89 protein-coding genes (2 of these 89 running past the window's edge) are annotated in these 115,343 nt (G+C 72.7%); 43 read left to right on the top strand and 46 right to left on the bottom strand.

From position 1 onward, the window contains the following. The 3 genes from OG245_RS02070 to OG245_RS02060 all read right to left on the bottom strand — a co-directional run. On the bottom strand, window positions 1-495 hold the 5' end (the start) of the coding sequence (locus OG245_RS02070; RefSeq protein ID WP_371621818.1) for a (2,3-dihydroxybenzoyl)adenylate synthase. The gene continues 1,155 nt to the left of window position 1, outside the view; 495 of the gene's 1,650 nt are visible here — the first part of the coding sequence; its start codon is at window positions 493-495; the stop codon falls past the left edge of the window. Next, on the bottom strand, window positions 492-1,697 hold the full coding sequence (gene dhbC / locus OG245_RS02065; protein WP_371621817.1) for an isochorismate synthase DhbC: 1,206 nt from the start codon (window positions 1,695-1,697) through the stop codon (window positions 492-494). The genes OG245_RS02070 and dhbC overlap by 4 nt, the downstream gene beginning before the upstream one ends. Before the next feature lie 85 nt (window positions 1,698-1,782). Beyond that, the gene (locus tag OG245_RS02060; protein WP_371621816.1) at window positions 1,783-2,613 is read right to left on the bottom strand and encodes a 2,3-dihydro-2,3-dihydroxybenzoate dehydrogenase; all 831 of its coding nucleotides are present in this window, start codon (window positions 2,611-2,613) and stop codon (window positions 1,783-1,785) included. Between the two features lie 99 nt (window positions 2,614-2,712). Here OG245_RS02060 and fhuB point away from each other — a divergent pair, with 99 nt between their 5' ends. After that, window positions 2,713-5,091: a Fe(3+)-hydroxamate ABC transporter permease FhuB gene (fhuB, locus tag OG245_RS02055; RefSeq protein ID WP_371621815.1), complete on the top strand. Its 2,379-nt coding sequence runs from the start codon at window positions 2,713-2,715 to the stop codon at window positions 5,089-5,091. Between the two features lie 14 nt (window positions 5,092-5,105). After that, window positions 5,106-6,410, top strand: coding sequence for an enterochelin esterase (gene fes, locus OG245_RS02050; RefSeq protein ID WP_371621814.1), 1,305 nt, complete (start codon window positions 5,106-5,108; stop codon window positions 6,408-6,410). A 96-nt stretch (window positions 6,411-6,506) separates the two neighbouring features. On the opposite strand, the gene OG245_RS02045 is transcribed toward fes, so the two are convergent. From OG245_RS02045 to OG245_RS02035, 3 genes are read right to left on the bottom strand one after another with little or no spacing between them, the layout of a single operon-like run. Next, window positions 6,507-7,967, bottom strand: a complete 1,461-nt coding sequence (locus tag OG245_RS02045; protein ID WP_371621813.1) for a DHA2 family efflux MFS transporter permease subunit — start codon at window positions 7,965-7,967, stop codon at window positions 6,507-6,509. Then, window positions 7,964-8,167, bottom strand: coding sequence for an MbtH family protein (locus tag OG245_RS02040; protein WP_371621812.1), 204 nt, complete (start codon window positions 8,165-8,167; stop codon window positions 7,964-7,966). Before OG245_RS02040 ends, OG245_RS02045 begins: the two co-directional genes overlap by 4 nt. A gap of 5 nt (window positions 8,168-8,172) precedes the next feature. Beyond that, entirely contained in the window at window positions 8,173-15,585 is a 7,413-nt protein-coding gene (locus OG245_RS02035) for an amino acid adenylation domain-containing protein (RefSeq protein ID WP_371621811.1), read from the bottom strand. Between the two features lie 137 nt (window positions 15,586-15,722). On the opposite strand from OG245_RS02035, the gene OG245_RS02030 reads away from it, so the two are divergent. Then, a complete protein-coding gene (locus OG245_RS02030) occupies window positions 15,723-17,048 on the top strand; it encodes a M20 family metallopeptidase (RefSeq protein ID WP_371621810.1) in 1,326 nt (441 codons plus the stop codon). On the opposite strand, the gene OG245_RS02025 is transcribed toward OG245_RS02030, so the two are convergent. Then, a complete protein-coding gene (locus OG245_RS02025) occupies window positions 17,014-18,021 on the bottom strand; it encodes an ABC transporter substrate-binding protein (RefSeq protein ID WP_371621809.1) in 1,008 nt (335 codons plus the stop codon). The two genes, OG245_RS02030 and OG245_RS02025, sit on opposite strands and share 35 nt — an antisense overlap. Before the next feature lie 149 nt (window positions 18,022-18,170). Here OG245_RS02025 and OG245_RS02020 point away from each other — a divergent pair, with 149 nt between their 5' ends. Further along, a complete protein-coding gene (locus OG245_RS02020) occupies window positions 18,171-18,956 on the top strand; it encodes an ABC transporter ATP-binding protein (RefSeq protein ID WP_371621808.1) in 786 nt (261 codons plus the stop codon). A 390-nt stretch (window positions 18,957-19,346) separates the two neighbouring features. After that, the gene (locus OG245_RS02015; protein WP_371621807.1) at window positions 19,347-21,086 is read left to right on the top strand and encodes an immunity 49 family protein; all 1,740 of its coding nucleotides are present in this window, start codon (window positions 19,347-19,349) and stop codon (window positions 21,084-21,086) included. 117 nt (window positions 21,087-21,203) lie between these two features. On the opposite strand, the gene meaB is transcribed toward OG245_RS02015, so the two are convergent. The 3 genes from meaB to OG245_RS02000 are packed head-to-tail and all read right to left on the bottom strand — an operon-like array spanning window position 21,204 to window position 26,341. Continuing rightward, window positions 21,204-22,241 carry a methylmalonyl Co-A mutase-associated GTPase MeaB gene (meaB, locus tag OG245_RS02010; RefSeq protein WP_371621806.1) on the bottom strand — a complete coding sequence of 346 codons (1,038 nt, stop codon included), beginning with the start codon at window positions 22,239-22,241 and terminating at the stop codon, window positions 21,204-21,206. A 12-nt stretch (window positions 22,242-22,253) separates the two neighbouring features. Beyond that, entirely contained in the window at window positions 22,254-24,479 is a 2,226-nt protein-coding gene (gene scpA, locus OG245_RS02005; RefSeq protein ID WP_371621805.1) for a methylmalonyl-CoA mutase, read from the bottom strand. Then, complete coding sequence (locus tag OG245_RS02000) at window positions 24,479-26,341, bottom strand: methylmalonyl-CoA mutase family protein (protein WP_371621804.1); 1,863 nt, start codon at window positions 26,339-26,341, stop codon at window positions 24,479-24,481. Before OG245_RS02000 ends, scpA begins: the two co-directional genes overlap by 1 nt. A 271-nt stretch (window positions 26,342-26,612) precedes the next feature. Here OG245_RS02000 and OG245_RS01995 point away from each other — a divergent pair, with 271 nt between their 5' ends. Next, complete coding sequence (locus OG245_RS01995) at window positions 26,613-27,140, top strand: DUF6325 family protein (RefSeq protein ID WP_371621803.1); 528 nt, start codon at window positions 26,613-26,615, stop codon at window positions 27,138-27,140. A gap of 121 nt (window positions 27,141-27,261) precedes the next feature. Next, window positions 27,262-28,059 carry a tyrosine-protein phosphatase gene (locus OG245_RS01990; protein ID WP_371621802.1) on the top strand — a complete coding sequence of 266 codons (798 nt, stop codon included), beginning with the start codon at window positions 27,262-27,264 and terminating at the stop codon, window positions 28,057-28,059. A gap of 129 nt (window positions 28,060-28,188) precedes the next feature. Here the strand turns inward: OG245_RS01990 and OG245_RS01985 are convergent, their stop codons facing one another. Together OG245_RS01985 and OG245_RS01980 are read right to left on the bottom strand one after the other, a co-directional pair. Continuing rightward, window positions 28,189-28,638, bottom strand: coding sequence for a hypothetical protein (locus OG245_RS01985; RefSeq protein ID WP_371621801.1), 450 nt, complete (start codon window positions 28,636-28,638; stop codon window positions 28,189-28,191). Window positions 28,639-28,724: 86 nt separating this feature from the next. After that, entirely contained in the window at window positions 28,725-29,303 is a 579-nt protein-coding gene (locus OG245_RS01980; RefSeq protein ID WP_371621800.1) for a hypothetical protein, read from the bottom strand. Window positions 29,304-29,520: 217 nt separating this feature from the next. On the opposite strand from OG245_RS01980, the gene OG245_RS01975 reads away from it, so the two are divergent. Together OG245_RS01975 and OG245_RS01970 are read left to right on the top strand one after the other, a co-directional pair. Beyond that, window positions 29,521-29,925, top strand: a complete 405-nt coding sequence (locus tag OG245_RS01975) for a DUF1992 domain-containing protein (RefSeq protein ID WP_371621799.1) — start codon at window positions 29,521-29,523, stop codon at window positions 29,923-29,925. Between the two features lie 33 nt (window positions 29,926-29,958). Beyond that, window positions 29,959-30,456 carry a GNAT family N-acetyltransferase gene (locus tag OG245_RS01970; protein ID WP_371621798.1) on the top strand — a complete coding sequence of 166 codons (498 nt, stop codon included), beginning with the start codon at window positions 29,959-29,961 and terminating at the stop codon, window positions 30,454-30,456. A gap of 83 nt (window positions 30,457-30,539) precedes the next feature. Here OG245_RS01970 and OG245_RS01965 read toward each other — a convergent pair whose 3' ends face one another. Then, window positions 30,540-30,920: a VOC family protein gene (locus OG245_RS01965; protein ID WP_371621797.1), complete on the bottom strand. Its 381-nt coding sequence runs from the start codon at window positions 30,918-30,920 to the stop codon at window positions 30,540-30,542. Between the two features lie 204 nt (window positions 30,921-31,124). Here OG245_RS01965 and OG245_RS01960 point away from each other — a divergent pair, with 204 nt between their 5' ends. After that, complete coding sequence (locus tag OG245_RS01960; protein ID WP_371621796.1) at window positions 31,125-31,664, top strand: DUF6328 family protein; 540 nt, start codon at window positions 31,125-31,127, stop codon at window positions 31,662-31,664. Between the two features lie 20 nt (window positions 31,665-31,684). Here the strand turns inward: OG245_RS01960 and OG245_RS01955 are convergent, their stop codons facing one another. Both OG245_RS01955 and OG245_RS01950 read right to left on the bottom strand, forming a co-directional pair. Beyond that, entirely contained in the window at window positions 31,685-32,494 is an 810-nt protein-coding gene (locus tag OG245_RS01955; RefSeq protein ID WP_371621795.1) for a VOC family protein, read from the bottom strand. A 196-nt stretch (window positions 32,495-32,690) separates the two neighbouring features. After that, window positions 32,691-33,032: a DUF6479 family protein gene (locus OG245_RS01950; protein WP_371621794.1), complete on the bottom strand. Its 342-nt coding sequence runs from the start codon at window positions 33,030-33,032 to the stop codon at window positions 32,691-32,693. Window positions 33,033-33,261: 229 nt separating this feature from the next. On the opposite strand from OG245_RS01950, the gene OG245_RS01945 reads away from it, so the two are divergent. The 8 genes from OG245_RS01945 (at window position 33,262) to OG245_RS01910 (ending at window position 43,213) form a co-directional block, all read left to right on the top strand. Then, window positions 33,262-33,651, top strand: coding sequence for a hypothetical protein (locus OG245_RS01945; protein WP_371621793.1), 390 nt, complete (start codon window positions 33,262-33,264; stop codon window positions 33,649-33,651). A gap of 63 nt (window positions 33,652-33,714) precedes the next feature. Next, window positions 33,715-34,302 carry a 2Fe-2S iron-sulfur cluster-binding protein gene (locus OG245_RS01940; RefSeq protein WP_371621792.1) on the top strand — a complete coding sequence of 196 codons (588 nt, stop codon included), beginning with the start codon at window positions 33,715-33,717 and terminating at the stop codon, window positions 34,300-34,302. Beyond that, window positions 34,299-35,300: a xanthine dehydrogenase family protein subunit M gene (locus tag OG245_RS01935; protein WP_371621791.1), complete on the top strand. Its 1,002-nt coding sequence runs from the start codon at window positions 34,299-34,301 to the stop codon at window positions 35,298-35,300. Before OG245_RS01940 ends, OG245_RS01935 begins: the two co-directional genes overlap by 4 nt. Window positions 35,301-35,416: 116 nt before the next feature. Further along, window positions 35,417-37,516, top strand: coding sequence for a xanthine dehydrogenase family protein molybdopterin-binding subunit (locus tag OG245_RS01930; protein ID WP_371621790.1), 2,100 nt, complete (start codon window positions 35,417-35,419; stop codon window positions 37,514-37,516). 193 nt (window positions 37,517-37,709) lie between these two features. Further along, entirely contained in the window at window positions 37,710-38,168 is a 459-nt protein-coding gene (locus OG245_RS01925) for an ATP-binding protein (RefSeq protein WP_371621789.1), read from the top strand. A 156-nt stretch (window positions 38,169-38,324) separates the two neighbouring features. Then, window positions 38,325-39,737 (top strand): NADP-dependent succinic semialdehyde dehydrogenase, encoded by a 1,413-nt coding sequence (locus tag OG245_RS01920; protein ID WP_371621788.1) that lies wholly within the window; start codon window positions 38,325-38,327, stop codon window positions 39,735-39,737. Between the two features lie 42 nt (window positions 39,738-39,779). After that, the gene (locus OG245_RS01915) at window positions 39,780-42,167 is read left to right on the top strand and encodes a phosphoketolase (RefSeq protein ID WP_371621787.1); all 2,388 of its coding nucleotides are present in this window, start codon (window positions 39,780-39,782) and stop codon (window positions 42,165-42,167) included. 86 nt (window positions 42,168-42,253) lie between these two features. Further along, window positions 42,254-43,213 carry a D-2-hydroxyacid dehydrogenase family protein gene (locus OG245_RS01910; RefSeq protein WP_371621786.1) on the top strand — a complete coding sequence of 320 codons (960 nt, stop codon included), beginning with the start codon at window positions 42,254-42,256 and terminating at the stop codon, window positions 43,211-43,213. Window positions 43,214-43,240: 27 nt separating this feature from the next. On the opposite strand, the gene OG245_RS01905 is transcribed toward OG245_RS01910, so the two are convergent. Continuing rightward, window positions 43,241-44,356 carry a chemotaxis protein gene (locus OG245_RS01905; protein ID WP_371621785.1) on the bottom strand — a complete coding sequence of 372 codons (1,116 nt, stop codon included), beginning with the start codon at window positions 44,354-44,356 and terminating at the stop codon, window positions 43,241-43,243. A gap of 119 nt (window positions 44,357-44,475) precedes the next feature. Between OG245_RS01905 and OG245_RS01900 the strand changes: the two genes are divergently transcribed. Genes OG245_RS01900 through glsA form a run of 3 tightly spaced genes read left to right on the top strand, consistent with a single transcriptional unit; the run spans window position 44,476 to window position 46,952 of the window. Further along, window positions 44,476-44,970, top strand: a complete 495-nt coding sequence (locus OG245_RS01900; RefSeq protein ID WP_371621784.1) for a DUF1269 domain-containing protein — start codon at window positions 44,476-44,478, stop codon at window positions 44,968-44,970. A 58-nt stretch (window positions 44,971-45,028) separates the two neighbouring features. Further along, window positions 45,029-45,586, top strand: a complete 558-nt coding sequence (locus OG245_RS01895) for a hypothetical protein (protein ID WP_371621783.1) — start codon at window positions 45,029-45,031, stop codon at window positions 45,584-45,586. A gap of 13 nt (window positions 45,587-45,599) precedes the next feature. After that, complete coding sequence (gene glsA / locus OG245_RS01890; protein ID WP_371621782.1) at window positions 45,600-46,952, top strand: glutaminase A; 1,353 nt, start codon at window positions 45,600-45,602, stop codon at window positions 46,950-46,952. 24 nt (window positions 46,953-46,976) lie between these two features. Here the strand turns inward: glsA and OG245_RS01885 are convergent, their stop codons facing one another. Together OG245_RS01885 and OG245_RS01880 are read right to left on the bottom strand one after the other, a co-directional pair. Beyond that, on the bottom strand, window positions 46,977-47,801 hold the full coding sequence (locus tag OG245_RS01885) for an endonuclease I family protein (protein WP_371621781.1): 825 nt from the start codon (window positions 47,799-47,801) through the stop codon (window positions 46,977-46,979). Between the two features lie 703 nt (window positions 47,802-48,504). Next, window positions 48,505-49,056 carry a GH25 family lysozyme gene (locus tag OG245_RS01880; protein WP_371621780.1) on the bottom strand — a complete coding sequence of 184 codons (552 nt, stop codon included), beginning with the start codon at window positions 49,054-49,056 and terminating at the stop codon, window positions 48,505-48,507. 158 nt (window positions 49,057-49,214) lie between these two features. Between OG245_RS01880 and OG245_RS01875 the strand changes: the two genes are divergently transcribed. The 3 genes from OG245_RS01875 to OG245_RS01865 all read left to right on the top strand — a co-directional run bounded on the left by OG245_RS01875 (window position 49,215) and on the right by OG245_RS01865 (window position 52,054). After that, the gene (locus OG245_RS01875) at window positions 49,215-49,427 is read left to right on the top strand and encodes a hypothetical protein (protein ID WP_371621779.1); all 213 of its coding nucleotides are present in this window, start codon (window positions 49,215-49,217) and stop codon (window positions 49,425-49,427) included. Between the two features lie 127 nt (window positions 49,428-49,554). After that, on the top strand, window positions 49,555-50,709 hold the full coding sequence (locus OG245_RS01870; protein ID WP_371621778.1) for a methyltransferase: 1,155 nt from the start codon (window positions 49,555-49,557) through the stop codon (window positions 50,707-50,709). Window positions 50,710-50,875: 166 nt separating this feature from the next. Further along, window positions 50,876-52,054 carry an acyl-CoA dehydrogenase family protein gene (locus tag OG245_RS01865; protein ID WP_371621777.1) on the top strand — a complete coding sequence of 393 codons (1,179 nt, stop codon included), beginning with the start codon at window positions 50,876-50,878 and terminating at the stop codon, window positions 52,052-52,054. A 341-nt stretch (window positions 52,055-52,395) separates the two neighbouring features. Here OG245_RS01865 and OG245_RS01860 read toward each other — a convergent pair whose 3' ends face one another. Beyond that, complete coding sequence (locus OG245_RS01860; RefSeq protein WP_371621776.1) at window positions 52,396-53,298, bottom strand: hypothetical protein; 903 nt, start codon at window positions 53,296-53,298, stop codon at window positions 52,396-52,398. A 131-nt stretch (window positions 53,299-53,429) separates the two neighbouring features. On the opposite strand from OG245_RS01860, the gene OG245_RS01855 reads away from it, so the two are divergent. Next, window positions 53,430-57,917 carry an AAA family ATPase gene (locus tag OG245_RS01855; RefSeq protein ID WP_371621775.1) on the top strand — a complete coding sequence of 1,496 codons (4,488 nt, stop codon included), beginning with the start codon at window positions 53,430-53,432 and terminating at the stop codon, window positions 57,915-57,917. Window positions 57,918-58,058: 141 nt separating this feature from the next. Here OG245_RS01855 and OG245_RS01850 read toward each other — a convergent pair whose 3' ends face one another. From OG245_RS01850 to OG245_RS01840, 3 genes are all read right to left on the bottom strand, one after another. Further along, entirely contained in the window at window positions 58,059-59,333 is a 1,275-nt protein-coding gene (locus tag OG245_RS01850; protein ID WP_371621774.1) for an MFS transporter, read from the bottom strand. Window positions 59,334-59,413: 80 nt separating this feature from the next. After that, on the bottom strand, window positions 59,414-59,944 hold the full coding sequence (locus OG245_RS01845) for a carboxymuconolactone decarboxylase family protein (protein ID WP_371621773.1): 531 nt from the start codon (window positions 59,942-59,944) through the stop codon (window positions 59,414-59,416). 118 nt (window positions 59,945-60,062) lie between these two features. Then, window positions 60,063-60,896 carry a hypothetical protein gene (locus tag OG245_RS01840; RefSeq protein ID WP_371621772.1) on the bottom strand — a complete coding sequence of 278 codons (834 nt, stop codon included), beginning with the start codon at window positions 60,894-60,896 and terminating at the stop codon, window positions 60,063-60,065. A 241-nt stretch (window positions 60,897-61,137) separates the two neighbouring features. Between OG245_RS01840 and OG245_RS01835 the strand changes: the two genes are divergently transcribed. Together OG245_RS01835 and OG245_RS01830 are read left to right on the top strand one after the other, a co-directional pair. Then, window positions 61,138-63,351: a tetratricopeptide repeat protein gene (locus OG245_RS01835; protein ID WP_371621771.1), complete on the top strand. Its 2,214-nt coding sequence runs from the start codon at window positions 61,138-61,140 to the stop codon at window positions 63,349-63,351. 236 nt (window positions 63,352-63,587) lie between these two features. Then, the gene (locus tag OG245_RS01830; RefSeq protein ID WP_371627781.1) at window positions 63,588-65,132 is read left to right on the top strand and encodes a phytoene desaturase family protein; all 1,545 of its coding nucleotides are present in this window, start codon (window positions 63,588-63,590) and stop codon (window positions 65,130-65,132) included. 36 nt (window positions 65,133-65,168) lie between these two features. Here OG245_RS01830 and OG245_RS01825 read toward each other — a convergent pair whose 3' ends face one another. The 11 genes from OG245_RS01825 to OG245_RS01775 all read right to left on the bottom strand — a co-directional run bounded on the left by OG245_RS01825 (window position 65,169) and on the right by OG245_RS01775 (window position 79,310). Next, window positions 65,169-66,143, bottom strand: a complete 975-nt coding sequence (locus tag OG245_RS01825; protein WP_371621770.1) for an acetylxylan esterase — start codon at window positions 66,141-66,143, stop codon at window positions 65,169-65,171. Between the two features lie 4 nt (window positions 66,144-66,147). Next, entirely contained in the window at window positions 66,148-68,568 is a 2,421-nt protein-coding gene (locus OG245_RS01820) for a polysaccharide lyase 8 family protein (RefSeq protein WP_371621769.1), read from the bottom strand. A gap of 103 nt (window positions 68,569-68,671) precedes the next feature. Further along, on the bottom strand, window positions 68,672-69,823 hold the full coding sequence (locus tag OG245_RS01815) for an SGNH/GDSL hydrolase family protein (protein WP_371627780.1): 1,152 nt from the start codon (window positions 69,821-69,823) through the stop codon (window positions 68,672-68,674). Further along, entirely contained in the window at window positions 69,820-70,902 is a 1,083-nt protein-coding gene (locus OG245_RS01810) for a DUF1565 domain-containing protein (protein ID WP_371621768.1), read from the bottom strand. Before OG245_RS01810 ends, OG245_RS01815 begins: the two co-directional genes overlap by 4 nt. After that, a complete protein-coding gene (locus OG245_RS01805) occupies window positions 70,899-71,540 on the bottom strand; it encodes a DUF624 domain-containing protein (RefSeq protein ID WP_371621767.1) in 642 nt (213 codons plus the stop codon). The genes OG245_RS01810 and OG245_RS01805 overlap by 4 nt, the downstream gene beginning before the upstream one ends. A 3-nt stretch (window positions 71,541-71,543) precedes the next feature. After that, complete coding sequence (locus tag OG245_RS01800) at window positions 71,544-73,529, bottom strand: hypothetical protein (RefSeq protein ID WP_371621766.1); 1,986 nt, start codon at window positions 73,527-73,529, stop codon at window positions 71,544-71,546. A 3-nt stretch (window positions 73,530-73,532) separates the two neighbouring features. Further along, window positions 73,533-75,326, bottom strand: a complete 1,794-nt coding sequence (locus OG245_RS01795; RefSeq protein ID WP_371621765.1) for a heparinase II/III family protein — start codon at window positions 75,324-75,326, stop codon at window positions 73,533-73,535. Then, window positions 75,314-76,078, bottom strand: coding sequence for an SDR family NAD(P)-dependent oxidoreductase (locus OG245_RS01790; RefSeq protein ID WP_215103378.1), 765 nt, complete (start codon window positions 76,076-76,078; stop codon window positions 75,314-75,316). The genes OG245_RS01795 and OG245_RS01790 overlap by 13 nt, the downstream gene beginning before the upstream one ends. Before the next feature lie 72 nt (window positions 76,079-76,150). Next, complete coding sequence (locus tag OG245_RS01785) at window positions 76,151-77,005, bottom strand: carbohydrate ABC transporter permease (protein ID WP_371621764.1); 855 nt, start codon at window positions 77,003-77,005, stop codon at window positions 76,151-76,153. A 61-nt stretch (window positions 77,006-77,066) separates the two neighbouring features. Further along, window positions 77,067-77,909, bottom strand: a complete 843-nt coding sequence (locus OG245_RS01780) for a carbohydrate ABC transporter permease (protein ID WP_371621763.1) — start codon at window positions 77,907-77,909, stop codon at window positions 77,067-77,069. 135 nt (window positions 77,910-78,044) lie between these two features. Then, window positions 78,045-79,310, bottom strand: coding sequence for an ABC transporter substrate-binding protein (locus tag OG245_RS01775; RefSeq protein WP_371621762.1), 1,266 nt, complete (start codon window positions 79,308-79,310; stop codon window positions 78,045-78,047). A 225-nt stretch (window positions 79,311-79,535) separates the two neighbouring features. Between OG245_RS01775 and OG245_RS01770 the strand changes: the two genes are divergently transcribed. After that, window positions 79,536-80,663 (top strand): LacI family DNA-binding transcriptional regulator, encoded by a 1,128-nt coding sequence (locus OG245_RS01770; RefSeq protein ID WP_371621761.1) that lies wholly within the window; start codon window positions 79,536-79,538, stop codon window positions 80,661-80,663. Window positions 80,664-80,682: 19 nt separating this feature from the next. Here OG245_RS01770 and OG245_RS01765 read toward each other — a convergent pair whose 3' ends face one another. Then, entirely contained in the window at window positions 80,683-82,617 is a 1,935-nt protein-coding gene (locus tag OG245_RS01765) for a serine hydrolase (RefSeq protein WP_371621760.1), read from the bottom strand. A gap of 224 nt (window positions 82,618-82,841) precedes the next feature. On the opposite strand from OG245_RS01765, the gene OG245_RS01760 reads away from it, so the two are divergent. Both OG245_RS01760 and OG245_RS01755 read left to right on the top strand, forming a co-directional pair. Beyond that, on the top strand, window positions 82,842-83,951 hold the full coding sequence (locus tag OG245_RS01760; RefSeq protein WP_371621759.1) for an NAD(P)H-dependent flavin oxidoreductase: 1,110 nt from the start codon (window positions 82,842-82,844) through the stop codon (window positions 83,949-83,951). Continuing rightward, window positions 83,948-85,498: an acyl-CoA synthetase gene (locus OG245_RS01755; RefSeq protein WP_371621758.1), complete on the top strand. Its 1,551-nt coding sequence runs from the start codon at window positions 83,948-83,950 to the stop codon at window positions 85,496-85,498. The genes OG245_RS01760 and OG245_RS01755 overlap by 4 nt, the downstream gene beginning before the upstream one ends. A 431-nt stretch (window positions 85,499-85,929) precedes the next feature. Here OG245_RS01755 and OG245_RS01750 read toward each other — a convergent pair whose 3' ends face one another. After that, window positions 85,930-88,344, bottom strand: a complete 2,415-nt coding sequence (locus OG245_RS01750) for an acylase (protein WP_371621757.1) — start codon at window positions 88,342-88,344, stop codon at window positions 85,930-85,932. Window positions 88,345-88,502: 158 nt separating this feature from the next. Between OG245_RS01750 and OG245_RS01745 the strand changes: the two genes are divergently transcribed. Further along, a complete protein-coding gene (locus OG245_RS01745; protein WP_371621756.1) occupies window positions 88,503-90,002 on the top strand; it encodes an acyl-CoA synthetase in 1,500 nt (499 codons plus the stop codon). Between the two features lie 25 nt (window positions 90,003-90,027). Here the strand turns inward: OG245_RS01745 and OG245_RS01740 are convergent, their stop codons facing one another. The 4 genes from OG245_RS01740 to paaK form a co-directional block, all read right to left on the bottom strand. Continuing rightward, on the bottom strand, window positions 90,028-90,801 hold the full coding sequence (locus OG245_RS01740; RefSeq protein WP_371621755.1) for an amino acid ABC transporter ATP-binding protein: 774 nt from the start codon (window positions 90,799-90,801) through the stop codon (window positions 90,028-90,030). Further along, window positions 90,798-91,679, bottom strand: a complete 882-nt coding sequence (locus OG245_RS01735; RefSeq protein WP_371621754.1) for an amino acid ABC transporter permease — start codon at window positions 91,677-91,679, stop codon at window positions 90,798-90,800. The genes OG245_RS01740 and OG245_RS01735 overlap by 4 nt, the downstream gene beginning before the upstream one ends. Continuing rightward, entirely contained in the window at window positions 91,676-92,554 is an 879-nt protein-coding gene (locus tag OG245_RS01730) for an ABC transporter substrate-binding protein (protein WP_371621753.1), read from the bottom strand. The genes OG245_RS01735 and OG245_RS01730 overlap by 4 nt, the downstream gene beginning before the upstream one ends. Before the next feature lie 110 nt (window positions 92,555-92,664). Continuing rightward, window positions 92,665-93,960, bottom strand: coding sequence for a phenylacetate--CoA ligase PaaK (gene paaK, locus OG245_RS01725; protein ID WP_371621752.1), 1,296 nt, complete (start codon window positions 93,958-93,960; stop codon window positions 92,665-92,667). Between the two features lie 263 nt (window positions 93,961-94,223). Between paaK and OG245_RS01720 the strand changes: the two genes are divergently transcribed. Then, on the top strand, window positions 94,224-95,747 hold the full coding sequence (locus OG245_RS01720; RefSeq protein WP_371621751.1) for an alpha/beta fold hydrolase: 1,524 nt from the start codon (window positions 94,224-94,226) through the stop codon (window positions 95,745-95,747). A gap of 89 nt (window positions 95,748-95,836) precedes the next feature. On the opposite strand, the gene OG245_RS01715 is transcribed toward OG245_RS01720, so the two are convergent. Beyond that, window positions 95,837-96,352 carry an ATP-binding protein gene (locus tag OG245_RS01715; protein WP_371621750.1) on the bottom strand — a complete coding sequence of 172 codons (516 nt, stop codon included), beginning with the start codon at window positions 96,350-96,352 and terminating at the stop codon, window positions 95,837-95,839. Window positions 96,353-96,637: 285 nt separating this feature from the next. Here OG245_RS01715 and OG245_RS01710 point away from each other — a divergent pair, with 285 nt between their 5' ends. The 8 genes from OG245_RS01710 (at window position 96,638) to OG245_RS01675 (ending at window position 105,394) form a co-directional block, all read left to right on the top strand. Further along, window positions 96,638-97,756, top strand: coding sequence for a PP2C family protein-serine/threonine phosphatase (locus OG245_RS01710; RefSeq protein WP_371627779.1), 1,119 nt, complete (start codon window positions 96,638-96,640; stop codon window positions 97,754-97,756). 279 nt (window positions 97,757-98,035) lie between these two features. Continuing rightward, the gene (locus OG245_RS01705) at window positions 98,036-99,589 is read left to right on the top strand and encodes a PP2C family protein-serine/threonine phosphatase (RefSeq protein WP_371621749.1); all 1,554 of its coding nucleotides are present in this window, start codon (window positions 98,036-98,038) and stop codon (window positions 99,587-99,589) included. Further along, window positions 99,586-100,680, top strand: a complete 1,095-nt coding sequence (locus OG245_RS01700) for a B12-binding domain-containing protein (RefSeq protein ID WP_371621748.1) — start codon at window positions 99,586-99,588, stop codon at window positions 100,678-100,680. The genes OG245_RS01705 and OG245_RS01700 overlap by 4 nt, the downstream gene beginning before the upstream one ends. Further along, window positions 100,677-101,087: an STAS domain-containing protein gene (locus tag OG245_RS01695; protein WP_371621747.1), complete on the top strand. Its 411-nt coding sequence runs from the start codon at window positions 100,677-100,679 to the stop codon at window positions 101,085-101,087. The genes OG245_RS01700 and OG245_RS01695 overlap by 4 nt, the downstream gene beginning before the upstream one ends. Window positions 101,088-101,136: 49 nt before the next feature. Further along, window positions 101,137-101,643, top strand: coding sequence for a MarR family winged helix-turn-helix transcriptional regulator (locus OG245_RS01690; RefSeq protein ID WP_371621746.1), 507 nt, complete (start codon window positions 101,137-101,139; stop codon window positions 101,641-101,643). 231 nt (window positions 101,644-101,874) lie between these two features. Beyond that, a complete protein-coding gene (locus OG245_RS01685) occupies window positions 101,875-103,116 on the top strand; it encodes a lycopene cyclase family protein (RefSeq protein ID WP_371621745.1) in 1,242 nt (413 codons plus the stop codon). Continuing rightward, on the top strand, window positions 103,113-103,841 hold the full coding sequence (locus OG245_RS01680) for a class I SAM-dependent methyltransferase (RefSeq protein ID WP_371621744.1): 729 nt from the start codon (window positions 103,113-103,115) through the stop codon (window positions 103,839-103,841). Before OG245_RS01685 ends, OG245_RS01680 begins: the two co-directional genes overlap by 4 nt. Then, window positions 103,841-105,394, top strand: coding sequence for an FAD-dependent oxidoreductase (locus OG245_RS01675; protein WP_371627778.1), 1,554 nt, complete (start codon window positions 103,841-103,843; stop codon window positions 105,392-105,394). The genes OG245_RS01680 and OG245_RS01675 overlap by 1 nt, the downstream gene beginning before the upstream one ends. A 37-nt stretch (window positions 105,395-105,431) precedes the next feature. On the opposite strand, the gene OG245_RS01670 is transcribed toward OG245_RS01675, so the two are convergent. The 6 genes from OG245_RS01670 to OG245_RS01645 all read right to left on the bottom strand — a co-directional run bounded on the left by OG245_RS01670 (window position 105,432) and on the right by OG245_RS01645 (window position 113,074). Then, window positions 105,432-106,448, bottom strand: a complete 1,017-nt coding sequence (locus OG245_RS01670; protein ID WP_371621743.1) for a DUF5914 domain-containing protein — start codon at window positions 106,446-106,448, stop codon at window positions 105,432-105,434. Further along, window positions 106,445-107,476 (bottom strand): phytoene/squalene synthase family protein, encoded by a 1,032-nt coding sequence (locus OG245_RS01665; protein ID WP_371621742.1) that lies wholly within the window; start codon window positions 107,474-107,476, stop codon window positions 106,445-106,447. The genes OG245_RS01670 and OG245_RS01665 overlap by 4 nt, the downstream gene beginning before the upstream one ends. Next, window positions 107,473-108,996: a phytoene desaturase gene (locus OG245_RS01660; RefSeq protein WP_371621741.1), complete on the bottom strand. Its 1,524-nt coding sequence runs from the start codon at window positions 108,994-108,996 to the stop codon at window positions 107,473-107,475. Before OG245_RS01660 ends, OG245_RS01665 begins: the two co-directional genes overlap by 4 nt. After that, window positions 108,993-110,264, bottom strand: coding sequence for a polyprenyl synthetase family protein (locus OG245_RS01655; protein WP_371621740.1), 1,272 nt, complete (start codon window positions 110,262-110,264; stop codon window positions 108,993-108,995). The genes OG245_RS01660 and OG245_RS01655 overlap by 4 nt, the downstream gene beginning before the upstream one ends. Window positions 110,265-110,579: 315 nt before the next feature. Further along, a complete protein-coding gene (locus OG245_RS01650) occupies window positions 110,580-111,269 on the bottom strand; it encodes a hypothetical protein (RefSeq protein WP_371621739.1) in 690 nt (229 codons plus the stop codon). 170 nt (window positions 111,270-111,439) lie between these two features. Beyond that, entirely contained in the window at window positions 111,440-113,074 is a 1,635-nt protein-coding gene (locus OG245_RS01645) for an acyl-CoA synthetase (RefSeq protein WP_371621738.1), read from the bottom strand. A gap of 167 nt (window positions 113,075-113,241) precedes the next feature. Between OG245_RS01645 and OG245_RS01640 the strand changes: the two genes are divergently transcribed. The 3 genes in view from OG245_RS01640 to OG245_RS01630 are tightly spaced (at most 54 nt apart) and all read left to right on the top strand, a layout consistent with a single transcriptional unit that may run on beyond the window. Continuing rightward, window positions 113,242-114,042, top strand: a complete 801-nt coding sequence (locus OG245_RS01640; RefSeq protein WP_371621737.1) for a crotonase/enoyl-CoA hydratase family protein — start codon at window positions 113,242-113,244, stop codon at window positions 114,040-114,042. Window positions 114,043-114,096: 54 nt separating this feature from the next. Beyond that, the gene (locus OG245_RS01635; protein WP_371621736.1) at window positions 114,097-115,053 is read left to right on the top strand and encodes a Zn-ribbon domain-containing OB-fold protein; all 957 of its coding nucleotides are present in this window, start codon (window positions 114,097-114,099) and stop codon (window positions 115,051-115,053) included. After that, window positions 115,054-115,343: the beginning of a thiolase domain-containing protein gene (locus OG245_RS01630; protein WP_371621735.1), read on the top strand. The gene runs 763 nt beyond the window's last position; 290 of the gene's 1,053 nt are visible here — the first part of the coding sequence; the start codon lies at window positions 115,054-115,056; its stop codon lies beyond the right edge, outside the window. It begins immediately after the preceding gene.

The raw sequence follows: 115,343 nt of genomic DNA, 5'->3' as shown, positions 1-115,343 counted from the left end.
GCCGGGATCCCCCTGGGCGACGAACACGTGGCGCAGCGTGCCGACATTGGCGCGGGTCTTCGACGCCAGCTCGCGGTAGTCGTAGCCGCCGTGCTCGGCCGCGATGACATAGGCCACCGCCCCGGTGAACTCGCAGAAGTAGGTGATCTCGCTCTCGCGGTGCGCGGGCAGCGCGAAGACGGGCAGCGCGCCGATCCGGAACAGCGCGAAGATCACCTCGAAGAACTCGGCGATGTTGGGGAGTTGCACCACCACCTTGTCGCCCTTGGCGATGTCGCGGGCGAGGAAACCCGCCGCCAGCCGGTCGGCGCGCCGGTCGAGGTCGGCGTACGTCCACCGGCTTCCCGCCACGGGGTCGACGATCGCGACCCGGTCCGGATGGTCCTCGGCGCGCTGCCGCAGCATCTCCCCGAAGGTCTCCCCACGCCACCAGCCGGCCGCCCGGTACCTCTCCGCGAACTCGGCGGGCCAGGCCGGCGCCGCTTGCGTACTCACAGCTCTGCTCCCACGGCGCTCAGGAAGGTGCGGAACTTGGCCGCGGTCTCGGCGGTCTCCGCCTCGGGCTCGGAGGCGGCGACGATGCCCGCCCCCGCGTACAGGCGCAGCGTGCGCTCCTCGGCGTCGGCGCAGCGGATCGTGACGACCCACTCGCCGTCGCCCTCGGCGTCGCCCCAGCCGACCACTCCGGTGAAGAAGCCGCGGTCGAACGGCTCGGTCTCCGCGATGACCTGACGGGCCGTCGGAGTGGGCGTCCCGCACACGGCGGGCGTCGGGTGCAGTGCGCAGGCCAGCTCCAGCGCCGAGGCGTCGGAGGAGGCGAGGGTGCCGGTGACCGTGGTGGACAGGTGCCACATGGTGGCGGTGCGGATGAGCGTCGGGCGGGGCGGCACGGTCAGTTCCGTGCAGTACGGGGCGAGGGCCTGGTGGACGGCGTCGACGACGACGGCGTGCTCGTGGAGGTCCTTGACGGACTCCAGCAGCGTGGCCGCCCGGCGTACGTCCTCGGCGAGGTCGGCGCTGCGGGGGGTCGACCCGGCGAGCGGATTGGCCACGACCCGCTTTCCGCGGCGGGAGACGAGCAGTTCGGGGCTGGCGCCGATGAGGGTGCGCCCGGGGCCGGTCGGCAGCGCGAAGGTGTAGCCGGAGGGGTCGCGGCGGGCGAGGCGCTGGAGCATCGCGGGCAGGTCGAGCGGGGCCTCGGAGGTGAGTTCGAGGGTGCGGGCCAGGACGACCTTGCTGAACTCGCCGCGCCACATGCGCTCCACGGCCGCTGCGACGCCCTTGCCGTATATCTCCGGCTCGGGCACCGGGCGTATCCGCCAGCTCCCCGCGGCGGACGCGCTCGCGGGCAGGGCGATGAGCGGGTCGGAGGCGAGCGGCGGCGCACAGCGCACCGACTCCGGGACGCTCAGGGCCGCCGGGGCTGTGTGGTCGAAGGGGATGGCGCCCATGACCACCGGCGACGGTCGGCCGGCTGCGACCGCCGCGGCGAGCGTGGCGCCCACCCGTGCGGTCAACGGTCTCTCGTCGTGCGGGACAGGGAGGGCCGGACCCCGTGCGAGCAGTGTGCGCGCGGGGGTGGCGAGAAAGTGGTCGCCCGGTGTGTAGGCGTCCAGCAGCGAGGTGGCCGCTCCTACGGCCGGATGGGCCGGATCGGCCGGGGCGGTGTGCGTGGCGACCTGGGATGCCGTCGACACGGGGACTCCATTCTCGATGGTCCCGTCAGCGGGTGCGGGGGGCTGGATGGGAGGTGAGGACAGGAACGAGGGGCGGCCGGGCCGGTCAGCGCAGGGTCGCGCCGCCGTCGACGTACAGCTCCTGCATGGTGATGTGGCGGGCGCGGTCCGAGGCGAGGAACGCCACCGTCTCCGCGATGTCCCCGGGGTCGGCGATCCGGCCGAGCGGGATGCCGGTGCGATAGGTCGAGGGGTCCCCGTCGATGACGCGCTGTTCGGCGCCCGGACCGTTCCACAGCGCGCGTTGCATCGGTGTGTCGGTGGAGCCGGGTGCGACGACGTTGCAGCGAACGCCGCTGCGGGCGAGTTCGAGCCCCAGGCACTTGGTGAACATCGCGGCGGCCGCCTTGGAGGCGGCGTAGGCGGCCATGCCGGTCCGGGGGATCCCGGCGGCGTTGGAGCCGACGGTGACGACCGCCCCGGATCCGCGGGCCGCCATGAGCGGGGCGACGGCCTGGGAGACATGGAAGACGCCGGTGGCGTTCACCGCGAAGGTGTCCGCCCAGTCCTGCGCGGAGAGCACGGCCGCCGGGCCGGGGCGCAGAATGCCCGCCACGTTCACCAGGACGTCGACCGGGCCCAGTTGGTGCTCCACGCGGGCCACGGTGCTCTCCACCGAAGCGCGGTCGGTGACGTCCATCACGTACGGGGTCAGGCTGCCCTCCGCGCGCTCGCCGTCGGGCAGTTTCTCCTGGGTCAGGGCCCATTCGGTGGCCAGCGCCTCGACGCCCGGCCGGGCGCGATCGGTGGCGGCCACGCGGGCGCCGAGGGTGGCGAGCAGGTCGGCGACTGCCGCGCCGATGCCTTGTGCGGCACCGGTGACCAGAGCAGTGCGGCCGATGAACTCGCCGCTTCTGCCCGGTATGTGCTCAGGCATGAGCAACCTCCTCCGGGTGTTAGGTAAGGGTAACCTAAATTGAACCGACCGCCCAGAAGGTGTCGAGCCGTCGATATCTACTTAGGCTAGCCTCACCTTATGCAAACGCCGCGCACGGGGACCACGGCCTCGGCTCCCGAACATGACTCCACGACCGTTCAGTTGGATGGAGGCGAAGTCGACCGGACGGTGGAGGCCGTGCCCGCCGAACGACGGAAGGCGGCCCCGGTAACCGGGAACGGCACAACCTCGGAGACCGGGAGCGGAACAGCCTCGGAGACCGGACGGTCCACCGCCGGCCCCGAGGACCCCCGCCCCACGGCCGACCCGCGACGGCGGACCGTCGTCGCGGCCGTCGCCGGACTGGCCCTCGCCGTGCTGCTGTTGACGGCCCTCTCCCTCTCGATCGGCGCGGGCGAGGTCGGCCCCGGCGGCGTCCTGGACTACCTGCTGGGCCGGGACGGCGCGCGCGACAACGCCCGGCTCGCCCTCGTCGTCGGCGACCTGCGCCTCCCGCGCACCCTCACCGCGCTGTTCGTCGGAGCCGCCCTCGGTGTCGCCGGGTGCCTGCTCCAGGCGGTCACCCGCAACCCGCTGGCCGAGACCGGACTGCTCGGCGTCAACGCGGGCGCCTCGCTCGGCGTCGTCGCCGGCATCGCCCTCCTCGGCTTCGACTCCGGTTACGCCTACCTCGTCTGCGCGTTCGTCGGCGCGGTGGTCGCCAGCGGCCTCGTCCTCCTCATCTCCGGTAGACGCGGCGGCGGCTCGCCCATGCGCCTGGTCCTCGCCGGTGCGGCGCTCGGCGCCACCTTCGGCGGGCTCACCAGCGTCATCGTCGTCAACTCCGCGGAGACCTACGACAGATTCCGCTTCTGGGTCCTCGGCTCCCTCGCCGGGGTCGAGGGCTTCGGCGAACTGGGCCGCCTCGCCCCGGTTCTGGCCCTCGGCTTCGTCGTCGCCCTCCTGGTCGCCCGCCCGCTCTCCGCCCTCGCCCTCGGCGACGACCTGGCCCGGAGCCTCGGCCACCGGCCACCCGTGATCCGTACGGTCGTCGCGGTGGGCGTCACCCTCCTGACCGCCGCCGCCGTGGCGCTGGCCGGCCCCATCTCCTTCCTCGGTCTGCTCGCCGGCTTCCTCGCCCGCGCCCTGGCCGGCACCCGGCTCGCGGCGCGGCTGCTGCTCGCCGGGCTCATCGGCGCCTGCGTCCTGACGGTCTCCGACATCGCCGCCCGCGTCGTCTCCCGGCCCTTCGAGGCGCCCGTCTCCGTCATCGTCGCCCTCATCGGTGCGCCCGTCCTCATCGCCATCGTCCGCTCCAAGCAGCTGGCCTCGATGGGCATGACGGAACCGGCCACCGAGGAGCGTGCCCCCGACCGCCCCCGCCGCTTCCGGATCGCCCTGCCCCGCCCCGCCCGACGCGCCCCGAAGACGCTCCCGGTCCGCCCGGCCGACACGCTCGTCCTGCGGCGCGGCCCGCTGTCCCTGCTCGTCACCCGGCGCGCGGCCCTCGCCGCCCTCGCCCTCACCGGGGCCCTCCTGCTCGCCGTCGTCCTCTCCGCGTACGCGGGCCAGAGCGACATGGGCGTCGGCCGTACCTTCCGGGCGGTGTTCGGCCAGGGCGACCGCTTCGACGTCCTGCTCGTGCAGAGGTTCCGCCTCGGCCGCATCGTCGCCGGACTCACCGCGGGCGCCGCCCTCGGCCTCGCGGGCTGCCTCACCCAGACCCTGGCCCGCAACCGCCTGGCCACCCCCGAACTCCTCGGCGTCAACGACGGGGCCACCGCCGCCGTCCTGCTGTCCGTCACCCTCAGCGCCACCGGCTCCTTCGGCGCCTGGTGGGCCGGGCCGCTCGGCGCGCTCGCCGCCGTCGTCGTCGTCACCACCGTCTCCGGCGGACTCGGCCAACGCGGCTACCGCGTCCTCGTCGTCGGCCTCGCCATGTCCGCGCTGGCCTCCGCGATCACCCAGGTCGTCCTGTCCCGCAGATCCCTCTCCTCGGCCAGTTCGCTGTACGTATGGACCTCGGGCAGCCTCAACGGACGCAGCTACTCCGTCGCCGTCCCCGTCCTCATCGGCCTCGCCGTCCTGGTCCCGGTCGCCCTCGCCGTCGCCCGCCACCTGGGTGTCCTGCGCTTCGACGACGCGACCGCCTCCTCGCTCGGCTCCGCCCCCGGCCGGGTCCGGGCACTCTCGCTGCTCCTGGCCGTCGCCCTCGCGGGCCTCGCGGTCGGCATCTGCGGTCCCGTCGGATTCGTGGCGCTGGCCTCCCCGGTCATCGCCTCCCGGCTCGCCGGACCCCTGCGCGTCCCGCTCGTCGGCTCGATGCTCACCGGAGCCGTTCTCGTGGTCGCCGCCGACACCCTCGGCCGCATCGCCTTCGACGGCGTCGAACTCCCCGTCGGCATCGTCACCACCGTCCTCGGCGGCCCGTTCCTGCTGTGGGTCCTGCTCGGCCGCTCCGCCGCCACCCGCGTCTGAGAGGCCGCCCGCACATGACCAGCTCGCAGCGCCGCACCCCGTCGGCGCCCGCCCCTGCCGCACCCGCCCCTCCCGCACCCGCGGGACCGACCGGAACCGAGGCGCACACCGTGCGAAGTCCCCTCCTGCGCACGCTCGTCGAGGACGTGACCGCGGGCAGCCCCGACGCCGAGGAGGCGTTCTGGAGCCACGTGAGCACCGCCGGCGCCCCCCTCGTCGAGCCCGACCCCGAGGGCGACCCCGGCCACCGGCTCGTCACCTTCGTCCGTCGTGAGGACCCCGAACGCCCCGCCACCCACGTCCTGGCCCTCCTCCACACGGTCACCGACCAGGACCGGCACGCGGGCGACCTCGCCCCGCACCTGATGGAACGCGTCGAAGGCACCGGCGTCTGGGCGATCAGCCACCGGCTGCGCGCCGACCACCGCGCCTCGTACCAGTTCCACGCCACCGACGGAACCCGCGAGGATGCGCTGCGCGCCGACCGGGCCGCCTGGCTCCAGGTCCTCGACCACGCCGAACCCGACCCGCTCAACGACCGCGCCCCACTGCCCTCCCGGGACGGCCGCAACCCCGCCTCCGTGCTCGAACTCCCCGAAGCCCCGCCCCAGTCGCGGACCCGGCGGCGCGACGACGTGGACCGGGGGCGCACGCTCGACGCCGAGGTGGACGGCCGCCGGATCACGGTCCACCTGCCGCCCGGCCACCGCCCCGACGGCGGCCCGTACGCGCTCGCCGTGCTCCTCGACGGCGAGATGTGGGGCCCGGTCCTCGGCGTCGGCGACATCCTCGACAACCTGCACGCCGACGGGGACCTGCCCCCCACCGTCGCGGTCCTGGTCGACACCATGGGCCGGCGCATGGAGGACCTGGCCTGCAGCGCCCCGTTCGTCGACTGGCTGGCGGACACCCTGCTGCCCTGGGCCGGGCGGGAGTACGGGGCCGGGGCCGACGCCGCACGGACCGTCGTCGCCGGACAGAGCGCGGGCGGCCTCACCGCCGCGTTCGCCGCTTTCCGACGCCCCGGCCGCTTCGGCCTCGCGCTCTCCCAGTCCGGCTCCTTCTGGTGGCCCGACGACGCACGCGGCAGCGAGTGGCTCACCGGGCAGTACGCCCGGGCCGAACGCAGGCCGGTGACGCTCCACCTGGAGGTCGGCCTCCAGGAATGGATGCTCCTCGCGGAGAACCGCAGGCTCCGCAATGTGCTGCGCGTCCGCGGATACGACGTCCGCTACCGGGAGTTCAACGGCGGCCACGACTACGCCTGCTGGCGCGGCGGCCTCGCCGACGGCCTGGCGGAGCTGCTCGGCGGACGCTGAGCCCACGCCGTGACCGCCCGGTCCCGGGCACGAAGAAGGGGGCGGGGACGGCATCCCCCTCCGGGTGCCGTCCCCGCCCCCTTTCCCCGTGCCCGCTCAGCCCCTGACGACCGGGGCCTCCTCCGCCGCCGGGTCCTCACCGGGCGGCGGCGTGTCCTCGTCGTCGAACGGCGGCGGTTGCGGGGCCTCGCGCGGCAGCCGCAGAGCGATCAGGGCCCCGGCCGCGACGAGCGCCGCGGTCACCCAGACCGCGGTGCGGTACGGACCCGGATCGGCGGCCTCCGTCACATGACCGCCGCCGATCACCGCCGCACAGGCGGCGATGCCCACCGCGCCGCCCAGAGTGCGGACGATCTGGAACAGGCCCATCGCCTGACCCATGTCGGACGGTGCGATCGTCGCGAATCCGGAGATCTGCACGGTCAGCACCGCCGTGCCGAGCACCAGGCCGATCAGGAACATCAGCCCGCGCACGCTCCACGCGTTCTCCGCCACCCCGGGCACGGCGAGCGTCGCGAAGACCGCGGCGGCCACCAGCAGCGCCGGCACGGTCAGCAGCCGGGGGCCGAGCCGCGGCAGCAGCCGGTCCACCACCTGCGAGGCGAGCATCAGCCCCACCGCCTCCGGAAACACGCTCAGCCCGGCGTCCAGCGCCGAGGCGCCCAGGCTCGCCTGGTAGAGCAGCGGGAAGACGAACAGCACGCCCATCAGCCCGGCGGCCGTCACCCCGGCCAGCGCGGAGGCCGGCCCGTACACCCGGTCGGCGAGCAGCCGCAGCCTCAGCAACGGCGTCCCCGCACGCACCTGGTGCAGGACGGCGGCCACCAGCAGGACGGACCCCAGGGCCGCGCTCACGGCGACGGCCGGCCGCGTCCAGCCCTGCGAGGGGCCGAAGCCGAGCGCGTACGTCAGCAGACCCAGCGCCGGAGTGGCCAGCCAGAAGCCGACCGTGTCGAACCTCCCCTCCGGACCCTCGACATGCTCCCGCAGCCCGAAGAGGCCCAGCAGCACGGCGGCCGTTCCGATCGGCACGTTCACGAAGAACAGCCAGTGCCAGGAGAGATGTTCGGTGAGCAGCCCGCCCAGCGGCGGACCGAGCGCCGGCATCAGGGCGGTCGGCACGATCAGCACCTTGGCCAGCTTCATCCGCTCGTGCGGCGGGAACGCCCGGAACAGCAGCGTCATCCCGACCGGGGTCAACAACCCGCCCGCCAGGCCCTGTACGGCACGGGCGACCACCAGCGTGGTGAGGTCCGGGGCCAGACCGCAGACCGCGGAGGCGATCGTGAACGCGGTCAGCGCGCCGAGGAACACCCGCTTCGTGCCGAAGCGGTCGCCCAGCCAGCCCGCCACCGGCAGCCCCACCGCGAGCGCGACCAGAAAGGCCGTCTCCACGGTGTTCGCCGCCGACAGCGGCCGCCCGAAGTCGCCCGCGATCGTGTAGAGCGCCGGGTTCACGATCGTCGAGTCCAGGCCGTTCATGCACATCGCGGCCGTGTAGACGAGGACGACCGCGACCCGCGGACGTATCCGGGGCCGGATCAGCAGCCCGCTCACCGCGCGGAGACGGGGACGGGGCCGTCCCCGTGCGTGGTGATCCAGTCCAGCGCGTCCTGGCGGGCGCACGGGCCGTGAACCGTCGACCAGCCCTCGGGCACCGCCGCGAACAGCGGCCACAGCGAGTGCTGTCCCTCCACGTTGGCCAGGACGAGGAACTCCCCGTCCGCGTCGAAGGGGTTGGCGGATGCGTCGCTCATCGGTGTCACTTCTCCAGCTCGGTCAGTCGGTCGGCGACCACGCGTGCGATGTGCGCGATCGGCTCGGGCAGGGTCATGTCCTTGTGCGAGCAGGCGACGTTCGTGTTGTCGACGCGCCCGCTCACGTACGGGGTCCAGGTCTCCGGCGTCAGGGTGTCGTCGATGGTGTCCACCGTGGCCCGGAAGAACAGCACATCGCCCCGGAACACCCGGTGGTCGTAGGCCCGTACGAGGTCGTTGGTGTTGAGGTACACCTCGCCGAGCGCCTCGATCCTCGCGGCGGAGAGCGCCGCCAGCGGGGAGCCCTCGCGGCGCAGCACCTCCACCACGTTCGCCGTGTTCAGCTCCTGGCCCCCGAGGCTCTCGGGGCCGTAACCGCCCATGGTGAGCAGCGATTCGAGAGCCTCGGCCCGGTCGGGCACCGGCAGGCCGCGGAAGCCCTCGGCGGGATACGCGTCCAGGATCGCCAGCAACTCGACCTCCTGGCCCGCCTCCTGCAGGACCGCCGCGATCGCGTGCGCGATGATTCCGCCGGTCGACCAGCCGAGCAGCCGGTAGGGGCCCTCCGGCTGGACCTCCCGGACGCGGGAGGCGTAGTGCGCGGCCAGCTCCTCCAGCGTGGTCGGCAGCGGATCGTCCGCCGTCGCCCCGCCGACGCCCTGCGCCTGGAGACCGTAGATCGGCACGTCGGACGGCAGATGGCGGATCAGACCGGCGTAGCACCAGCTCAGACCGCCCGCCGGGTGCACGCAGTGGACCGGGGCGCGGTCGCCGGGGCGGGCGGGCCGCAGCGGCAGCAGCACATCGAGCGGGTCCTCCTCGCGCGAGACGTCCAGCGCCACGTCCAGCGCTGCGGGCGTCGGAGCCTGGAACACCGTGCCGATCGACACCTCGATGCCGAACGCCGACCTGATCCGCCCGGCGAGGCGCACCGCGAGCAGCGAATGGCCGCCCAGGTCGAAGAAGTTGTCCTCCACCCCGGCGGACGGCAGCCCCAGCACCTCCGCGAAGACCGCGCAGAGCTGTTCCTCGCGGACCGTGCGCGGCGCGCGCCCACCGGCGTTCACCGGGGCGCCCGGAGCGGGCAGCGCCGTGCGGTCCAGCTTGCCGTTGCCGGTCAGCGGCAGTCGCTCCAGAACCACCACCGCCGAGGGCACCATGTGCACCGGAAGCGTGGCGGCGGCGTGCTCGCGCAGGGCTGCCGGGACCGGGTCCGTGCCGGGTGCGGGGACGACGTATCCGACCAGACGTCTGTCGCCGGGTGCGTCCTCGCGGACCACGACCGCCACATCCGCGACCTCCGGGTGCGCGGCCAACACCGCTTCGATCTCGCCGGGTTCGATGCGGAACCCGCGGATCTTCACCTGCTGGTCGCCCCGGCCGAAGTACTCCAGCGTGCCGTCCGGGCGCCGCCGGGCGAGGTCGCCCGAGCGGTACATCCGCCTGCCGCTCTCCCCGAAGAGAGGCGCGAACGGGTCGGCGACGAAGCGCCCCGCCGTCAGGTCCGGGCGGCCCAGATAGCCGAGCGCCACCCCCTCGCCGGCGACGTACATCTCGCCGGTCACGCCGGGCGGCACCGGCTGCAGCCGGTCGTCCAGCACATAGACGCGCAGGTCGGGAATGTTCACGCCGATGGTGCTGGAGACCGCGGAGGCGGCCGTCGCCCGGTCCAGCGCCAGATACGAGACATGGACGGTCGTCTCGGTGATGCCGTACATGTTGACCAGCGTCGGCGCGTTCTCCTGGTGGCGGGTGTACCAGTCCGCCAGCCGCCCCAGCTCCAGCGCCTCACCGCCGAACACCACGTAACGCAGAGCCAGTTCGTGTCCCGGGGCCTCCCGGTCGGCGGCGGCCAGCTGGTAGAAGGCGGACGGCGTCTGGTTGAGGACGGTCACCCCCTCGTCCGCCAGCAGCCGCAGGAACGCGTGCGGGTCACGGCTGGTCGCGTACGGGACGACGACGACCCGCCCGCCGTACAGCAGCGCGCCCCACAGCTCCCACACCGAGAAGTCGAAAGCGTAGGAGTGGAACAGCGTCCACACGTCGTCCGGCCCGAACGAGAACCAGTGCTCGGTCGCCGTCAGCAGCCGCGTCACGTTGTGCTGGGTGACCACGACCCCCTTCGGGCGGCCGGTGGACCCCGAGGTGTAGATCACGTACGCCGGGTCACCCGGGCTCAGCGGCCGGGTGCGCTCCGCCTGGCCGAGGGGCCCGTCCGGGAAGCCCGCCGCCCCGTCCACGGTGATCAGCGGCAGATCGTGCGCGGGCAGCCGCCCGGCCGTCCCGGCGTCGGTGATCAGCGCCGCCGGACGGGCGTCGTCCAGCATGTACGCGAGTCGGTCCGCCGGGTAGTCGGGGTCCATCGGCAGATACGCGGCCCCCGCCAGGGACACCGCGAGCAGCCCGGCCACCAGGTCCGTGGAGCGCGGCAGCGCGAGCGCCACGATCGAGCCGGGGCCGATCCCCCGGGCCGCCAGCAGCCGGGCCAGCGACCGGGCCCGGGAGGACAGTTCGGCGTACGTCAGCGACGCGCCCCCGCAGCTGACCGCCACCCGGTCGGGGTGCCGTCGCGCCGCCACCTCGTAGACCTCGGCGAGTGTGAGCGGCACCGGCCGGTCGTGGTTGACGCCGTTGGCCCCGACCACGGCACGGTGGACCTCGTCCTCGCCGAGGACGGGCAGCAGGCCGATCGGGGTGCCGGGCCGCTCGGCCGCCGCGGTGAGCAGCCGGGACAGCCGGTCCGCGAGGGACTGGGCGGTCGACCGGTCGAAGAGGTCGGTACGGAACTCCAGGAACCCCCCGATCCCGCCTCCGGGCAGTTCGCCCGCGTTCAGGGTCAGGTCGAACTTCGCGGTGCCGGACGGCACGGCGGTCAGCCGCGCGGTGGTGTCCGGGCCGAGCGGGACGGGTCCGTCCGCGAGCGACTGCCAGGCCAGCATGGTCTGGAACAGCGGGTGCCGGGCCAGCGAGCGCGGCGGGTTCAGGGCCTCGACGAGGTGGTCGAAGGGCAGTGCGTCGTGCTCGTACGCGGCGAGCGTGGTTGCCCGCACCCGGTCCAGCAGGTCGCCGAAGGCGGGGTCGCCGGAGGTGTCGGTGCGCAGGACCACGGTGTTGGTGAAGAAGCCGACGAGCCCGGCCGTGGCGTCGTCGTCGCGGCCCGCGACGGGGGTGCCGAGAGGAATGTCGGTGCCGCAGCCGTGCCGGGTCAGCAGGGCCGCGAGCCCGGCCTGCACGGTCATGAACACGGTCGCCCCGTGCGCCCGTGCGAGCCGGCGCAGCGCCTCGTGCGCGGTGGCGTCCAGCGCGAAGGGCACGGTGTCGCCCGCCGAGGTGGCCACGGGCGGCCGGGGCCGGTCGGTGGGCAGCTCCAGCTGGTCCGGCAGCCCGGCGAGCGCGTCCCGCCAGTGCGCGAGCTGGGCCTCGGCGAGCGGGGTCGGATCGGCGGGGGTGCCCAGGAGCCGCCGGAGCCGGGCCGCGTGGTCCACGTACTGGCCGCTCAGCGGAGTGAAGTCCGGGGTGAGGCCCGCGGCGCGGGCGGTGTAGGCGGTGGCCAGGTCCCGGGCCAGGGGAGTGGTGGAGGCCCCGTCACCCGCTATGTGGTGCAGCAGGAGGAGCACGGTGTGGTGGTCCGGGGCCCCGGTGAACAGGACCGTGCGCAGCGGGGGTTCGCCTGCGAGGTCGAAGCAGTGGCGCACGGCCTCCGTGAGATCGCTGCCCGGCTCCGCCAGGTGCAGCACCGGGCGGGCGGCCGGGTCGTCGGGGGCGAGGATCCGCTGGTGGGGGGTGTCGTCCGGGGCGCCGGCGCCCATGCCGTCGTCGGTGAAGTCGGTGGCGTTGTCCGTGGGCGGATATACCGTTCGTAGCGTCTCGTGACGCTCTGCCAGGTCGTGCAGGGCGAGCTGGAGCGCGTCGCGGTCGAGCGGGCCGTTGACGTTCAGGACGAGCGGGATGTTGTAGGTGGGGCTGGGGCCTTCGAGGCGGTGGAGGAACCACAGCCGCTGCTGGGCCGGGGACAGGGGGAGGGGACCGGTGCGCGGCACGGGGGAGAGCGGGACGGACGCGGTGGCCGCGCCGCCGCGCGTGCGGACCAGCGCCGCCAGGGCGGCGGGAGTGGTGTGGCGGAAGACGTCGGCGATGCCCATCGGCACGCCGAAGTGCTCCCGCACGCGGGCGGCCAGCCGGGCGGCGAGCAGCGAATGCCCGCCGAGTTCGAGGAAGCCCGCGTCGGCGGCCGGGGGTTCGGCGATACCGAGCACGTCGGCGAAGAGCCCGCGCACGATCTCGGCGTGCGGCCCGCCGGCGCCGACCGCGCTGTCCGAGCCGCCCGCTGCGGACGGGAGCGGTTCGGGATCGGGCAGCGCGCGGTGGTCGAGCTTGTCGTTCGCGGTACGGGGCAGCGCGTCCAGGAGCGTCACGGTCGCGGGGACCATGTGCTCGGGCAGGCCCCCGGCCAGGTGGTCGCGCAGCTCGGCGGGGGTCGGCGGCGCGCTGTCGGCGGCAGGGGCGTCGCCCTCGGGCCGCGCAGGCGGGGCGTTCCGCTCCTTCACCGGGACCGCGTAGGCCAGCAGCCGCTTGCCGTGGCCGGTGTCGCGGGCGATGACCGCGGCCGCCGCCACCCGCGGGTGCGCGGCCAGCCGGGCCTGGATCTCACCGAGTTCGATCCGGAAGCCGCGGATCTTCACCTGGTCGTCGCCGCGCCCCAGGAACTCCAGGGTGTGGTCCTCGCGGCGGCGCACCAGGTCCCCGGTGCGGTACATCCGGCCCCCGGGAGCGCCGTTCGGCGCGCCGAACGGGTCCGCGACGAACCGCTCGGCCGTCAGGTCGGGGCGGCCCGGATAGCCGAGGGCCAGACAGGCCCCCGCGACGTACAGCTCGCCCGTCGCACCGGCCGGTACCGGACGCAGGGAGGAGTCCAGGACGTAGACGCGTGAGCCGCGCACGGGACGGCCGTCCGGCCGGGCGGCCGAGGTCCCGGGCACCCAGTAGTAGGCGTCGACCGTCGTCTCGGTCGGCCCGTAGAGGTTCACCGGGTGCACGTCCCCGGCCTCGGTCAGCCGCTCCCACAGCGGCGGGGGGACGGTCTCCCCGCCGACCACCAGATGGGCCGGGTGGTGGCGGCCCTCGTCCAGCAGGCCTTCGGCGATGAGCGCCTCGGCGTAGGAGGGAGTGACGTCGAGATAGTCGATCAGATGCGTGCCGACGTACGCGGTGAGCGCCGCCGGATCCCGGTAGGCGGTGTCGTCCAGCAGGTGCAGCTCGTGCCCGTGGACCATCCACAGCACCGGGTCCCAGGACGCGTCGAAGGCGAACGAGGCGCTGTGCGCGACCCGGAGGCGCTCCCGGCCGGTCCGGGCGAGGGCCGGGGCGATGTGGTCCGTGCCGTGCCCGGCGCAGAGGTTGGCGAGCGAGGCGTGGCCGACGAGGACGCCCTTGGGGCGGCCCGTGGAACCGGAGGTGTGGATCAGGTAGGCGGGGTCCGCGAGCGAGGGCCCGGTGGGCAGCGGCCCGTCGGGGCAGGCGGCGAGGGCGTCGGCCGTGGCGGGAGCGTCGAGCGCGACGGTCGGCAGCCCGTGGTCGGGCAGCGCGGCGAGCGTCGCGGCCGTGCCGATCACGCACAGCGGCCGCGCGTCCTCCAGGACGGCCAGGGTCCGGGCGGCGGGGTGGCCGAGGTCCAGCGGCTGGCAGACCCGGCCCGCCTTGAGCACGGCCAGCAGCGCGACGACCAGGTCGGCGGTCCGGGGCAGCGCCAGCGCCACCGTGCCGCGGCTCCCTGCGCCCGCGGCGGGAGCGCCGAGACCGGCCAGCAGGCGGGCCAGTCGGTCGGAGGCGGCGTCCAGCTCGGCGAAGGTGAGCCGGGCCCCGGGCTCGGCGGCGGCCGCGTCCGCGCCCGCACGGGTGTCCGTACCGGCTGTCGCGCCTCGGAACGTGCCCGCCACGGTGGAGCGGACGGCGACGGCGTCCGGTGTCCGGGCCGCCTGCGCGGTGAACGACCGGGGAAGGGTGAGCGGGGCGGCGGGCTCGGAGCGACCGTAGGTCACGGCCTCGCGCACCTGGTCGCCGCTGAGCAGGTCCAGGGTGCCGATCGGGCGGTCGGGGTCGGTCAGCAGCAGCTCGGTCAGGCCGTCCAGATAGCGCAGCCAGCTGTCCTCGTGGGCGGCGAGGCCCTCCGGCCCGTACGCTGCGGGGTTGGCGTCGAGGGTGAGCCGCAGACCTCCGCCCGGGCCGGGTGCGGCGCCGACGGCGAGGCCTTCCACCGGTCCGGCCGCGAGGTTGCGCACGGTGCCCGTGGCTCCGGCGAAGTCCAGGACGCCGTCGAACGGCTTGACGTTGACCATCGGACCGGTCAGCGGGGCGTCGGCCGACTCCAGGACCAGGTCGCGGCGCAGGTCGGCCTGCGGATAGCGCTGATGACGGCGGACCTCGCGGATCTCCAGCACCACCCGGCGCAGCAGTTCGGCCCCGGTGTCGCCGGGACGGACGGAGATCCGCAGCGGCAGCACGTTCACCGTCATGGCCGGGGTCCGCAGCGCCGCCGGCCCCCGCCGGTTGGTCAACGGCAGGCCCAGCACGACGTCCTCGGCGCCGGTGAGCCGGTGCAGATGCCCGGCGGTCGCGGCCACCACCAGCTCGGCCCAGGTCGCCTTCGCCGCACGCGCCGCCCCGGACAGCCGCTCCAGGGCCTCGGCGGGGAGATCGGTGGTCCGATGGAGCAGGGCGCCGGCCGGTGTGTCCGAGGGCGCGGGGGAGCGGTGGGGAGCGGTGACGGAGGAGCCCGCCATGCGCGCGGCCCAGAACGCCCGGTCCGCCGTGTACTCATCGCCGTCCAGGTACGCCGCCTCCTGCCCGGTCAGCTCGCCCAGCGGGGCGAACCGGCACCGGGGCGGCGGCTCTTCGGCGACCAGCGCCCGGTAGAGCTCGGCGACGCGCTGCCCGATGAGGGACAGGGCGTAGGCGTCGACGGCTATGTGGTGCACGCGCTGGTACCACCGGTGGCGCCCTTCGCCGACCCGGATCAGCGCCTGTGTCATCAGGGCGCCGTCGGCGGCGAGGTCCACCGGCCGGGCCAGGTCCTCCCGCATCCACGCCTCGGCCCGGTCCTCCGCCAACTCCAGCCGGTGCACCAGGGGTTCGGCGGCGCGTACGATCCGCTGCTCCGGTACGCCGCCGGCCTCGGACACGCGCAGGGCGAGGGTCTCCGCCTCGCCCACCGTCCGTCTCACGGCCTCCACGAACAGGTCCGCGTCCAGCGGCCCGTCGATCTCCACGCAGTCGGCCGTGTTCAGCTCGGTGCCGAGAGGGGCCATCCGGTGCGCGTAGTAGATGCCCGACTGGGCCGTCAGGAGGGGGAGTCCGGGGGAAGGCGCGCCGCCGGAGTGCGCTGCCGAAGAGCTGGTCGGGCGGTTCGGACGCTCATGCATGTGTGTGACGACTCCCCTGAAGGACAACGGACACCGGGCCGACGGGCTCTCGGCGCACACTTAGGTAAGGCTAAGTTAACCTATTTCCGACAGCGCAGGCGACCGCCCCGGGGCGGTCCGGAACGCAAGGAGAGCCCATGACCGTTCCCGCAGCCCCACGCCCCGAGACGCGGGCCGACAGGACGGCCGATGAGCGGATCCGTGCCCTCAGGGCCGCCGTGCGGGAGACGATCGGCGCCGGCGCCCCGGCCCTGCTCGACCTGAGCCGGCGTCTGCACGCCGAGCCCGAGACCGCGTTCGAGGAGCACAAGGCCGCCGCCCTCTGTCATGAACTCCTCGCCGCACACGGCTTCGAGGTCACCGCGCCCGCCCACGGCCTGGACACGGCGTTCCGCGCCACGATCGGCTCCGGCCCCGTCACCGTGGCCATCGCCTGCGAGTACGACGCCCTGCCGGGCCTCGGCCACGCCTGCGGGCACAACCTCATCGCCGCCGCCGGAGTCGGCGCGGCCCTCGGACTCGCTCCGTACGCGGACGAACTCGGCCTGACCGTCCGGGTCGTCGGCACACCCGCCGAGGAACGGGGCGCGGGCAAGGCCCTGCTGCTGGAGGCCGGAGCGTTCGACGGGGTCGACGCCGCGATGATGGTGCACCCCTGCCCCTTCGAGATGGCCGACTTCCGCTCCTTCGCGCTCGGCACCCTCGACGTCGTCTACACCGGCCGCGCCGCGCACCCCAGCCTCAACCCGCACGAGGGCCGCAACGCCGCCGACGCCCTGACCGTCGCCCAGGTCGCCCTCGGCCTCCTGCGTCAGCAACTGCCGCCCCAGTGGCGGGTGCACGGCATCACCACCGCCGCCGGAACCGCGCCCAACGCGATACCCGACCGGGCCACCGCCACGTACGAGATACGGGCGCTGGCCGCCGAGGACCTGCGGGAGCTGCGGCAGCGGGTCGAGGACTGCTTCCGTGCCGGGGCGCTCGCCACCGGCTGCGAGGTGACCCTGGAACGGCCCGAACCCGACTACCTGGACTTCCGGGGAGACCCGGAGCTGATCCGGCTCTGGACCGCCAACGCCCGCGAGTTGGGCCGCGCCGAACCGGTCGAGCGACCGCCGTTCGCCTGCACCGACATGGGCAACGTCTCGCACGTGGTGCCGTCCATCCACCCGGTGCTCGACATCAGCGGCGGTGCCTGCGGTCCGCACGAGGCGGCGTTCGCCGATGCCGCGATCTCCCCGGCGGCCGAACAGGCCCTGCTCGACGGGGCGGTGGGCATGGCGTGGACGGCCGCCGACTTCGCGGCTTCGCGGCGCTCCGCGGCCGGCCGTCCGTCCGTCCGACGGGGCCTGACGGGGCGTCCGACGCCGTGGGGCCCGGACCGGCGGTCGCCGGACCGGGCCCCATCGCGTGGAGGTCACCCGGAGGTCACTTCGCCGAGAGCGCCTCGACGTAGTCCTTGAGGACGGCGTCCGCCGCGAGCGGGCCACCGCGGGTGGACCACACCGAGCCGTCGACGGTCACCGCGTGGTCGTTCTTGACGGCGCCCAACTCCTTGTAGGCGGGCTTGGACTGGACGTCCTTGAGCGCCTTCTCGCCGTCCGAGGTCAGCGTCGACAGGAACAGCCAGTCGCCGTCGATCTCGTTGATCTTCTCCAGGCTCAGCGACGGCGTGTGCGCGTTGCCGTCCTTGTTCTGGGACGCGGGCCGCTTCAGCCCCATCTCCAGGGCGACGCCACTGGCGAACTGCTTGTTCTCCATCCAGCTCGGCCCGTCCGGGTTCCAGCGGACGATGGAGACCTCGGCGCCCTTGTTCGCGCCCAGCTTCTCACCGGCGGCCTTGGCGGCGGCCTCGTGGCCGGTGATGAACTTGTTCGCGTCGTCCAGCTTGTTGACGGCGTTGCCGACGCCGCGGAAGAACAGCTTCCAGTCGTCGGTCGGCGCCATCGTCACCAGCGTGGCCGGGGTGATCTCCCGCAGCTGCTTCAACACCTGCTCGTCCTGCATGTCACCGGCGAGGATCAGGTCGGGCTTGGCGGCGACGACCTTGTCCATGACCGGCTGGAGCAGGTTGCCCACGACGTCGATGCCCTCGACCTTGTCGGCGAGGTAGGCCGGCGGCTCGTCCAGCCCCTGCCCGTTGGTGATGCCGACCGGCTTGAGGTCCAACGCCAGTACCGCGTCCAGGTCTTCCTGGGTCAGGGTGACGATGCGCTTCGGCTGCGCCGGGATCTCCACGGCCTTGCCGGTGGCGTCCTTGACCGTACGGGTCGCGGAGGAGGCGGAGTCCGCCTTCCCGCCCTCGTCCCCGGAGGACTTGCCCGATGCGGAGTCCGAACCGCAGGCCGTCAGCAGCAGGGTGGCGGCCCCGAGCGCGGCGACGGCTTGCGCCGCTCTTCGGGCGGCGGTACGGGCGGGGCGGAGGTGCAGGGTCATCAAGGGCTCCGGGTTCAACGGGACATGAAGCGGTGACGGCCGCACGGTCACGCGGATGCGGCCGTCGGCTCGTGAGCGAGCTAAGGTTAGCCTTACTTTAGCGGCAGCGGGCAAAGTGATGCCCCTGTCCTTCGGAAAGGCCGGTCCCCGTGGAAATCCGTGTCGAACAGCTCACCGCTGGATACGCCGGGCACACCGCCGTGGATCAGGTCGACCTGACGGTCCCCTCCGGACAGGTCGTGGCGATCGTCGGACCCAACGGGTGCGGCAAATCGACCCTCCTGCGCTCCATGGCCCGCCTCCACCAGCCCCGCTCCGGACGGGTGTTCGTCGGCGACGCCGACGTCTGGCAGCTGCGCCAGCGCGACGCCGCCCACCGCATCGCTCTGCTGCCCCAGGCCCCGCAGGCACCCGAGGCGGTCACCGTCGCCGGACTCGTGCGGTACGGACGCCACCCGCACCAGGGGCTGTTCCGCCAGTGGTCGGAGGAGGACGAGAGCGCCGTCACCCGCGCCCTGGAGGCCACCGGCACCGCCGCCCTGGCCGGACGCCGGCTCGACCAGCTCTCCGGAGGCCAGCGCCAGCGCTGCTGGCTCGCCATGTCCCTCGCCCAGGAGACTCCCGTCGTCCTGCTCGACGAACCCACCAGCGCCCTCGACATCGGCCACGCCGTGGAGGTGCTGGACCTGGTCCGCGAAGTCGCCGCGCAGGGCCGCACCATCGTCATGGTGCTCCACGACCTCGCCGCCGCCGCACGGTACGCCGACACGCTGGTGGCCATGCGCGACGGGCGGATCGTCGCCGCGGGGCCGCCCCGCGAGACCGTGGACACCGCACTGGTCCAGGAGCTCTACGGCATCGAGGCGGAGATCCTCACCGCGACCTCCGACGGCGCGCCCGTCGTCGTACCGACCGTGCGCGTACCGGTCGCCTGATCCCGACGAGGCGGCACCCCCCCGCTCCTGGATCGACGACCGCCGGACTGTCAGAGGCGGCGCCTAAGGGCTGTCCCGCAATTCCCGGTGGATCGGCGCGCGGCGTCAGATGCGGTGCATCGCAAGGCGGAGGGACGTCCGCATACTGGATGTATGGGGACGTTCCGACAACGCGGCGAGGTGCCGTAGCTGTCGTCGCGCGCCCGCCGGGAATTGCGGGACAGCCCTTAGGGCTTGCAGAACAATAAGTTGCGCACTCGCGCTCTTGACACCGCAGCTCATGCACGGTGTTCGACAGCAAGTTGATTCTCTGCAAGCCCTTAGCCTGTGACCCAGGTTCGATCAAGGAACGGGGCAGAGGCAGTGGCCGTGCGAATAGAGCGTCATCAGGTGTCCGGGGCCGTCGTGTCGGCGGCCCGCGAGGACTTCGTCAACCGCATCGGGGGCCAGGTGCGGTCCATGTCGAAGGGCGTCCGGATGGCCACCTACGAGTGGCAGTCGATCGCCGACGAGTTCCTGGACTACCTGGGCGCTCTCTCCGTCGACACACCGGACCTGGACACCGCGGAGGCCGCGGCCGCTCTCAAGGACGCCTCCGAGGCCGCGGCCGGCGCCGTCGCCTACGCGGCCTACCACCCCCACTGCGCATTCCAGATCTCCCTGGACTACGTGAACTTCGGCATGAGCTACGACCCGGGTGCCGACGCCCCCGAGGAGAGCGTCACAGCGGGGGAGTGGATCGACGCTCTCTGTCTGGCGGTCCTGCGGGACCGAGCCGCGTGGCACGGAGAGGCATTCCGCTTCGCCCGGGACAAGTTCCTCGCGCAGACGCGAGGAACACCCGTCGGTGAGCTCGCCACGGGGCTGATGGCCGTCGTCCTGGACGACACCGGCGACGAGGAGGAGTACCCGCCGAGCGCGCAGGCCAGGCTCGCCGCCGCGGACGCCGCCCTGGACCGCATCCGGGTCCGCGCCGAGGAGACCGGCGAGCCCCTCCTCGACCGGCCGGGCAGTGCGGCGCTGCACGCACTGCGTGCGCTGGCCGCCGGGGACCGGGAGTCCTTCGACGCCGCGCTGGCCGACCTCCTGGCCCGGCACGCCGCGCTGCACAGCGGGCCTTCCGCCTCCCCCGGAAGCCTCCTCCCGCTGGTCCCCCTGGCCCTCGCCGCGCTCGCGTACCGGACCCTGGGCTGGTCGCCCGCCGTCCGGACCGACTACCTCCCGCACGCGCTGGTCACCGGCTTCGAGAACCGGGGCCCGCGGGTCGCCGGGTTCGGACGGGACCGGCGGCCGGACGCGGTGGCCGCGCTCGCGAAGGGCCCGCTGACGGTGGAGCGGCCGGCCCCGGCCCGGACGGTGGACCCCGGGATCGAGGACCGGTACGAGGAGCGCGTCCGCGCGGCGTTCACCCCTGTCGACGGGGAGGCCCCCGCCGTGTGGCGGCTCGGCAGCTCCATGGGCGATCAGGAGCGCCTGTTCACGTGGCGGTCGGCGGCGTCCGACGGATGCACGGACGCCCAGCTCAGGAGCGTTCGTCTGGCCTCGCAGATGGGAGCGGCGCTGTTCCGCGTCGCGCTGGCGGAGCCGGGCTCCGACGTCGAGGTCACCATCGACGGCCGGTCCCTGCGCTACCGGGCCCGGCGCGACGAGAGGACCGGGCCCGGCCCCTGGCACAAGGCCACCGTGTTCGCCCTCATCACCGGCGCGCGCGAGGACCTCGCCCCTCTCGTCCTCACCGGCCCGGCGTTCGCCTGCCCGGACGGCTCCGCGTTCAGCGCCTACCGCGAGGCACTGCACGCCTACCTGAAGGGCACGGACCCCGAAGCCGCGGCCGAACGGGCGCTGCGGCAGGCCGAGAAGGCCAAGGACTGGGGCTTCGCGATGCCACCGGCCGTCCTGCTGTCGCAGCTCGTGGAAGGCGACGCGGAGAGCTTCAACCTGGCGCTGGCCGACGCGCTCGAAGCCCATCGCGCCCACTACCAGGTCGCCGACCGGGCCGACGACCCGGCCGCGGCCGTCTCCCTCGACGCACTCGCACTCGCCTGCCACGCCCGCCGGCGAGGCTGGGACATCCGCGTCGAGTCCCCGTACCTGCCCCGGGAACTCCTCCAGGCCGCCGAACCCTTCTGAGAAGCCCACCGCGCGCCGCCCGCGGAGGCGCGCCGACATCCGGAAACACCGAGGGGCCCGTGGTGAACTCCAGGGCCCCTCGATCGGCATCCGGCTCGGCAGGCGACGCCGACGCGCTCAGCCGGTCCCTCCGGCGCCGCCCCCACGACGTGGTCCGTCCGCATCGGACGGGCCACCGCGGAACACTCCGAGGATCTCCTCGGCGGCCAGCGTCGCCGTCAACGTGCCATCCCGTACCCGCTGTTCCAGCTCAGGCGCGAGCTTCCGCACCCCCGGGTGGCTGTGCAGGCCGTCCAGCAACGCGTCGCGGACCATCGTCCACGTCCAGTCCACCTGCTGGTCGCGGCGCTTGGCCGCCAGCCGCCCGGTCGACTCCAGGAGCGTCCGGTGCTGCTCCAGCCGCTCCCACAGGGTGTCGAGGCCGAGCGACTCGCGCGCGCTGCACGTGAGCACCGGTGGCGTCCAGGCCGCGTCCGCCGGATGCATCAGCCTTAGCGCGCCCGCCAGTTCGCGCGCGGCCGAGCGGGCGTCACGTTCGTGCGGTCCGTCGGCCTTGTTCACCGCGATGGCGTCCGCCAGCTCCAGGACGCCCTTCTTGATGCCCTGCAACTGGTCGCCGGTACGGGCCAGCGTCAGCAGCAGGAACGTGTCGACCATGTTCGCCACCGCCGTCTCCGACTGCCCGACGCCCACCGTCTCCACCAGCACCACGTCGTACCCCGCCGCCTCCATCACCACGATGGACTCCCGGGTCGCCTTGGCCACCCCGCCCAGCGTGCCCGCCGTGGGGGAGGGGCGGACGAAGGCGGCCGGGTCCACCGCCAGACGTTCCATCCGCGTCTTGTCGCCCAGGATGGAGCCGCCCGTACGGCTGGAGGACGGATCGACCGCCAGTACCGCCACGCGGTGCCCGAGCCCCGTGAGCATCGTGCCGAGCGCGTCGATGAACGTGGACTTGCCCACGCCCGGCACCCCGCTGATCCCGATCCGCCGGGCAGCCCCCGCGTGCGGCAGCAGCCGGCTCAGCAACTCCTGAGCCAGTACCCGGTGTTCGGCTCGGGTCGACTCGACGAGCGTGATCGCGCGCGCCACGAACGCCCGCCTGCCGTCGAGAACTCCCCGCACATAACCGTCGATGTCGATCTTCGCAGCCATCCGGTCAGCGGCTCACAGCTCGTGGCCGAGCGCGGCGCCGAGCCGCGTCACCAGGTCATGGGCCGCGTCAGGGATCACCGTCCCCGGCGGGAAGACCGAGGCGGCGCCCGCCTCGTGCAGCGCCTCGATGTCCTGCGGCGGAATCACCCCGCCCACCACGATCATGATGTCCTCGCGCCCCTCGGCGGCCAGCTCCTCACGCAGCGCGGGCACCAGGGTCAGGTGCCCCGCCGCCAGCGAGGAGACGCCCACGATGTGCACATCGGCCTCGACGGCCTGCCGCGCCACCTCGCCGGGCGTCTGGAACAGCGGGCCGACGTCCACGTCGAAGCCCAGGTCGGCGAAGGCCGTGGCGATCACCTTCTGGCCCCGGTCGTGGCCGTCCTGCCCCATCTTGGCGACCAGGATGCGCGGACGACGGCCCTCGGCCTCCTCGAAGGCCTCGACCAGCGCGCGGGTGCGGTCCACCGAAGGGGACTCTCCTGCCTCTTTGCGGTACACACCGGAGATCGTACGGATCTGCCCGGCGTGCCGCCCGTACACCTTCTCCAGCGCGTCCGAGATCTCCCCGACCGTCGCCATCGCGCGCGCCGCGTCGACCGCCAGCGCCAGCAGGTTGCCCTCCAGACCCGGTCCCGGGTCGCGCTCGGCGGCGGCCGTCAGCGCGCGCAGCGCCTCCTGGCACGCCACCTCGTCCCGCTCCTCGCGCAGCCGGCGCAGCTTCTCGATCTGCTGGGTGCGCACCGAGGAGTTGTCGACCTTGAGGACGTCGATCTTCTCGTCGGTCTCCACCCGGTACTTGTTCACCCCGATCACCGGCTGCCGCCCGGAGTCGATCCGCGCCTGCGTGCGCGCGGCGGCCTCCTCCACCCGGAGCTTCGGGATGCCCGCGTCGATGGCCTTCGCCATCCCGCCGGCCGCCTCGACCTCCTCGATGTGCTGCCAGGCCCGGTCCGCCAGGTCCCGCGTCAGCTTCTCCACGTACGCGCTGCCGCCCCACGGGTCGATGACCCGGCAGGTGCCGGACTCCTGCTGGAGCAGGAGCTGCGTGTTACGGGCGATGCGGGCGGAGAAGTCGGTGGGCAGCGCCAACGCCTCGTCCAGCGCGTTGGTGTGCAGCGACTGGGTGTGCCCCTGGGTCGCGGCCATCGCCTCCACGCAGGTGCGCGTCACATTGTTGAACACGTCCTGCGCGGTCAGCGACCAGCCGGACGTCTGCGAATGGGTGCGCAGGGAGAGGGACTTGGGGTTCTTCGGGTCGAACTGCTTCACCAGGCGCGCCCACAGGAGCCGGGCCGCCCGCAGCTTCGCGACCTCCATGAAGAAGTTCATGCCGATCGCCCAGAAGAACGAGAGCCGCGGCGCGAACGCGTCGACGTCCAGCCCGGCCTCACGACCGGCGCGCAGATACTCCACCCCGTCGGCCAGCGTGTACGCCAGCTCCAGGTCGGCCGTAGCTCCGGCCTCCTGGATGTGATAGCCGGAGATCGAGATGGAGTTGTAGCGCGGCATCCGCTGCGAGGTGAACGCGAAGATGTCGGAGATGATCCGCATCGAGGGCGACGGCGGATAGATGTAGGTGTTGCGGACCATGAACTCCTTCAGAATGTCGTTCTGAATGGTCCCGGCCAACTTCTCGGGCGGCACGCCCTGTTCCTCGGCCGCCACGATGTACAGCGCCAGCACCGGAAGGACCGCGCCGTTCATCGTCATCGACACCGACATCCGGTCCAGCGGAATGCCGTCGAACAACTGGCGCATGTCGTAGATCGAGTCGATCGCCACGCCGGCCATGCCCACGTCACCGGTCACCCGGGGGTGGTCGCTGTCGTACCCCCGGTGGGTCGGCAGGTCGAAGGCGACCGACAGGCCCTTCTGCCCGGCCGCGAGGTTGCGCCGGTAGAAGGCGTTGGACTCCTCGGCCGTGGAGAAACCGGCGTACTGACGGATCGTCCAGGGCTGGTTGACGTACATCGTCGGGTAGGGCCCGCGCAGATACGGGGCGATGCCCGGATACGAGTGCAGCGCGTCCAGGCCCTCCAGGTCCTCACCGGTGTAGAGCGGCTTGACCGTGATGCCCTCGGGCGTCTCCCAGAGCGGGGCCTCGGCACCCTCGGCCGCCTTGGTCACGGCAGCCTGCCACTCACCGGCGGAACCGGCGGGCGGCGCGGAGGACGTGAGCGGCACGTCGGAGAAGTCCGGAACGGAGGGTCGGCGATCCGTGGGCGATGTCGTCATCACGCCACTCCCATGCGGTCGAGTACGGAGGTGAGAACGGCGACCGCGTCGCAGCCCGCGAAGATGTAGGCGTCGACCCCGGCGTACTCGCCCGGCCGGCCGGCCAGGAACACCCGCTCCGCTCCCGCCGACTTCAGCGCGGCGGCCACCTGCTCCGCCCGCTCGGCGTACAGCGCGTCCGACGAGCACAGCACGGCGACCGTCGCCCCGGCGGCGGTCAGCGCGTCGGCGGCGGTGTCCGCCTCCACCGACACCGGATCGTGGACCGCCTCGATCCCGCCCGCCCCGAAGAGGTTGACGGCGAAGGAGACCCGCGCCGTGTGCGCGGCGGCCGGACCGAGCGCGGCGACGAACACCTTCGGGCGGCTCCCGGTCGCCGCGAGGTGCGCGTCGGAGCGGGCGCGCAGCGCCTCGAACGCCTCGTCGCGCCGGACCCGGGGCAGACCGCCCGGGGCCCCGGCGTACGCGTCGGGCGCGGGCTCGCGCTCCACCGGGCGCTCGCCCGGCTGCGGGAACTCGCTCACCCCGGTGATCGGCTCCTTGCGACGGGCCAGCTTCGCACTGCGCGCGGCCCAGGTGGCGGCGAGCCGCTCCGCGACCATCCCGGAGCGCAGGGCGGCGGGCAGCCCGCCGGCCCGCTCGGTCTCCTGGAAGAACGCCCAGGCGGCCGAGGCGAGTTCGTCGGTCAGCCGCTCCACGTACCAGGAGCCGCCCGCCGGGTCGATGACCCGCGCCAGATGCGACTCCTCCATGAGGATCGTCGAGGTGTTACGGGCGATCCGACGCGCGAACGCGTCGGGCAGGCCCAGCGCGTGATCGAACGGCAGTACGGTCACGGAGTCCGCGCCGCCCACCCCCGCGCCGAGCGTGGCCAGCGTGGTGCGCAGCATGTTCACCCACGGGTCGCGGCGCGTCATCATCACCGGCGAGCTGACGGCGTGCTGCCGCTGGGCCCCGGCGGCGGGCCCTCCGGAGGCCTCGGCGACCCGCGCCCACAGCCGCCGTGCCGCGCGCAGCTTGGCGATGGTCAGGAACTGGTCGGCGGTGGCCGCGTAGCGGAACTCCAGCTGCCCGCAGGCCGCTTCCACGCTCATCCCGGCACCGGTCAGGGCCCGCAGGTACGCGACGCCGGCGGCCAGCGAGAGCCCCAGCTCCTCGGCGGCCGAACCGCCCGCCTCGTGGTAGGGCAGCGCGTCCACGGCGACGGCCCGCAGCCGCGGGTACTCCGCCTCGCACACCCGCGCCCAGCGCACGGTGGGGGCGAGGTCCGCCTCGACGCCCGTCCGGGCCTCGTGGCCGAGCGGGTCGGCGCCCAGTGTGCCGCGCGCCTCGTCCTTGGCGACGCCGCGTTCCCCGTACAGCCGCAGCAGCTCCGTCGCGGCGGCGTCCAGGTCGGCCGGGGCGTCGAGCGCGATGGGCGCGAGGTCGAGGTAGACGCCTTCCAGCGCCCGGGCGAGCCCGTCGACGGGGACGCCCACGGGGCCGCCCACGGTGAGCCAGAGGGAGGTGGTCCCGTTCTCCAGATCGCCGAGCACCGCCTCGTTGAGCCGGGCAGGGTCGGTCAGGGTGTGGCGTTGGCGCACGTCCCAGCCGCCGGCCGCGTTCCCTTCGGCCCTGCTGCCCCGGGTGAAGGGGGCGAAGCCGGGAAAACCGGTGTCCGGCGACTCGTCTTGTGCGGTGTAGAGGGGGCGGGTGGTGAGCCCGTCCTCCAGTGTCGTGGACAGCGCTTCCTCGGCGGCCGATCCCGAGACTTCCTTGCCCGACTTGCGCAGTACGCCTTCGACGAGCGTCTGCCACTGGTCATGGGAGGGGTCGGGGAACGCGGCGGCCGGAGAGAGCCCGTCAGCAGGCTGGACCGTCATGCTCAGATGCTAGGCCAGTGCGCCGAACCAGCAGCAGGGGCACAGGCTGTGACCTTGCCCTCGCGGAGATGTACTTGATCCTTTACATACGGTCGCGTAACCGACAGGGCGGGCCGACGGCGGCAACACGACGGCTCCCGACATCGGGATGAATCGGGACAGAGATGCATATTATGTGCGAAGTTTCCTGATTTCTTTATGTCATCCCTGGAATGCCGTATCCACCCCGGCGCCGCTCCTGCGGCCGCCGGGATGCGGAGAGGACGCGACCGTGGCCGTCGGACCTGTGGAGTACCTCGTCATCGCCTTCCCCGGCAGTCGCTTCGCCGGGTCGGTCGCCCCCGTGCTCGCCGAAGCCGCGTCGTCCGGAGCCGTACGCGCCGGAGACCTGGCCTTCGTCCGCAGGGCGGAGGGCGGCGCGCTGACCTCGGTGGAACTGCGGGAGCTGGACCCCGAGGGAGTGGTTCCCGCCGATACGGCGGAGGGCGGGGCGGCGGCGGTGCTGGGTGCGGAGGACCTCGAAGGGCTCGACCGCGGAGTGCCGGCGGGCGATGTCGTGGCGATCGTCGTCCGGGAGGATCTGTGGACCACGCGGCTCGCCCGCGCGGCCCGCGAGGCCGGCGGCACGTTCGTCGCGCACGAGCGCCTCGGGGCCGGTGGGCCCGGTGGTTCCGCTGACCAGGAGGTCGCGGGGGACGACATCATCACCCGGCTGGAGCGGCTTGCCGAGCTGTGGAAGCGGGACGTCCTCACCGACGCCGAGTTCGTGGACCAGAAGACGAAGCTCCTGTCGGACTGATGCCCGGCCGGCGCCCCGGGGAGCCGCCCGGCGCTCTCCGGTGGTGCTTTCCTTACTGCATACGACATTGATCCCGATATGTGGAATTCCTGGAATTCATCAGGGAAAGAGGCAGTTCATCGTGCAGACAGCCCGGACCGTTCCGGCCGCCACCGTCGTCAATCTGCGCGACCTCGGCGGCATCGCCCTGGGCCGTGACCGCCGGGTGCGGCAGGGCGTCCTCTTCCGCTCGGGTCAGCTGAGCGAGCTCGACCCGGAGAGCGACCGGGCGGTGTCCGCACTCGGTATCCGCACCGTCGTGGACCTGCGCACCGCCGACGAGCGTCAGTGGGCCCCGGACCGCCTGCCGGACCGGGCCAGGCTCTTCGTCGCCGATGTGCTGGGCGACCACCCGGGCGTGGCGCCCGCCCGGCTGAGGTCCCTGCTCGCCGACCCGGTCGAGGCGGAACGGGCGCTGGGAGGCGGCCGGGCCGAGGAGCTCTTCGCCGAGACCTACCGGAAGATGGTCCTCTCGCCGGGGGCCGCGGCCGCCTACCGGGCCTTCCTGGAGACGGTCGCCGACCCCGCCGCGCGCCCGCTGCTCTTCCACTGCACGGCGGGCAAGGACCGTACCGGCTGGGCGGCAGCCGTCCTGCTGATGCTCCTGGGAGCGGCCCGCGCGACGGTGCGGTCGGACTTCCTCGCGGTCAACCCCGCCGTACGGGCGGCCTTCGCCCCGTACGTGACGAAGTTCCTGGACGGCGGCGGCGACCCCGCCGTCGCCGCGGCGATCATCGAGGTCCGCCCCCGCTACCTGGACGTGGCGCTCGACGCCATGGACGAGCGCTGGGGCGGCCTCGACGGCTATGTACGCGACGGGCTGCGCGTGCCCGACGCCGCACTGGAGCGGCTGCGCGACGGCCTGGTACTCCGCGGCTGAACCGTCGGGAGCGACGCGAGTGACGGCAGCGACGGCAGTGACCGACGCGGCGTGAGCGCGGAAGGGGCCGGTCCGGCCGGGAGGCTCCCGGCCGGACCGGCCCCTTGTGCGCCCTGTGTCGCGCGCCGGCTACAGGCGTACGAGGCGTTCCGTCAGGTCGCGGTAGTGCTGGAGGGCGATCCGCAGATCCTCGGTCTCCGCCCCGGCGGCAGCCTCGCTCCCGTCCTTCCCCGCGCGCAGGCGCCGCCCGCGTTCCTCCAGGGCGGCCCCGAGGGACGCGACGACCTCGTCGAAGGTGGCGTCGGCCTCCTGTACCGCCCGGTGCGGATCCTCCACGAACCCGGTCACCGCCTGCTGGATGCGGGCGGCGAACGCCTCCTGCTCCTCGGGGGAGAACAGCGGCCGGCCGTGGTGCGGCTCACCCCCGCCCCCTCGGGCGGCGTCCGATCCGGCATGGGGGACCGTGTGACCCGGGGTTTCGGAGACCGCGGGGCCGGGGCCGTGGTCGGGGGCGGTACGGGGGCCCGCCCCGGTACGGCCGGCCGGCTCCTCGCCCGTGACCGTCCTCGGAGCCGTCACGGGCGTGCCCGATCCCCTCACGGGCGTGCCCATGTCGATGGGGCCCGCACCCTCGGGCAGACCTGTCTTTTCGTTCGGTGTCCGCGTCATGACGTACCGCGTCCCTTCACCAGATGGCTGTTGCCGTGCTCACGCCCCGACGGGGCGCCCGCGAGCAGGTCGTCGAAGAGCCCGCGGCCCTCGATCAGTGCCTCGCGCATCTCCTCGGTGCTCACGTTCCCGTGGCGGGCGGCGTGCACCCGGCGGTAGCCGTCGACGTGCGCGGCGTGGTGGACGGAGAGCGCGTCCGTACGGTCCTCGAAGTCCTCGCCGCCCGGGAAGCCGCGCTCGCGCGTCAGATCGGCCAGCAGCGCGTCGGCCTCGGTGAGCGCCCGCTCCGGCGATTCCACGAACAGTTCCTGGGCGCTCGCCCAGCGGGCGGCGTACCGTGCGCGCGCCTCCTCGGTCAGCGGGCGCTCGTCGAGGTGGCCGTGCCGCTTCACCCGATCGCCGAGCTCCTGCTCGGCCGCGGCGGTGTCGCCGCCGTGTCGGGCGACCACGCGGTCGTACTCGGGCCCGAAGCGGCCACGCAGGCCCCTGCCGCCGGCCGATCGTCCACGGAGCAGGAAGAACGCGGCGATGGCCGCCACGACGACCACGGCGATGATGATGATCGCTGTCGTCATGGCTACCTCCCCCGACGTTCATCGGCCGATACGTAGCTCTGCTGTCGCACAGTGGTCAACCCCTTTCGGTCCGAGCCCGGCGACAACCGTCGGGCGACGTGCTGGAGGTCGTGTACCCCCGGATTCCCGTTCGAGGCAGTCCTCCGGCGGAAGGGCTCCGCGCGGCGCTCTGTGTAGGGTGAAGACGTCGGATCGGCGGCAGGTCGGAGGGCACGCGATGACGGAGCGCAAACCACCGGGAGTCAGTTTCGAGTCCTGGGTCGACCGGCAGATCCACGAGGCGGAACAGCGCGGTGACTTCTCCGCGCTTCCGGGCTTCGGCAAGCCGATCGCCGGTCTGGAACGCCCCTACGACGAGGCCTGGTGGATCAAGCAGAAGATGCAGCGGGAGGGCGTGTCGATGCTGCCGCCCGCGCTGGCCCTGCGCAAGGAGGCGGAGGACGTCCCGCGCGCGGTGTCCGCGGCCCGCACCGAGGCCGAGGTGCGGCGCATCCTGACCGGGGTGAACGAGAAGATCGAGCGGGCGATCCGGATGCCTCCCGAGGGCCCGCCGCTGCGGCTGACCCCCTTCGACGTGGACGGGACCGTCCGCCGCTGGCGCGAGGAACGACGCCCGGCCTGAAATCCGCCGGCCACGGTGCCGCATACTCGCCGTATGGGATCGGGCAGGGCGGGACGGCGGCGCGGGCGCGCTCCACAGCACGCCGACGTGACGGTCCGCCGGGCCGCGGCGGGCGACGCCGGCCGGCTGACGCGGCTGGTCCGCACATCGGGCGCCTACGAGGGGCCGTACGCCCCGATGGTCGAGGGGTACCGGATCGGCCCGGACTACATCGAGGCGCACCGGGTCTTCGTCGCCGACGACGGCGCCACGGGCCGGATCCTCGGCTTCTACGCACTGCTCCTCGACCCGCCGGAACTGGACCTGATGTTCGTCGCCGACTCCGCCCAGGGGCTCGGCATCGGCCGACTGCTCGCCGCCCATCTGCGCGAGGAGGCCCGGACCGCCGGGCTCGCGGGCATCCGGATCGTGTCCCACCCACCGGCCGAGGGCTTCTACCGGAGCATCGGCGCCGAACCCGTCGGCACGGTACGGGCCGATCCGCCCGCGGTGATGTGGGACCGCCCCGAACTCCTGCTCCGCATCGGCTGAGGCGCGCCCCACCGGGGCCGTGGACGACCGGAGCCCGGCCGCGGTGCGCGGCCGGGCTCCGGGACGGGTGCCTCAGGCGGTGATCAACCGCCGTACGGGCGGGTGATCAGCTCCATGCCATGACCGCTCGGATCGGGGAAGTACACGCCCCGTCCGCCGTCGTTGTGGTTGATCTCGCCGGGAACCTTCTGATGGGGATCGGCGAAGAAGTCGATCCCCAGAGCCTGGATCTTCGCGAACGCGGTGTCGAACTCCGCCTCCGAAATGAGGAAGGCGTAGTGCTGCGGGGTGATCGAAGCGGCGGGAATCGTCGCGAAATCCAGCGTGACGCTGTTCGCGAGAACGACCGGAACGAACGGACCCCACTCCTCTCCGACCGTCAGGCCCAGCAGATCCGCCAGGAATTCGGCGGACTCGCGGTTGTCCCGGCAGTGGACGATGGTGTGGTTCAACTCGACTGACACGGTGGAATGCCTCCAACGGGCATCTCACGGGCTACCTCCACGCCTCACCCGGCCGGTGACCGACGCGCGATGCCCTGCCGTGATCATAGGCGGGCCGCGGACACCGGTCCACGGGGTTACGCCCGTGCCCGCGGGGAACCTGTGGGATCCGGCCATCGGCACTCCGCCCTCCCCGCCGGGCCCCAGAAGGGAAAGGGACCCCACGTGACACCCAGCAGAGGCCGTCAGGAGACCCAGGAGGAGCGGGCGGACCGGCAGTGGTCCGAACTGCTCCAGGAGTTGCGCGTCGCCCAGACCGGGGTGCAGATCCTTTTCGGCTTCCTGCTCGCGGTGGTCTTCCAGTCGCGGTTCGAGGACCTGGGGGACATCGACCGGAACATCTACGTCGTCACGGTGATGCTGGGTTCGGCGACCGCGGCGGCGCTCATCGGTCCCGTGTCCTACCACCGGCTCCTCACCGGCCGCCGGATGAAGCCCGAGACGGTCATCTGGGCCTCCCGGATGACCGTGCTCGGCCTGGTGCTGCTGTTCTGCACGATGTGCTCCGCGCTCCTGCTGATCCTGCGCGTCGTCCTCCACAACCAGCTCGCCCTCTGGCTGGTCGGCGCGATGGCCCTGTGGTTCCTGGCCTGCTGGTTCATCTTCCCGGTATGGGCCCTGGCCCGGGGGCGCTCCGGCCGACGCGAGACCGAGGACGACAGCGGCAGCTACGGCGACAGCGAGAAGGAGAGCAGTGCCACCTGAGCGGCGCCGTCTGAAGCGCGTCAGGCCGGGCTGCGCACATCGGTCACCGCGAACAGTGCGCCGTCCGGGTCCCGCAGGGTGACCTCGGTGCCCCCGAAGCCGGTGCGCTCCTCGACGAGGGCGCCGCCGTGCAGTCCGGCCGCGGAGACCGTCGCCGCGAGGTCCGCCACCGGGAACTGCACCTGCCAGTGCGGCCGCACCAACGGGTCGACGGCCGCCTCCACGGCACCGGAGCTGATCCGGGCCAGCGGATGCCCCTCGCACCGCACGATGACCTCGTCACCCTCGTACGCGACATCGCAGCACCCCGGCCGCCCGCTCGCCCAGTCGAGCACCTCGCCGTAGAAGATCGCCGCGTCGAAGGCGTTACGGGTCCGCAGCCGCAGCCAGGCGTGTGCGTGGTCGGCCGGGGCCGGCGGGGAGGTGGAGGCCTCGGTGCGCTCCCAGAGGCCGAAGGACGCCCCGTCCCGGTCCGACGCCAGCACGCCGCGCCCCTTGCCGAGCGTCAGCGGCCCCACCGCCACGGTCCCGCTCCGCTCGCGGACCCGGGCGGCGGCCACGTCGGCGTCCTCCACCGCGAAGTACGGCGTCCAGGCCACCGCGATCCGGTACGTCGAGGAGACGGCGAAGACGCCGGCGACCGGAATGTCGCCGCGGTAGGCAACGGAGAAGTCCGCCCCGAGCCGCCCGGGGCGGAACGACCAGCCCAGGACCTGTCCGTAGAACCGCTCGGCGGTCTCCAGGTTCCGGGTCATCAGGGTGACCCAGCACGGCGCGGCCGGCCCCGTCAGGGGTGCTGCCGAGGCCGTACGGGGGTCGCTTCCGGTCATGGTCCACTGCCTTCGTCGGGGAGCGGCGTCCTGCCCGGCCGCTGCGGTCCAGCAACCAGCGTCGACCGGCCCGCCCGGTCCCGCAACGCGGGCGGGGTCGGAGCCCCTGGCAGATCGAGGAACAGCCGGCCCGTCACGACCTCCCGAGCACCTCCCGAGCAGAGGTGGCGGCGTGGAGCTCCGGGGGACGGGCCGGTCAGCCGCGCGGCTGCTCCTCGTCGGGCGGCAGCGGACCGTTGCCGTGGTCCTTGAGCTCGTACGGGGACAGGGCGTGGCCGTCCGCGGGGAAGCGGTCGGAGGCGTGCGGGTCGTGCTGGTCGATGTGGGTGCGCCCCTGCGGCTGCTGCGGCTGCTCATGGGGCCGGGGCGGCGGCGGCTCGGCGTCGTGCTTGCGCTTGCTGAGGATGAAGCCGCCGATCAGCAGGGCGACGACGGCCAGCGCCACGAGGGGCAGGACGATCCCCAGGGCCCCCGTGGTCGCCGCGAGCGGCACGTCGGAGGGCACCTCGACCGTATTGACTGCATTCAGAACATCCATGTACTGCGCATACCCCGGGAGAAGTGCATCAGTCAGCTATTCACAGCAATTCATGTTTTATGGGTATCTCAGGGGAAACGCGTTTCAGGACCGCGGGTCAGGACCGCCCTCCTGCCCGCTCTCCGGGAGCTCCAGGCCTCTTCGGACGTCTCCCGTGTCGCCGTCGGCCCGATGCGGGGTCAGCCTGGAGGGGGCCCGAAGGCCGGCACCCCGAGCGGAAGGAACCACGGTGAACAGCACACCCGAACAGAGCGGCGAGGACCACCCGGCGGACCGGGAGGTGGTGGTCTCGCTCAGCCGCTGCGACACCCGGGACGCGCGGACCGTGTTCGACGTGCTCGCCACCGCCTTCGCATCCGACCACCCGATGGGCGAGACGCCCACATCGGCCTCGGGCCCCCGCCCGACCGTCTGGGTCACCACCGTCGACGTGTCCGAACCGCGGGCGGACGCCACCCCCGCCCACCTCACCGCGCCGGTCACGGTGGAGGCCCAGGGCGGCTACTGGGCCGTCGACCGGCTGCGTACCCATCTCACCGGGGCCTTCGCGGTGAGCGTCGTCGGCACGGCCGCCGGCGACCAGGAGCAGGAGGTCAGGCTGCGGCTGGAGAGCCGCTGACGGCCCCGACGAGAACAGAACCGGGGCGATTCTCCGCCCCGCGGCGAAGCGAAAGGCGCACGCATGGATTCCCTCGCTCTGGGAGCCGACCTCGAACCGGAACCGGTCGTCGACGCACACTCCACCGTGACCCTGAACGTCAACGGCGAACCGACGACGCTGACCGTCGACCACCGCTCCACGGTCCTGGAGACGCTGCGCGAGAGCTTCGGGCTCACCGGGGCCAAGAAGGGCTGCGACCACGGCCAGTGCGGGGCCTGCACGGTCCTCGTCGACGGGCGGCGGGTCAACAGCTGCCTGCTGCTCGCCGTCGCCCAGGACGGCGCCACGATCACCACCGTGGAAGGGCTCGCCGACGGCGAGGACCTGCACCCGGTGCAGCGGGCCTTCGTCGAGCGCGACGCCCTCCAGTGCGGTTTCTGCACCCCGGGCCAGATCTGCTCGGCCGTGGGCATGCTCCGCGAGGCCGCGGACGGCCACCCCTCGCACGTCACCGAACCGGACACCGCCGCCGAACCGGACACCGCTGCCGGACCGGGCGGACCCGTCGCACTCGACGCGGACGAGATCCGGGAACGGATGAGCGGCAACATCTGCCGGTGCGGGGCCTACCCCCGGATCGTCGAAGCGATCGAGGACGTGATCGAGTGAAACCGTTCGGCTATGTGCGCCCCGCCTCCACCGACGAGGCCGTCCGGCTCTGCGCGGAAGGCTCCGGCGCCCGCTTCCTGGGCGGCGGCACCAATCTGGTGGACCTGATGAAGCTCGGCGTCGAGGCGCCCCGGGTCCTCATCGACGTCGCCGGGCTGCCGCTGGACCGGGTGACCCGGACGGCCGACGGCGGCCTCGCCATCGGCGCCACCGTGCGCAACAGCGACCTCGCCGCCCACCCCGACGTGACGGACCGCTACCCCGTGCTGTCCCAGGCGCTGCTGGCCGGGGCCTCCGGTCAGCTTCGCAACTCCGCCACCACCGGCGGCAACCTGCTCCAGCGCACCCGGTGCCGCTACTTCCAGGACGTCTCCAAGCCCTGCAACAAACGGCTTCCCGGCTCCGGCTGCCCCGCACGCGACGGCACCCACCGCGACCTCGCGATCCTCGGGCACTCGCCGGAGTGCGTGGCCACCAACCCGTCCGACATGGCCGTGGCCCTCGCCGCGCTCGACGCGACCGTGGTGCTGCTGGGGCCCGAGGGCGAACGGGCCGTCCCGCTCACCGAGTTCCACCGGCTGCCGGGGGAGAACCCCGACCAGGACACCGTGATCAGGCCCGGCGAGCTGATCACCGAGGTGGTGCTGCCGCCGCCGGCGCCCGGGGCGGCCTCCCGCTACCGCAAGGCCCGCGACCGCGCCAGCTTCGCCTTCGCGCTCGTCTCCGTCGCCGCCACGCTCCGGGTGGACGCCGGCCGCGTGGAGCACGCCACCCTCGCGTTCGGCGGCGTCGCCCACCGGCCGTGGCGGGCCCGCAGGGCCGAGGCCGAGCTGCGCGGCGCCCCGGCCACCCCCGCCGTGTTCCAGCACGCCCTGATCGCCGAACTGGCCGAGGCGCGACCGCTGCGCGACAACGCCTTCAAGGTGGACCTCGCCCGCCGGCTCGCCCTCGACGTGCTCGGCGAACTCACCGAGCGGCAGCCCACCCGGACCGGCTGAACCCGGACCGGCCGGCTGAACCACCCGAACCACCCGGCACGGCCGAACCACCCCCCCCGTGCCCGACCGCCGGACGCCCTCCGCGTCCGCCCACCGACCCCCGAGGACCCACCGCCATGACCACCCGAGCCCCGCAGTTCCCCGGTGCGCCCGTCGTCCGCAGAGAGGCCCGGGACAAGGTCACCGGCACCGCCCGCTACGCCGCCGACCGCACGCCCGCCGGCTGCCTCTACGCCTGGACCGTCCCGGCCACCGTCGCCGCCGGACGCGTCACCGCCGTACGGGCCGTCGACGCCCTCGCCGTACCCGGCGTCCACACCGTCCTCACCCACGACAACGCGCCCGAACTCCGGGAGCCCGACGACCCGATCCTCGCCGTGCTCCAGGACGACCGGGTCCCGCACCACGGCTGGCCCATCGCCCTCGTGATCGCGGATTCCCTGGAGGCCGCCCGGACAGGGGCCGGTGAGCTCCACGTCGAATACGCACGCGACGAGCACGACGTGACCCTCACCGAAGACCATCCGGGTCTCTACACGCCGGAGGAGGCCAACGGCGGCGAGCCCGCCGTCCGGGTGCGCGGCGACGTGGAACGGGCCCTGGCGGCCTCGCCCGTCCAGGTCGACGCCACTTACCGGATGGTCGCGCTGCACAACCACCCCATGGAACCGCACGCCGCCACCGCGGTGTGGGCCGACGGGCACCTCACCGTCCACGACTCCAGCCAGGGCTCCACGAAGGTCCGCGAGAGCCTGGCCCAGGCGTTCGGACTGGCGGCGGACCGGATCACCGTGGTCTCCGAGCACGTCGGCGGCGGCTTCGGCTCGAAGGGCACCACCCGCCCCCAGGGAGTCCTGGCGGCGATGGCCGCCCAGCACACCGGGCGGCCGGTGAAGCTGGTGTTCCCCCGCGCCCAGCTGGCCGAGGTCGTCGGCCACCGCGCCCCCACGATCCAGCGGGTCAGGCTCGGCGCGGACCTGGACGGGGTGCTCACCGCGGTCAGCCACGAGGTCGTCACCCAGACCTCCACCGTGAAGGAGTTCGTCGAGCAGGCCGCCGTGCCCGCCCGCGTCATGTACGCCTCGCCGCACAGCCGGACCGCGCACCGGGTGACCGCCCTCGACGTCCCCAGCCCCTCCTGGATGCGCGCCCCGGGGGAGGCCTCCGGGATGTACGCCCTGGAGTCCGCCATGGACGAGCTGGCCTCCGCACTCGGCCTGGACCCCGTCGAGCTGCGGCTCCGCAACGAACCGGAGACCGAACCGGACAGCGGCCGCCCCTTCAGCAGCCGGGGCCTCGCCGCCTGTCTGCGCGACGGTGCGGCCCGGTTCGGCTGGCAGGACCGCGACCCCCGGCCCGCAGCCCGCCAGGAAGGCCGCTGGCTCATCGGTACGGGCGTGGCCTCGGCGACGTACCCCGTCCTCCTCTCCCGGTCCACCGCGAGCGCCCACGCCACCCGGGACGGTGACCTGGGCATCGCCGTCAACGCCACCGACATCGGCACCGGGGCCCGCACCGTCCTGGCCCAGATCGCCGCCGACGTGCTCGGTGTCGCCCCGGAGGCCGTACGCGTCGACATCGGCTCCACCGACCTGCCCGCCGCCCCGCTGGCCGGAGGCTCCTCCGGCACCGCCTCCTGGGGCTGGTCCGTGCACAAGGCGGCGACCGCCCTGGCCGCCCGCCTCGCCGAGCACCAGGGCCCCCTGCCCGCCGACGGGATCACCACCACCGCCGACACCGAAGAGGAGACCGGCGAGGAGTCCCCGTACGCCCGGCACGCCTTCGGCGCGCACTTCGCCGAGACGGCCGTCGACGCCGTCACGGGCGAGGTGCGCGTACGCCGCCTCCTCGGCGTGTACGCCGCCGGGCGGATCCTCAACGAGCGCACCGCACGCTCCCAGTTCACCGGCGGCATGGTGATGGGCATCGGCATGGCCCTCACCGAGGGCTGCGGCATCGACCCGGGCTTCGGCGACTTCACCGCCAAGGACCTCGCCTCCTACCACGTGCCCGTCTGCGCCGACACGGCCGACATCCAGGCGCACTGGATCGAGGAGGACGACCGCCACCTCAACCCGATGGGCAGCAAGGGCATCGGCGAGATCGGGATCGTCGGCACCGCCGCCGCCATCGGCAACGCGGTCCGCCACGCCACCGGCGCCCGGCTGCGCGAACTGCCCCTCACCCCGGACACCTTGCTGCCCTACCTGCTCTGACCGCCCTGCGCCCGGACACCGCACCCCACCAGCACGGACGGCCCAGCTGTTGCGCGTCCGGCCTACTCGACGCACTCTGATGAGTGACCCAGAAGTAATCTGTGCTCACGCTTCGTGTTCGGGGTTCGTTCGTACGACGGGGTGAAGTACGACGGGGTGAGAGACGTGGGCCTCGTGGTGAGGAGCCTCGACGATGACCGTTCCACTCGACCGGCACTACTCGGTCGAACTGCAGGTGTCGGCAGAGCGCGTTCCGCAGGTGCGGCGCATCGTCGCCGCACACCTGCGTCACTGGAGTCTCGACCTGCACGTCCGGCCGGTGTGCCGGGCCCTGGACGAGCTCCTGACCAACGTCCACCGGCATGTCGGCGACGGCAACACCTGCGTCCTCGAACTCCGCTGGACCGGGCGGCACGTGACCGTGTCCGTCGCGGACGACAGCGCCCGGATGCCCCGGCTGCTGCCGGCCGGCGGCGGGCTGAGCCGGGTCATGGCCCTGAGCGACAGCTGGGGCACCTGCCGGACCACGGACGGCAAAGTGGTCTGGTTCACCCGCTACGCCGAGGCGCCGCGGCCCGCGGGGCTGCTCCCGTACGCCCCGCTGCCCGGCGTCCGCACCGCCCGCCGCGTTCCCCTGGCGGCGCTCGTGTAACCGCCCGGAGGAGCGGCCCCTTTACCGGCCGACGCGGAACGCGCTGCCCCCGGCACGCATGATCCGCGTCGGCCGGGTACGTGCGGGGGAGTGCCGCGTTGCGCGGACCGGTGCGGCGCGGCACGGTCGGAGTACCGATGCAAGGAGGCCACTGCCATGCCCATCGCGACGGTCAACCCCGCGAACGGCGAACTGATCAGGTCCTATCCCGCCCTCGGTGAGGAGGAGACCGAACGAAGGATCACCGCCGCCGCGGAGACCTTCCGCCAGTACCGCACGACGCCCTTCGAGCAGCGGGCCGGCTGGCTGAACCGGGCCGCCGACCTCCTCGACGAGGACCGCGACACCATCGCCCGCACGATGACCGTGGAGATGGGCAAGCCCGTCACGGCGGCCCGCGCGGAGGCCGCCAAGTGCGCGAAGGCGATGCGCTGGTACGCCGACCGTGCCGAGGGGCTGCTCGCCGACGAACACCCGGACCCCGACGACGTGCGGGACTCCGGCGCCTCCCGCGCGTTGGTCCGCTACCGTCCGCTCGGCGTGGTCCTCGCCGTGATGCCGTGGAACTTCCCGCTCTGGCAGGTGGTGCGCTTCGCCGCACCCGCGCTGATGGCGGGCAACGTCGGACTCCTCAAGCACGCGTCGAACGTGCCGCAGACCGCCCTCTACCTGGAGGACCTCTTCCACCGGGCCGGCTTCCCCGCAGGCTGCTTCCGTACGCTCCTGATCGGCTCGGGCGCCGTCGAGGCGGTCCTGCGCGACCCGCGCGTCGTCGCCGCCACCCTCACCGGCAGCGAACCGGCCGGCCGCGCCGTCGCCGCCACCGCGGGCGACGAGGTGAAGAAGACCGTGCTGGAGCTGGGCGGCAGCGATCCGTACGTCGTCCTGCCGTCCGCCGACGTGGAGAAGGCCGCCGCCACCGCCGTCACCGCCCGCGTCCAGAACAACGGCCAGTCCTGCATCGCCGCCAAACGCTTCATCGTGCACGCCGACGTGTACGACGAGTTCGCCGAGCGGTTCACCGCGGGCATGCGGGCGCTGACCGTCGGCGACCCGCTGGAGGAGGGCACCGACATCGGACCGCTCTCCACCGAACAGGGCCGCACCGACCTGGAGGAGCTCGTCGACGACGCCGTCGAACGGGGCGCCGCGGTGCTGTGCGGCGGCCGCCGCCCCGACAAGCTCGGCGGCGGCCTGGAGAACGGCTGGTTCTACGAGCCGACCGTGCTCGCCTCCATCACCACCGCCATGCGCGTCCACCGCGAGGAGACCTTCGGCCCGGTCGCCACCCTCTACCGGGTCGCCGACCTCGACGAGGCGATCCACCTGGCCAACGACACCCCCTTCGGCCTCAGCTCCAACGTCTGGACCCGCGACCCCGGCGAGCAGGAGCGCTGCGCCCGCGACCTGGAGGCCGGCGGGGTCTTCTTCAACGGGATGACCGCCTCACACCCGGCCCTGCCCTTCGGCGGGATCAAGCGCTCCGGTTACGGCCGTGAGCTGGCCGGACACGGCATCCGCGAGTTCTGCGACGCCACCACGCTCTGGTACGGACCCGAGGCGTCCTGACACCCCGCCCGTGCGCCGTCACCCGACGAGGAGACCTGCTCCGTGAGCGACACCCGTACCGCCTCCGCTCCCTCCACCCTTCCCGAAGAGGAACTCGCCGCGCTCGACGCGCACTGGCGCGCGGCCAACTACCTCGCCGTCGGCCAGATCTACCTGATGGCCAACCCGCTGCTGACCCGGCCGCTGGTCCCCGAGGACATCAAGCCCCGGCTGCTCGGCCACTGGGGCACCTCGCCGGGGCTCAACCTCGTCCACACCCACCTCAACCGGGTCATCAGGGACCGCGACCTGAGCGCCCTGTGCGTGTGGGGGCCCGGCCACGGGGGACCGGCCGTCCTCGCCAACTCCTGGCTGGAGGGCAGCTACTCCGAGATCTACCCGGACGTCGGCCGGGACGCCGAGGGCATGGGGCGGCTCTTCCGGCAGTTCTCGTTCCCCGGCGGCGTCCCCAGCCACGTCGCCCCCGAGACGCCGGGCTCCATCCACGAGGGCGGCGAACTCGGCTACGCCCTCGCCCACGCCTACGGAGCCGCCTTCGACCACCCGGACCTCGTGGTGGCCTGCGTGGTCGGCGACGGCGAGGCCGAGACGGGGCCGCTCGCCGCCTCCTGGCACGGAAACAAGTTCCTCGACCCGGTCCACGACGGGGCCGTCCTGCCCATCCTCCACCTCAACGGCTACAAGATCGCCAACCCGGCGGTCCTCGCCCGCATCCCCGAGGACGAGCTCGACCAACTGCTGCGCGGCTACGGCCACGACCCCCTGTTCGTCACCGGCGACGACCCGGCCGCCGTCCACCGGGCACTGGCCGCCGCCATGGACACCGCCCTCGACCGCATCGGCGCGTACCAGCGGGCCGCCCGGGAGCACGGCGCGACCGAGCGGCCCCGCTGGCCCGTGATCGTGCTGCGCACCCCCAAGGGCTGGACCGGACCCGAGGAGGTCGACGGACTGCCCGTCGAGAACACCTGGCGCTCCCACCAGGTCCCGCTCTCCGGCGTCCGGGACCACCCGGAACACCTGCGGCAGCTGGAGGCGTGGCTGCGCTCCTACCGGCCCGCCGAACTCTTCGACGCCGACGGCCGCCCCACCGAACAGGTCCTCGCCTGTGTCCCCGAGGGAGCGGCCCGGCTCGGCTCCACCCCGTACGCCAACGGCGGGCTGCTCGTGCGCGACCTCCCGCTGCCCGACCTGGCGGACCACGCCGTACGGGTCGACAGGCCCGGCACCGCCCTCCACGAGCCGACCAAGGTGCTCGGCGGCCTCCTGGAGAGCGTCATGGCCGCCACCGAGGACCGCAGGGACTTCCGCGTCGTCGGCCCCGACGAGACCGCCTCCAACCGGCTGGACGCCCTCTACCGGGCCACCGGCAAGGCGTGGCAGGCCGGCACCCTGCCCACCGACGAACACCTCGCCCACGACGGCCGCGTGATGGAGGTGCTTTCCGAACACCTCTGCCAGGGCTGGCTGGAGGGCTACCTCCTCACCGGACGGCACGGGCTCTTCTCCAGCTACGAGGCGTTCGCCCACGTCGTCGACTCCATGGTCAACCAGCACATCAAATGGCTGCGCACCTCGCGGCGGCTGCCCTGGCGGCGGCCCATCGCCTCGCTCAACTACCTGCTCACCTCGCACGTCTGGCGCCAGGACCACAACGGCTTCTCGCACCAGGACCCCGGCTTCGTCGACCACATCCTCAACAAGAGCCCCGAGGTCGTGCGCGTCTACCTCCCGCCGGACACCAACACCCTGCTCTCCGTCGCCGACCACGCGCTGCGCAGCCGGGACCACGTCAACGTGATCGTCGCCGGGAAGCAGCCGACCTTCGACTGGCTCACCCCGGACGAGGCCGGCGCCCACTGCGCGCGCGGGGCAGGGGCCTGGGAGTGGGCCGGGACCGAGGACCGCGGCCGCGAGGTGGACGTGGTCCTCGCCTGCGCCGGGGACGTACCCACCCAGGAGACGCTGGCCGCCGCCGACCTGCTCCGCCGCCATCTGCCGGAGCTGGCCGTGCGCGTGGTCAACGTCGTCGACATCGCCCGCATGATGCCGAACGCGGAGCACCCGCACGGCATGCCGGACTCCGAGTACGACGCCCTCTTCACCCGCGACCGGCCGGTGATCTTCGCCTACCACGGCTACCCGTGGCTGATCCACCGGCTCGCCTACCGCCGCAACGGCCACGCCCACCTCCATGTGCGCGGCTACAAGGAGGAAGGCACCACGACCACGCCGTTCGACATGGTCGTCCGCAACGACCTCGACCGCTACCGGCTGGTCATGGACGTCATCGACCGGGTACCGGGTCTCGGCGTCCGCGCCGTCGCCGTGCGCCAGGCGATGGTGGACGTCCGCACCCGCCACCACACCTGGATCCGCGAGCACGGCACGGACCTGCCGGAGGTCGTGGACTGGACGTGGGGCGGCTGACGGCCTCGGTCACCGGGTCCCTGTTCCCGCCGACGGGTGGTTGAGCGATCATGGGCGGCGACCCGAGACCCACCGGAGAGGCCGCCATGAAGCTGCGCTGCGCCGTGATCGAGGACTTCCAGTCCGTCGCCACCACCGTCGTCGACTGGTCGCCCGTGACCGCCGACGTCGAGGTCGTGACCTTCACCGGGCACCTCGCCACCGAGGACGAAGCGGCCGCGGCCCTCGCCGGCTTCGACATCGTGGTCACCCTGCGCGAGCGGGTGCCGTTCCCGGCGGAGCTGTTCGCCCGGCTGCCGCGGCTGCGGCTGCTCGTCGCCTCCGGCATGCGCAACTCCGTCATCGACCTCGGCGCCGCGAAACGGCACGGCGTCGTCGTCTGCGGCACCGCCAGCTCCTCCACCCCGCCCGTCGAGCTGACCTGGGCGCTGCTGCTCGGCCTGGCGCGCGGGATCGTCCCCGAGGCGGAGGCACTGCGCACCGACGGCCCCTGGCAGTCCACGCTCGGCGCCGATCTGCACGGGCGGACGCTCGGGCTGCTGGGACTCGGGAAGATCGGCGGCCGGGTGGCACAGGTGGGCCGGGCCTTCGGCATGGACGTCCTCGCGTGGAGCCAGAACCTCACGGAGGAACGCACCGACGAGGTCGGGGCGACGCTCGCCGCCTCCAGGGAGGAACTGCTGGCCTCCAGCGACTTCGTCTCCGTCCACCTGGCGCTCGGCGACCGGACCCGGGGTCTGATCGGCGCGGCCGAACTCGCCCTGATGCGCCCGACCGCGTACCTGATCAACACCTCCCGGGCGGCCATCGTCGACACGGACGCCCTGCTCGCCGCCCTGGACACGGGAGTCATCGCCGGGGCCGCGACCGATGTGTTCGACATCGAGCCGCTCCCGGCCGGCCACCCGGTCCGCACGGCCCCGCGTCTGCTGGCCACCCCGCACCTGGGCTATGTGTCGCGCGCCAACTACGAGACCTACTACGGCCAGGCCGTGGAGGACATCAGGGCCTTCCTCGACGGGCAGCCGGTCCGCCGCCTGGGCTGACGGCGGAGGACCCCCGCGCGGCTCCGGTCAGTAGCGCAGCGCCGCCGCGATCCGGCCGTGTTCCGCCAGCGAACCGTCCTCGACGAAGACCACATCGGCGCCGCTGTCGAGCGCCGCTTCGACCAGTTCGTCGACGATGTCCTCGCGGATCGTGCCGTCCGCGCTCTGCGTGCTCCCCTCGGGCACCGGCTCCAGGTGCTCGTCGGTCACCTGAACGGCCGCCTGGAAGTGTTCCTCCACCACGACCAGACCCGCCCGGCCCTCACGGACCGCGGCCCACACCTCGTCGAGCCCCCCGGCGAACGAACGGGCGCTGCGGGCGTTGTCGAGCCGGGCCTCCACGTCCGCCACCGCCCTGCGAGCGCCTTCTTCCAGGGCGGGCCGCAGCTCTTTCAGGACCTCGGCGGGCGACAGATCGGCCGGCGCGCCCTTGGTGACCCGGCCGACGGCGGACCCGGAGCTCTCGCCGACCTCGTCCAGCAGGGCGAGGGCGGGGGCGAGGCCCATCAGATACAGCGGGCGCGGGTCGTCGGCGAGCACCGCGCGCAGCTTCTCGTCGACCTCGCGGAAGAAGTTCCGCGTCTCCTCGTCGCTGAAGGTGCTCGGGGTGTCCCCGATCCGCTCCTCACGCTGCGGGTTGGGCGGTTCCTTCGGCGCGGTCAGCGGGAAGCCGCCCACCTCCTCCGGACGGATGCCGTCGCCCGTGCCGATCCACAGGGTCGCGTGGTCGGCGGCGACCGTCAGCGCCCGGAACGGCCGGGTCTGGGCCTTGGCGGCGACGAGGTTGCGGGTGAGATAGGTGTCGCTGAGGACCACCCGTTCGGGTGCGGTGCGTGGAAGCCGCCAGATCCAGAACTCGTCGGTGGTGGCGAGGAGCACCAGGGAGTCCAGCGCCCCGCGCGGGTCCACCTCGGCCGCCGCCCGCTCCAGCCGGCCCACGAGGGCGGCCCGGACCTCGCGGCTGACCTGCGGATCGGCGTCGAGGCGGTGTCCGGCATCCGCCACCAGGTTCCGCAGGCGGACCGGGTCCTGGGCGTTGGCCGGGGCCTTGCGGTGGGTCGGCATGGTCAGGGACAGGGCCGGATAGGGCCGGGTCGCCCGCAGCTCCCGCAACAGGTCGGCGGTCAGGGCGTCCGTATCCATCGTTCCCTCCCAGGGTTCGCACCCGCTCCCGTATGGAGTGGGTGCTTCGACGAGTCAATTCATACCTTTTGATCCTAATATGGGCGAGTTGTTGCCCTGGGAGTGCGGGAGGTTGCGCGATGTCCACGCTCACCGTGTGGAAGTTCCGGACGGCCGAAGGCGCGGAGAGCGTCGAGGAGGCGCTGAAGTCCCTCCAGAAGGAAGGGCTGATCAGGATTCTCGACGCGGCGGTGGTCAGCTGGCCCGCCGACCGGGCCAAGCCGCGCACGAAGCAGCTGCTGAACCTCGTCGGCGCCGGGGCCCTCAGCGGGACCTTCTGGGGCATGCTCTTCGGCCTGATCTTCCTCATGCCGCTGCTGGGCGCGGCCATCGGGGCGGCCGCCGGGGCGCTCGGCGGGAAGCTCGCGGATGTCGGAATCGACGACGACTTCATCGCCGAGGTCAAGGAGAAGGTGACGCCCGGGACCTCGGCGCTGTTCCTGCTGACCATGAACGAGGTGCCCGAGCGGATCGGCGCACAACTGCCCGGCGACGGCGCGGAACTCCTCCACAGCAACCTCGACACCGAGCGCGAGGCGAAGCTCCGGGACATCTTCGGCGACGAGACGGTGTGACCCGCGCGCAGCCCTTCACCCCTCCCGCATCCCCTCTCCCCGATTGGACGGACCGTCCGTGAAAGCGAACCCCTCCGCGCGCCGAGCCCACCGCGCCGCACGCGCCCTGGCCCCCGTCGCCGTCGCGGCCCTGCTGTTCACCTCCACGGCGGCCTGCGACACCGACACCAGCGGCGAAGGCACCGACCAGGGCGTCCACACCCTCACGCCCGAACCGGAGGAATCGCCTTCCGGGGCGCCGAGCCCCCGCACCCAGGAGAGCTTCGCCGCCTCGGTGTCCGCCGAGTCCGAACGCGTACGGCAGGAGGCGACGAAGCGGCTGGCGGAGGCCGAGGGCCGGGGCAACGCCATCGGCGACGTCTCGGTCAACGGACTGCCGCTCACCGCGTCGGAGGAGGTCCGCAGCGCGCTCGTCCGGGTCACCAACCCCACGGACGAGGCCACGTTCTTCGCCGTGAGGGTGGAGTTCGTCGACGCCGAGGACAAGGTCCTGGACACCGTCGTCGTCGGCGTCGAGGACGCGCCGCCGGACCGTACCGTCACCGCCCGGGCCAACAGCCGCAAGGCCGCCGGGGTGAAGACCTTCCCCCGGGTCGCCCAGGCCGAGCGCGGCTGAGGGGGCGCGGGCCGTGAGCGCCGCCGACGCGGTGACCGACTCCCTCCAGAACCTGCGCGACCGGTTCGTCGGCGTACGGGAGGGGAAGCCGGCCGACTACATCCCCCAGCTGGCCCTCGCCGACCCGGACGCCTTCGGTCTCGCGCTGGTGAGCATGGACGGACACCGCTACGTCGCGGGCGAGGCCGAGGTCCCCTTCACCCTCCAGTCGGTCTCCAAACCGTTCGTCTACGCCCTCGCGCTCTCCCTGCTCGGCCTCGACGAGGTGACCCGCTGGGTCGGCGCCGAGCCGAGCGGCGAGGCGTTCAACGCCATCAGCCTCGAACCCGGCACGGGCAGGCCGGCCAACGCCATGGTCAACGCCGGCGCCATCGTCACCACCGCCCTGATCCCCGACACCCCCGACGAACCCGCCTTCGACCGGATCCTGCACTGCCTGGGCTGCTTCGCCGGACGCGAACTGGACGTCGACGAAGAGGTGTTCAGCTCCGAGTCGGTGACCGGGGACCGCAACCGGGCACTGGCCTACCTGATCCGCTCCACCGGCACCATGCCCGTCGACCCGGTCCTGGCGGTCGACCGCTACTTCCGTCAGTGCGCGATCCGCGTCACCGCCGTCGACCTCGCCACGATGGCCGCGACCCTCGCCTACGGCGGCGTGAACCCGGTGACCCGCGAGAGAGTCGTCCCCGCCGAGGTCGCCGCCCGGGTCCTCGCCGTCATGGCGACCTGCGGCATGTACGACGGCTCCGGCGAATGGCTGCTGCGCGTCGGCCTTCCCGCCAAGAGCGGGGTGTCCGGCGGGCTCATCGCGGTGGGCCCCGCCCGCTTCGGGGTGGCGACCTACAGCCCGCCGCTGGACGCCACCGGCGGATCGGTACGCGGCCACGCCGCACTGGAGGCGATGTCGGACCGCTACGGGCTCCACCTCATGCTCAACCCCGCGCTCCCCGGCTCCACCGTCACCCTCGTCACGACCGCCGACGACCTGCCTTCGGCACCCTCGGCCGGGGACGAACGGGTCCTCCACGAACAGGTCGGCGTCGTCGTCGCCCAGGGGTCCATCGACTTCACGGCCGCGGAGCGCGTGCTGTACGCCCTGGACGAGTCCGGGCCGGACGGGGGCTCGGTGGTGCTCGACCTGCACGACGTCACGTCCGTCGACTCCGTGGCCCTGGCGATGCTGCACACCGGGCTCGCCCGGCTCGCGGGCGACGGGCGGCGCGCGGCGGTCGTCGATCCGAACGACCTGCTGGGCCCGTCCGACCTCGTGCGGGAGCGGACCGGCCAGGACCTGCCGCGCTACGCCACCCGTGAGGGCGCTGTCGAAGGCTGCGCGCAGGCCCTGGCCGGGGAGGAGGACTGAGCGGTACCGCTGGGCGGGCCGGGACTACCAGATGGCGCCGACCCACTCCGGGTGGTCTATGAACGGGTTCCGGTTGTGCTGGAACCGGTCGAATATCACGTCGTTGCGGCGCTTCTCGAAGGTGTCCGGCGGGTCCTCCTGGCTCCACTGCTTCAGAACGGACAGCTTGCCCATCTTCGGCGCGGATCCGTTGTTCACCTGGTCGTTGGGTTCGAGGTCGGCGAAGGAGTCGTTGCCCTCGTAGCGCACGGCCATGTAGAGGATCATGCGGGCGACGTCGCCTTTGACCTCGTCGCGCGGCTCGAAGGAGTCGCCGTCGGTGAAGTTGCCGGGCGCGTCGCCCAGTTCGCTCCCGCCGTTGTCGAAGTCCTTGTTCCCGCGCGTGGAGTTGACCTTGACGTCGGTGGGCCGCAGATGGTGGACGTCGGTGCCCGGACCTGTCGCTGTGCCGAAGTCACCGTGCGACTTGGCCCAGACGTGCTCCCGGTTCCACTGGCCCGAGCTGCCGCCGTTGTCGTTCTTGGACTGGGAGCGCCCGGTGTACAGCAGGACGACGTTGGAGGAGTTGGCGGGATCCTCGTCGGTGGCCTTGAGGGCGTCCCACACCTGGCTGTAGGAGAGTTTGGTCTGGTCGCTGATGATCGTGTGCAGGGCGGACTTCAGCTCGGCGCCGGTCTTGCCGAGCGCATCCTGGTAGTAGGTGTCGTCGAGGGCCGCCGACGTGGCCGTGTAGCGGCCGGGCGAGGCGTCCGAGGGGGTCGCGGCGGCGGCGGCGGTGCCGGCGAGCACGGTGACGGCTGCCACCGCGGCGAGCAGTGGACGCGCGTAGAACGAGTGACGACGGGACATGTGGGGTGTCCTCTCCGGAACGCGGGCGTCGCGACGAGGACCCTGGGTGGGGGTGCTCGCGCGGCGGCCGTGCGGTAGGTGGTCAGGCGGGAGCCTTCCACACGCACCGTGCCCCACGTGTGAACACTGTGTACCTATCATGTGCAGGTCAAGAATCGCCTTGCCGGAAGCCACCGGGGGCGACGTCGCCCCCGGTGGTCCAGGGACTCCCGCAGGCGCATGCGCCGGAGAGCGCGCGGCCTCACATCAGGGGTGCCGTCAAGTCCTCGAGAACTGCTTCCCGCTGGCCAGTCCTGTCGCTGGACGCCCTCACCGACCGTAAGCCGGGCCGGGAAGAGGAAGACACCGGGGTCCTCCTCGGTCGGAGGCGACGAAGGGGACCGAACCCCGGTGGCTCCTCTTCGCCGGTCGGATTCCCCTGTCCGGCGTCAGGTGAACCAGCGTTCCGTCCCGCGCTTCTGACCGACACTGAGCAGCGCACATCCACGCGTGACCTCATTCCGGCCACGCAGGACGTGCACACGCTCGCTAGGCCCTGTCGTCGAACTGCCGCCTGCCCCGCGGCGCCATGCACGCGCTCCCGCCGCACCGGGCACAGGCCCGAGTACATCCAGTACGAGGACCCGCCCCCGGCACACCGGGAGCACGCACCTGACCCCGCAGGGCCGCCCTCCGGGCGACGACGGCAGTTCGACGACAGGACCTAGCCCGCCGCCCAGTCGCGCAGGGCGCGGACCGAGTCGAAGTCGGCCACGTTCCGGTCGAGGGGATCGTCGGTGTACTGGTGAATCCGCCAGTTCGCCTTGATGCGGGGCTTGCCCGCGGTGCCGTAGTCGGCGATCCACAGCCCGTCGCCGGCGTAATCGGTGGTGTCGTGGTCGAGCCAGAAGGTGCGGTTGCAGTACAGCAGGACCCGGTGGCCGGGCCGCTCCCGCTTCACCGCGCGGATGAACCGGTCCTTGTCCGCGTTGCTCGCCCGCGTACCGCCTCCGGTCTGTTCCCAGTCGACCGCGAGCAGGTCACCCGCCTTCTCCGGGGTCTTGCTCAGGAAGTAGTCCACCTGGTCCGCCACGTCTCCCGGCCAGAGGAAGTGGTAGAAGCCGACGACGCACTCGGCGTCCCTGGCCCGCTTCACCTGTGCGGCCAGACGCGGATTGACATAGGTGCGGCCTTCGGTGGACTTGATGATGACGAAGTCGAGTCCGTCCGTGTCGTAGGAGGGCTGATAGGCGCTGACGTCGACACCGTGGAGCATGGGCACCGCCTCGGAGGATGGGGCAACGACCTCCCTCTCCTGCCCACTCCCCGGCTGCCCCAAGGGCTCATTCACCCTCCCGGGTAGGCGTGCGCGGGCTCTTCGGATGCGGCCGGGTCCGTGGGGGGCGAGAATTGCCGCAAGGACGAGGAGGCGGCATGAGCGAAGAGTCCGAACCCGTATCCGCGGCCGTGTCCGGGCCGGAGGACATCACGCCCGACCGGCTCCTGCACACGGGTGCCAGCGACCGGCCGAGCGCGGAGGACCTGGTGCTCGCCTCCGGGCGGGACGTGACGCCGGAGACCCTGGAATGGGCACGGCGCAAGCTGGCCGCCGAGGGGCGGTCGGCCATCGACAAGCAACTGCCCTGACGGCCCGGCGGGACGCGGCCGCACCCGGTGGGCAGGGGTGCGGAGCCGTACGCCGAGGTGGAGGCGGCCGGGGAGCAGGGGAGCGTGTGGGGCGCGCCCCGGCGCCCTCGGCTAGCCTGAACGACATATGAACCGTTTGACGACCTCGCAGGGCGCTTTCGAGCTCGCCCGCTTCCCCGAGCACCCGCGCGACCCCTTCCGGGCGTGGGACGCCGCCGACGAATACCTGCTCCGGCAGCTGACGGACCCCGAGACGGGCCCGGTCGACCTCTCGGGGACGGTCGCGGTCGTGGGGGACCGGTGGGGGGCGCTCGCCACCGCGCTGGCCGCGCACCGGCCCGTCCAGATCAGCGACTCCTACCTGGCCCGGCGCGCGACCCTCGCCAACCTCGCCCGGAACGGCATCGGCCAGGACGCGGTCCGGCTGCTGTCCTCGCGCGACACCCCGCCGGACCGGATCGACGTCCTGATCGTCCGGGTGCCCAAGTCCCTGGCGTTCCTGGAGGACCAGCTCCACCGGATCGCCCCCGCCGTCCACTCCGGCACCGTGATCATCGGCACCGGCATGGTCAAGGAGATCCACACCTCCACGCTCAAGCTCTTCGAGCGGATCATCGGCCCGACCCGCACCTCCCTCGCGGTGCGCAAGGCGCGGCTCATCTTCTGCACCCCGGACCCGGCGCTCCCGCGTACGCCGAGCCCGTGGCCGTACCGCTACGAGCTGCCCGCCGACGTGGGCCCGGTCGCCGGTCTGACCGCCGTCAACCACGCGGGGATCTTCTGCGCGGAGCGCCTCGACATCGGCACCCGCTTCTTCCTGAAGCACCTGCCCACCCGGTCCGGGGCTGTCCGGGTCGTCGACCTGGGCTGCGGCAACGGGGTCCTCGGGCTCTCCGCCGCCATCGCCAACCCCGAGGCGCACCTCACCTTCGTCGACGAGTCCTACGGGGCGGTCTCCTCCGCGGAGGAGACCTTCCGGGCCGGTGCGCCGGACGGCGCGAAGGCCGACTTCCTGGTCGGCGACGGTCTGGGCGACCTCGATCCGGGCAGCGTGGACCTGGTGCTGAACAACCCGCCCTTCCACTCGCACATGGCGACCACCGACGCGACGGCCCGCACGATGTTCGCCGGTGCGCGGACCGCCCTGCGCCAGGGAGGCGAGCTCTGGGTCGTGGGCAACCGGCACCTCTCGTACCACACCCACCTGCGCCGGATCTTCGGGAACTGCACCACGGTCGCGGGCGACCCGAAGTTCGTGGTGCTGCGCGCCGTCAAGCGCTGACCGCGAGGGCCCGCCGTCACGCCGTGGGCGGCGCCCCGCATCCGAGGCCGTCCGCCGGCCCGCGCGACTGCCGGACGTCCCGCCGGCCCTTCCGGATTCTTGCAACACGTTCTACTGTGTGCGCCGCCGCACACGGACGACGCCGAAGCGAGACTCTGGAGGGGCCGTGCACCTCGAATACACGCCTGAGCAGCAGCGGCTGCGTACCGAACTGCGCACCTACTTCGCCACCCTGGTGCCCGACAACGCCTACGCCCGCTACGCGGAGCCCGCCGCCCAGAAGCGCTTCTACCGCGACACGGTCCGCAGGCTCGGCGCCGACGGCTGGCTGGGGGTCGGCTGGCCGAAGGAGTACGGCGGCCGGGGACTGACCCCGATGGAACAGTTCATCTTCTTCGACGAGGCCGCCCAGGCCGGCGTACCGCTGCCGCTGATGGCCCTGAACACCGTCGGGCCCACGATCATGCGGTTCGGCACCGACGAGCAGAAGGCCCACTTCCTGCCCGGCATCCTGGCCGGGGAGATCGACTTCGCGATCGGCTACAGCGAACCGGACGCCGGCACCGACCTCGCCGCACTGAAGACCCGCGCCGTCCGCGACGGGGACGAGTACGTCGTCGACGGACAGAAGATCTGGACCACCAACGGCGACACCGCCGACTGGGTCTGGCTCGCCGTGCGCACCGATCCCGACGCCCCGCCCCACAAGGGCATCACCATGCTCCTCGTCCCCACGAGCGACCCGGGCTACTCCTGCACCCTGATCAACACCCTCGCCTCGCACGACACGACGGCGAGCTACTACGAGAACATCCGGGTCCCGGTGACCCGCCGCGTCGGAGAGGAGAACATGGGCTGGCGGCTCATCACCAACCAGCTCAACCACGAACGCGTCACGCTCGCCGCGCACGGCACGATGGCGGTCCGCGCCCTGCACAACGTCCAGCGCTGGGCCGCCGACACCAAGCTCGCCGACGGCCGCCGGGTCATCGACCTCGGCTGGGTCCGCGCCCTGCTCGCCCGCACCCACACCCGCCTCGACGCGATGAAACTGCTCAACTGGCAGATGGTCGCGGCCCTCCAGGACGGCACGCTCACCCCCCAGGAGGCCTCGGCGGTCAAGGTCTACGGCTCCGAGGCCCGCCGGGACGCCTACGCCTGGCTGATGGAGATCGTCGGCTCCGCGGGCGCGCTGAAGGAGGGCTCGGCCGGTGCCGTGCTCCACGGCGAACTGGAACGCGGCTACCGGTCGGCCGTGATCTTCACCTTCGGCGGCGGCAACAACGAGATCCAGCGGGAGATCATCTCGTGGATCGGGCTGGGGATGCCGCGCGTGCGGCGGTAGGTGACGTGACCACAGATCGCTGCTCGGTTGTTGTCTGTTTGACGTCCGCGGTTTCGCGAGGGGCGGGTAGTGGCCGTCGAAATGCTTCGAGGGTGAGGCGGCCATGGGCTTGGTCGGCGACTCCTATGACGATGCCCTGGCGGAGAACCCGTGGGTGCCAGTTGAGACGGTGCGCGCACCCGGTCAGCTAGTCAGCCACTCCCGCGCAGCGGGAGAACCTCAGCCCTCCTACGCGAACGGAGAGAGGACGACCTGGCGCCATCGAACGCTTTCTCCTGCCCCTGGATGACCGCCCGGGAGTATCAGCACTCCGCCCACCCCCGCCGGGCGCTTCGGACAGGTCAGGCAGCACGGGCCTGGAGGAGGCACTCGGCGATGATGGGCTTGCCCAGGTAGCGTTCCACGTTGTGGGGGTTAAGAGCGCCATTGTGCGCGACGACGTCGGTCACTCCGTCGGCGAGGTCGGCCAGACCCTTGCCCCGTGGTACCACGTCCAACGGCGAGTACAGGTTCGTCCACCGGACACCCGCCGCCACGCGGAGCGGCTCGCCGGGGGTGTGCACACCCTTGCGGACCGCGAGCCATCTCAGCGGGGACCCGAGAGTCACGAGGGTGGTCACCACAGGGCGGCCGTCGGCTCTCACCGGGATCTCACCCCGGCTGAGCATGTCATAGAAGACGACGCTGCCCAGTGAATGGGCGAGGACCACCGTCGCCTCGGTTTCGACCAAGGTCTTCCGCACCGTTTCCCGGACAGCGCTGGCGGTTTCCGGCTTGCGGAGGTACGCATGGGCCTCACGGACGAACCACAGCAGCCGATCCGATACCCCCTTGCCTGCCACCTGGTCGATGGCACGTTTCCGCCGTGCGACCTGAGACTGGAGCCGACCCTCGCCGAGCGTTCCTTCGAACGACGTGTCGAGGGAGGCCTCCGCGGCCACGACCTCCGGTGCGTATGCGGCCAGAGCATCCAGGACGAAGGCCTCCTCTTCCTCATCCATAGGCGCTCCGTCCGCGTCTTCCGGACCCAGCCGGACGAACCGGGTGGCCGTCTTCGGGAAGACATCCCGATAGGAAGGGACGGTGACGACGATTCCGTCGGGTCCGGACCGCGCCGGTGCACCGGTTCCCGGGGCGGCTGGCGCCGGCGCGAGCGCGGCTCGCCAGTCGTGACTGAGTTCCTCCGTCGTTGCGCCGGTTCCCTGGCGGATGCCGTGCACACCCACGATATGCAGCAGACTCATATGTTTCCCCCTGTGCAGTGGCCACCGATGCGGCCTGTCGTTCGCGCAACCGTCTCTGGCCCCTGCGCCCGCATCGCCTCAGGCGGCTGCGGATATGGTAGATCGTCCGTGCGAGGGAGGTGGGGGTGCGGTTGAACACGCAGGCCGGTGACGACCTGAGCGGGATCACCCGCAGACGACTGGTCGTCGTTGCTGTCGATGGTTACCGGGACGAACGCGAGGGCTTCCGCGAAGCCATCGCGGAGCAGGTCACCCGGATCACCACATGGCTTGCGGACCCCGCCCTGGGCGAGGACCGGCGGTTCGAAGTGGTTCCGATCGAGGATCCGCTGCACACCGTCGGAGACCTGCGTGACTTCCTGCGACAGGTCAAGCTGTCGGAAGCCGCATACGATGACGCCGTCGTCGTCTACATCACCGGCCACGGGCTGTGCCGCCAGGCCGGCCGCCACTACCTGACCCTGCCGAAGACACGCCCTGAACGGTTGCTGTCGACCGCCTTTCCCACCGGCGAGCTCATCACCGCGGTGCTGGACAGCGAGGCCGAGCATGTTCTGGTGCTGGTCGACTCATGCCATTCCGGAGTTCTGCGCGCAGAACTGAGCACCCTGCTGCAAGACTTGTCCAAGGAACGTCGAAGGCACGCCGGGATCGCAGTAGTCACCGCCGGCGACCACGAAGATCAGCCGCAGGTGGGATCCTTCACCCGGCGCGTCGCGCTCGCCTGGCAACGGATGAACGACGAGTCCGTCGGCTACACCTCCTCACACCTGTCCTTCGCTGAGTGGGAGCAGTTGCTGCACGAGGTCGGGCTGGCCGACGGCGTGGAGAAGGATCTGATTGACGCTGAGTGGATCATGCCCCATTCGCGTCGGCACCAGCTGAGCGCGTGCCTGCCCAATCCGCGCTACAAACCGTCGGGGACCGCCGTCGGCCCCGCCCTGCGACAACTGGTCATCGAGCATGGAGATCTGGAGTTCTGGCGGGAGCGCGCCTTCGGACGGGCCGGCGGCGGCGACGTGGGCTGGTACTTCAGCGGTCGTACCGAACTCATGAGGCGCCTGGTCGACTTCCTCCGTGACGGCGAGGGCGTGCTCATCGTCACGGGCGCCGCGGGATCGGGCAAGTCCGCGCTGCTGGCCCGGCTGGTCACCCTCACGGCTCCCGTCTTCGTCGAGGACGAGTCGTACGCCGCTCTCATCGCCCGTAGCCCTGATGGACTCCGGCCAGAGCTCGGCTCGGTGGACGTGGCTGTACTGGCTCGCAACAAATCCTCCCGTGCCGTGGTCGACGACCTCCTTGCCGCGCTCGGCGGGACACCTGTTGCCAAGGGCACCCCGTTGCAGGCTCTTTTCGAACGAACGACCGAGCATGCGGCTGGGCTCTCCCGACCGGTGACCGTCATCATCGACGCTCTGGACGAAGCCGAGGATCCTCTCGCCTGTGTCAATGACGTCATTCTCCCGCTCGCTCGCCTCACCGCGCCGGCCGGTGAGACCGCCGTCCGCCTTCTCCTCGGTATCCGCAGTTCATCCGTCATGTCCTCCTCCTCCGGCGCCGACCTCCGCGACGAGCGGGCGGATGACCTGCTGCATCGCCTGACCGCAGCCCTCAAGGCCGAAGGTGCCGTGCCCGAGCCGCTGCGCACGGACGGCCCGGACTGCGAGGCCGACATCGCCGCCTACGCGGTCGCGTTGCTGAGCGGCCCCGAGGGCAGCCCCTACAAGGGCGCCGACGACGAAGTCGTCGAAACGACTGCCCGTGTGATCGCGAAAGCCGTTGCCCCGTCGTTCCTGGACGCGCAAATAGCCGCCGACCAGCTGCGAACGGCCGAAACCCGACAGGACCTCGCAGAGGAAGGCTGGCTGCTCCGGCTCGCTGACGGCACCAGCAGCCTGCTGCGCGAAGACGTCAGGGGCATCGCAGCGGCAACCGAGGTCTCGGCCGACCTGCTGGTCGCGGCGCTGCGTGCCACCGCGCTCGCCCAGGGGGCCGGCCTGCCCTGGGGGGAGATCTGGCCCGCAGTCACCGCCGCGCTCGCTGCAGACGCACACGGTCCGGCTGTGCCGGTTGACCCGGAACGAGAGCCGACGGCGCCCGGCGGCGAGGCACCCGCGACCGCGCGTCTGGCGGACCAGGCCGTCCGCACGCTACGGTCCAGTCGTCTGAGCGGATACCTCGCCACCGCGAGCGAAGACGGACGTACCGTCTATCGCCCCGTCCACCAGCGGCTCACCGACCTGCTCCAGGCGGGCCACGAGTGGCTGCTCGGCGCATCGGGCGCCACCTCTGTGCGCCCACCGCTCCCGACGACAGGCAATGCCCCAGAGCTGGCCGCTGCCCAGGCGACCGTCACAGAAGTCCTCGCGGGATTGGTGCGCCGGGCTCATCCGCACCAGGCTCATCCCTACATTCGGCGTCACTACCTGCACCACGCGCAGGCAGGAGGCCTCCTGACCGACCGGCACGTTCCCGTCGAGCTGCTCGCACAAGAAACCTCAGGCACCCTGCGCGCCCGGCTGTCCCTGCCACTGCCCACCGGCGATCCCGATCGAGGCGCACTCACAGCGGCCGCGCTGATCGAGCCGTACCTTGACGACAACACAGACCCCCGCTCCCGCCGCGACAGTATTCACTTCCACCAGAGCGTACGAGGCGAGACGCGGGACACCGCCGATGAGCAGCGTGTCCTGACCTTCCGCTGGGGCAGGTGGGTGGCACAGATAAACGTACTCGCCCCTGCACAGAAGCTCACCCGGGCCCTGTGCGCGGTTCCCACTCTTGATCGACGCTGGCTCGTCGCGGTGGCCGACGTCTCGCGAGGAGTGCGCGTCTGGGACGCGAGCACGGGCCTGCCGACCGCGGACCTGGCCACTGACGCACCGGTGTTCAGGCTCCGCACCATCCGCGCGACCGGCGGCCGTACTTTCCTCATCACGCTCACCCCCCACCGGATCGAGATCCATGACCCGGCTTCGGGGCAACTAGTGGCGCAACTGGTCGTCTCCTGGGCGCGCGACGTGCACGTCCTGGAAGACGGCCCCTCACTGTGGAAGCTGTTCGTCCTCACACGGAGTGGCAGCATGGTGTGGCGTCCCCACTCCGGGGACACCACGCCGGCCCGTGGCGTCCCTCCCTATGATGCGGAAAATCCGCTGGAGTCGGCAGTCGTCCGACGGGCGAGCGGCCACGCACTGGTCGCCCTCGCCGGAAGCACAGGCATCCGGCTGTGGGACCCCTACTCCGGACTGACGGCCGCCGCACCGTTCGGTCCCCGTGGCCGTGAGGTCCGGCTCGCCACTGTGAGCCGGGCGAGGCAGGACGACCTCCTTGTTGTGCAGACCCGCGGGGCGTCCACGCAGATATGGGAGCCCTTCACCGCATCCCGGACGGCAGGTGTCCGGGGCACAGGGCACTCCCTGATACAGGTACCCGGAGGCACTGACTTCGCCTACGCCACCGGAAGCCACATCGTCGTACGCGACAGGGAACTCAATGAAGTGCAACGCATCGCCGCCGATGTTTCACGCATCAATCAGCTGACCGCGTTGACGGGCCCTGCCGGGCCTCGCATCATTTCAGCCGCCCCCCAGGGCATCCGTATCTGGGACCTGGCCCCCACCAGTCGACCACACGGCGATGTGCTGCCCGACACGCCGTACCCGGCACCCGCCCCAGACGGGTTCTTCCTGCACACCTGGCCACTGCGACGGATGGCGTATCCGGGCCCCGACGGCACCCGGGACTGCGTCGTTGTCGGCACCTGCGACGGACTCGACGTTCACGACGCGACGACGGGAAGGCTGCTGAAGCACATCCCGATCCCCACGGCTCCCGTCACTGTCCTCGAAGCGTTGCCCTCTCCGCGGGGAGCCGCTCATGTCGCGGTCGTGGGCACCTCTGCGTCCGTCTGGGACCTGGTGTCAGGTGAGTCCGTCGCATCACCCGACCCTGTGTCGCTTCCGTACTTCTCCTCCCGCACGTGCGTCACCGTCACCGGCCACGGGCTGCCGGTCTTCGCCACTGCTTCCGGACGGAGCGAGCTGGCCACCACGACCCTGGACCCGAACAGCGGCGAGACCATCAGCTACATGACACCGGCCAACTTCCGGCGCGATGGGGCACCTGTGCTGATCCCCGTGCCGACGGCACATACGGTGACGGAGCCTGTGATCGTGGTGGCCCACGGGCGAGCCATAGAACTCGTGGACCCGCTGACCGGGCATCGCCTCGGCTCATGGGTCCGGGGGAAGCCAGGACCGCCCACTCGAGTCGCATGCACGGTGCCGGGGTTCGACGGTCTGCAGGTTGCTGTGGCGAATGACCGGGAGATCCAGGTCTGGGACCTGACCGGCGGCACACAAGTCGCCGCCTGGCCCGCGCACGGAACCCTTGCCATGACCGGGCTCCATCTGACCAGTGGCCGAACACTGCTGGTGGCCGGCAGCGCCAGCGGTGTCCGCGTCTGGGACTCGACAACAGGCGAACTGCTCCATACCCTCCTCACCGGCGCACCCGTACACGCGGTGGTCACCGGGATAACCGAGGAAGGCCCCGTTCTTCACCTGCACGGTTCCGCCGGCCTCGTCACCTTGGCCGTCGGCCCCCCGCTGCTGTGACACGGCAGCGGTGACGCTGCCCGTGCTCGGCGGCGTCGGGGCCGATGGGCTGCGTCTGCCGGTGGCTTCTGGGCTCCGTCGCCGGGCTCCGTCACGGGCTGGGCCACGGGCCCGCGCGACGTCGGCGGCCGGCAGCGCGTTCTACGCGGCCCTGGACAGGGCGGACCGGTCCGCCGGGCGCCTGCCCGGGACGGGTGTCACGGGCCCGGTCGCGGCTCCTCGTCCGTCGTGGCGCGGCCACAGGACCAGGGCGCCGATCGCGCCCGCCGCGGCGAGCGCCGCGAGGACGGACCAGGCGGCGGCGAAGCCGGTGTTCGTGCCGAGCCATCCGGCGATGGGGTAGGTGATCAGCCAGGCGAGGTGCGAGAGGGAGAACTGGGCGGCGAAGACCCCGGGGATCGCGTTCGGTTCGACCGAGGCGCGCAGGACCTTGCCGGTCGGGGTGATGACCAGCGCCATGCCGATGCCGATCAGCGCCCAGGCGATCGCCGTACCGGTCCAGGTGGCCAGGCCGGCCGAGGCGAGCGTCACCGCGGCGGCCGTGCCGCCGACGAGGACTCCGGCACCGGTCGCCATGACCGTCCGGGCGGCGACCCGGTCGAGTATCCGGGGCAGGGCGAGGGCGGCCAGCAGGGTCCCGCCGCCGGAGGCGGCGAGCATCCACGCGACGGCCGACTGCGAGCCCCCGAGCACGTCGCGGACGTAGTTGACGGTGTTGACGACGACGATCGAGCCCGCCGCCGCGACCGCGAGGTTGAGCGCCATGATGCCGCGCAGCCGCGGCGTCCGGAGGAAGGTCCTGATCCCTGCCGTCGCCCTGTCCCATGCCCGGTTCTGGGCGCTGGGACGGGCCTCGGGGATGCGCGTCGACAGGACGAGCAGGGCGGAGAGGAGGAATCCGGCGGCGGTGCCCAGGAACAGCCGGTCGAAGCTCAGGAACGCCAGGGCGACCGCTGCCAGTACGGGGGAGAGCAGGCTCTCCATCGTGGAGGCGACCTGCGAGGCGGACAGGGCCCGTACGTAGTCGGACTCCTCGGGAACGATGTCGGGGATCACGGCCTGGAACGTCGGGGTGAACGCCGCGGACGCTGCTTGCAGCAGGCCGACCAGCAGGTAGATGTGCCAGATCTCCGTGACGAACGGAAGGGCCAGGACCACCACGGCGCGTACGGCGTCGAGGGCGGTCAGCAGGGTTCTTCTGGGGAAGCGGTCGACGTACGCGGCGGCGATCGGGGCGATGACCACGTACATGACCATCTTGATGGTCAGGGCGGTGGCGAGGACCGCGCCGGCGCTCGGCCCCGCGAGGTCGTAGGCGAGGAGTCCGAGGGCCACGGTGGCCAGCCCGGTGCCGAATAGGGCGATGATCTGGGCGCTGAACAGGCGGCGGTAGTCGCGGTTGGCGAACAGGCGCATGGCGTGTCCTTCCGGGTCCGTGCGGCGGGGCGCGGCCTCGCGCCGGAGGCCGCGCCCCGCGGAGGGAGGCGGGGATGTCTCTACGCATCGGCGCCGCCCTCCGGAGTGAGGCCGGCCAGCAGGTTGAAGGCGCCGGTGAGAACGTTGAGTGCGACGACGCCGACGACGTCGGCGATCGCGCGGTCGCTGTAGCCGTGCTCGCGGAGCGCGATGATCTGGTCGTCGGTGATCGACGCCGGCTCGCGGTGGACCTGGAGGGCGAGGGCGATGACCGCCGCGGTCCCGGGGTCGTCCGAGGTGCCCGCGCGGGCACGCTCGATCTCGCCCTCGTCCACTCCCGTCCTGCGAGCGGCGGTTGTATGGGCGTCCAGACAGAGCCGGCAGCCCTGCCGGGTCTGGACGGCGATCGAGATCCGTTCGCTGATCCCGCGGTCGAGCTTGGCCCGCCCCATGGCCCGGCTGAGCTGCAGGTAGCCGCCAAGGACGGCGGGCGAGTGCGCCATCGTGGAGACCATGTCCCCGACCTCGCCGTGCCGGGAGACCAGCTCGGCGAGGAGGTCGCGCGACGCGCCGACCGCTGTGTCGGGGGTGAGTCGGGTCAGGCGGGGCATGGCGATCCTTCCGACGGGAGGCTGTGCTGGAGGGTGGCGGGGCGCTCGACGGATCGAGCGTCCCGGCCGGGCCGTGCGTGGCCCGGCCGGGACGGGGCGGTGACGTGCCGACGGCCGGTCAGTGGTGCGCGTGGCCGCCGCGGTGGTGGCCCGTGTGCCCGGAGGCGGCCCGCACTGCGGCGTCCGGGCCGGGAGCGGTCGCGGTGGTCCGCACCGTGAACTCGGCCGTCCGGACGACACCGTCGTGCTGGAAGTCCAGGTAGAGGCGGTAGGCGCCGCCCGACGGCGCCGCGGCCATGAAGGTGATCCCGGGGCCCGGCTCGGTGACGCCGTCACCGGGCTCGCCCTCCGGGTGGACGTGGAGATAGCCCAGGTCGCCGACCCGCAGCGCCACCAGGTGTCCGTACGCGCCCAGGTAGGGCTGCAGATCGGTGAGGGGCCGGCCGTTCCGGCTGACGGTGAGCGTCAGGTCGCTCGCCGTGCCGGGCAGGAGCTCGCCGTCGAGGGTGACGGTGTACGCGCCGATGTGAGCGCTGCGCGAGTCCTCGGAGACCGGGTGCGGGGCGTAATGCCCGGCGACCGAGGCGTCGATGCCCAGGGTCATGGTCCCGCCGTGGCCGGTCGGATGGATGTCGGCGAAGAACCTCCAGTCTCCCGGTTCCAGTGTCAGATCGACGCTCCAGGTGCCCTGCCCGTCCATCACCGGGTGCACGTGCTGGAACCCGGTCGTGTCGCGTCGGACGGCGATGAAGTGCAGCTTCTTCTCGTGTTCGGGGGTGAACCCGGTCACCGGTCGTCCATCGGGACCGATCACCCGGAAGGTGACCGTCCGTACTCCGGCCGGAAAGATCGTCGAGTCGAGTTCGAGGGTGTACCCGCCCTCGGAGACCGAGAGCCCGCCGGGGCGGGCGCCGCCGTGGCCGCTCATGTCGTGGCCGGAATTGCTGTTCATGGTGACTCCACCTTCGTGATGTGCCTTCGGGTGTCTTCCGTCCTGGGGACACCCGTCATAACGACATACCCCCTGGGGGTATTCCAAGGGGTGTCGTCCGGTCGTCTTCTCGGGGCGACGGCACGGCTGGGGCCCGACAGCGGCCCCACCGCGTACACACTTCGCGGACCGGCCGCCATACTGGACGGGCCGGGGAGGGCACAGCGTCGGCAGCGGGAACAACGGGGGCGGGAAGCGGCAGATGGCGGACACCAGGCTGATCCAGAGCCGGTACCGACTGCTCGAACAGATCGGGCGCGGCGGCATGGGCGAGGTGTGGCGCGCCCGCGACGAGTCGCTGGGCCGTCAGGTCGCCGTCAAATGCCTCAAACCCATGGGCCCCCAGCACGACCAGGCGTTCACCCGCGTCCTGCGCGAACGCTTCCGGCGCGAGGCCCGGGTGGCCGCCTCGCTCCAGCACCGGGGCGTCACGGTCGTCCACGACTTCGGCGAGCACGAGGGCGTGCTCTACCTCGTCATGGAGCTGCTCGACGGGCACAACCTGAGCCAGCTCCTCCAGGAGAACCAGCAGCACCCGCTGCCCGTCGACCACGTCGTCGACATCGCGGAACAGGTCGCCGACGCCCTCGGCTACACCCACCGGCAGGGCATCGTCCACCGGGACCTCAAGCCCGCCAACATCATGCGCCTGACCGACGGCACGGTGAAGATCTGCGACTTCGGCATAGCGCGCCTCGGCCACGACATCGGCATGACCTCCCGCCTCACCACCACCGGCCTCGCCATGGGCACCCCGCACTACATGTCGCCCGAGCAGATCAGCGGCAAGGAGGTCGACCACCGCAGCGACCTCTACTCCCTGGGCTGCGTCCTGTACGAGATCGCCACCGGCGTACCGCCGTTCGACCAGGACGACGCCTGGGCGGTGCTCGTCGGCCACCGCGACACCCCGCCGGAACCGCTGCGCACCCACCGTGCCGACCTGCCCGGCTTCCTCGACCGCGTCGTCCTCGACCTGCTCGCCAAGGCCCCCGAGGAGCGGCCCGTCGACGCGGGTGACCTGCGCCGCCGCATCGTCCTCGGCCGGACCGGCGAACAGCCCGCGCTCGGACCGGGGCCCCTCGCCCTGTCCGGCGCCGAGCGCCCGTCGGCCCCGCGCCCGAGGGCCCTGCCCGCCTGGACCCGCTCCATGACCGCCGGACACCGGGCGACCGGCGCGACGGGCCCCGCCGCCGGGCGGCCGGACCCGGCCGCCGGACTGACGGGCCAGTGGACCACCGGCACCCCGCACGCCGCCACCGCCCCGCACTCCGGCTCCGCCGTCCCCGGGCCGGCCGGGGACGGCGCCACCGGTCTCCTCACCACGCTCGACGGCCGCCACAGCGCGGGCATCGACCTCGGCCGCCTGGGCCGCTGGGAGGAGGCGGGCGAGGTGCACCGGGAGGTCGCCACCCAGCGTGGCCGCGTCCTCGGCCCCGACCACCCCGACACCCTCGCCAGCCGTTACGAACTCGGCCTCACCCTCAGCCGTACGGGCCGGGCCGAGGAAGGGCTGCGCGAGTTCGCCCAGGTCGCCGAGGGCCGCGAACGCGCCCTGGGCCCCGACCACCCGCAGACGCTCGCCGCCCGCCAGGCGACCGCCCACGCGCTGGGCCGCCTCGGCCGGCACGCCGAGGCCCACCAGGTGTACGAGGCGGTCCTCGCCGTCCGCGAGCGCGTCATGGGCCCCGACCACCCCGACACCCTGCGCTGCCGCCACAACCTGGCGTTCAACCTCAGCCGGCTGGGGCGGCCCGAGGAGTCCTGGCAGCTGGCCCGGGAGGTCGCCGACGCCCGCGCCCGGCTGCTCGGCCCGACGCACCCCGACACCCTCACGACCCGTTACGAAGTGGCGTACACCCTGGGCAGGCTGGGGAGGTGGGCCGAGGCGCTGGACACCTTCCAGGACGTCGCCAGGGCCCGCGCCAGCACGCTCGGACCCGATCACCCCGACACCTTCGCCGCCCGCTACGAGACCGGCATCAGCCTCGGCCGGCTCGGCCGCGACACGGAGGCCCTGGAGCTGTACCGCTCCCTCGTCGCCGACCGCACCCGGACCGCGGGCGCCGCCGACCCCGACACGCTGCGCGCCCGGCACGGCCTCGGGGTCAACCTGGGGCGGACGGGCCGCTGGGAGGAGGCGCTCGCGGAGGCGCGCGAGGTCTGCGCCCTCCGGGAACGCTCCCTGGGACCCGATCACCCGGACACCGTGATCAGCCGCCGGGAGGTCGCCGCGGGGCTCGGCTGGCTCGGCCGGTGGAGCGAGGCGCTGGTGGCGTACCGGGAGGTCGCCGAGGCGCGCGCCCGGGTGCTGGGCCCCGACCACCCCCAGACGCTGGCGGCCCGCGACGACGAGGCGCACTGCCTGGAGCGGCTCGGACGGTCGGCGGAGGCCGCCGGACCGCACCGCACCTGATCGCCCGCCTGTCCTGCGTCCCGCCCCGTCCTGCGTCCCGCCGGGCCCGCGTCCCTCCCGGCCTCGGCCTCCGTCACATGACCGGGAGGGACGTCACCTCTGGCCGGGACGTACGCACGTCACCCCTGGCCGGGACGGAAGGCTGCGTGTTACGAAGGTGCATGCCCGCACCCCAGACACCCGCACCCCGGTCGCCCGCAGGCCGCCCCGCCGCCCACGGGGCCTCCGGCCCCGGCGTGCCCGACCGCGACCGCTACGACGCCGTGATCGTCGGCGGCGGCCACAACGGCCTGGTCGCCGCCGCCTACCTGGCCCGTGCCGGGCAGTCGGTCCTCGTCCTGGAACGGCTCGGCGCCACCGGGGGAGCGGCGATCTCGACCCGCCCCTTCGACGGGGTGGACGCCCGTCTCTCGCGCTACTCGTACCTGGTGTCCCTGCTGCCCGACAAGATCGTCCGGGACCTCGGCCTCGACTTCGCCGTACGCAAGCGGACCGTCTCCTCCTACACCCCCGCCGTGCGCGACGGACGCCCCACCGGCCTGCTCGTGGCGGGCGACGGAACCCGGGAGTCCTTCGCCGCGCTGACCGGCGGCGAGCGCGAGTACGCGGCCTGGCAGCGGTTCTACGCCATGACGCAGCGGCTCGCGACACGGGTCTTCCCGACGCTCACCGAGCCGCTGCCGAGCCGGGACGCGCTGCGCGAGCGCATCGACGACGCCGACGCCTGGCGGATGCTGTTCGAGGAGCCGCTCGGGGTGGCCGTCGAGGAGACCTTCACCGACGACCTGGTGCGCGGGGTCGTCCTCACCGACGCCCTGATCGGCACCTTCGCCGACGCCCACGACGCCTCGCTGCTCCAGAACCGGTGCTTCCTCTACCACGTGATCGGCGGCGGCACCGGTGACTGGGACGTCCCCGTCGGCGGCATGGGCGCGCTCACCGACGCGCTGGCCGGGGCGGCCCGTGCGGCGGGCGCCGAGATCCGCGTACGGCACGAGGCGACCCGGATCGAGACCGACGGCACCCACGCCGAGGTCACCGTCCGCACCCCGGACGGAGAACACGTCGTCGCCGCCCGCCGGGTGCTCGTCAACGCCTCCCCGCAGGCCCTCGCCGCCCTCCTCGGCGACACCCCGCCGCCGCCCGCCGAGGGCGCGCAGCTCAAGGTGAACATGCTGCTCACCCGGCTGCCCAGGCTCCGCGACCGGTCCGTCGACCCCCGGCAGGCCTTCGCGGGCACGTTCCACATCGCCGAGGGGTACGGGCAGCTCGCCGACGCCCACCGGGACGCGGCGGCGGGCCGGCTGCCCGCCGCCCCGCCCTCCGAGATCTACTGCCACTCGCTGACCGACCCCTCGATCCTCGGCCCCGACCTCGCCGCGCGCGGCTACCAGACCCTCACCCTCTTCGGCCTGCACGCCCCGGCCCGGCTCTTCGCCGCCGACAACGACGCCGCCCGCGCGGCCCTGCTCAAGGCGACCCTGGCCGAACTGGACGCGCACCTGGAGGAGCCGGTCACCGACTGCCTGGCCCTCGACGCGAACGGCGAACCCTGCATCGAGGCCAAGACCCCGCTCGATCTGGAGCGCGATCTGCGACTGCCCGGCGGCCACATCTTCCACCGCGACCTCTCCTTCCCGTACGCGGACGAGGGCACCGGGCGCTGGGGTGTGGAGACCGCGCACGCCAACGTCTCGCTCTGCGGGGCGGGCGCGGTGCGCGGCGGCGGCGTCAGCGGGGTCCCCGGCCACAACGCGGCGATGGCCGCGCTGGGCCGATGACGCCGCCCCTCGGATCCCTCAGATCCCCCAGCTCCCTCAGGCCCCGAACACCCCCCGCAGCGCACCCAGCTTGCGCGGCAGGTCGTACTCCGCGCCGCCCTCGTGCCCGTTGTACGGGAACACCTCGATCTCGGCCGGTCCCGCGTAGCGGTGGTAGGCCGCGAACACCGTGGAGGACGGGCAGATCCGGTCCATCAGCCCCACCGAGAACCACGCGGGAGCGCTCGCGCGCGCGGCGAAGTTGACCCCGTCGAAGTAGGACAGGGTCTCCATCGCCTCCTCGATCCGGAAGCGGTGCCCCGACAGCCAGCGGGCTATCTCCGCGTACGGTCCGGCGTCCGTGATCTGCGAGGCCCGCCGGTAGTGGCAGAGGAACGGCACGTCGGCGACGGCCGCCGCCACGTCGTCCCGCAGCCCGGCGACGGCCAGCGCGAGCCCGCCGCCCTGGCTGCCGCCCAGGACGGCGACCCGCCCGGCGTCCACCGCTTCGTGGGCGCCCGCCGCGTCGACGGCCCGGACCGCGTCGGTGATGAGCCGCCGGTAGTAGTGCCGGTGGGGGTCCTCGATGCCCCGGGTCAGGAAGCCCGGCGAGGACGAACCGTGGCCCTCGGGCCCGATGTCCGGGGTGTCGGCGGTGTTCTTGCCGCCGCCGCCCTGCCCCCGGTTGTCCATCACCAGGTGCGCGTAACCGAGCGCACTCCAGGTCAGCCACGCGTACGGGATGCCCCGGCCGCCGTTGTACCCGATGTACTGCACCACGGCGGGCAGCGGCCCGGAGCGCTGCTTCGGCAGCATCAGCCACGCCTTCACCGGCTGCCCCTCCCAGCCCCTGAACGTCACATCGAGTACGTCGACGGTCGCCAGTCCCGTCCCGTACGGCACGAACCGGGCGTCGACGTCGTGCCGGGCCGTCTTCGCGAGAGTCTTCCCCCAGAAGGCGTCGAAGTCGGCCGGTTCCTGCGGCTCGGGGCGGTACTCCCGCAGCCGCTCCAGGTCCATGTCGAACAGCAAGGCTCTAGCTCCTCTTCAGGGTGAGGCCGAGGGTCGCGCCGCGCAGCCCCGACGTGTCGGCGGTGATCCGGAGGCCGCCCGGCGTGCGGGCCGCGCTCACCCGGGGGCCGCCCGAGGCGAGCGCCAGCCCACGCCCGGCCAGCTCGACGACCACGGTGGACCGCAGGTGGGTGGGGTCGGACAGGGCGACGTCCACAGTTCGCCCCCGCGGGCGCACCAGGACGGACGCCGGACCGTCGCAGCTCAGCTCCCGCGCCGAGCCCGCCCGCCAGAAGTTGGCCGCCAGCAGCCCGTCCGTACCGCGCCGCACCGCGTGCACGGCGGTCGAATCGGCGACCAGCTCCACCGGCGGTGCGGCCGACAGCAGCCGGGTGCGCCCGGCCGAGGCGGCGGGGAGCTGGAGGTGGAAGTAGCCTGCCCCGCTCGGAGCCGGGCCGTGGTCGTGCCAGAGCGTCAGGTACGGGCGGGTGACCGGGGTGTCGGTGCCGTACTTGCGGTTGATCTCCCGCCAGGTCGCGGTGCGCTCCTCGCGCAGGGCGCGCACGGAGGTGGGCCGGGGGAAGACGTACCCGCCGGTTCCGGCCAGGTGCAGCCACCGGACGTCCGCCAGCTCGTCGGACCAGCCGGCACCGTCCGGGGCGGCCGTGCCGTTCACGAGGAGCGCGGCCCGCGGGTCGCGCAGCTTGCGGTTCTCCACCACGGTCTCGGCGGTCCCCGCCTCCGCGGTGATGCCCGAACCGACACAGGCGATGACGTCGTCCAGGCAGAACCAGCTCTTGAGCCCGTGCAGCGTGCTGCCGAAGGCCCGCAGCTCCATCCCGTACGCGCCCAGCGTGGTGTCCGGGAGCGCGGTGCCGCCCGCCCAGTCGGCGGTGCTGGTGGTGCGCTGTCCCGCCGCGTCGGCCGGGCGCCCGGCGATGACGGTGGTGCCGGGCAGCCTGGCCGGGTCGACGGTGGGCCAGTAGTCCTCGCTGTAGTGGCCGAGGTCGTCGGTGTACAGCAGCACCATCCCGTCCGAGAGGTGCCAGCCGCGCAGGTTCTCGTTCTGGATCGACTCGTAGTTGTAGATCCGGGTGGAGTACGCGGAGATGCCGAGCCCGAACGCGGGGCGGTGGTGCGCCGCCTTGTCCATCAGCGGGTGCTGCTTGTGGGCGACCAGCGGGCCCCGGGCCGGGACGGCGGAGGCGATCGCGGCCTGCGCGGCGACCAGGGACGCGAGGTCGGTGACGGCGAGGAAGTCCCGGTAGCCGTCCTCGGCGATCCACTGCTTCACCAGCGCCGTGAACCGGTCGGCGGGCTCTCCCGGGAAGCACGGGATCAGCCGCAGCACCGCCTCGACGACCGTCTGCGCCGACGCGTGCCCCTGTTTGCTCGGCCGGGCGATCTCCCGCCCGCACACCGACGCCATCACATCGCCCCGGAACATCAGCGGGTCGAAGCCGTCGTCCACCCAGCCCCGCACGTTGTCGAGATCGGGATCGGTCACCGTCCACGCCGTACCGGCCAGCAGGTTGAGGAGCCGGGACAGATTTCCCAGCAGCTCCTTGCCGTAACCGCCGTTGTACGGGTGCTTGTAGTGCTGGAGGAACGAGCCGTCGGACGAGAAGCCCTCGCCCGTGCCGGCCGCCGCACCGCCGGTGTCGTTGAAGGCCAGGACGCTGTTGGCGCCCGAGCCCTCGACGTCGGACAGAGCGTCCCGGACCCGGCCCAGCGCGTCGCCGTCGCCGCGCAGCACCGCGTTGACGGCGACGACGGTGGAGACCCACACGCGGTTGGCGCCGGTCGCGATCTGCCGGTTCGCCCGCCACAGGTTCGGGTCCGGCGTGTAGTGGAGCACGGCGGCGGTGACGCGTTCCAGGCGCTCCGCGCCCAGCTCGTCGTGGAGCAGCACCGCCGTGTCGTTGAGCGCGAGCGCCGCGCCTATCTCCCAGTCCCAGTCGTTGTCGAACCGGGTGTGCTCGGGGCCGTAACGGTGGGTCAGCATCCAGTCGACGCCGCTCAGCAGCTTCGCCAGCAGCGCCGTGTCACCGTGCTGCGGGGTGCCGGGGACCGCCCAGGCGGTGGCCGCCGTCGCCAGTCGCTTGAACGAGGTGGTGACGTGGTTGGAGAGCGTCGTGCTGGTCAGGTCGGGGAACAGACCGTCCGTCCGGGACGGGTCCAGGCCGGTGGCGGCGGTGGCCCCGGCCCGCCCCACCCGGGCGGTCGCGGCGGCGATCCGCTCGTCGTCCCGGTCGAGGTCGGGGCCGCCGGTCAGCAGCGTGTGCCAACGGGTGCGCAGCGCCGCGGCGTCCTCCGCCCCGGTCCGTGCCGTGGCGCCGGACGCGGCGTGTGCGGGGCCGGCGAGGGTCAGGGGCAGCGTCGCCGCCGCGCCCAGGGCGGCCGCGCCGGTCAGGACGGTGCGCCGGGTGGTGGCTCGGTTCGTCATGTCGCCTCTCACAGAAGGTGTCGGCTCACGGAAGGTGTCGGCTCACGGAAGGTGTCGGCTCGCGGAAGGTGTCGGCCGGCCGGGGATCTCGGTCCACGCCGGCTCACCGAAGGTGTCGGCGGTCGACGGCGGCGGCGAGCGCCGCGTGACCGGAAGGGCCCGGATGCAGGCCGTCGCCGCTGTCGTGCGCGGGGAGCATCCGGGAAGGGCGGTCCGGGTCGCGCAGCGCGGCGTCGAAGTCGGCCACCTCGTCGAAGACGTGCCCGGTGCGCACGGCCCGGTTGATCTGCCCGCGGACCGCGTCCAGCTCGGGAGACCAGCGGGTCCACCCCTCGAACGGGGTGATGGTGGCGCCCACGACCCGCAGACCGGCGCCCCGGGCACGCAGCGCCACCTGCCGGTATCCGGTCAGCACCTGGTCCGGACCGCTCTGGCCCGGCGGCTGCTGGAGGTCGTTGACGCCTAGGTGCACCAGCACCGTCCGCAGGCCCGGCAGCCCGAGGACGTCGCGGTCGAAGCGGGCCTGGCCGCCGGGCCCGAAGCGGACGTCGTCGAGCAGCAGCCGGTTGCCGCTGATGCCGAGGTTGGCGACGGCCGAACCGGGCAGCCGCCGCGCCAGTTGGTCGGGCCACCGCAGATCGGCGTCGTCGGGGGTGCCGACGCCCTCCGCGATGGAGTCGCCGAACACCGCGACCACCGGGCCGCGCGCCCCGGTGGTCTCCACCCCGGTCAGCAGGAGGACCGACCGGGTGCGCACCCCGTCCACGGTGTGCCAGGCATGGGTGTTGCGGTGGAAGGAGAGCGGACCGGTCGGGCCGGGCACCCGCGTCCGCACCACCAGCCGCGCCCCGTCCGCCACCCGCAGCCCCGGGACGGCGTCACTGGTCAGACTCGCGCCCGCCGCCAGCCACTCCTGGCTCCGCCCGGCGAAGGTCACGGGCCGGCCGTCCGCGGTCACCGGGCCGACCAGCACGGGCGCGGTCCCGAAGGTGTTCGCGTACCGCAGCCGGACCGCTCCGCCCGCCGACAGCCGCAGCACGGCCGTGCAGTCGCCGTCGGTCAGCCCGGCGTACGCCACCGGATCGGTGGGGGTCGGCGCTGTCTGGGCGGTGGCCCAGGACGTCGTCCAGCGCGAACGCGCGGGGCCGGTCGTCCCGGCCGCGCGCGCGTCCGTCGCCGTGGCGGCGACCGCGGCGGCCCCGGCTGCCGCCGCCGCGTACAGAACCCCGCGTCTCGCGGGCCCCCGGCCGCTCACTGCGGGCACACACCGGTCGGGTCGTAGGAGCTGCCGTAGGTGCCCACGGCGTCGCCGCCCGTGTTGCCGCTCATGGTGTTGGAGCAGACGGGGCCCTGCGGGGTGCGCATGAACTTGATGCCGCCGCCCGCGTTGCCGGTGATGGTGTTGCCGTAGACGGAGGTCGCGGTGCCGTCCGTCGCGGTGTCACCGCCGAGCCGGACGCCCGCGCCCACGTTGTCGTGGACGGTGTTGTACCGGAAGATGTTGCCGCTGCCCCGGGCGTCGAGCCCGCCGGAGCTGGGGTCGCGCTGGCCGCCGCAGTCGTTGTGCTCGACGTAGTTGTTGGTGGCGTTCTCCTTCACGTCCACGCACTCGTTGCCCCGCGTGACGATGGTGTTGTGGTGGATGCGGTTGTTCCGGCTGACGTCGGCCGCCGCGTCCGGTGCCCCGTTGGAGCCCTGCTGCTCGGGGGCCGTGCCGAGGTAGATCCCCTCGCCGTTCTTCCCGCCCCCGTCGAACACGAAGTCGGCGACCCCGCAGTCGGTGATGATGTTGTCGTCCACCTCGGCACCCGTGACGAGGTAGCGCAGCCGCAGGCACTCGTCGGCCGCGTTCTTGAGGGTCATGCCGGTGACGCGCAGGCCGCCGACCCCGTTCCCGGGGGTCGTGCTCATGACATAAATGAGTTTGAGCCGGTAGCCGGACACGTCCGAGGCCGAGCCGTGCAGCCCGTCCACGGTGAAGCCGCTGAGCGTCGTGCTGTCGTGCCGGACCTGGATGATCCGGGCGTCGCCCGCGCCCTTCACCACGGCGTTCGACGGTCCGGTGATGGTGACCCCGGCCCGTGCGGTCACCACGTCCTGTCGGTAGGTGCCCGCGGCCAGGTTCACCACCGCGCCCGACGGAGCCAGATCCACCGCCTTCTGGATCGTGGCCAGCGGGGCGCCCGCCGACGTACCGGCGTTGGCGTCGCTGCCGGTCGGCGACACGTAGTACGCGCTCGCCGCCGGGGCGGCCGCCGAGGGCGTGGTCACGACGAGCGGGGAGAGGCCGGCGACGAGCGCGGCGGCCAGGACGGTGCGCGGTGGACGGGTCACGGGGTGTGCCTCCTGGGATCGGCGAAGGACAGGGCGAGCAGAACCGGAACGCTCGGGCCGAGCAGCAGTGGCCCCAGCGGTACGACGAGGGAGAGCAGCACGGCGGAGACCACCGCGCCGAGCAGGGCGGTGCCCCGGGCCGGGGACCCGAAGCCGAGCGACAGCGCCCCGGCCGACCAGGACCGGACACCGCCGTCCGGGTCCCGGCCCGCCACGGCCGCGAGCGCCACATGATGGATCACGAACGCCGCCGCGATCCCCACCTGCGCGGCCAGCAACGGGAAGGTCCACGCCTCCGAACGGCCGAGCAGATGCAGGGTGTTGGCGACCAGGACGGCCGCGGCGGCGGTGGACAGCAGGCCGTGGAGCCACAGCGCGCGCCAGTACCCGCCGAAGGAGGCGAACGTGTTGGCGAAGCAGCGGCTGTCCCCGTCCACCCGCCACCGCTGGAGCGCGCGGCCCATCGCGGCGAGCGCCGGGAGCCAGGTCACCACGCCCAGCGCCAGCAGCGTGAACGCGGCCCCGGCGGCGGCCGGGTAGGCGACGAACTCCAGCCGTCGCAGCAGCGTCGGCCAGCCCGACGGGGTGGCGTCCGGAACGGGCGGCGACGCCACCGCCCCGGCGAGACGGGTCCCCATGGTCTACCCGACCTTTCCTGTGTACGGATCCGTTACGTCGAGGAGTACCCGGCCCGCCAGCTCCAGCCTGGTCGCCGCCACGACGTACGGGGTTCCGGCGGCGGTGAGCAGGACGGCGGCGGCGTCCGCCGAGAGCCCCTCACCACGGATACGGCGGGCGACGGGGGAGAGGAACACGCTCTCCTCGCCGTCCGCGAACCGCACGCCGTGGCCCTCGGCCACCTCCGCCCCGGCGGCCGGGCACGCGGCGTCCGGCGTAATGGCGGTGAGGAACAGACCCGCGCGGCAGGCCGGGGTGGTCACGTCCAGCGTGTGCAGGGTGCGGGTGAGCCGCAGTTCCGGAGTGCTGGACGTCGGATTGGCCTCCACCTCCAGGACCCCGGTGCGCACCGACGCCTCGTCCGGGGCCAGCCGCCGCACCCGGGCGGTGGCCTCGCCGGACCTGATCAGCCGGCTGCCGTCGCCGTGCTCCTCCGTCGGCCGGTCCGTCCGCAGCAGGAACGTCCACTCCCGCGGCTCGTCCGACTCCGCCAGGTCCAGCAGCACGAGGCGCCCCGCCGGGGTGAACACCAGGGTCCGGTCCAGCCGGCGGACCCCGAGGGCCGGGTCGTACATCGCGGCGATCTCCGCCGTGGCGTGCGCCCACCCCTCCTCGTCGCCCACCAGCACGTCCCGCTGCCGGGCCTGCCGCAGATACGGAATCCCCTCGTAGACGTGGTAGCGGTCCTCGTCCGCGTACCCCTGCCCGTCGACCAGCAGCAGATTGTGGTGCTCCGCCCGCTTGCGGTTGCTGTAGCCGTCGTCCACGGCGAGGTGGGCGCCCCCCGACAGCAGGACGAAGGAGCCGGAGTCCGGGTGGTGGTGACCCTGGTTCAGGGTCTCGTGGCCCAGCTCCGCCCGGTGCTTCGCGCTCGTCTCCCAGGCCCGGTGGCCGCCGCCCGGACTCGCCTTGAACGACACCGCCGTCGCGTCGGCGTCCCAGCCGGTGCGGGCCGCGAGCAGCCCCAGGTCCGGGAAGAACGCCCGGGTCGCCGTGGGCCGGGCCGCCGCGACGGCCGGGTCGTACCAGAGGTATTCGAGGTACGCCTCCGGCAGGATGCCCGGCCGCACCCCGCTGTGCTCCGCCTCCGCCCACAGCAGCTCGCCCGAGGCCAGGTCGCCCAGCCACTGCGCCTCGGCGATGCCGTACTGCGCGGCCAGCCGGTAGTAGAGCCCGGCGCTGTGGCCGCTGCGCCGGTCGTGGCAGTCGCCGTGGTCGATCGTGAACGCGAAGCCGGGCGCGCTCTGGTGCAGCCGGTAGTTGAAGGTGTTCGCCATGAAGCCTCCCCGGTCCCACCAGTCGACGCCTTCGGCCTCCGCCAGCAGATCCAGGTGGATCGCCAGGAACGGCACTCCGTAACGCCAGTAGACGACCCCCTCCGCGTGCGAACCGTCCTCGGGCATCACCTCCAGCACCGTGGCGAGGTTCGACTTCGCCCGTTCGGTCCACTCCTCCTTGCCCAGCACGTAACCGGCCGTCGCCAGACCGGCGTAACAGATCCAGTTGTGGTTCTGCCAGTAGGAGGACGACCACCAGCGGCCCTCGCTCGCGACCGCGAAGTCGTACAGGCGACGCCCCTGGATCAGCAGCTTGTAGCGGAGCAGCGCGGCCACGTCGTCCGGCAGGTCGTTCCCGATCCAGCGCAGGGCGAGTGCCAGGTGGTGCAGCAGCCAGCCGGCGTCCAGGTCGTGGTCGGGCATATGGGCGCGGCCCCAGTGCGGCAGCCGTGACGCCGCCTCGATCCAGCGCACGCTCTCCGCGAGATCGGCCGGGTCGCCGCCGATCCGGTAGGCCAGGGCCGGGTTGGAGGTGGCCGGGCCCAGCCAGGTGATGCTGGCCAGCGGGTGGGTGCGGGGCGGGGTCAGGGCTCGGTGCCGGGCCGCCTCCTCCCGCACCCGGGTCTCCTGGGCGGGGCGCGGGCCGGGCGGCGGGGTCGCCGAGAGCAGCACGGCTCAGCCCTCCGTCCGGTAGTGGGCGATCGAACCGTCCGCCAGTTCCACGGTCAGCTCCGTGCCGTCCAGCCGCACATCGCTCACCGCGGGGCCCGCCGACGCCGCCTGGTAGACCGAGGCGAAGACGACGTGCGCGGCCTCGGCCGTGAAGTCGACCCGGGTCCGGGTGCGCTGCGGGTCGTCCGCCGGACCGGGACCCGGCACCGTGAAGGGGCGCACCGGCACCTCGGCGCTCCAGGTGTGCCAGCCGTGCAGCGTCTCGTCCCCGTACCAGGTGGTGCGCACCGGGCCCGCCGCCTGCACCTGCACGTCCAGCGCGGTGCCGGGCCGCAGTTGGGCGGTGATGCGGGGGGCCTCGCGGCCCGTGACCTCCACCGTCAGCAGGTCCACCAGGTAGCACGGGCCGACGGCCACCCGGCGGACCGCCCGGACACCCTCGTACGCCTCCGTCGCCTCGGCGGTCACCGAGACGGCGTCCGCCGCCGTCAGCGCCCCGGCGCACTCGGCCTGCTCGGCGCCGTCCACCCGGAACGCGGGGTGGGCCGCCGTCGAGGTGTACAGGTCGCGGAAGTCCGGGTGGGCGTACGGCACCTGGCCCGGGTCCGGTTGCCACGCGGTGGTGTCGCCGTACAGATACAGCGAGAGCTTGTCCCGGTGGCCGTGCGATCCGCCGTGCGGGCCGAAGTCCACCAGGGCGTGGATGCCCGCCGCCCGCAGCACCGCGTACCCGGTCGAGGGGAACACGGAGACCGGGGCGGCAGCGGCCCGCCGGGGGAGCGGGGGCCCGGCGAACCAGCCGCCCAGCTCACGGTCGAGGGCGTCGTCCGCGTCGCCCAGCTCCGCGCGGACCCGGTCCGCCACCGCCTCCAGCGCGTCCGACGGCACCGACTGCTGTGCCAGCGCGATCAGTTCCAGCCACTCACGACCGAGGGCGTCGCGCCGGTAGGGGCCGTCGTGCAGCGCGGGCAGCACACCGCCCGGCGTCGCGACGGCGGCCAGCACGTCCGTCATCCCCGCCAGCACGCCCACCACGTCGGCCGGCAGGGCGGACGGGGCGGTGGAGCGCAGCGCCAGCAGCGCCGCCCGCAGCACGAAGCCGTGGTAGTAGGTACTGCCCTCCCACTCCCAGCCGTCGTCCGCGACGGCCACGCGCAGATGCGCGTACAGCCCGTGCCCGCCCTCCAGCCAGCACCCTGCGCCCTCCCAGGACGTGCCCCGGACGGCCGCCGCCGCCCGGCCCGCCGCGACACCGGCCGCGTTCAGCCACGCCGTGTAGTTGGAGGCCAGCTGCCCCTGACCCGTGAGCACGTCCCGGGCCTCCAGCGCCGCCTGCTCCAGCGCCTCCAGCAGCGGCAGCACCGCCGCCAGGTCCCCGGTCTCCTTCTCCGCCAGGGTGATCACGGCGTGCCCGACGTTCACCGCCCAGATGGCGTCCGTCAGCGCCTGGTGGAAGAGCCGGCCGCGCAGCATCCAGCCCTGGGCCTCGCCGTGCCGGTCGGCGGCCAGCTCGGCGTACAGGCCCGCGTACTCGCCCAGCCGCTCCACCGCCTCCGCCCGCTCGCCCCGGTGCGCCAGCACCCGCAGACGACGGGCCCACGCCTGGTGGGAGAGGACCAGCCACGCGCCGCGCACCGCCTCGCTGTCCACCCGGCAGCCGTGCGCACACCGCGCACCGCCCTCGGGGAACACGCCCGCGAGGAGATCGCCGTGCTCCAGCTCCACCCCGTGCGCCGGGCAGACATACGCGTGCCACCAGCCGCCGCGCTCCCGCGCGATCCGCCTCAACGCGGCCATACGCCACCGTCGATGTCCGTCGTGGTCGCCGTCAGGAAGCCCGAGGCGGGCGAGGCCAGGTGGACCACGGCGGACGCCACGTCCTCGGGGGTGCCCGCCCGGCCGACCGGGATGCCCGCTTCCATGGCCTCCTGCGCGGCGGGCGCGGTGAAGGTGTCGTGGAAGGCGGTGCCCTTGATGAAGCCCGGCGCGACCGCGTTGACCGTGATGCCGGTGCCGGCCAGCTCCTTGGCCAGGCCCTTGGTGAAGCCGCGGATCCCCGCCTTCGCGGCGGCGTACGCCACCGAGCCGGGGCCGCCGCCGTTGTGCGCGGCGAGCGAGGACATGGTGATGACGCGTCCGGCCGGGGAGCGCGTCAGATGCGGCAGCGCCGCCCGCACCGTGCGGAACGTCGAGGACAGGTTGGTGGAGATCACCCGGTCGAAGTGCTCGTCGCTCATCTCGGCGATGGTCGAGCGGCCGACGAGGTGACCGGCGTTGCAGACCAGGATGTCGAGTCCGCCGAGGAAGCCGGCCGCCTCCTCGACCAGCCGGTCCACGTCCGCGGTGACGGTCGCGTCGGCGGCGAACGCCTTGGAGCGCCTGCCCAGCGCCTCGATCGCCGAGACGGTGTCGGCCGCCCGGTCGGCGGAGGAGTGGTAGTGCACGGCGACGTCGGCGCCGGCCTCGGCCAGGGCGAGAGCGATGGCGCGGCCGATGCCGTGCCCCGCCCCCGTCACCAGCGCGCGGGAGCCCTGCAGATCAGCAGACATGGGTGAAGCCCTTTCGGTTTCCGGCCGCTGGGGGCCGGATGCGGTGCCCGGCCACGGAGGGCCGGGGGCCGGTCACTTGAGACCGGCGGTGGCGAAGCCCTGCACGAAGTAGCGCTGGCCGATGAGGAAGAGAAGGACCATGGGAAGGGTGGCGAGCGTGGTGCCGGCCATCAGGAAGTGCCACTGGGTGCCGTTCTCCGTCTTGAAGACGGAGAGCCCGACCTGGATGACCCGCAGACTGTCCGTCCGGGTCACCAGCAGAGGCCACAGGAAGTTGTTCCAGGACGACTCGAAGGTCAGCAGCGCCACGGTGGTGAGGGCCGGCTTGACCTGCGGCGTCATGATCCGGGCGTAGATGCGGAACTCGCCGAGGCCGTCGAGGCGGGCCGCCTCCTCCAGCTCCACCGGCAGGTCCAGGTAGAACTGGCGGAAGAGGAAGACCGCGAACGGCGTCACCGCACCCGGGATGATCAGGGCCCACCAGGTGTCGAGCCAGCCGCTCCCGCCCTGGCCGAGGATGTCGTTCCCGCCGGCCAGCGGCATGAAGCGGACGATCAGGAACTCCGGCAGCACCTTCGTGTACGTCGGGATCATCAGCGCGGCGATGAACAGGTAGAAGATCACCTCGCTGCCGCGGAACCTGATCCGCGCCAGCGCGTACCCGGCCATGGAGGCGACCAGGACGTTCAGCACGGTGTGGCTGATCGCGATGATGAAGCTGTTGCGGGCGTACGTGGCGAACGGGGCCGCCCGGAACGCGTCGACGTAGTTGCTGAACTGCCAGCTGCCGGGGAGGAGCCCGGCGTCCTGGGAGGCGATCTCCACCGGCGACTTGAGTGAGGTGATCACCATCCAGACGAACGGCACCACCATCAGGAGGGAGATCACCGACAGCGTGATGTAGAGCGCGATCCGGCCGGGGGACACCGGCCGACGGCCGGATCGCCCCCGAGGCTTCGCGGTGCCCGGGACTGCCGGCTTCCGCGTATCAACTGTGGCCACGGGTGCCTCCCATGATCCGCCGGTTGACCAGGGTGAACCCCATCAGCAGCACGAACAGCACCAGGGACTGGGCGCAGGCGTATCCGACGCGGAACTCCCGGAAGGCGGACTTGTAGATCTCGTAGGTCATCATCGTCGTGCTGTTGGCGGGGCCGCCGTCGGTGAGGATGTAGATCTGGTCGAACGACTGGAACGCGCTGATCATCGACGTGATGAGCACGAAGAACGTGGCGGGCTTCAGCAGCGGCAGCGTGATGGAGAAGAACTGCCGGACCTTCGAGGCGCCGTCCACCGACGCCGCCTCGTACAGCTCCCTGGGGAGCGACTGGAGCGCGGCGAGATAGATGAGCATCTTCATGCCGATGCCCTGCCAGATGCCGACCAGGATCACCGAGGGCATCGCCCACGTCGTCGAGGAGAGCCAGGCCGGGCCGTCGATGCCGAGGAACGACAGCAGCGCGTTGAGCAGGCCGTTGCCCGGGTTGTAGATCCACAGCCAGACCAGGGCGATGGCGACGGTGGCCGTGACCTGCGGCAGGAAGACCGCGGTGCGGAAGATGCCGCGCGCCTTGAGGCCGGTGTGCAGGGCCATGGCCAGCAGCAGGCCCAGCAGCATGCCGAACGGCACGGTGAAGAAGGTGTAGACGACGGTGTTGACGATGGACTTGCGGAAGACCGCGTCGTCCAGCATGTCGCGGAAGTTGTCGAGACCCACGAACTGCGGGGCGGTCAGCACGTCGTACTTCGTGAACGCCAGGACCACCGCGGCCAGCACCGGCAGGCCGATCCACAGCGAGGCGTGCAGCAGCGCGGGCGCCACCATGAGCATGCCGGCCCGGCGCCGTCGGCGTCCGGGGCCCGTGGGGGTCCGGCGGGTGCGCCGGGTCGGCGCCGATTCAGGAGGTGCGGGCGACCGCACGGGCCGCGCCTTCAGTACGGATGTCGCTCCCACAGTGACGGGTCCTCACATCCGGCCGATGGCGGCCTCGGCGAGTCGGCCGAGCTCCGCGATGGCGTCCTTCGCCGACTGGTCGCCCACGATCGCGGGCTCCAGCGTCGGCACGATCTTCTCGCGGATCTCCATCCAGGCGGCGGTCCCGCCCTCGGACGCCGCGTGCTGGAGGTTCTTCAGGGAGAGGTCGACGAACTGGTTCTCCTTGACGTAGGCGGTGTCGCTGAGATCCCGCAGCCCGGGCACCGAACCGCGCTGCTGGGCCGCGCCGAGGATCGATTCGGGGGTGGCCAGCCACTCCACGAGCGCACGGGCCGCGGCCGGGTGCCTGGAGCTCGCCGACTGGCTGACGAGCGTGCCGCCCTGGAGCATCGCGGGCCTGCGGTTGGCCAGGACGAAGGAGCCGAGCCTGTCCTGTTCGATCAGCTCCGGGTTCTGCTCCTTGACCTGGACCCACAGCGCGCTGGTCGTCATCATCATCGAGCCCTGGCCGGTCTGCACGTTCGACGGTGCTCCGGTGTCGGTCTTGCGCGCGTAGTCCGCCGAACCGTCGGCCACCAGGTCCTTGAAGAACTGGAGGGCCTCCACCCCGCGGGCGTCGGTGAACAGCGGCTTCCTGCCGTCCGCGCTGAAGAGCTGACCGCCGTTGGCGAAGAGGAAGGTCTCCCAGCACTGGCGCAGATTGATGGAGAAGGGGTCGAACCCGACCCGGCCCTTCGTCGTCAACTGCTTGGCGACGGCGCGTAGTTCGGACCAGTTGGCGGGCGTCTTGCGGATGCCGGCCTGGGCGAAGTGGTCCTTGCGGTAGACGACGATGCGGGTGTCGAGCACGACGGGCAGCGCGTACAGCCTGCCGTCGTGACGCGACGGCTCCAGCACCCGCTTCTCGTAGTCGTGGGTCTTCGCCAGCTCCTCGGGCAGTTCCGCGATCGCTCCCTTGGCGGCGAACGGCGGGATCCAGCCGACCCCCATCATCAGCACGTCGGGCAGCAGGCCGCCCGCCAGTCCGGTGGTGATCTTCTCGTTGAGCTGGTCGTACGTGGTGTAGTCCACGTTCACCTTGACGTCCGGATACTTCTTCCGGAACCCGCCGAGGATGTCGCCCTCCAGGAGCTTCTTGCCCTTCGCGCCCTCGTAGATCGGGGTGAGGAGGGTGATCTCGCCCTCGGCGGGACCGTCGGCGGAGCCGGCCGCGGAGGTGCCGGTGCCGCAGCCCGTGAGCGCGGCGGCGGTGCCCGCACCGATGGCGGCGAGCAGCGACCGTCTGTTGAGTTCCATGAGGCACCCCTTTGAGGCGGAGTTTGTGGATCGATCCAGTGAGGGTGTCCCAGCCATGGCCGGGAAGTGCTGGTAAATCGATGCACTGAGACTAGGAATGCCCTTGGAGCGACGTCAACAGCTGATGCACAAGAATTTTTCGGGCAAGTTAACGGGTGTATCGGTAGAGAGACTTCTGTAAATCGATACACTAGAGTCGTCAGGGAGTTTCGAACCGGAGGTGGCATGAGCGGGGTAACGATCCATCAGGTCGCGGCGGCTGCGGGCGTTTCCGCGAGTACGGTCTCCAACGTCCTCAACGGGCGCACCGACCGTATGCAGGCGGCCACCCTGGCCCGTGTCGAGCAGACCATCGAGCGCCTCAGCTACCGGCCCAACCGTGCGGCACGCATGCTGCGCACGGGCCGGATCAAGGTGATCGGTCTGATCGTGCCCTCCGTGGCGAACCCGTTCTGGGGGTCGCTCGCGCGGGAGCTGGAGGCCATCGCGCTCGCCGAGGGGTACCACGTGCTGCTCTGCAACAGCGAACGCGACCCCGCCCGGGAGCTCAAGTACGGCGAGGAGCTCCTGGCGGACGGAGTCAGCGGAGTGGTGCTCTGCTCCTCGCTCCCCTCGCTCGAACACGTCGAGCCGCTGCTCAGCCGGGGGCTGAAGATGGTCGCCTTCGACCGCACGGCCCAGGCCGGCGACCCGCCGTCACTGGCGAGCATCAGCGTGGACAACGCCATGGGGGCGGAGCTGGCCACCCGTCATCTCCTCGGACTCGGCCACCGACGACTCGCCTTCGTCTCCGGCTCGGTGAACAGCGTCAACCGCCGCGAGCGGCTGCGGGGCTTCCGCGCCGCGTTGGAGGAGGCGGGGATCGACCCGGCCGACGCCACGGTCTGGCCGGGGGCGGACACCACCGAGTTCGGCGACAAGGACGCTGCCGAACTGGGCCGCAACGCCGCCCGCGAACTGCTCTCCGGGCCCCGCCCGCCCACCGGGTTCGTCGCCATCAACGACATGTGCGCGATCGGGATCTGCCGGGGCGCCAAGGACGCCGGGCGCACCGCCGGGCGCGATGTGTCGGTGGTCGGCTTCGACGACATCCTGCTCGCCGACCTCTTCGAGCCGCCGCTCACCACCGTCCGCCAGCCGCTGACGGAGATGGCGGCGGAGACCTTCCAGCAACTGCGCGCCCGGATCGAGTCGGCGCCCTCGGCGGGCCGCTCCCTGCTGATCCGGCCGCGGCTGGTGGTCCGGGAGTCGACCGCGCCCGTGCCCGCGGACGCGGCGACTCCGGACGCGGTAGCTCCGGAAGCGGCGACTCGTGACGCGGCGACTCCGGGCGCGGTGGCTCCGGCGGGGTGAGGGGACCGGCCGCCGGGGCTCAGTCCGCCGAGGGCACCCAGCCCGTCGCCTCGATCCGGCCGGCGTCCCGGGGCCGTTCCGCGTCGAAGACCGTGCGAGCGCCGTCGCGGACCCGTAGCCCGTCCACGTACGCGCCGCGTCCCACGTACAGCCGGTCGGTGGCGTAGCGCCACCGCAGGCGTACGTCCCGGCCGCGCCAGGCCGTCAGGTCCGCCTCCAGCCGGTGCCAGACGCGCCCCGACCAGCCGGTCGCCGAGCCCGCCGGGTGCGGCCGCGGTTCCGGGCGGTGGCCGGGGCCCGGCGCGAGGGTGGTGAACGGCACCGGCTGCCAGTCCTGCCCCGCCGCCGCTTCCAGGAAGAGGCCGTCGGAGGCCGGTTCGGTGTCCCACCACAGAGCGCACTCCAGGCGGGCCCGCGCGGAGTCCAGGCGCAGGGCGGGCAGGGTGAGGGTGGCGGTGGACGCGCTGGCCATTCCGGAGAACCACGCGGTGCGCCCGCGCGCGGGACGGACCGGAACGGCCCGCGCCAGCTGGTTGGCGGCCGCCACCCGGGGCGCGCTGCCCGAGCGCCAGCTCCGCACCGGGTGGACGGAGTTGCCGAGCACGATGAGGAAGGTGTCGGTCGACGGGTCGAGCACCAGGCTGGTCCCGGTGAATCCGGTGTGCCCCGCGCTGCGCGGGGACGCCATCGCGCCCATGTACCAGTGCTGGTAGAGCTCGAAGCCGAGGCCGTGCTCGTCGCCCGGGAACGCGGTGTTGAAGTCGGTGAACAGCAGGTCGACCGACTCCTCGGAGAGGATGCGGGAGCGACCGTAGACCCCGCCGTTGAGGAGGGTCCGCGCGAGGATCGCGAGGTCCCAGGCGCAGGAGAACACCCCGGCATGGCCCGCCACCCCGCCGAAGCCGAAGGCGTTCTCGTCGTGCACCTCGCCCCAGACCAGCCCGCGATCGAGACCGGACCAGGGCGGCCGGGCGTCCTCGGTCGCCGCGATCTTCGGCTTCCAGGAGGCGGGCGGGTTGTAGCGGGTGCGGTGCATCCCGAGCGGGGCCGTGATCTCGTCGCGGAGCAGCGTGTCCAGCGGGCGGCCGGTGATCTCCTCCAGGATCAGTTGCAGGGAGATCAGATTGAGGTCGGAGTAGAGGTACGCGCTGCCCGGGGTGCTCGCCGGGACCTCCTCCCACAGCATCCGGAGCTTCCCCTCCCGGGTCGGCTCCTCGTACAGCGGGATCCACGAACGGAAACCCGAGGTGTGCGTCAGCAGGTGGCGGACCGTGATGTCCTGCTTGCCGCCGCCCGCGAAGTCCGGGAGGTACGAGGCGACCGTGGCCTCCAGCCCCAGCTCGCCGCGCTCGATCCGCTGGACGGCCAGGAGCGAGGTGAACAGCTTGGAGATCGAGGCCAGGTCGAAGACGGTGTCCTCGGCCATCGCGATCTGCCGGTCCGCCGGGAACTCCACCCCGGTGTCGGTCTTCTCGTCGTACGCGGCGTAGCGCACCGCCCTGCCGATCGGCCGGTGCAGCGCCACCGTCCCGCCCCGCCCGGCGAGCAGCACCGCGCCCGCGTACCAGGGGTGCTTCGGGGAGTCGGCGAGATACGCCTCGGCGTCCCGGACCAGCTGGTCCAGCGGGCCCTGGAGCAGCCCGGCGCGCGCGGCGCTCCCGCGCCGCAGCGTGGGCCGGTGTGACCCTGACTCCATGCCCGCTCCCGTGTCCGCCGCTCTGTCCGCGGTCCCCGCGCTCGGCCCGCCCCGGTCGGCCGCGCCCGCGAGCGGAATCGGCGTCAGCGCGAGGGCACCGCCCAGCGCCAGTATCCCGCCGCCCAGCCGCCGCCGGGCGATGCCGCTCCCGCCGGCGCGGGCGCCGGCCGAGGAACCGAGGCCCCCGGCCCGCTCGGGGCCCCCACGCGCGCCCCGCCCGTCCTCCGCCCGCCCGTTGCCCCGCATGTCCCCGGTCATCCGCGACTCCTTCCCGCGCCCGACGTCCGGTCACCGGGCCCTGCCCGTGCGCCGGAGCCTGCGCGAAAGTAACTTCCGAAATCTCGCCGAGCAGTGAAAGTTCCTGCCGCCGCAGAGATTACTGTCACCTCCGCGCTCCCGGGTGCGTCCCGGCCCGCAAAGAATCTGACGCTTCATCAGAAAAGCTCTTCCCTCGGCCGCCCGGCTGCGGCATCCTGCCGCCCATGGAGACGGAGCTGAGCAAGCACCTGGGTATCGAGCACGCCATCTTCGGCTTCACGCCGTTCCCCGAGGTCGCCGCGGCCATCACCAGAGCCGGCGGCTTCGGCGTGCTCGGAGCGGTGCGCTACACCGCTCCCGACGACCTCGCGCGCGACCTGGACCGTCTGCACGCACTCGCCGACGGCAAGCCCTACGGCCTCGACGTCGTCATGCCGGCCAAGAAGGTCGAGGGCGTCACCGAGGCGGACGTCGAGGCGATGATCCCCGCCGAGCACCGCGGATTCGTCACGGAAGTCCTGGACCGCCACGGTGTGCCCGAGCTGGCCGAGGGGGAGACGTCCGGCTGGCGCATCACCGGCTGGATGGAGGAGGTCGCCCGGAGCCAGCTCGACGTGGCCTTCGACTACCCGATCAAGCTCCTCGCCAACGCCCTCGGTTCCCCGCCCGCCGACGTCATCGAGCGCGCCCACGACCACGGCGTCCTCGTCGCCGCCCTGGCCGGCAGCGCCCGGCACGCACGCCGGCACGCGGAGGCGGGCATCGACGTCGTCGTCGCCCAGGGGTACGAAGCGGGCGGCCACACCGGCGAGATCGGCTCCATGGTGCTGGTCCCCGAAGTCGTCGAGGCCGTCGCCCCGCTGCCCGTGCTCGCCGCCGGAGGCATCGGCAGCGGCGAACAGGCCGCCGCCGGGATCGCCCTCGGCGCGCAGGGCGTCTGGCTCGGCTCCCTCTGGCTCACCACCGAGGAGGCAGACCTGCACTCCCCGGCCCTGACCGCCAAGCTCCTGGCCGCGGGCTCCGGCGACACCGTCCGCTCCCGCGCCCTCACGGGGAAACCCGCGCGCCAGCTCCGTACCGAGTGGACCGACGCCTGGGACGACCCGGCCGGGCCCGGCACCCTGCCCATGCCGCTCCAGGGGCTGCTGGTCGCCGAGGCCGTGTCCCGGATCCAGAAGTACGAGGTCGGCGAGCTGCTCGGCACACCCGTCGGGCAGATCGTCGGACGGATGACCAGCGAACGCAGCGTCCGGGCCGTCGTCGACGACCTGACCCGCGGCTTCGAACGGGCCGTCACCCGCATGAACCGCATCGCCGGAAGGAGCGCCACATGAACCAGCCGCCCAACGGCTTCTGGGCCCAGGCCGCCGCCGACCCCGACCGCACCGTCCTGATCGCCCCCGACGGCGAGGAGTGGAGCGCGGGCCGGCTGCACGCCGACGTCAACCGCATGGTCCACGGACTGCGCGCGGCCGGACTGCGCGAGGGCGACGCGTTCGCCGTCGTGCTGCCCAACGGCGTCGAACTCCTCACCGCCCACCTCGCCGCCTCGCAGGCCGGCTTCTACCTCGTCCCGGTCAACCACCACCTCGTCGGCCCCGAGATCGCCTGGATCGTCGCCGACTCGGGCGCCCGCGTCCTGATCACCCACGAACGCTTCGCCGCCACCGCGACGGCCGCCGCCGACGAGGCGGAACTGCCCGCGACCCACCGCTACGGCGTCGGCACGGTCCCCGGCTGCCGTCCCTACGCCGAACTCCTCGAAGGCCGTCCCGCCACCGCGCCCGACGACCGCATCCTGGGCTGGGTCATGAACTACACCTCGGGCACCACCGGCCGCCCGCGCGGCATCAGGCGTCCCCTGCCCGGCAAGCGCCCCGAGGAGACCTACCTCGGCGGGTTCCTCGGCATCTTCGGCATCCGCCCGTTCGACGACAACGTCCACCTGGTCTGCTCACCGCTCTACCACACGGCCGTACTCCAGTTCGCGAGCGCGGCACTCCACATCGGCCACCCGCTGGTCCTGATGGACGGCTGGTCGCCCGAGGAGATGCTGCGCCTCATCGACGCCCACCGCTGCACGCACACCCACATGGTGCCCACCCAGTTCCACCGGCTGCTCGCCCTGCCCGACGAGGTGAAGTCCCGCTACGACGTCTCCTCCCTGCGGCACGCCATCCACGGGGCGGCGCCCTGCCCCGACCACGTCAAGCGCGCCATGATCGACTGGTGGGGGAGCTGCGTCGAGGAGTACTACGCGGCCAGCGAGGGCGGGGGAGCGTTCGCCACCGCCGAGGACTGGCTGAAGAAGCCGGGCACCGTCGGCAAGGCCTGGCCGATCAGCGAGCTGGCCGTCTTCGACGACGACGGCAACCGGCTCGGGCCGGGCGAACTGGGGACCGTCTACATGAAGATGAGCACCGGCGGCTTCAGCTATCACAAGGACGAGACCAAGACCCGCACGAACCGCATCGGCGACTTCTTCACCGTAGGCGACCTCGGCGTGCTCGACGCGGACGGCTACCTCTTCCTCCGCGACCGCAAGATCGACATGATCATCGCGGGCGGGGTCAACATCTACCCCGCCGAGATCGAGTCGGCCCTGCTCACCCACCCCGCCGTCGCGGACGCCGCCGCCTTCGGCATCCCGCACGCCGACCGGGGCGAGGAGGTGAAGGCCGTCGTCGAACCGGCCGAGGGACACGAGCCGTCACCGGCGCTCGCCGCGGCGATCCTCGCCCACTGCGAGGAGCGGCTCGCCGGGTACAAACGGCCCCGGAGCCTCGACTTCATCGCCGCGATGCCCCGTGACCCCAACGGCAAGCTCTACAAGCGGCGGCTGCGCGAACCGTACTGGGAGGGGCACCGACGTCCCCTGTAGAGCAACGGGTCCGAGAGGGCCCGCTCGCCTCGCGGTCCCGCTGCCCTGTCCGCCGAGCCCATCCCACCCGCCGGACGGCGTTAAGGGCGGATGGCAACGAGCGAGACGGAGCCGCCGGCCCTCCTGCGTGAACTCGACGACCCCGAACGGCCGGAGTGGCCGCTGCACTACGATCGCTCCGCGTCCCGCCTCGCGTCGCGCGGGCTCGTGCGCCGGTTCGAGACGGATACGAGGGGCCCGGCGCACTGGAGTGCTACGACGCGCGGTCCACCTGGTGGACTCGGTTCTTCGGCATGACGTGACCGCCACCCGCCCCCCTCACCGACGTGTCGTGACGCGTCGCGCGGATCTTCACGACACGTCGGTGAGGGGGCGCCCGCCGGGACGGACGCCCCCTCACCGCGGATGGGCGCACCCACCCGCCCACAGCCCTACCGCCGCTCGTGCACCCGCACCACCCGCAGGGCCGGCGAGCGGGCGATGTCCCTCTCGCAGAACCGGGCCGTCACCCAGCGCTCACCCGCGTACAGCCGGGTCTGGTCGCTGTAGTGCGGCGACTTCGGGTTCTCCGACTGGGAGTACGTCAGCAGCGTCCGGGCCACCGGGCATCGGCTGTCGTCCCAGCCGACCGCCTGGATGTAGCTGGAGCCCGACGACACCTCCGTGTAGCCGCCCCCCGCCGCGTTCCACCGCGGCTCGGTCTTGTTCCAGATGCCCAGCGACTCCGTCCCCCCGCCGATCGGGAGCCGCTTGCCGTTCCGTACGACGAACTGGTGCTCGCCGAGCGGCGCGTCCAGGGCGATGCCCGCCGCCCGCAGTTCCGCCACGGCGTCCGCCAGGGCCCTGCCCAGGACGGGGGCGTCCGGGTTCAGGTCGCGCGGGGTGCGCACCGGGTCGGCCGGATCGAACGGCGTCCTCCACAGCTCGGCGGCGGGCGCCGACGACGCCTTCCGCCAGAACCGGTCGAAGAGCAGCGCGCCCCGGCTGTCGCTGTCCACGCTCCGGTCCCAGCGCCGCAGCACCCGGCAGGCAGCCGACACGTCGACCGGCGTCCCGTCCGTGCCCACGGCCGTGCCGCCCGGCAGCGCGGCACACCACCGCGCCACCTCGGACGCGGCCAGATCCCCGGCAGGCGCACGGTTGGCGAACTGCTGCCGCTGGAGGTCCCCGACCCGCAGCCGGCCCCGGTCCGCCATCGACGCGACGTCCTCGACCGCACCGCGCGTCCGCATCGACCGGGGCGTCGCGATCGTGCCGAAGACCCGCTCGTACCCCGTCAGCGGCCGATCCGCGTTCGTCAGCCACGCGCTGTCGTTGGAGTTCTCCACGTACGGCTGGTCCTTCAGCACCGGCATCCGCCCCGGTCCGAAGATCCCCGGCCGCACCGCGTCCGGGTCGCTGCCCAGCGCGCAGTCCGTCCGCGAACCGTCCAGCACCGCGAGACCGGAGGCGGGATAGGTCGCCCGGCCCAGCGGGGTCGAACAGCGTTCCGCCAACTCGTCCGTGATCCTCGGCAGCACCTGCGACTGGGCGAAGAACGAGTGCCCCGCCCGGTCCGCCGCGATCGTGTTCACCCACGGCATGCCCTGCGACCGGTGCAGCGCCCGCTCGACGTCACCCGTGGAACGGGCCTTGCCGAAGCCCAGACCGGTGTCCGCCATCCGCAGGTTCGTCGCGTTCGGGTCGTTCAAAGCGTACGCGGTGCTCGCCGTCCACGGCAGCGGCAGCGCCGCGCCCATCGAGGTGACCACCGGCCCGTAGCGGGTCCACCACTGGGTGCGGGTCACATCGGCCGCGCCCTTCACCGGGACGCTCACCGTCCGCTTCGTCATCCGCTCCCGCTTCCCGTCCACCAGATAGGCGGTCGGATCGGCCGGATCGAGGGTGAGCTGATGCAGGTTCAGCGTGACGCCGGTGGCGACCGTATGGCTCCACGCCACGTCGGCGTTGTGCCCGATCGAGATCGTCGTCGAGCCCAGCAGGGACGCGCCCGACACGTTCAGTTCGCCGGGGATCGTCTGCTGGGCCTGCCAGAAGCGGCGTCCGCCCTGCCACGGGTAGTGCGGGTTGCCGAGCAGCAGCCCGCGCCCGTTCACCGTGGTGGAGCCGTCGAAGGCCACCGCGTTGGAACCCATGTCCGCGTTCTGCGTCGACAGCAGCCGCTCCGCCGCCGTCGCCGCCTCCTCGGGTGTGACCCCGGCCGCCGGGGGAGCGGCGGTCGGCGGCCGCGCGGCCGTGATGCCGTCGATGCCGCGCCCCTGGCCGCCGAGCACCGCCAGGGCGTAGCCGCGCGCCGCCACGTCCAGCGCCGTCACCGGGCGCACCCAGGACGCGCCCCGGCAGGCCGGGTCGGTGATCCGGTTCTGCGCGATCCACGCGTTGTACCCGGCGGCGAACCCCCGCATCGTCTCCTTGACGTCCCGGCTCGGACCGGCGGGCGCGGGCTCCTCGAGGAGCTTCTGCACCGTGCCGCTGTCCCGGACGCCCCGGAAGTACAGGTCGCTGGAGAGGTTCGTCGCCGCCGAGGAGAGGGAGTAGTCGGTGGCGGCGTCCGGGCCGAAGAACCTCGACCGCTCCCCGCGCACCGTGAGGAAGCCGTCCGCCAGCGTGCACACCTGGTCGGCGGCCTGCGCCCAGCCGGTGCCGAAGCCGAGCCGCGCGTAGTCCTTGGCCACGATGTGCGGAATGCCGTACTCCGTGTACCGGATGACGGCGGAGAGACCGCCCCCGGACGGGTGCCGCGTCTCCTGGCCCCCGGACGCGGCGGCCGGCGGAAGCGACGCCGACACGGTGAACAGGGCGAGACCGGCGACACCGAGCAGTCTCAGACGGTTGCGTAACGTCAAGGTGTTTCCTCCCAGCGGTGCGGGTGGCACGGGCGCGGCCGGTCCGGAACGCCCGGACGGCCAAGCGTCACTCAGCCAGGGAGCCCCGGAAGCTGTCAACCGTCTGGTCGGTATCCAGCCTCTTGACCCCCGGGGGCCCGGACGCACAGGATCACGCCATGACAGGTGTACGCAGCAGCACAGTCGACGGCGTCCTCACCCGCAGCGCCCGGCGCACCCCCGGACGGACCGCCGTGCGGTACGCCGGCCGGGCCTGGACCTACCGCTCCCTGGACGCCGCCGTCTCCACGGCCGCCGCCGTCCTCACCGAGGAGCACGGACTCGTCCCCGGCGACCGGGTGGCCGCCTACGCGCACAACTCCGACGCCTATCTGATCGGCTTCCTCGCCTGCGCACGGGCCGGGTTCGTCCACGTACCGGTCAACCAGAACCTCACCGGCGACGACCTGGCCTACCTCCTCGACCAGTCCGGCTCGTCCCTCGTCCTCACCGACCCGGACCTCGCCGGGCGGCTCCCCGGCGGACGCCCGGTGCGCGCGCTGCGCGACGCCCCCGGCTCGCTGCTCGACGCCCTGGAGACGGAACGGGCGTTCACCCCGCGGCGCCCGCCCGCCTCCGACGACCTGGTGCAGCTGCTGTACACCTCCGGGACCACCGCCCTGCCCAAGGGCGCGATGATGACGCACGGGGCCCTGGTCCACGAGTACGTCAGCGCGATCACCGCGCTCGGCCTCGCCGCGACCGACCGGCCCGTGCACTCCCTGCCGCTCTACCACTCGGCCCAGATGCACGTGTTCCTGCTGCCCTATCTGGCGGTCGGCGCGCAGAACACCATCCTGGACGCCCCGGACGCCGCCACGATCTTCGACCTCGTGGAAGCGGGGGAGGCCGACAGCCTGTTCGCCCCGCCCACCGTCTGGATCGGCCTCGCCAACCACCCGGAGTTCGCCGCCCGCGACCTCGCCGGACTGCGCAAGGCGTTCTACGGGGCCTCGATCATGCCCCTGCCCGTCCTGGAACGGCTGCGCGAGAACCTCCCGCACCTGGCCTTCTTCAACTGCTTCGGCCAGAGCGAGATCGGACCCCTGGCCACCGTGCTGGGCCCCGACGAGCACGAGGGCCGGATGGAGTCCTGCGGCCGGCCGGTCCTCTTCGTGGAGGCCCGGGTGGTCGACGAGAAGGGCGAGGACGTCCCCGACGGCACTCCCGGCGAGGTCGTCTACCGCTCGCCCCAGCTGTGCTCCGGCTACTGGGACAAGCCCGAGGAGACGGCCGCCGCCTTCCGCGACGGCTGGTTCCACTCCGGCGACCTCGCGGTCCGCGACGCCGAGGGCTTCCTCACCGTCGTCGACCGGGTCAAGGACGTCATCAACTCCGGCGGCGTCCTCGTCGCCTCCCGCCAGGTCGAGGACGCCCTCTACACCCACCCCGCCGTCGCCGAGACCGCCGTCATCGGTCTCCCCGACGACCGCTGGATCGAGGCCGTCACCGCCGTCGTCGTCCTGCGCGGCGAGGCGGACGAGAGCGAACTCATCGCCCACGCCCGCGAGAAGCTCACCGCCTTCAAGGCGCCCAAGCGCGTCGTGTTCGTGTCGGCGCTCCCGCGCAACGCCAGCGGGAAGATCCTCAAACGGCAGCTGCGGGACGAGCTGGCCTGAGGCCGGCGCCTCCGGCAGGCGGCGCTCACAGCCGTCCCGCCGCCACGATCCGCCGCAGGAACCGCCGGGTGCGTTCCTGGCGGGGCGCGCCGAACACCTCATCGGGCGTGCCGCGTTCCAGCACCACCCCGGCGTCCAGGAAGCACACCTGGTCGGCGACCTCACGCGCGAACGCCATCTCGTGGGTGGCGATGACCATCGTCATGCCCTCCTCCTTCACCTCCCGTACGAGACCCAGCACCTCGCCCACCAGCTCCGGGTCCAGGGCGGCCGTGATCTCGTCCAAAAGCAGCAGCCGGGGGCGTACGGCCAGCGCCCGGACGATCGCGGCCCGCTGCTGCTGGCCGCCGCTGAGCCGGTCCGGATACTCGTCCGCCTTCGCCCCGAGCCCCAGCCGCTCCAGCAGCTCGCGCGCCTCCACCTCGGCCCGGGGCCGGGAGAGCCCGTGGACGCGGCGCGGCGCCAGGGTGATGTTCTGCAGGACGGTCAGATGCGGGAAGAGGTTGTACGCCTGGAACACCACGCCGATCCGGCGGCGCACCGCGTCCGCGTCGGCCCGCGGGTCGGTGATCTCCTCGCCCTCCAGCCAGATCGCGCCGTCGTCGATCTCCTCCAGGAGGTTCGCGCAGCGCAGCAGGGTCGACTTCCCGGACCCCGACGCGCCGATCAGGGCGGTCACCGTGTGCGGGGCCACCTCCAGGTCGACGTCCCGCAGCACGGGCGAGGCCCCGAACGACTTGCGGACCGCCTCCATCCGCAGTACCGGAGCGGTCGGTTCCGGAGCCGGTGCCACGCTCATACGATCCCTCCCTGGGCCCGCCGCCGGTCCATCCGGGCCGTCACCCAGTCGGTGAGCCGGGTCATCGGGATGGTCAGCGCCACGAAGACCAGACCCGCGACGACGTACGGGGTGTAGTTGAAGTCCTTGCTCGCGATGATCTGCGCCGCGTACACGGCGTCCACCGCCCCGGCGATGGAGACGAGCCCGGTGTCCTTCTGGAGCGACACCAGGTCGTTGAGCAGCGGCGGCACCACCCGGCGCACCGCCTGGGGCAGCACGACGAAGCGCAGCGCCTGCCCGCTGCTCAGCCCCAGCGAACGCGCCGCCGCCCGCTGCGAGGGGTGCACGGACTCGATCCCGGCCCGGAAGACCTCGGCGACGTACGCCGAGTACGTCAGCACCAGCGCGGCGCCGCCCAGCAGCACCGGATCGGTGGTCACCCCCTCCAGCCGCAGGGCGGGCACCCCGAACACCACCATCAGCAGGCAGATGATGAGCGGCAGCCCCCGGAAGAAGTCCGTGTACGCGGTGGCCAGGGCCCGCACCGGGAAGAACACCGGCCCGCGCAGGGTGCGGGCCACCGCCAGCAGCAGGCCGAACACCAGGACGGCCGCACCGCACACGGCCAGCAGCCGGAGGTTCAGCCACAGCCCCTCCATGACCTGCGGGAAGGCGACGCGCGCGTAGTGGGCGCTGAAGAACGTCTCCTTGGTACGGGTCCAGCCCGGCGAGCCCGTGATCAGCAGGAACAGCACCGCGCCCGTCACCAGGGTGCTGGTCGCGGCGATCGCGGTGGCCCGCCGGGTGCGGGCCCGCCGGTACCGCTCGCGGGCGATCCGGCGCTCGGAGGGGACGTAGCCGTCCTCGTGGACGGCCGGCGCCGTGTGCAGGGTCACTTGAGCACCGGCGCGTCGACGGCGTCGGAGAGCCACTTCTTCTCCAGGGCGGCGAGCGTGCCGTCCTCCCGCAGGGCGTCCACCGCACCGCTGACGCAGGAGGTGAGCGCGCTCTCCCGGTCCAGGACCAGACCGAACCGCTCGGGATCACCCGAGGAGGCGGCGAACTGGCCCACGACCTCCGCCTCCGGCACCTCGGCCCCGGTGATGTAGAAGGCGGTCGGCAGGTCCACGACGATGGCGTCGACCTGACCGGTCTTCAGCGCCGACTTGGCGAAGTCGTTGCGCTGGTAGACGGCGGGCTTCACCTCGGGCTCCACCAGGTCGGTGATGAAGTCGAGGCTGGTGGTGCCCACTTGGGCGCCGAGCTTCACGTCCTTGAGGTCGGCCACCCGCGTCGCCTTCGCGGCCTTCGACGACTTCAGCGCGACGACGGCCTGGCGCACGTCGTAGTAGCCGGAGGAGAAGGCGACCGCCTTCTTCCGTTCCTCGCTGATGGAGACCTGGTTGATGTCGAAGTCGAACTTCTTCGCGCCGGGCGCGAACGCGCTGTTGAACGGCGTGTGCTGCCACACCACCGCGTCGCGGTCGTAGCCGAGCTCCTTCGCCACGGCGTAGGCCACCGCCGACTCGAAGCCCTTCCCGTTGGACGGTTCGTCGTCGGAGAACCAGGGGGCGTACGCGGGCTTGTCGGTGCCGACGGTGACCTTGCCTGGCACCTGGGTGGCGAGCTTGCCGGGTGCGCAGGACGCCGTCGCGCCCGCGGCCCGGTCCGGTGCCTTCTCCTCCGCTTGCGGGGCACAGCCCGTGAGGGCGGCGCAGAGGGCGACGGCGGAGCAGAGGGCGGTGACCAGGGGCCGGTTGGCGAGATGCATAGCGGGAGACTGGCAGTGCCCGGCCCTCCCTGTCGAGAGTTCCCGGCAGCTGTCCGCATAGTGGGAACGGGTGTTGCGGCGGTGTGAACACGCCGGTCACCGGCGCTCCCTCAGCCCGTGCCGGACTCCCGCAGATCCACGATCCGCCGGATCTTGCCCACCGAGCGTTCCAGCGACTCCGGATCCACGATCTCGACGCTCACCGACACCCCGACACCGTCCTTCACGGCCGCCACGATGGACCGCGCCGCCCTCTCCCGTTCGTCGGCCGTCGCGTCCGCCCGCGCCTCCGCGAGCACCGTGAGCGCGTCGAGCCGCCCGTGCCGGGTCAGCCGCAGCTGGAAGTGCGGGGCGACGGCGGGCGTACGCAGCACGATCTCCTCGATCTGCGTGGGGAAGAGGTTCACCCCGCGCAGGATCACCATGTCGTCGCTGCGGCCGGTGACCTTCTCCATCCGGCGAAACGTCCGCGCCGTCCCCGGCAGCAGCCGCGTCAGGTCCCGGGTGCGGTAGCGGATCACCGGCATCGCCTCCTTGGTCAGCGAGGTGAAGACCAGCTCCCCCTCCTCACCGTCCGGCAACGGCTCACCGGTGAACGGGTCCACGACCTCCGGATAGAAGTGGTCCTCCCAGATGTGCAGCCCGTCCTTCGTCTCCACGCACTCCTGCGCCACCCCCGGGCCCATCACCTCGGAGAGCCCGTATATGTCGACCGCGTCGATGGCGAACCGGTCCTCGATCTCCCGGCGCATCTCCTCGGTCCACGGCTCCGCGCCGAAGATCCCGACCTTCAGGGACGTCGAACGCGGGTCGACGCCCTGCCGTTCGAACTCATCCAGCAGCGTCAGCATGTACGACGGCGTGATCATGATGATCTCGGGCCGGAAGTCCTGGATCAGCCGGACCTGGCGCGCGGTCATGCCCCCGGACGCCGGAATCACCGTGCAGCCGAGCCGCTCCGCCCCGTAGTGCGCCCCGAGCCCGCCGGTGAACAGCCCGTATCCGTAGGCCACATGGACCTTGTGGCCGGGCCGCCCGCCCGCCGCCCGGATCGAACGGGCCACCACGTCCGCCCAGGTGTCCAGGTCCCGTTCGGTGTACCCGACGACCGTGGGACGCCCCGTCGTGCCGCTGGAGGCGTGGATCCTGCGCACCTCGTGCTCCGGCACGGCGAACATCCCGAACGGGTAGTTGTCCCGCAGATCCGCCTTCACGGTGAACGGGAACCGGGCCAGATCGGCGAGCGTCCGGCAGTCGTCGGGCCGCAGCCCCGCGCTGTCGAAGGCGTTCCGGTAGAAGGGCACGTTGTCGTACGCGTGGCGCAGCGTGGACCGGAGCCGCTCCCGTTGCAGGGCCTCCAGTTCGCCACGGCCGAGCCGTTCCGCCGCGTCCAGCATGGCCGTCATCAGGACCCTTCCCTCCGAAACCGGCGGCCGCCAGGTGACAAACAGGCCGCAAGGGGGCGACCGATCATTCGGTCGATCTTCCTGGGAGCAGTAATTCAGGCGGTCGGGGGTGCTGGCAAGGGGTTCGCGGGGTTAGGGCCTTTCGTTTGGACCATGCCGGACCCCGCGAGCCCGGCATGGTCCAAACGAAAGGCCCCAACGGCGGATCAGCCCGCGGCGAAGTCCGGTGCGTCCGCCGACTGCTTCCTGTTTGGATGGGAGGCATGCCGATCTTCTCCGCGCACGACACGACCCCGCTCGCCCATCACCTGGTGGGGGAGGGGGAGCCGCTGATCTGTCTGCCCGGCGGGCCGATGCGGGCGAGTGCGTACCTCGGCGACCTCGGAGGGCTCGCCGCCCGGCGGCAGCTGGTTCTGCTGGACCTCCGCGGCACCGGCGACTCCGGTGTGCCCGAGGACCCCTCGACGTACCGTTGCGACCGCCTCGTCGACGACGTGGAGGCGCTGCGCGAACACCTGGGCCTCGATCGGATCGACGTACTGGCGCATTCCGCCGGGGCCGACCTGGCCCTGCTGTACGCGGCCCGGCACCCGGACCGGCTGCGCACCCTGACCCTCGTCACGCCCAGCACCCGGGCCGTGGGCATCGAGATCAGCGACCAGGACCTGCGCGAGGCCGCCGAGCTGCGGCGCGACGAGCCCTGGTACGCCGAGGCCAGGGCCGCCCAGGAGGCGCTGCTCGCCGGCGGGCCGTTCGCGGAGCTGTGGCCCGCCGTCCGGCCCCTCACCTACGGCCGCTGGGACGCGGCCGCCCGCGCCCACGCCGAAGCCTCCGCCGGACAGACCAACGCGGAGGCCCGCGGCCACTACGGCGCCGAAGGGGTTCACGACCCCGCCGCCACCGCCGCCGCCCTGCGCGCACTGGCCGTGCCGGTCCTCGTCCTCGCCGGGGAGTACGACGGCCACCCGAGCCCGGACCGGGCCACGGAGCTGGCCGCGCTCTTCCCGGGCGCCGAGTTCGCCGTCCAGCGGGGCGCCGGGCACTTCCCGTGGCTGGACGACCCGGGAGCCTTCGCCCGTACGGTGGAGGCCTTCCTCGACCCGGACGTCCGCACGGTGCAGGCGGGCGGGGTCCGGCTTGCCTACCGGGCGTGGGGCGACGAGGCGGCCCCGCCCGTCGTCCTCCTGCACGGGCGGGCGGGCTCCAGCGGGACCTGGACCCGGATCGCGGAGGACCTGGCCGCCGACCACCGCGTGTACGCCCCCGACTTCCGGGGCCACGGTCTGAGCGACTGGCCCGGCCGCTACTCCTTCGAGACGTTCCGCGACGACCTGCACGCGTTCCTGGAGGCCCGCAACCTGGCCGGCGCGACCGTCGTCGGGCACTCCATGGGCGGGGTGGCCGCCTACCTCCTGGCCCAGCGGGAACCGGGCCTGATCGGACGGCTGGTCATCGAGGACGCGCCGCCCCTCCTCCCGCTCGACCGGCCCCGGCCGCCCTCCGTCCGCCCGGAGGGCGCGCTCGACTTCGACTGGCCCGTCGTCCCCCACATCGACGTCCAGCTGGCCGACCCCGACCCGGCCGTCCGGAGCCGGTTCCCGGAGATCACCGCACCCACCCTCGTCATCGGCGGCGGCCCCACCAGCCACATCGACCAGGAACAGCTCGCGCGGCTGGCCCGGGCGATACCGGACGCCGAGCTGGTCACCATCGACGCCGGGCACCTCATCCACACCGAACGGCCGGCGCAATTCCTCGCGGCGATCCGGTCGTTCGGGCTCGCCTGACACGGTCGGGCGTGCCGGGACCCGGAAGCCGAGCGTTCCGTTGCGCGCGGCTTCCGGGTCCCCGCGTTCCGGCGGCACCGGGGGAGCCCCTACCAGGTGGTCTGGCCGGCCGGGTTCCCGTTGGGGCTGTCATGGAGGGAGAGCTGTACGCGGACGCGCTTGCCGACGGGCTCCCGGCGGATCTCGAAGCTCTGGCAGACCATGAGCACCAGTTCCAGCCCGTGCCGGCCCACTCGGGTCGGATCGGCGGCCGAAGCCGCCGGAAGCACGGAGCCGGAGTCCCACATGGCGATGTCCAGCACGCTGCCGTCGGTCTCGAGATCCAGCAAGCACGGACCCGCCGCGTACTTGCACACGTTCGTGGCAAGCTCGCTCACCACCAGCTGCGCCACGTCCACCGCCCGCTCGGACACGGACGCCCCCCGCAGGGACTGCGCCCGGGAGAGGAAGTCCCGCACGAACGCACGGGCGCGCGCGATCTCACCCGAGGTCATCTCATACGCGGCGCTGTCCTGGATGGTGTGGGTGCCGGCCGTCTCCCGCCGCTCCTGTCCGGTCCTGCCGTACATCATCGACTGCTCCATGAAACGTGCCCCCGTCAACATCCACCCGCATCCACCGCGGGTGGGACTTCTCCCGCCTACCCGCTGCCACTCATCTCAGACAGGTCGGACCGGACCCGGATCACCAGGGCGCTCCGACGCCGAGCCCTGGTGCGTGTGACACTCCCGATGGGCCTTGCGGCCCGCCCCGGCCGGTCGATGGTGACGGCCGCTTCGACGGAGTCAACGCGAAAGGCAGGTCCGGTACCGGTGGACAGCCCCAGACCCAGACCCAGTGCGGTGGAGCGCTCCCTGCGCTCGGCCGCGCCCCATGAGATCTTCGACGTGATGCGCTCCGTGATCGAGGACCGCCATCAGGCCCGGGCGGTGGAGCTCCTGCTGGTCGACTACGCCATGACGAGGCTGCAGCCCGTCGAGGTGCTGCCTCGTACGCGCCCTCCGGTCTCGGTGCACGACAGCGCCCCGGGGCGGGCGTTCGGCGCCCAGGAACCGCACTGTGTGTACGACCACGCGGCATCCACGGCGACCGTGCACCTGCCGGTCAGCGTCCGAGGCGACCGGCTGGGCATCCTGAGTGTCACCGTGCCGGTGGAGGAGGACGACGGGCCGGCGGCGGACGTGCTGGAGGATCTGCGGGAGTGCGCCGACGCGCTGGCGCACGAGGTGGTCGTCGCGGAACGGGACACCGACCTCTTCCTCCAGGCGCGACGGGCGGAACGGCTGACCCTGGCCGCCGAGATGCAGTGGCAGCTGCTCCCCGGGCGTTCCTGCGCCCGCCCGGAGTACAGCCTGGGGGCCCAGCTGGAGCCCGCCTACGCCATCTTCGGTGACAGCTTCGACTGGTCGGCCTCGGCCGATGACCTGTACGTGACCGTCAGCAACGGTATGGGCGAGGGCATCGACGCCGCGTTGTTGACGAACCTCGCGGTCAACGCGCTGCGCAACGCCCGCCGCGCCGGCCTCGGTCTGAGTGACCAGGCGTATCTGGCCGATCAGGCGGTGTACGGGCAGCACAGGGGCAGCCAGTACCTGTCGACGCTGCTTTTCCGCTTCCACCTTCCGACCGGGAACGTGGAGGTCGTCGATGCCGGTTCCCCACGGGTCTGGAGGGTGCGCGAAGGGGCCGTCGAGCCGATCGAGCTGGAGGCGCAGATGCCTCTGGGCATGTTCGAGGACACCGACTACGTCCCGCAGCACTTCCGGGTCGAACCCGGGGACCGGCTGCTCTTCATCAGCGACGGCGTCTACGACGCGCTGTCCCCGGGGGGTGAGAAGTACAGCCTCCGCGCTCTGGCCGCGTCGATCAACAGCACGCGTCTCCTGCCCGCCCCGCAGGTGCCCAGAGTGATGTTGCAGGAACTGCTCGGTCACCGCGGTTCCGGCCCGGCGGCGGACGACTCCCTGGTGATGTGCCTGGACTGGCACGGCCGTACGAGCCGCGACTGATAGAAATTCCCGCGGAGGGTACGTGGTCCTTACGTGAAGGATCTGCAACCTTCTCCGCGAGGAGCCCCTTCGGGGAGGGGAGGCCGGTTGTCAGACGGTGAACCCATGAGAGATTGTTGCCTTCAGGCAATCGTCTAGGTGATGAGGTGAGGGATCCGTTCAGCGGATCCTCGACATTTGGTACCCACTCCAGCGCAGACAGTCGCAGACACGGGGCCCGACCTCCCCTGGGACGGGGCCCCGAATCCCGTCCTGATCGCCGACGTCGAGGGCGCAGTCGTGCGGTGCAACGGAGCGGCAGGTCTCCTTCTGCCCACCGCGGTCCCGGGGGCGCCGCTGGTGGACGTGGCTCCGGCCTGGCTCTGTGCCGCGCACACCACGCTGACCTTCCCCGGCCCGCACGCCGTCCCGGACAACGGGAAGCCGCTGCGTGGTGCGATCGGCAGCCGGCGCTTCGAGGCGCACCCGACCGTGCGGAAAGACGGCTCCGTGGCATGGTGGCTGGTGGACGACACCGATCACCAGCTCATCAGGGAAGCCCTGCACGTGGAGCGGGAGCGGACCGCGTTCCTCGCCAAGGCGTCCAATGTCCTGCTCTCCTCCCTCAATCTGGGGCGCTGCATGGATGTGACCGCGCAGATGGCCGCCGAGAGCCTCGCGGATGCGGCGCTGGCGATCGCGCCGGCTCGTGGGCACCGGCTGCCGGTGGTGACCTGTCTGCGCGGCGGCCCCCCGGTCCTGTCCACCCTTGCGGTGGATCCTGACGAGGTGCCAGGGCTGGGAGAGGCTCTACGCGGTTTCCCGCCGGTGCCCTCGCGGTGGATCGACCCGGCGACGGCGCCCGCGTGGATGGTGCCCGAGGGCTTCGGGCAGGTCGGCTCGATAGTGATCACCCCGCTGCCCGGGCACGGTGTGGCGGCCGGGGCGCTCATTCTGCTGCGTAAGACGGAGAACGCCGCCTTCAGCGACGAGGAAGAGGGCTTCGCCCGGCTGTTCGCCGCCCGCGCCGGGGCGGCGATGTCGGCCGCACGCCTCTACGCGGAGCAGACCGCGATCACCGACGTCCTCATGCAGGAGCTCCTGCCCCCGACCCTGCACCACATCTCCGGGGTGGACTTCGCCGGCCGGTACCGGCCCTCCGCGGACCACGAGCGCATCGGCGGAGACTTCTACGACGTCCACCCCGCCGCCGTCGAGGGCGAGGCTTCGCTGGTCTCGCTCGGGGACGTGTGCGGCAAGGGCCTGGAGGCCGCCGTGCTGACGGGCAAGATCCGCAACACCCTGCATGCCCTGCTGCCCCTGGCCGATGACCACCAACGGATGCTCGGCCTGCTGAACACCGCGCTGCTCAGCTCCCGCCACACCCGGTTCGCGACTCTGGTCCTGGCCTCCGCGGTACGCCGCGGCAACACGGTGGACCTCAAGCTGACCAGCGGCGGCCACCCCAGCCCGTTGATCATCCGCTCGGACGGAACCGTCGAGGAGGCGGACACCAACGGCACCCTGGTCGGGGCCCTCCCGGACATCACGGCGAGCACCGCCGAGGTATCCCTCGCCCCCGGGGAGTCCTGCGTCCTGTACACCGACGGCATCACCGAAGCCAAGGGCGGGCCCATGGGCGACACCCTGTTCGGTGAGGACCGCCTCAAGCGCGCCCTCGCCGGGTGCGCGGGCATGCCGGCCGAAGGCATCGTGGAGCACGTGCAGATGCTGGCCGCCCAGTGGCTCGGCAACCGCTCCCACGACGACATGGCCGTCGTCGTGATCTCCGCCCCCCGCACCCACCATCTCAGTGCGGTGAACGGGCGCACCCGGGGCAGGTTCACCGCGTGAGCACGAGCACGCCGCCGCGCCTTCCCCGCCCCGGACACGCGGAAGAGCCGGCAGAACTGTTGTGGAGGGCCGTCTCGGCCGGGGACGAGTGCGTGGCCATCGAGCTGGTGCTGGGCCTGCTCGACGAAGGGGCCGATCCGGAGAGCGTCCTGCTGGACGTGATCGCCCGGGTGCAGGCCAGAGTCGGTGAGGAGTGGGCGGCCGCCCGGATCGGCGTCGCCCAGGAGCACGCCGCGACCGCCATCAACGACCGTGCCGTCGCCGCGGTGAGCATGCACCCCGCCGCCCGCGCCACTGCCGACCGGGGCCGGATCACGGTGGCATGTGTGGACGGCGAATGGCACGGGCTGCCCGCCCGTCTGCTGGCCGAAGTCCTGGAACTGCGTGGCTGGCAGGTCGACTACCTCGGCGCTCAGGTCCCCACCCCGCACCTCATCGCCCACCTCCACGCCACCCGGGCCGACGCGGTCGCGCTCTCCAGCTCGATCGCCACCAGACTGCCCGCGGCGCACGCGGCGATCACCGCCTGCCAGGCCATCGGCGTCCCCGTCCTCGTCGGCGGCGCCGCCTTCGGCCCCGAGGGCCGCTACGCGAAGCTGCTGGGCGCCGACGCCTGGGCCCCCGACGCCCGGGCCGCCGCCGACCACCTCGCCCAGGGGCGGCTGCCGCGCCCGGAGGCCGACCACCAGCAGTTCGACGACCTGCCGCATCTGGCCGACCAGGAGTACACCCTGGTCGCCCGCAACCGGGCCTCGCTCGTCCGGAGCGTTTGCACCGCACTGGAGGACGCCTTCCCCGCGATGCGCTCCTACGACGATCTCCAGCGTGAGCGCACCGCGGAGGATCTCGCCCACATCGTGGAGTTCCTCGCCACCGCGCTCTACCTCGACGACGACGAACTCTTCACCGGGTTCATCACCTGGACCGCGCGGATCCTCGTGGCCCGGGGCGTCCCCGCCCGCAGTCTGCCCCCGGCCCTGGATCTGCTGGCCCGCGAGCTCAAGGACTTTCCCCGGGCCGCCCGCATCCTCCGTGCCGGGACGCGCTCCCTCACCATCGCCCCCTTCACCGCCGCCGGGAACATCGCATGACCGCACACCCCCAGCATCTGCGCCTGACCACGGTCGACACCGTGGACAGCCTCCGTGTAGAGGTCCACGGAGACCTCGACTACGACAGCGCCGGCCTCCTTCTGACCGAGGTCACCGCCCAGCTCGCAGCCCGGCCCGCTCTGATGGATCTGCATCTGCACTGCGCGCGGCTCGGCACCGTCGACTCCACGGGACTGTCCGTCCTGCTGATGATCGGCCGCCGCACCTCCGCGGCCGGGGTTCGGCTGCACCTGGACGCCCGGCCCGTGAAGCTGGACCGGCTCCTCCGTCTCACCGGTACGCTTGACCACCTCACGGCCCCGGCCCCCGACGGCGCGGTGAGGGCCTCGGCGACCGAGGAGAGCGTTGTGGCGACGTCCCCCAACGGACCGGACGGCACCACCTGAGCCACTTCCCGGCCGTTCACCGGGCAGAAGCACTCACCGACGGGCAACCATGACCGCACCAGACGCAGCCGCCGGCGGAATCCGGCGGGAGGCAACCGACTCCGCGAGCCTCATCATCGAATTCCTCGATGTGATGTGGGATCACGCCAGGAACTCCACCGCGGGCATGGCAGCGCCCGGCTCCACCTCCCAGCTGCGTCTGATGTACGTCGTCGACCGCGAGGACGGCATACGGATGCGCACCGTCTGCGAACGCCTCGCCTCCGCGGCTCCGACCGTGACCCGCATGTGCGACCGCCTGCAAGCCATCGGCTTCCTCGAACGCATGCCCAGCCCCGACAACGGCCGCGAGATCACGCTGCGACTCACCCCCACCGGCAGAAGGCACCTGCAACGCATTCGCGAGCAACGCGACACGATGCTCCACCAGGCCATCGACAACATGCCGTCCACCGAACGCCGTGCCCTGGCCCACGGGCTCGCAGGTCTCCACACACAGCTCGACACCGCCCATGGACAGCGACGCCACTCACCCGGCAGGCACTCCGCGGCCTGAACCGGCGGACGCCGCGCCGGCGTGACGAGCGCCGCTCGCGATCGTCCGCACCTGCCGTCCCCGGGGCCCGGCCCTACCGCCACTCAGGTGTGAGCGGCCGCGCGTGCCGCGTGGGAGAGGGCGCAGCGGGATACGGTCGCCTGGCGCCCCGCCCGCCCGGCATGCCGACGCGCAAGGCGCCGGCCGCGCTTACACCGCGAGGGTTCGTACCGGTCGACCGAGAGGAATGCCGTGCCCGCCGACTTCGACGTCGTCATCGTGGGCGCGGGCGCGGCAGGGATGAGCCTGGCGTACCACCTCTGCGCCCCGGGCAGCGACGTACCTCTGTCGGTCGCCCTCGTCGACGCCCCGCCGGGGCCTCTGAGATCGCCCCCGCGGACCTGGTGTTTCTGGGAGCCGCCGGGCGGTGCCTACGATTCGGGCCTGGCCGCTTCCTGGCCGCGGCTGCGGGTCCGGTCGGCCGACGGCGCCTCCGCCGTGGCCCGGCTCCCGCGGCTGCGCTACAAGATGCTGTGCTCGGACGCCTTCGAGGCACTGGTCGAGCAACGGCTGTCCCGTGCACCGGACCTCTGCCGGATGGAGGCGACGGCGAGTGCCGTACGCGATGTCCCGTCCGGCGTCGGCGGCGAGGTTCTGACCCGGGCAGCGTGCGGTGAGCGGGTGCTGGTGCGCGGCCGTCTCGTCTTCGACTCCCGGCCGCCCCACCGCCTGCCTCCCGCGCGCACGACGCTGCTCCAGCACTTCACCGGCTGGTTCGTCCGCACCGAGCGGCCCGTGTTCGATCCGGGCACCGCGGACCTGATGGACTTCCGCACGCCGCAGCCCGCCCGTGGGCTCTCGTTCGGTTATGTCCTGCCGCTGGACCCGCACACCGCGCTGGTCGAGTACACCGAGTTCTCACCTGCCCCGCTGGACACCGACGGCTACCGGCGAGCCCTGCGCCACTACACCCAGGACGTGCTGAGGCTCGGGCCGCTTCACGTCACGGCACAGGAGCACGGCGTCATCCCCATGACGGACGGCCGGTTCCCGCAGAGGCCGGGGCGTTCGGTGTATCGCATCGGCACCGCCGGAGGCGCGACCCGTCCGTCGACCGGCTACACCTTCGCCGCCGTGCAGCGACAGAGCCGGGCCGTCGCCGATCAGTTGCGCTCCGGACACCCCCTGCGCGTGCCCGACCCCTACGGGCGGCGGGCACGCATGATGGACGCCGTGCTGCTGCGGGCCCTGGACAGCGGCAGGGTGGACGGCGCGGACTTCTTCAGCCGCCTCTTCCGCCACGTTCCCGGCGAGCGGCTGCTGAGCTTCATGGACGGCGGCTCGCGGCTGCACGAGGACCTGCTCATCGGCCTGCGGACACCGATGGTCCCCATGCTGCGGACCGTCTTCGAACTTCCCTTCAGAACCCGGCGTGAACGCTCAGCGGCTCCGTCTCCCCCCGCACCGACCGGCCACGAGGAGAGTGCCCCATGACCCTGTTGTACGGTGACGCGCTGTCGGAGGCCTTCGACCACGGCTCCACCGCCTACGACCGCCTCGTCTCGGCCAGCCCCGGCTACCACGCGCACCTGCGCCGCTCCGCACGCCGACTGGGCCTGCCGGAGGAGGGAAGCGGGCTGCGCGTGCTCGACCTGGGATGCGGAACAGGCGCTTCCACGGCCGCGCTCCTCGCCGCCGCCCCGCGCGCCCGGATCACCGGAGTCGACGCGTCCGCAGGCATGCTGGAGCGCGCGGAGGCCAAGAGCTGGCCGCGGGGCGTCGACTTCGCGCATCTCCCGGTCGAGGAGCTGGCCGGCCGGCTGGAAGCCGGCTCCTTCGACGCGGTGTTCGCCGGTTATCTCTTCCGCAACCTCACCGACCCCGACGAGGCCCTCGACACGGTGCGCGGTCTGCTCGTACCGGGCGGCCGCCTCGCCGTCCACGAATACACGCTCGACGGGTCCCCCCTCCACCGTGCGGTCTGGAACGCGGTCTGCTCGCTGATCATCCAGCCCGCCGGCCGGCTCACCGGGGACGCCGACCTGTACCGACACCTCCGGAACAGTGTCGCCCGGTTCGACACGGCTCCCGCGTTCGCCCAGCGGTTGCGCCGGGCCGGCTTCGCCGACGTACGCGTCCTCCCGCTGCCCGGCTGGCAGACCGGGATCACCCACACCTTCGTCGGTCGCACCGCGGTCGTCCCGGGGGTACGGGCGTGATGTTTCCGCAGGCCGGAGGCAGGGGACACCGGCGCGGCCGGGACCGGCAGGCGGCAGTCGTGCCGGCACCGGCCGGCCGCGCCCGGTTCACCGGGCACGCTCCCGTGGTGGCGGTCGTCGGCGGCGGCATCGCAGGGATCGCGGCGGCCACCCTCCTGGCGGAACGCGGCGTACGCGTCACCCTCTACGAGCGCGAACCAGCCCTGGGCGGGAGGTTGTCGGGGTGGCCGACCGAGCTCGCCGACGGCACCACGGTGACGATGAGCCGCGGGTTCCACGCGTTCTTCCGGCAGTACTACAACCTGCGCGGGCTTCTGCGCCGGGTCGACCCGGACCTCGGTTCCCTGACCCGGCTGCCCGACTACCCGCTATGGCACAGCTCCGGCCTGCGGGACAGCTTCGCCCGGGTGCCGCGCACGCCTCCGTTCAGCGCGATGGGCTTCGTGGCTCTCAGCCCCACCTTCGGTCTGCGCGACCTGATCAGGATGAACCCGAGGGCGGCTGTCGGGCTGCTGGACGTGCGGGTGCCCGAGGTCTACGAACAGCTCGACGGGGTCAGCGCCACCGCGTTCCTCCACCGCATCCGCTTCCCGGAAGCCGCCCACCATCTGGCGTTCGAGGTCTTCTCCCGCAGCTTCTTCGCCGACCCGCGTGAACTGTCGGCGGCCGAACTGGCCCTGATGTTCCACATCTACTTCCTCGGCTCCAGCGAGGGCCTGCTCTTCGACGTGCCCGGCGAACCGTTCCCCACCGCCCTGTGGGAACCGCTGCACTGTTACCTGGAGGTCCATGGCGTCGACGTACGGACACGGACGCCTCTCCGGCAGGTGCGCCCCCTGCCCGACGGCGGGCTGGACCTCACGACGGACGACCGCACCACCCGGTACGACGCCCTCGTCCTCGCCCTGGACAGCGGCGGTCTGCGCCGCCTCGTCGCCGCGTCCCCCGAGTTGGGCGACACCGACTGGCGCGCACGGATCGCACGGTTGCGCACCGCCCCGCCGTTCCTGGTCTCACGGCTCTGGCTCGACCGGCCCGTGGCGCACGACCGGCCCGGGTTCCTGGGCACCAGCGGCTACGGTCCGCTGGACAACGTGAGCGTCCTCGACCGCTGGGAGGGAGAGGCCGCCCGGTGGGCCCGGCGCACGAGGGGCTCGGTCGTCGAGCTGCACGCGTACGCCGTAGCACCGGACGCCGACCGTCGCGCCGTACAGGACGAGGCGCTGAGACAACTGCACCGGATCTACCCGGAGACCCGGAGCGCCCGCCTCCTGGACGAGCGCCACGAATGGCGGGCGGACTGCCCCATGTTCCCCGTGGGCGGCTACCGGGACCGGCCCGGCGTGCGCAGCCCCGACCCGACAGTCACCGTGGCCGGGGACATGGTCCGCACCGGGCTGCCCGTGGCCCTGATGGAACGCGCGGCCACCAGCGGATTCCTCGCCGCGAACGCCCTGCTGGAACGCTGGGGCGTACGGGGGCAGACGCTCTGGACCGTCCCGCGCGCGGGACGGTCGGCCCTCCTGCGCCGGCTCGCGGCGCCGGCCGACTGACGGAGGGCCTGCGGAGCTTCACGAAAAGGGTCGCTCGTCAGCCCGGGAACGCCCCCCTGTCGCGGAGTTCCCAGCGCCTCTCCGCGTACGCCAGATCGTCCCGCCACAACCGGCCGGCCGTGGCGCGCATCAGTGGGCGCAGCAACGGAGCGGCCGCCCGGGCCACGGCGAATCCACGACGGTCCGACGCCGCGACCAGTGCCTCCGTCACGGCGGTGCGGGGTCTGCCCCACTCGTCCGGAGCGAGGGGGGTGGCATGGGTCTCCACGACGGACCCCGCGCCCTCGCCCTCGACGATGTGCATGACGACGGTACGGGGCCCGGGCGCCGTGAACCGGGCCCGGACCGGAACCACCAGTCGCCCGGCCAGCTTGAAGGAGACGTTGACGGTGAACCCGTCGTCGTCCGCCGGGCCGTCGGCGGGCGTACCCGTCACCGTCAGGTCCACGAAGGAGTACGGGTGGAACCACGCGCCGTGCCACGGATCCAGGCGGTTGGCCACCACGTCCTCCGGCTCGCAGCGGCCTACGCCGGAGTAGACCGCCTCCACGGCGTCCCGCGCCCCCGGCCGTGAGGGTACGCGGGGACGTTCCGAAGGGGACTCGCCCCCCACGCGGTCGAGCCGCACCCAGAGAAGGACCCCGTCGTCGAAGGCGGGGTAGGGCTCCCATCCGGCGAACGGTCCGCCGTCCAGCGCGAGTCCGTGCCAGTGGCAGACCAGCGTGCCGCAGCGTACGGGGCTGTCGCGCAGCGGCGCCCCCAGGTGCGGGCAGGCGCCCGGGCCGGTGCGCAGCTTTCCCTCGCCGTCGCGCCACGCCACCACTTCGGTGGTGCCGACCGTGACCCCGAGGGCCTTTCCGGGAGGAAGGGCGCGAGAGGCTCCGATGACGTACCAATTGCCGGAAGGCCTGCTCCGCGCACGCTTCAGGGCCTCCGTGATGAGCGAGGGTCTCGCTTCGCGCCACGTGGGTGCCTGACGCTCCCACGGGACGGGCGCGCGCCGCAGCCGCAACGGAATACGACCGGATCGTGGGCGTCGTGCCGCCGGCCTCATACGGCCTCCTCCCGTACCGAGGCCGGGGCTGCGACCGTCCGCGCCGGCCGGGACGGCTCGGAGGACCCGACCGCCGCGTCCGCGTCCGCCCGGCTCCGGCGCACCGTGCGTACGGCGACCGCCCGCACCAGCCCGTCCAGCGCCACGACGGCCCGTCGTCGGCGCGGGACGACCGCCCGGCGGTGCAGCACCGCGTACCCGTCCGCCTCGATCGCGTCGAGGATGCCGCTGTACAGCACGAACGCCGTACGGATGCAGGGCCGCGACACCGGGGCGAGCATCGCGATGCCCGGCAGGGCGGCCCGGTAGACGGCTCGGTTGTGGGCCGCCGCGGCCCGCACGACATCGGTGATCCGGCTGTCCCGCAGCCCCGTGCTCCGGCTCCACTCGAAGCGTTCCCGGTCCACCCCGTGCGCGGCCAGCAGCTCGGCCGGCAGATAGAGCCGGCCCCGGTCCAGGTCCTCGCCCACGTCCCGCAGGAAGTTGGTCAGCTGGAAGGCGACACCGAGGGCGGCCGCGTGCGGTGCCGCTTCCTCGCGCGCCACCACCGTCCCGAGCACCGGCAGCATCTGAAGGCCGATCACCGCTGCCGAACCGTGCATGTACCGGCCGAGTTCCTCGTACGAGGCGTACCCGCCGACCGTCAGGTCGCTGCGCATGGAGGACAGGAAGTCGGTGAAGTGCCGGTGGTCGATGCCGTACCGGCCCGCCGTGTCGGCCAGGGCACGGATCACCGGCTCGGCGGCCCGGGCCCCCCGCAACCCCGCCTCCAGCTGGGCTTCCAGGGTGAGCAGGGCGCGGGCACGTTCTCCCGGCGTGGCTGTGGTGTCGAGGTCGTCGACGATGTCGTCGGCCCGGCGGGCGAAGCCGTACAGGGCGTGGACGGCCGGCCTCCGGCCGACGGGAAGGAGCCGCGTCGCGAGGAAGTAGGTCTTGCCGTGACGCGCGTTCAGAACGCGGCAGCGGGTGTACGCGGCCCGTAGCGCGGGGTCGTGGATGCCTGCTGCGTCGAGTTCGTGGTCGGTCATGCGCTGGAACCTCTCGGGGCAGGGCGCGGGGTCCGGGTGATGCGGGGGCCGGTGATCCTCTCCGCAGCCAGCTTCCCGGAGATCAGGACGGTCGGCACGCCGACGCCGGGCGTGGTGCCGCAGCCGGCGAGGACGGCGTTGACCGTGCCCCGCACCAGGTTGCGCGGCCGGAAGGGGCCGGTCTGGGGAAAGGTGTGGGCCACGGAGAAGGGGGTGCCCGCCGCATGCCCCTGTGCGGTCCAGTCGACCGGTGTGACCAGCCCCTCCTCCTCGATCGCCGCGCCGAGACCGGGCATCTCGCGGCGCTCCAGCTCGGCCAGCAGCTCGTCCCGGTAGCGGGGTCCCAGCTCCCGCCATTCCCGGACGCCGGGCCCGACCTCGGTGTTCGGGCAGGGAGCCAGCACGTAGTGGAGGTGCTTGCCCGGCGGTGCGAGAGAGGGGTCGGTCGCGGTGGGCCGGGTGATGAGGAGCGAGGGGTCCGACATCAGCTGTCCGGTGCGGGTGAGCTCGTGGAAGGTGCTCTTCCAGGCCGCGCCGAAGGAGATGGTGTGGTGCGCCAGGTCCGGCCAGGTGCGATCCGTGCCCGCGTGCAGGATCACCGCGGACGGCGAGTGTCGCAGAGCCAGCGGCCGATGCGGACTGCGGCCGAGCAGTCGGTAGCTGATGGGGAGATCAGGGGTCAGCACGACCGCGTCGCACGGAATGCGCTCCTGGTCGGTGACGACAGCGGTGACCCGGTCGCCCGAGCGCTCCAGCCGGGTCACCCTCTGTCCGTAGCGGAGACAGGCTCCCGCGTCGGCGGCCGCGTCCGCCATCGCCCGGGGCAACGCGTGCATGCCGCCCCGGGGGAAGTACACACCGGCCACCGTGTCCATGTAGGCGATCACCGCGTACGCGGCCAGCGCCCGGGCCGGCGGCACACCCGCGTACAGCGCCTGGAAGGAGAAGACCCTGCGCAGCCGTTCGTCCGAGACGAAGTGCCCGATCCGCGCGTCGAGCCGGCCGAAGCCGCCGAGCGCCGCGAGGCGGGCCAGGTCGGGATGGGCGAGCTGGAGCGGTGAGTCGAAGTTGGTGTCGATGAAACGGCGCATCTGTACCCGGTAGAGGCGCTCCAGCCAGCTTCGCAGCCGCCGGTAGCCGACCGCCTGCCGGGCCCCCGCGAACTCCTCGACGGCGGCCTCCATCGCGGCACCGTCGGTGTGCACGTCGAGCTGGGACCCGTCGGCGAACCGGGCCCGGTAGGCGGGGGCCAGCGGGATCAGCTCCAGCCGGTCGGCCATCCGCTCCCCGACCGCGGCGAAGGCCTCCTCCACCAGATCCGGCATCGTCAGCACGGTCGGCCCGGTGTCGATACGGAAGCCTCCCGACCGCAGCAGCCCGGCCCGGCCCCCGGGCACGTCCTCCTGCTCGACGACCGTCACGCGGCGGCCCGCGCCCAGAAGGTGCAGTGCGGCGGCCAGTCCTGCCAGACCGGCACCGACCACCACCACATGGTCGACCGGCCCCTTGACCGTGATCACCCGGCATGACCTCCTTCGGTCGCGATCAGGACCGGACAGGCGCCCGCCGCCCCGGTGCCGCTGCCATGCGTCTCGCCGGCGGTGGCGGAGTGGCCGGTCCGCCCTCCGGAGACCGCGCTCAGCAGACCGAACAGCTGGCGGCCGCCGTGCGCGTCCACGTCGACGGCCTGGCCCAGACGGCGTACGGCGTGGTCGTGGAGGCGCTCCGCCTTCCGCTCCACATGGGCGCGCGCCCCCGTCACCTCCAGCACGCCGCGTACGTCCGCGAGATCCTCCTCGGTGAGATCGGCGTTGCCGGTGACGCGGCCGAGAACGGCCAGCGCTCCTTCGTCGCCCGCCGCTTCGGCCCGCCTCCGGCCGACAGCGAGCAGGTAGGTCGACTTGCCCTCGCGGATATCGTCTCCGGAGGGCTTGCCGGTCAGCGCCGGGTCGCCGAAGACCCCGAGCAGATCGTCCCGCAGCTGAAACGCGATACCGGCACACCGGCCCGCGGAGCGCAGAGCGTCGGTGGTCGGCTCATCGGCGCCCGCCAGGGCGGCACCGATCGCCAGCGGCCGCTCGACGGAGTACGAAGCGCTCTTGAGACAGGCGGTCCGCAAGGCTTGCGCCACTGATGACCCACCGCTGACCTGGCCACGCAGATCCAGGTACTGCCCGGCGACCATCTCGGTCCGCATGGCCCGCCACAGGGCGCCGATCCGACGACGCTGGATGGCGGACAGCACGGTCTCCGCCACCGTGTCGTCGGCCCAGACCAGTGCGAGATCACCCGCCAGCACGGCGGCCGAGGTGCCGAAGGCGGAACCCCGCTCGGAGTCCGGCGAGAGGCCCGCACGTTCTGCCAGACCGATGTGCACGGCCGGCTTCCCCCGGCGGAGCCGCGAGCGGTCCATCACATCGTCGTGGATCAGCGCGCAGCTCTGGACCAGCTCCAGCGCCACCCCGAGCCGCAGCGCGGCCGCGGTCTCCGCCGCACCGCAGGAGCGCATCCCCCACCACAGAAGACGGGGCCGCATCCGCTTGCCGCCCTCCAGCGTGAAGTCGGCGACCCGCCGTGCCAGCTCCTCGCAGAACGAGGCGTCGCTCCGCACCGCCTCGTCGATCCGGTCCGCCAGCACCGCCCGTGCGGTGCGCAGGAGAGCGTCGACCACGTCCGAGTCCACGACCCGGGCGTCCTCGCACGACGGGGTGTGGTGGCTGGCGCCCATCTTGTGGGCCGGACGCGAAGGATCGCCGAACGAGTGTTCCGTAGGCTGGCGACGGCCCATCTCACGCCTTTCCGAGATCAGTGGTGATGACGAACGACTCGACACCCCGCCCGGGCGCGTGCCGCGATCGCATGCCTTCGTGCACTGCCGATCGAAGGTTCGCACCGCGCGCAGGCAGGCACTGATTCAGAGACGATCACGTCCGCCGCGTACTCCCGGTGAAGAAACACCGCGGACACGTCATGACGGCGGCCACCACGCCTGTATGGCCCACGTGAACGGGCGCGCACCGGCCCGCCCCGTGTCGCCGCGGCCGGGTTCGTCGCCGCGGGACCTGCTGCCGTTCGGGAGACGTGCGAGCAGGACGCCCGGGCGTCAGCCGGGTCCCGGGCGACAGGTGAGGACGCGGCCGTCGCTGGTGCCCAGGAGGAGCCGGCCGGGGCCGGTGACGGTCAGGGCCGTGGGAATGACGGGGATCCCGCGAACGTGGACGTGTCCTCGGGCACGGAGCGTGCCGGTCGTCGCGTCCAGGGCGATCAGCTCACCGTCGCTCAGGGCCACGAGGACGGTGTCGGTGGAAGGGTCGATGTCGAGCGCGGTCGCGGTGCGGTCGACGGGGAACACCCACCGGGGGGTGCCCGAGGGGTCCTCACCGATCGGACGGCGGGTCACGAACCCCTGCTTCGGCACGCGCACGGCGCCGTCGTACCGGACGGTGGCCATCACCAGGTCCGTCTCACCGATCCACACACCGGGGCCGTCGTAGTGGGTCTCTCCCGGCTCCCAGGACCAGGTGCAGATCTGTCGGCGGCGTTCGGTGCCGGGGAACGCGAGGCGTGTCGGATCGGCGGCGGGGTCGGCTTCGACCACCGTCAGCCACGCCTCCTCGTCATCCACGCCGTCGCCCGCGCACAGGGGGCAGGCACACGCGCACGCGCACTCCTCGTCGTCGTCCCAGGGGCAGTCGCAGGTACAGGCGGCGCGCGGCGTGTCCCGGAAGACCGCGTGGCGGCCGTGCCGGAACAGACTCCGGGACAGTTCTCCGTAGTCTGCGGGTACCGGCACGAGCAGAGGGATGCCGGAGGACACGAGGAGTCCGGCCGGGCCGGGGGCGGTGTGCCGTTCGCGTTCGGTGCCGTCGGTCAGGGCGATCCGGATGCTTCGCTGTTCCGGACCGGGCGGGCAAGGCCTCGAGGGGTCGGGACACAGGAGTGGCGACCGGTCCCGGCGGCGGCTCAGGGCCGCTCGGTTCCCGCCGCCACCGCTTTCGCCCACCGGTAGTCCGCCTTGCCGCTCGGCGAGCGCCGGATCCGGTCGGCGAGCACCAGCGCGCGGGGGACCTTGTAGCCGGCGAGCCGGGTGCGGCAGTGCGCCTGCACCCCCTCCAGTGTCAACGCCCCAGCGTCCGTGCGCAGTTGGACCACGGCGGCGACCCGGTTGCCCCAGCGCTCGTCGGGCACGCCCGCGACGAGGGCGTCGTACACGTCCGGATGGGCCTTGAGCGCCTGCTCGACCTCCTCCGGATACACCTTCTCGCCCCCGGTGTTGATGCACTGGGAGCCCCGGCCGAGCACGGTGACGATGCCGTCCGCGTCCACGGTCGCCATGTCGCCCAGCAGCACCCACCGCTCCTCGCCTCTGCGGAAGAAGGTGTCGGCGGTCTTGGCCGGGTCGTTGTAGTAGCCGAGCGGGACATGTCCGCGCTGGGCGATGCGGCCCGGCTCGCCGGGGGCCACCGGCTCGTACGTCACCGGATCGACCACGGCCGTACGGGCGTTGACCTGCACCCGGAAGCCCTTCTCCGGCCCCGAGTCGGCGGTGGCCGTGCCGTTGAAACCGGACTCCGACGAGCCGAAGTTGTTCAGCAGCATCACGGTCGGCACGAGCGCCTGGAACTCCGCCCGCACCGAGTCCGACATGATCGCCCCGGAGCTGGAGACGGAGAACAGCGACGAGCAGTCCGTCCCGCGCGACGGCCCCTTCAGGCAGTCGATCAGCGGGAGCAACATCGCGTCGCCCACCAGCGACACGCTGGTGACCTTCTCCCTCTCGATCGTCCTCAGCACCTCGGCGGGTACGAACTTCCGGTGCACAACGACCCGTTGGCCGAAGTTGAAGCCGATGAACGCGGTCAGTGTGGACGTGCCGTGCATCAGTGGCGGGGTGGGGAAGAAGGTGATCCCGTCGCCGCCCGCGGCGACGCGTTCCGCCAGCTCGCGCGGCGATTTCACCGGATCTCCGGTCGGGGCTCCGCCGCCCAGGCCCGAGAAGAAGAGGTCCTCCTGGCGCCACATCACGCCCTTCGGCATCCCGGTCGTGCCGCCGGTGTAGATGATGAACTGGTCGTCGGCGGAGCGCGGGGCGAAACCGCGCCCGGCCGAGCCCGACGCCTCGGCCTCGGTGAACGGAACGACCGGCACGGCCGGGGCCGCGGCGGGGGGAGCGGCGGGAGCGGGCCCCACCCGGATCAGTCGGCGCAGGCCCGGGGCCTGCGGGGCGGCCGCCGCGACCCGCTCGTCGAACTCGCCGTCGAAGACCAGTGCCGCCAGATCCGCGTCCCGGTAGAGATAGACCAACTCCTCCTCGACATATCGGTAGTTGACGTTCACCGGAACGATCCGCGCCTTGAGGGCCCCCAGTACCGTCTGAAGGTATTCGACCCCGTTGTAGAGGTGCAGCCCCAGGTGCTCGCCCGGCCGGATCCCCGCGTCGATCAGGTGGTGGGCGATCCGGTTGGCGGCGGCGTCCAGTTCCGCGTACGTGAGCCGCCGCTCCGCGCCCGTACCGGGGTGGTCGACGTACAGGAGCGCCTCGCGGTCGGGCACCGCGTCGACGACCGATTCGAACAGGTCGGCAAGGTTGTACTCCACCGTTCCTCCTGACCCCGGGTGACTGGCGACTCGGCCGTCATTAGAGCGCCGGGCGGCACAACTGGGAAGAGGTGGCGTCGAAACAATCTGACGAGCAGTCAGAAAACTATTGAACTGCGACCCCTCCTCCTGCAACCTGTTCCAGGTCTGGAGAACAGGAGTCGGTCATGGGCGGTACGGAACACCTCACCGTGCGGCGTGAAGGCGCCACGCTGGTGCTCACCTTGAACAGACCACAGGCCAGGAACGCGTTGTCGCTGCCGATGCTCGTCGGCCTGTACGACGGTTGGCTCGCGGCCGACGCAGACGACACGGTCCGCTCCGTCGTCCTGACCGGCGCGGGCGGCGCGTTCTGCGCCGGCATGGACCTCAAGGCCCTGGCGGGCGGCGGCATGGAGGGGGAGGAGTACCGGGACCGGATGGCGGCCGACCCGGACCTCCACTGGAAGGCGATGCTGCGCCACCACCGCCCGCGCAAGCCGGTGATCGCCGCCGTGGAGGGCGCCTGTGTCGCGGGCGGCACCGAGATCCTCCAGGGCACCGACATCCGCGTCGCCGGAGCGGGAGCCACCTTCGGGCTCTTCGAGGTCCGCCGGGGCCTCTTCCCGATCGGCGGCTCCACCGTCCGGCTGCCCCGTCAGATCCCCCGCACCCACGCCCTCGAAATGCTCCTCACCGGCCGCCCGTACACCGCCGAGGAGGCCGCCGCCATCGGGCTGATCGGCAGGGTCGTGCCCGACGGAACCGCACTGGAGGAGGCCCTCGCCGTCGCCGAGCGGGTCAACGCCTGCGGGCCGCTCGCCGTCGAGGCCGTCAAGGCCTCGGTCTACGAGGGCGCCGAGCTGACCGAGAGCGAGGCGCTGGCCGCCGAACTCAAACGCGGCTGGCCCGTGTTCGCCACCGAGGACGCCAAGGAGGGCGCGCGCGCCTTCGCGGAGAAGCGCCCGCCCGTCTACCGGCGCGCCTGAGCGCCGGGCATCCAGCTCCCCGTCCTGAGCGCTCCCAGCAAGGAGGCAGCAGCCATGTCCGACGTCCTCAGCGCCCCGCTGGTGGTCGAGTTCCCCTTCACCCGCTCGCTCGGCCCCGTCCAGAGCGCCTTCCTCACCGGACTGCGCGAACGCACCGTCCTCGGCGTCCGCACGGAGGACGGCACGGTGCTCGTGCCGCCCGTGGAGTACGACCCCGTCACCGCGAACGAGATCCGCGACCTCGTCGAGGTCGCCCCCACCGGCACCGTCACCACCTGGGCGTGGAACCCGGCCCCACGCCGCGACCAGCCGCTCGGCACCCCCTTCGCCTGGGTGCTCGTCCGCCTCGACGGGGCCGCCACCGCCCTCCTGCACGTCCTCGACGCACCGGGCCCGGACGCCGTGCGCGCCGGGATGCGCGTCCGCATCCGCTGGGCGGCGACCCGCACCGGGGCCATCACCGACATCGCCTGCTTCGAGCCGTACGACGGCGAGCCCGACGACTCCGAACCCGCGCCGCACACCGGGGAGTTCACCGACCCCGTCACCGGCATCGTCACCCCGGCCCGCCTCGACTACGTCCACACCCCGGGCCGCGCCCAGAGCGCCTACCTCACCGCCCTCGAAGACCACCGCATGGTCGGCGAACGCTGCCCCGCCTGCCGCAAGGTCTACGTCCCGCCGCGCGGAGCCTGCCCCACCTGCGGGGTCGCCACCGCCGAACAGGTCGAGGTCGGCCCGCGCGGCACGGTCACCACGTTCTGCATCGTCAACATCAAAGCGAAGAACCTCGACATCGAAGTCCCGTACGTATACGCCCACATCGCCCTCGACGGCGCCGACCTGGCGCTGCACGGGCGCATCGCCGGAATCCCGTACGACCAGGTGCGCATGGGGCTGCGCGTCGAGCCCGTCTGGGCCGGTGCCGGTCAGGGGTCCCGCCACCCGGACCACTACCGGCCCACCGGGGAGCCCGACGCCGACTACGACACGTACAAGGAGCTGGTGTAGATGCGGGACGTGGCCATCGTCGCCTTCGCCCAGACCGCGCACCGGCGGCGCACCGACGAACTCTCCGAGGTCGACCTGCTGATGCCGGTCCTCCACGAGGTGCTCGGCGCGACCGGGCTCAAGGCGAACGAGATCGGGTTCACCTGCTCCGGCTCCGCCGACTACCTCGCCGGGCGGGCCTTCTCCTTCACCATGGCGCTCGACGGCGTCGGCGCCCACCCGCCCATCTCCGAGTCCCACGTGGAGATGGACGGGGCCTGGGCGCTGTACGAGGCCTGGGTGAAGATCCA

Origin of the sequence: Streptomyces sp. NBC_01116, assembly GCF_041435495.1 — a bacterium.
GTDB lineage: Bacteria > Actinomycetota > Actinomycetes > Streptomycetales > Streptomycetaceae > Streptomyces.
This window is presented reverse-complemented; position numbering and strand designations above follow the sequence as displayed.

What these genes read in the sequence shown, in the direction of transcription:
- OG245_RS01970 (WP_371621798.1), top strand. Translation starts at nt 29,959, where the DNA reads ATGGGATCGGGCAGGGCGGGACGGCGGCGCGGGCGCGCTCCACAGCAC.
- OG245_RS01925 (WP_371621789.1), top strand. Translation starts at nt 37,710, where the DNA reads ATGACCGTTCCACTCGACCGGCACTACTCGGTCGAACTGCAGGTGTCG.
- OG245_RS01870 (WP_371621778.1), top strand. Translation starts at nt 49,555, where the DNA reads ATGAACCGTTTGACGACCTCGCAGGGCGCTTTCGAGCTCGCCCGCTTC.
- OG245_RS01840 (WP_371621772.1), bottom strand. Translation starts at nt 60,896, where the DNA reads ATGAACAGCAATTCCGGCCACGACATGAGCGGCCACGGCGGCGCCCGC.
- OG245_RS01695 (WP_371621747.1), top strand. Translation starts at nt 100,677, where the DNA reads ATGACCGCACACCCCCAGCATCTGCGCCTGACCACGGTCGACACCGTG.
- OG245_RS01780 (WP_371621763.1), bottom strand. Translation starts at nt 77,909, where the DNA reads ATGCTCATGGTGGCGCCCGCGCTGCTGCACGCCTCGCTGTGGATCGGC.
- OG245_RS01740 (WP_371621755.1), bottom strand. Translation starts at nt 90,801, where the DNA reads ATGAGCGTGGCACCGGCTCCGGAACCGACCGCTCCGGTACTGCGGATG.
- OG245_RS01770 (WP_371621761.1), top strand. Translation starts at nt 79,536, where the DNA reads ATGAGCGGGGTAACGATCCATCAGGTCGCGGCGGCTGCGGGCGTTTCC.
- OG245_RS01900 (WP_371621784.1), top strand. Translation starts at nt 44,476, where the DNA reads ATGTCCACGCTCACCGTGTGGAAGTTCCGGACGGCCGAAGGCGCGGAG.
- OG245_RS01710 (WP_371627779.1), top strand. Translation starts at nt 96,638, where the DNA reads ATGCGCTCCGTGATCGAGGACCGCCATCAGGCCCGGGCGGTGGAGCTC.
- OG245_RS01975 (WP_371621799.1), top strand. Translation starts at nt 29,521, where the DNA reads ATGACGGAGCGCAAACCACCGGGAGTCAGTTTCGAGTCCTGGGTCGAC.
- OG245_RS01955 (WP_371621795.1), bottom strand. Translation starts at nt 32,494, where the DNA reads ATGACCGGAAGCGACCCCCGTACGGCCTCGGCAGCACCCCTGACGGGG.
- OG245_RS01880 (WP_371621780.1), bottom strand. Translation starts at nt 49,056, where the DNA reads ATGCTCCACGGTGTCGACGTCAGCGCCTATCAGCCCTCCTACGACACG.
- OG245_RS02000 (WP_371621804.1), bottom strand. Translation starts at nt 26,341, where the DNA reads ATGACGGTCCAGCCTGCTGACGGGCTCTCTCCGGCCGCCGCGTTCCCC.
- OG245_RS01640 (WP_371621737.1), top strand. Translation starts at nt 113,242, where the DNA reads ATGGGCGGTACGGAACACCTCACCGTGCGGCGTGAAGGCGCCACGCTG.
- OG245_RS01790 (WP_215103378.1), bottom strand. Translation starts at nt 76,078, where the DNA reads ATGTCTGCTGATCTGCAGGGCTCCCGCGCGCTGGTGACGGGGGCGGGG.
- OG245_RS01775 (WP_371621762.1), bottom strand. Translation starts at nt 79,310, where the DNA reads ATGGAACTCAACAGACGGTCGCTGCTCGCCGCCATCGGTGCGGGCACC.
- OG245_RS02035 (WP_371621811.1), bottom strand. Translation starts at nt 15,585, where the DNA reads ATGCATGAGCGTCCGAACCGCCCGACCAGCTCTTCGGCAGCGCACTCC.
- OG245_RS01795 (WP_371621765.1), bottom strand. Translation starts at nt 75,326, where the DNA reads ATGGCCGCGTTGAGGCGGATCGCGCGGGAGCGCGGCGGCTGGTGGCAC.
- OG245_RS01835 (WP_371621771.1), top strand. Translation starts at nt 61,138, where the DNA reads ATGGCGGACACCAGGCTGATCCAGAGCCGGTACCGACTGCTCGAACAG.
- OG245_RS01755 (WP_371621758.1), top strand. Translation starts at nt 83,948, where the DNA reads ATGAACCAGCCGCCCAACGGCTTCTGGGCCCAGGCCGCCGCCGACCCC.
- OG245_RS01730 (WP_371621753.1), bottom strand. Translation starts at nt 92,554, where the DNA reads ATGCATCTCGCCAACCGGCCCCTGGTCACCGCCCTCTGCTCCGCCGTC.
- OG245_RS02030 (WP_371621810.1), top strand. Translation starts at nt 15,723, where the DNA reads ATGACCGTTCCCGCAGCCCCACGCCCCGAGACGCGGGCCGACAGGACG.
- OG245_RS01745 (WP_371621756.1), top strand. Translation starts at nt 88,503, where the DNA reads ATGACAGGTGTACGCAGCAGCACAGTCGACGGCGTCCTCACCCGCAGC.
- OG245_RS01875 (WP_371621779.1), top strand. Translation starts at nt 49,215, where the DNA reads ATGAGCGAAGAGTCCGAACCCGTATCCGCGGCCGTGTCCGGGCCGGAG.
- OG245_RS01950 (WP_371621794.1), bottom strand. Translation starts at nt 33,032, where the DNA reads ATGGATGTTCTGAATGCAGTCAATACGGTCGAGGTGCCCTCCGACGTG.
- OG245_RS01860 (WP_371621776.1), bottom strand. Translation starts at nt 53,298, where the DNA reads ATGAGTCTGCTGCATATCGTGGGTGTGCACGGCATCCGCCAGGGAACC.
- fes (WP_371621814.1), top strand. Translation starts at nt 5,106, where the DNA reads ATGACCAGCTCGCAGCGCCGCACCCCGTCGGCGCCCGCCCCTGCCGCA.
- OG245_RS01930 (WP_371621790.1), top strand. Translation starts at nt 35,417, where the DNA reads ATGACCACCCGAGCCCCGCAGTTCCCCGGTGCGCCCGTCGTCCGCAGA.
- OG245_RS01805 (WP_371621767.1), bottom strand. Translation starts at nt 71,540, where the DNA reads ATGGGGACCCGTCTCGCCGGGGCGGTGGCGTCGCCGCCCGTTCCGGAC.
- OG245_RS01680 (WP_371621744.1), top strand. Translation starts at nt 103,113, where the DNA reads ATGACCCTGTTGTACGGTGACGCGCTGTCGGAGGCCTTCGACCACGGC.
- OG245_RS01920 (WP_371621788.1), top strand. Translation starts at nt 38,325, where the DNA reads ATGCCCATCGCGACGGTCAACCCCGCGAACGGCGAACTGATCAGGTCC.
- OG245_RS01760 (WP_371621759.1), top strand. Translation starts at nt 82,842, where the DNA reads ATGGAGACGGAGCTGAGCAAGCACCTGGGTATCGAGCACGCCATCTTC.
- OG245_RS01940 (WP_371621792.1), top strand. Translation starts at nt 33,715, where the DNA reads ATGGATTCCCTCGCTCTGGGAGCCGACCTCGAACCGGAACCGGTCGTC.
- OG245_RS02040 (WP_371621812.1), bottom strand. Translation starts at nt 8,167, where the DNA reads ATGAGCGACGCATCCGCCAACCCCTTCGACGCGGACGGGGAGTTCCTC.
- OG245_RS01635 (WP_371621736.1), top strand. Translation starts at nt 114,097, where the DNA reads ATGTCCGACGTCCTCAGCGCCCCGCTGGTGGTCGAGTTCCCCTTCACC.
- OG245_RS01910 (WP_371621786.1), top strand. Translation starts at nt 42,254, where the DNA reads ATGAAGCTGCGCTGCGCCGTGATCGAGGACTTCCAGTCCGTCGCCACC.
- OG245_RS01765 (WP_371621760.1), bottom strand. Translation starts at nt 82,617, where the DNA reads ATGACCGGGGACATGCGGGGCAACGGGCGGGCGGAGGACGGGCGGGGC.
- OG245_RS02025 (WP_371621809.1), bottom strand. Translation starts at nt 18,021, where the DNA reads ATGACCCTGCACCTCCGCCCCGCCCGTACCGCCGCCCGAAGAGCGGCG.
- meaB (WP_371621806.1), bottom strand. Translation starts at nt 22,241, where the DNA reads ATGGCTGCGAAGATCGACATCGACGGTTATGTGCGGGGAGTTCTCGAC.
- OG245_RS01665 (WP_371621742.1), bottom strand. Translation starts at nt 107,476, where the DNA reads ATGACCGACCACGAACTCGACGCAGCAGGCATCCACGACCCCGCGCTA.
- scpA (WP_371621805.1), bottom strand. Translation starts at nt 24,479, where the DNA reads ATGACGACATCGCCCACGGATCGCCGACCCTCCGTTCCGGACTTCTCC.
- OG245_RS01885 (WP_371621781.1), bottom strand. Translation starts at nt 47,801, where the DNA reads ATGTCCCGTCGTCACTCGTTCTACGCGCGTCCACTGCTCGCCGCGGTG.
- OG245_RS01675 (WP_371627778.1), top strand. Translation starts at nt 103,841, where the DNA reads ATGTTTCCGCAGGCCGGAGGCAGGGGACACCGGCGCGGCCGGGACCGG.
- OG245_RS01820 (WP_371621769.1), bottom strand. Translation starts at nt 68,568, where the DNA reads ATGACGAACCGAGCCACCACCCGGCGCACCGTCCTGACCGGCGCGGCC.
- OG245_RS01720 (WP_371621751.1), top strand. Translation starts at nt 94,224, where the DNA reads ATGCCGATCTTCTCCGCGCACGACACGACCCCGCTCGCCCATCACCTG.
- OG245_RS01715 (WP_371621750.1), bottom strand. Translation starts at nt 96,352, where the DNA reads ATGTTGACGGGGGCACGTTTCATGGAGCAGTCGATGATGTACGGCAGG.
- OG245_RS01905 (WP_371621785.1), bottom strand. Translation starts at nt 44,356, where the DNA reads ATGGATACGGACGCCCTGACCGCCGACCTGTTGCGGGAGCTGCGGGCG.
- fhuB (WP_371621815.1), top strand. Translation starts at nt 2,713, where the DNA reads ATGCAAACGCCGCGCACGGGGACCACGGCCTCGGCTCCCGAACATGAC.
- OG245_RS01670 (WP_371621743.1), bottom strand. Translation starts at nt 106,448, where the DNA reads ATGAGGCCGGCGGCACGACGCCCACGATCCGGTCGTATTCCGTTGCGG.
- OG245_RS01655 (WP_371621740.1), bottom strand. Translation starts at nt 110,264, where the DNA reads ATGGGCCGTCGCCAGCCTACGGAACACTCGTTCGGCGATCCTTCGCGT.
- OG245_RS01980 (WP_371621800.1), bottom strand. Translation starts at nt 29,303, where the DNA reads ATGACGACAGCGATCATCATCATCGCCGTGGTCGTCGTGGCGGCCATC.
- OG245_RS01850 (WP_371621774.1), bottom strand. Translation starts at nt 59,333, where the DNA reads ATGCGCCTGTTCGCCAACCGCGACTACCGCCGCCTGTTCAGCGCCCAG.
- OG245_RS01690 (WP_371621746.1), top strand. Translation starts at nt 101,137, where the DNA reads ATGACCGCACCAGACGCAGCCGCCGGCGGAATCCGGCGGGAGGCAACC.
- OG245_RS01845 (WP_371621773.1), bottom strand. Translation starts at nt 59,944, where the DNA reads ATGCCCCGCCTGACCCGACTCACCCCCGACACAGCGGTCGGCGCGTCG.
- paaK (WP_371621752.1), bottom strand. Translation starts at nt 93,960, where the DNA reads ATGACGGCCATGCTGGACGCGGCGGAACGGCTCGGCCGTGGCGAACTG.
- OG245_RS02060 (WP_371621816.1), bottom strand. Translation starts at nt 2,613, where the DNA reads ATGCCTGAGCACATACCGGGCAGAAGCGGCGAGTTCATCGGCCGCACT.